Origin of the sequence: Streptosporangium sp. H16 (assembly GCF_051918855.1) — a bacterium.
Lineage (GTDB): Bacteria > Actinomycetota > Actinomycetes > Streptosporangiales > Streptosporangiaceae > Streptosporangium.
Genome location: NZ_JBPXMD010000011.1, coordinates 167,685 through 280,578, shown reverse-complemented (window position 1 = coordinate 280,578; position 112,894 = coordinate 167,685). Strand labels below are relative to the sequence as shown.

Sequence of the window (112,894 nt, the reverse complement as noted above, 5' to 3'; positions counted from 1 at the left end):
GCGGCCCACCACCCCGCAGAAGGGGACGCCGAAGCCCTCGGCGAGCCCGACCTCCACTCTCACCGCCCCGCCGCGCACCGCCCCGCCGCGCACCGGTCCGCCGAGCTGGGCGACCAACGCGCCACGGCCCGCGCCCACGCGGACCGGCGCCTACGAGCCCTCCCTCCTGACCGAACCGGTCCAGAGCACCCGCTCCCCGATGGCCGCCCCGTCCCCGGCGCCCTCGATCCCCACCGTCCTGCCCCTGCCCCCGCTCAAGCGCTCCACCTCCGACTTCTGTAAGCCGGAGGACATCGCCTCGTGCTGGAGCCTCGCGCCCTGGCGGGGCCGTACCTCGGAATCCCCCGTCCTGCTGATCGCGAACCAGGAGCCGGCGGGCGCACCGCGCTGGGTGTTCGGGCCGCCGGCCTCACCCGCCCAGCCGCTGCCGAGCCCGACCGCGTCGTCGATCCCCAGCCCGACGAGCACCGGCTGCTGGAGCTTCAGCCCCTCCACACTCTGCGCCAGATCCTGGGAGGAGTAATCATGATCACCAGATCCCACGTGCGGGTGGCCGTACTCAGCATGGTGGCCGCGCTGACGGTGAGCACCCTCAGCGCGGCCCAGGGAGAGGTGGTCTCGGCGGCACCCTGCACCCCCGCCGCCACCGGCGAGGCCAGCGCCGCGCAAGCCCTCAACTGGGGCGCACCGTCCTGGTGCGCGGAGTTCGACGACTACCTCGACGAGTCCGACTGGGTGTTCTACGACTCGGCCGGGCACGCCGGCAACGGCCGCCGCTCCCCGCAGCAGCTCTACCTCGGCAACGGGGCGCTCTACCTGTACGGCCGCGAGGACGGGACCACGGCCGGCCTGGCCGCCCGTCACGACCAGGCCTACGGGCGCTGGGAGACCCGTATCCGCCTGTACCCGGGCGCCGGGTCGTACCACCCCGTCGCCCTGCTGTGGCCGAAGGAGGGCGGCGGCAACGTGCGGAGCTCCACCGGGGAGGAGATCGACTTCCTCGAGGTCATCGACGATCCGCAGAGGCAGCGGCCGAACTTCTTCCTGCACACCCCTCAGGGTCAGGAGCAGGCCCACGCCAACATCGACATGACCACCTGGCACACCTACGCCGTGGAGGTCACCCCCGACAGCGTCGTCGGCTACATCGACGGGCAGGAGTGGTTCCGCTCCGGCAACGCCACCCGCAGCTCGATGTCGGTCTGCCTGCAGCTGGACTGGTTCCCCGGCCAGGGCAGCTCGGGAGAGGCGTGGATGGAGGTCGACTGGCTCCGCATCTACCCGGCCTCGACGGGCACCGCGGGCTGAGTCCACCCGGCAGGACAGGAGGGTGCGGGATCCGTGGGAACGGGTCCCGCACCCTCCTCGCGTCTCCGGCGTCTCCGGCTTCCGAGACTCCCCCCGGTCCGAGAACTCAGCCCGGGAACCTCTTCAGGCGAGCTGGGCGCCCTGCAGTCCGGCGTAGGCGCCACGCAGCCGCATCAGCTCCTCGTGGGTGCCCACCTCCTCGATCCCGCCGTCGCGCATGACCACGATGCGGTCGGCGCCTCGGATGGTCGACAGCCTGTGGGCGACGACGAGGACCGTACGCCCGGCGACCAGGCGGGTCAGCGCCTCCTGGATGAGCGCCTCGGAGCGGGTGTCCAGGGCGGAGGTGGCCTCGTCCAGGATCAGCACGCGCGGGTCGCGGATCAGGGCGCGGGCGATGGCCAGGCGCTGGCGCTGCCCGCCCGACAGCCGGGCGCCCCGCTCCCCGACGACCGTGTCGAGGCCGTCGGGGAGCCGGTCGATGAACTCCAGCGCGTTGGCGTCCCTGAGCGCCCGCCGTACCCGCTCCTCGGAGACGTCGGCCATGCCGTAGGTGACGTTCTCCCTGATGCCGCCCTCGAACAGGATCGACTCCTGCGGCACGACGGACAGGAACCTGCGGTAGGTCCGCAGGTCCAGCGTCTCCATGTCGCGCCCGTCCAGCAGGATCCGGCCGGAGGTGGGCCGGAGGAAGCCGATGACGAGGTTGAGCACGGTCGACTTACCGGCTCCCGAGGGGCCGACCAGCGCGACCGTCTCGCCGGGGGTCACCGTGAGGTCGAACCCGGTGATCGCGGCCTCCTCTCCGTAGGAGAACCCGACGTCACGGAACTCGATCTCGCCGAGGACGGAGGCGACCTCCTCCTTGCCCGCGTTGTGCTCCAGGTCGGGCGCCTGGAGGACCTCGCCGATGGACCGTACGGACGCCAGCCCCTTGCTGATCATCGGAGTGAGGGTGAGCAGGGAGGTGACGGCGGCGGTGAGGGTGGCGAAGAAACTCGTGAGCATGACCACGTCGCCCGCGGTGATGGGGATGACCTGGTAGTAGGCGACGAGCGCGGAACCGGTGAGGAAGGCGACGCCGAGCGCGTTGAGCAGGATCCAGGCCAGTGAGCCGAAGCTGCCGTTGAGCAGGTCGAGCCGGAGGCCCTTGCGCAGCACCTTGGTCAGCGTGCCGTCGACGCGGTGCAGGGCGTCCTGCTCCAGGCCGTGCGCGCGGGTGATCGGGATGAGCGTGGTCATCTCGCTGACCCGGCTGGACAGCTGCTCGACCTCGCGGCGGAAGCTCTCGTTGTCGTCGCGCAGCCGGGTGCGCATGTGCATCACGAGCAGGGCCGCGGCGGGTACGACCACCAGGAAGACGGGGATCGCGGCGGGCACCTGCACGGCGATCACCACCAGGCCTCCGGCGAGCATGGTGAGCGCGGACAGTCCCATGTCGGCCGCCTGCTGGCTGGTCTGCTCCACGCTCTCGACGTCCCGGATGACCTTGGTCTGGAGTACGGCGGCGCTGACCCGCGCGTGGTAGCCGATGGAGAGCTGCTGCATGCGGCGGCAGAGCGCGGAACGCAGATTCGTCCCCATCCGGCGGATGGCGCCGTGCGTGCAGCGGACGTAGAGCAGGTGGAGGGGATAGTTGAGGAGCAGTAGGGCGAGCAGCACACTCGCGTTGACCCACAGGTGGGCGATCGGGGCGCGGGCGACCACGATGTCGACGACGTTGGCGGTGATCAGCGGCAACAACCAGGTCGGGCTGTGCTTGACCAGGAAGGCGAGCACCCCCGCGAACAGCCTGAGACGGTCCTCCCGGAAAAGGTAGGAGAGCGTGCGGATCGGGTGCTCACCGCGATAGCGGTGATCGAGAGCGCCAACCACAAATCCCCCAAATAGTGGCAAATCTCCGGCAATACTCTCGTACCAAGATTTCGCGCGCGTGACACGCCCCGGTGAATCGTCACGTGACGTCCCGCCGCGTGACCGCTCCCGGTCCGACCCCGCTCGACACGGGCCACGTGGCGCGGATCGTTCGGCACGGCGTACACGGCACACACCGCTCGGCACGGCATGCGCGGCACGGCATGCGCGGCACGGGCCGCTCGACACCGGCCGCTCGGCACGGACCGTTCAGCCCGTGGCGGCGGGAAGCCTCGCCTCCAGGATCTGGCCCGGCCAGTCTCCGACCTTGAAGCTCTCGGTCCTGGTGAAGCCCCGGCTCTCGTAGTACGCCACCAGCCGGCCGTCGTCGCCGGCGTAGCAGTCGACCCGCAGCAGCGCGACCCCCAGCGAGGCGGCCTCCGCGCGGGCGCGCTCCAGCAGGACGGCCCCGACCCCCCTGCCGTGGTGTCTCCGGTCGACGACCAGCCCCTGGACGTACAGCTCCGGCTCGGAGGCGGGCGGGACGTAGGGCATCGCGGTCCCCACCACCAGGCAGCCCGCGGGCCGGCCGTCGAGTTCGGCGATGCGCATCCCGCCGGACATCGCCCACGAGGTGATGTTCTCGACACGGGCCGCGTTGAGGGAGAACGGCTCGCTGCCCCACTGGCCGGTGCGGCCCAGGGAGGACAGCCACGCCACCGCGCCGTCGAACATCGCCAGGACGGCCGGTACGTCGCCGAGATACCCGTGACGGATAATCACCGGCGGATCGTAACAGGGAGCCGCACCCCTGCACAGGACAGGTGTATGTACCCTCACGCAGGGCAGACCCGCCCCGGACCAGCCGTACCGGGAGGTTAGTAAACTCTGCGACGGCCGGAATACGGCTCCTCGGTCACGGGCGCACGCCGTGGCCGCCTTCCCCCGGGAGTCACGTGAGCAGCGGGTTGATCGACGCATTCCCCGAACCGCCCCCCGAGCCGCCGGCGCCGCCCGCCCGGCGCTCGTGGCGGCCGCGCCGCAGGTGGTTGTGGTGGCTGGTGGCCGCCGTCACCGCCGTGGTGCTCGTGGCCGCGGGGACGGTGGCCGGCGCGTACGTCAAGCTGAGCGGCAACGTCAAGCACGTCGAGGTCTCGGCGGAGGACCTCGGGCGGCGCCCGGTCAAGGCCGCGGGCAAGGCGATGAACGTCCTGGTCGTCGGCTCGGACCAGCGGGGCGGCAAGAACGCGCGGTACGGCCGGGTGGCGGGCGAGCGGACCGACACGATCATGCTCGCGCACATCTCGCCGAAACGGGACAACGCGATGGTCGTCAGCTTCCCGCGCGACTCGATGGTCCAGCTTCCCGCCTGCCGGGCCAGGCAGGGACTGCCCGGGCAGCGACCGCACGTGGGCATGATCAACGAGTCGTTCAACTCCGGCGGCATCACCTGCACCTGGAAGACCGTCGAGTCGCTCACCGGCATCCACATCGACCACTTCGTGAAGGTCGACTTCACCGGCTTCAAGGGCATGGTCGACGCGGTCGGCGGCGTGGAGGTCTGCGTACCCGAGGCGATCAACGACAAGAAGGCCCTGCTCCACCTGACGGCCGGGCGCCAGAACCTCGGGGGTGAGCAGGCCCTGGGCTACGTCCGGGCCCGCTACAGCCTGGGCGACGGATCGGACATCGGGCGCATCCAGCGCCAGCAGATGTTCATCGCCTCCATGGTCAAGAAGGTCATGAGCGGCGAGACGCTCACCGACCCCACCCGGCTCTTCGGCTTCCTCGACGCGGCGACGAAGTCGGTCACCACCGACCCCGGCCTCACCCCGGGCGTCATGCGGGACCTGGCGACCAGCGCGCAGGGACTCGCCGCGGGGCAGATCCACTTCATCACCACCCCGTGGCGCTACTCGCTGGTCCACCCCGGCCGGGTGGAGTGGGTCCAGCCGCAGAGCGGCAGGCTGTTCAAGATCGTCGCGACGGACCGGGCGATCAGCGGCTCCGGGGTCAAGGGCGGCCAGAGCAGGGTGCCCCGGTCGAAGATCCAGGTCGAGGTGCGCAACGGGACCATGCGGTCCGGTTTGGCCACCCTGGTCGCCGTCCAGCTGGAGGAGCGCGGCTACCACGTCGCCAGGGTCGGCGACGCGTCGCGCAAGCCGTACCCGACGACCACGATCGCCTACTCACCGAACGGCGCCGCCAAGGCGCCCACCCTCAGCCGAGACCTGCTCGCCGCCAGGCCGCTGCCCGTCCGCCGGGCGACCACGGGCAGGCTCGTCCTGACGATCGGCGACGACTGGAAAGGCCTGAAGCCGCTCCCCCGCGGCGACAACGAGAGCCTGAAGGGATTCGACGCGACCCACGACTCGTGCGCCGGCGCCTGATCGTCCTGCCGGGAAGACTTCGCGGCGATCCGCAGGGGAACGAGCGACCTGCCGCGGAGGGGCCGGAGACCGCGACCACCCTCCGCGGCCCGGGCTCGTGGAAACCATGGCCCTCGCCGCCGAACGCGCTGAGAACTTGGCCACGCTTTGCCTGGGGATTAATACCCGTCCCCTATAAATGGTTAAAAGCGTCTTTAGGGAAGGAAAGCCGCTTTTCGGGGGGTATACGTATTGCGACGTCCGCGTTCGATCCGGGGTCGGGTGACCCTCATAGCGATCGTCGTGTTCGCCCTGGCCCTGGGGACGGGCGCGTTCGCGACGTGGCAGATCGCACAGAACAGGCTGGTGGCCGACCTCGTCGGCGCGACGGCCGTGGCAGCCAGGAAGACGGGCCTGGACATCCAGAAGGGCCGCCCGAACCCCGTCGTCCCCCCGGTCAACCGCATCGACCGCATCCAGGTCGTCGCGAACGACGGCCGGGTGGTCGCCGCCAGCCCCGCCATGCTCGGCTCGCCCCCGATCAGCCGGATGCGCCCGGTCGGCGGTGACATCCGCGTGGACGGGACGTCGTGCGTGGGCTCCTCGGCGGTGAAACGGGAGTGCTACATCACCGTGGGCCTCCGGATGGCCCACACCGTCTACGGCGACGTCATGGTCTACGCGGCGGCACCGGAGCCCCCGGTCCTCCGCACCAACTCCCTCGAGGTCGCGCTGGCGCTCTTCTCCCTGGGGCTTCTCGCGCTGCTCGGCTGGGGCACCTGGCATCTCGCCGGTCGTACGCTCGCGCCAGTGGGACGGATCCGTACCGAGATGGCCGAAATCACCGCCTCCGACCTCAGCCGCCGGATGCCCGTTCCCGAGTCCGGGGACGAGATGGCGCATCTCACCGAGACCATCAACGCGACCCTCGAAAGGCTGGAGCGGGCCGTGGAGAACCAGCGCCGATTCGCCTCCGACGCCTCCCACGAACTTCGCACCCCCCTGACCGGGCTGCGCACCAAACTCGAACTGGCGATCTCCGATCCGGAGGCGGAGAGCCCGCTGAGCACGATGTGCTCCGCGCTGAGGGACGTGGAACGGCTCCAGGCCATCGTCGAGGACCTGCTGCTGCTCGCCCGCCTCAACGCCGGCGTAGCAGGCCCGCCGGAGCCGGTCGACCTCGCCGAGCTGGTCACCTACGAGGCGAAGCGCCATTCGTCCCGGCACGAGCTGCTGCTGGAGCGCGCCCCCGGCGTCGTGGTGCGAGGCAGCAGGCTCCAGCTGGGCCGGCTGCTGACCAACCTGCTGGCCAACGCCGACCGGCACGCGGTGAGCGAGGTGCGGGTCCGGGTCCGGAGCGAGCGGGGCGAGGCCGTTCTGGAGGTCACCGACGACGGGCTCGGCATCCCTGCGGAAGAGCGGGAGCGGGTCTTCCAGCGGTTCACCCGCCTGGACTCGGCGCGCAGCCGCGACGCCGGGGGAACCGGCCTGGGCCTGCCCATCGCCAGGGACATCGCCGTGGCGCACTACGGCCGGCTCTACGCCGCCGACAGCACTACCGGCCGCGGCGCCCGGCTCGTCCTCCGCCTGCCGCTGTTGAGCGCGTTCCGCTCCTGAGCTCGCCACACGGCAGAGACGGACGCACCGCGACGAACCGCGGAAAGCGGTCCGACAAAGATGGCCGATATCTTTCATGTGTAAGAATCGGGTCATGCACAGGATCGTCACGCTCGCCCTGGACGGTGTGATCCCCTTCGAGCTGGGCATCCCGCCGCGCATCTTCGGCGGCGCCAAGGGCCCGGACGGCAGACGGCTCTACGAGGTGCTCACCTGCACCGTCGACGGCGCCCCCGTACGCACCGACGCCGACTTCTCGATCACGGTGGAGCACGGGGCAGAGGCCCTGGAGGGCGCGGACACCGTGGTGATCCCGGCCACCCACGTCCTCAGCACGACCTCCAGCGAGGGCAGGCTCCCCGAGCCCCTGGCCGCCGCGATCGCGCGTATCCGGCCGGGCACCCGCCTGGTCTCGATCTGCACCGCCGCCTACGTGCTCGCGGCGGCCGGACTGCTCGACGGTCGTCCCGCGACCACCCACTGGAGCAGCGCCGACCACTTCCAGAAGCTGTTCCCCAAGGTCAAGGTGAACCCGAGCGTGCTGTTCGTGGACGACGGGGACGTGCTCACCTCGGCCGGGGTGGCCGCGGGGATCGATCTCTGCCTGCACATCGTCCGGCGCGACCACGGCACCGAGGTGGCCAACCGCGTGGCCAGGCGATGCGTCGTCCCTCCGTGGCGCGACGGCGGCCAGGCCCAGTTCATCGAGCACCCGCTTCCCGCCCCGACCGCCGCGACGACCGCGGCGACCAGGGCCTGGGCGCTGGAGCGGCTGCACGAGCCGCTCCCCCTCAGCGAGCTCGCCGCCCACGCCCGGATGAGCCGCCGTACCTTCACCCGGCGCTTCCGCGACGAGATGGGCCTCAGCCCGGGGCAGTGGCTCATCCTGCAGCGGATCGAGCTGGCCCGGCGGCTCCTGGAGACCAGCGACCTGCCGGTGGACGGCGTCGCCCTGCGCTCGGGGTTCGGCACCGCCGCCTCGCTCCGCCAGCACCTGCAGGTGGCCATCGGTGTCTCACCGATGGCCTACCGCCGCACCTTCCGGCTCGTGGACGCCTGATCCGGCCACCGCAGGAGAGCCGCCACGGAAGAGAGGCCGTCACCGGCCGTGCCGGGAAACCGTCACTGGCCGCGGGCCCACTCCTTCTGCAGGCGGTCGGCCGCCTTCTTCGCGGTGGTCCGGCCATGGGCGACGTCGAGGATGGCGTCACCCTCGGCGCGCTCCAGGAAGACCTCGTCGGGGACGTTCAGGGAACCGCCGTCCCTGATGAGTTCCTGGATCGCGGCGTAGCCGTTCTTACCCTCCGGGGTGGCGAAGACGGACGAGTCCATCCGGAAGTCCTCGCGAGAGGGGACCATCGTCAGGTCTCCGGCCCAGCCGGAGACGCCCTCACCCGCGGTCAGGAACTCGATCAGCGTGGCCGCCTCGGCCACGTGCTTGGAACTTCTGGGGATGGCCAGGCCCACTTCGACCGTGCTGCGGACGGCGGGCTCGGCACCCGGCAGGATGGTCGGGAAGGGACCCGCGCCGACCTTCTTGACGGAGGCCTTCGTGGTCTCGCGGTAGGACGCGGACAGCATGGGGCTCCGGTCCGAGCCGTCCACCAGGAACAGGGCCTTGCCGGCGCGGAAGAGCTCGGCCGGGCGGTCGCCCTCGAGGGTCAGCCCCGACCTCGCCAGCACGCCCCGGTCGAACAACGACCCGTAGGCCGTCAGGGCCGAGACCGTCTCGGGGCCGTTCCACGGCTTGTCACCGGCCAGCAGGTCGTCGGAGAGGGTCGGCTGGGTCTGGCCCGCGATGGTGAACAGCAGTTCCTCCTGCCGGCGAGGCTCCCCGGAGAAGACGACCGGCCGGAGGCCGGGGATCTCCTTCTTGACCCGCATGACGATGGACTCCAGATCGGCGGCCGTCTCGGGGAAGGACTCCCCGAGCTCGGACAGGAGATTGGCGTTGTAGTACATGACCGCGCCGCCGCTGGACCCCATCGGGACGGAGTAGAGCTCGCCGTTCTTGGCGGCCTTTCTCGTCTGCTTCACCGCGCTCTTGTCGAGCTCTTCGACCCAGCCGCCGGAGACCTTGTCCTTCCAGTCGTCGACCGGGCGAAGCCGGTCGACGACCGCGCGGGTCATCGTCGGGACCTGGATGCCGACGACGTCGAGTGCCTCGTCACCGTCGAGCGCCTTGGGCAGCCGCTTGCGGTAGTCGGCCTCGTCGAAGGTGCGCAGCTCGACCTCGATGCTGGGGTTCGCCTGCTCGAACGCGGTGACCGCCTTCTTCAGCGCGGCCGCGGGCGGGGCGAAGGTCCAGTACTTCAGGGTGACGGGTCCGGCCGGCTTCCCTGGCTTCTTGGTCTCCTCACCGGCCTTGGGGACGGACTGCGCGACCGGCCGGCCGTCGACCGGCCCGCCCGCGCTGCAGGCGGTCAGCCCGAGGGCGAGGGCCGCGGTGGTCATGGCGAACGCACGAGCGGTACCACGCATGCATACCTCCAGCAGAATCACGGTGCGGGTGACGGTGTTCAGCCCAGCGGGGTCGATCACGGTCAATCTGGTCGATCCGGTCGATCCGGTCGATCACGAAAAATGATCTTATGTGGTCCTCTGCCGCGACAGAGGACCGTCAAACTCCCGACGGAGCCGCGTCCCCAGACCGCGACGGCGCTTCAGTCGGAGACGGCGCTCAGTGGCTCGGCGATGTCCTCCAGGCCCTTGCCCTCTGCCTTGACCCCGAGGAAGAGCTCCACCAGCCCGGCGGCGACCATGAGAGTCGCGCCGATGCAGAAGGCCAGCGCGGTGTCACCGGGCCTGCCGCTCTCGACGAGGCCGGCGAAGATCAGCGGCCCGGACACGCCGCCGACGAAGGTGCCGATCGCGTAGAAGAACGCGATGGCCATGGCCCGGGTCTCCATCGGGAAGATCTCGCTGACGGTCAGGTAGGCCGAGCTCGCCCCGGCCGAGGCGAAGAAGAGCACGACGCACCAGCAGGCGGTGAGCGTGGTCGCGGTCAGCACCTCCTGGTTGAACAGCCAGGCCGTGCCGAAAAGGAGCACCCCGGACAGGATGTAGGTGCCGGAGATCATCGGGATGCGGCCGATCGTGTCGAAGAACCGCCCGAGCAGGAGCGGGCCGAGGAAGTTGCCGACCGCGATGACGGCGAAGTAGTAGCCGGTCTCGGTCTCGATGCCGAAGAAGGTCGACAGGATCTGCGCGTACCCGAAGGTGATGGCGTTGTAGAGGAACGCCTGGCCGATGAAGAGCGACAGGCCGAGGACGGTGCGCTTGGGGTAGCGGGCGACCATGGTGTGCGCGATCCGGCCGAACCCGATGGACTTGCGCTGGTGGATGGTCATCGACTGCGAGGGCTCGTCGAGCTTGACGCCCTTCTCGCGCTCGACCTGCTTCTCCACCCCGTCGACCAGCCCCTCGGCCTCCTCGTCACGGCCGTGGATGAACAGCCAGCGTGGACTTTCCGGCACGTGCCTGCGCACCAGCAGGATGGCCAGGCCGAGCACCACGCCCATGCCGAACGCGACGCGCCAGCCGATGTTCAGCGGCAGGTTGTTGAGCAGCGGCACCGTCAGCAGCGCGCCGCCCGCGGCGCCGAGCCAGTAGCTGCCGTTGATGATGATGTCGATCCTGCCCCGGTGCCGGCTCGGGATGAGCTCGTCGATGGCCGAGTTGATGGCGGCGTACTCGCCGCCGATGCCGAACCCGGTCAGGAACCGGAACAGGAAGAACCACCAGGCGGAGAACGAGAACGCCGTCGCGGCGGTGGCGACCAGGTAGACGACCATCGTGATGATGAACATCTTCTTGCGGCCGAACCTGTCGGTGAGCCAGCCGAAGAACAGCGCCCCCAGGCACGCTCCGGCCACGTAGAGGGCGGCGGCGGTACCCGCGACCTGGGCCTGGGTGATCGCCAGGCCGCTGCCCTCCTTGGCCAGCCGGGCGGAGAGGTTTCCGACGATCGTCACTTCGAGACCGTCGAGGATCCAGACGGTGCCGAGTCCGATGATGACCATCCAGTGCCATCGTGACCATGGCAACCGGTCCAACCGCGCGGGGACCTTCGTGGTCACCGGTCCCGTCCGAACGTCGCTCATGGCAGCACCTGCTGCCCCCTCACGGCCGGCTCATACCGGAGTGATTTCCGTCGTTTCGTTGTTCTCCTCCCTCCCGTTTGCCCCCTTCACCTCCCCGTGATCAGGACAAATCACCGTGTTTTAGATACATTGCGCGAGCATGGGGAGACTTGACGCTGTTCAGGGAGATCAATGAAAGCCCGGATCACGGGCGTCGCGACGTATCTGCCGGAGCGGACCATGTCCAGCGCGGACGTCGAACGGCGGATCGAGGGCTACGTGCCCCACGGAGGCGTCGTCGAGCGGCTGACGGGAATCCGGCGCCGCCACGTGGCCCGCGACGACCAGCAGGCGTCGGACCTCGCCGCGGAGGCGGCCCGCGAGCTCGACCACTCCGACGTCGACCTGCTCATCTTCGCGTCGGCCTCCCAGGACATGGTCGAGCCCGCCACCGCGCACATCGTCGCGGCCAAGCTGGGACTCTCGTGCCCGGTGTTCGACGTCAAGAACGCCTGCAACAGCATGCTCAACGGGATCCAGATCGCCGAGGCGCTGATCCTCACCGGCGCGCACCGCAAGGTGCTGGTCTGTTCGGGTGAGATCCCGTCGCGGGCGATCCGGTGGCGGGTCAGGGACCGCGCGCAGTTCGTCGACTCGTTCGCGGGCTACACGCTGTCGGACACCGGCGCCGCGGTCACGGTCGCCGCCGACATGGAACGTGGCATTTTCTACCGCGACTTCGCGGCCGACTCCACGGCCTGGGCGATCGGCACCCTGCCCGGAGGCGGTTCGGCGCACCCCCGCGACCCCGAGTACTCCTACTTCCGCGGCGACGGGCGCAGGCTGAAGGAGGCCTTCGAGGCGATCGGCCCGGACATCTTCCTCAACGCGCTCAAGCGCACCGGCCTGACCTGGGACGACTTCGCCATCGTGGCGGTGCACCAGGTGGCGATGCCCTACCTGCGCTTCCTGGCCCAGGTGCTCGACATCCCCGAGGACAGGCTCGTGGTCAGCCTGCCCGAGCACGGCAACTGCGCCTCGACGACGCTGCCGCTCCAGCTCGCGCTGGGCGGCTGGCGGCCGGGCGACCGGGTGGCGCTGCTCGGGCTGGGCGGCGGCATCAGTACCGGTGTGATGCTGGCGGAGATGTGATGGACCTCTGGGTGATCGTCCCCGCCTACAACGAGGCCCCCGGCATCGAGGCGACGCTGCGGGCGCTGGCCGAGCAGGACGACCGGGACTTCACGCTGCTCGTGGTGGACAACGCGAGCACCGACGACACCGCCGAGGTCGTACGGCGGCACGGCGTCCAGGTGGTCGTCGAGACGAGGAAGGGCACGGGCGCCGCCTCCGACACCGGCATGCGCCACGCCATCGCGCACGGGGCGACCCACCTGGCCAGGACCGACGCGGACTGCCTGCCCCGCCCCGACTGGGTGCGCAACATCCGGCGGGCCTTCGGCGACGGGCTGGAGATGGTCGGCGGGCAGTTGCGGCCCCGGACCGACGAGTTCCGGCTGAAGTTCTGGGAGCGCCACCTCATCCCGTTCGTGGTGGAGGTGGCGGCGACCTTCGGCCGCTTCCGGCCCGGCAACAGGGACCCGCGCTACCGGGGCCCGTACGTGATGATGCCCGGCGCCACCCTGGCCATCACCGCGGACCTGTACGAGCGCGCGGGCGGCTTCCCCAGGACCGCGATCGAGGAGGTCCACGAGGACCGTGCCCTGGTCAACCGGGTGCGTACCCTCACCCCCGCGTACGCCTCGCGTCGCGACGTGGTGGTCTTCGGCTCCGTGCGCAGGCTGCGGGCCTACGGCCTCGCGGGCACCCTCGCCTGGTACGCCGACCACCACTACCGGCCCGAAGTGATCGACGTCCGGTGAGGCACGAGACCCGCCTCTACCTGGCCGCCCACCCCTTCGCCTACCCGCTCATGCGGCTGCTGGCCCGGCTCGGGCCCGTGGTGCGCGTCCCCGGGCTGGGAGTCGTGGTCAACGACGCCGCCGTCGCGCGGGCCGTGCTGATGGACGAGCGGTTCCGCAAGGACGGCCCCGGATCCCCCGGCGACCTGTGGACACCCGTGCTCGGCCCCTCCGTGCTGCTCAACATGGAGGGACCCGGCCATCTCGCGCTCCGCAGGAAACTGATGCCGCTGTTCACCACCGGGTACGTGTCCGCGCTGGTGGACGACGTGCTCCGCGACCCGCTCGACGATCTCTCCGCGCGCCTGGAGCGGGGCGAGACGGTCGACCTGGTGGACGCCATGCGGCTGATGGCCGGGGCGGTGATCTGCCGGGTGATCGGGCTGGGCAAGGTCTCCGAGGCGCGGGCCAGGGAGCTGTTCGCGGACGGGGAGCGGGTCGTCTCGATGGTCTCGCTGCGCTCGCGGCGGCTGTCGGACCGGCAGGTGGCCGTCGCCAGGCGGGTGCTCGACCGGATCGGGGACATCGCGCAGGCCGCCTACGAGGCCGGGGACGAGTCCACGGTCATGGGCCGGATGCGGGCGCAGGGGCTGTCCGCGGCCGAGGCCAGGGGCGCGGCCGGGGCGTTCTTCCTGACCGGTACCGAGACCGTCGCCACGTTCGTCCCCCGGCTCGTCGCCCTCCTGCACGACCACCGGACCCCGGTCGGCGACCTGGACGTGGTCATCGAGGAGGCCATGCGGGTCACCACGCCGACCCCGCTGATGCTGCGCTCGGTGGCCGCTCCGGCGCGCGTCGGCGGGACGCGGGTGCGCCCCGGCGACCGGGTGCTGATCGTCACCCACAACTGCGCCAGGGCGTACGGCCCGTTCGACCCCTCCCGCGCCCACCCGCCCGAGCTGCGCAGGCTCTGGTTCGGCGCGGGGCCGCACTTCTGCATCGGCTACCCGCTGGCCCTGGCGGAGATCCGGGCGGTGGCCTCGGTCCTGCTCTCCCACCGGCTTCGCGTCGTACGGCGACGCGCGGCCAGGGGGGTCCTCATCCCGACCTACGAGCACCTGTGGGTCGGCCGGGCCGGTGCCGCGTGAACGACATCAACGACATCAACGACATCGTCAGCGGGATCATGGCGGTCGCCGCGCGGGAGCCGGGGCGGACCGCCATCGTCGACGGCCGGAGCCGCGAGATCGCCTACGGTGAGCTGGCCCGCCGGGTGTCGGCGGTCCGCGACGCGATGGGCGGGCCGGCGCCGGAGGGCCGAGGACGTCCGGGATCCGGGGCGGGTCCGGAGAACGGGGAGCGAGCGGAGGGCCGGACGCGGCGGGGATCCGGGATGCGGCCGGGGGACGGGGTGCTGTTCGCGGTGCGGCCCGGGGTCGACGCGGTGACGCTGGCGCTGGGGGCGGTGGCGGCGGGCGGGACGCTCGTCCTCGCGGACCCCGGCCTGGCGCCCGACGTGCTCGCGGCCCGGATGGCCGCGACCCGCCCCGCGTGGGTGGTCAGCGAGTCCCTGCTCCACACCCTGAGCGGTCCGCTCAGAAGTCTGGCCCGCCGCCGGGGCCTGCTCCTGCCGGACCTCGCGAACCCCCTTCCCGGCCATCCCGTCCGCCACCTGTACGCGGGCCCGTGGCTGCCGGGAGTCCCCCGAGGGGCGCTGCGGCTCTCCCGGATCCTCCGGTCGTCCGGCGGCCCCACCGGCCCGGCCGGTCGGGGCGGTCGGGGCGGTCGGGGCGGCGAGGCCGCCGGCCGGGAGGCCGGTCCCGCGACCGGTCCGGCGGCGTACGGGACAGACCCGGACCAACCAGCGGCGGTGATCTTCACTTCGGGTACCACGGCACGCCCCCGAGGGGTGGTGCACACCCGGGGATCTCTCGCGGCCGGGCTGGAGATGTTCCGGAGCGTGTTCCCGCTGGGTCCCGGTGACGTCGTGCACACCGACCAGCTGATGCTCGGACTCCCCGCCCTGCTCGCCGGGGCGACCTGGTCCCTGCCCGGGGGCGGTGACCTCGCCGCGGAACTGGCCGCGCGACGGGCCACCCACACCTTCGCCGTCCCTGTCCACCTGGACAGGCTGCTGCGCGAGACCCCCAGGCTCCCCGCGACCCTCCGCTACCTCCTGCTCGGCGCCGCCCCGGCCCCGCCGGGCGTGCTCCGCCGGGCGATCGAGGCCGGGCCCGAGGTCCTGTCGGTCTACGCGATGACCGAGGCGCTCCCCATCGCGATCGCGTCCGCCCGGGAGAAGCTGGCCCAGGACGGGGGAGATCTGCTCGGGGTGCCTCTGCCGGGCGTCGGCGTCCGGATCGCCGAGGACGGCGAGCTGTTCGTCTCCGGCCCCCACCTCGCCCAGCGCTATCTCGGCGAGGAGCCGCTGCGGGAGATCGCCACCGGCGACCTGGTCCGGCTCGAAGGAGACCGGCTGGTGCTGCTCGGCCGGAAGAAGGACATGATCCTCCGCGACGGGGTCAACATCTACCCGGGCCTGTACGAGTCCGGTGTCGCGGCGCTGCCCGGGGTGGCCGAGGCCGCGATCGTCGGGCTCCCCGACCCCGAGACCGGGGACGAGGAGGTCGTGCTGGCCGTCGTTCCCGCGGACGGCTACGACGAGGGCCTGCTGCGAAGGGCGCTTCCCGAGATCGTGGACGCCGCGGCCCTGCCCGACCGGATCGAGCCGCTCGACGCCTTCCCCCGCTCGGGCAGGGCCGACAAACTCGACCGGGCCGCCCTGCGGGACCTGGTCGCCCGCCGTGCATAAGCGGCCCGTGCCTGAGCCCGCCGTGCCTGAGCCCGCCGTGCCGGAGAGGGCCGTGCCTGAGCAGGCCGCGCTTGAACGGGCCGCCGGGCCTCACGGGCCTGGCGGGCCCACCGGGCGGCCACCGAGGATCGCGGTGACGGGCGCCTCCGGATTCGTGGGGGGCGCGGTCTGCCGCGCGGCCGTGGCACGGGGCTGGACGGTGTCGGCCCTCGGCAGGCGGCCCCGGGTGGACGGCGGGCACGTCGGCGGTGCTCCGTACACATCGTGGGATCTTCTCGGCCCCCGGCCCGTGACGTTCCCGGGGGAGGTGGACGTGGTGATCCACTGCGCCGGGAGCGTCACGGACTGGGGGCCGCCGCGTGACATCTGGGCCGCCAACGTGGACGGCACCCGCAACGCCGCCGCCGCCTTTCCCGGCGCCAGGTTCGTGCACGTCAGCACGGCGAGCGTCTACGACCCGTTCCTGCCGACCGTGATGGCCGCCGAGGACGCCGCCCCGGTCGGGCGGTACGCCAACGCGTACGGCGCCTCGAAGGCCGCCGCGGAGCGGTGCCTGGAGCGGGCGGTCATCCTGCGGCCGCACGCGGTCTACGGCAGGGGGGACACCACGCTGCTCCCCCGGGTCCTCGGCGCGGTCCGGGGCGGCAGGCTGCTCGCGGTGGGCGACGGACGCCAGCGGGTCAGCCTGACCTCGGTGGACAACCTGGTCCAGGCCTGCCTGCTCGCCGCCGAGGGCCCGGTCGACCACGGCGTCTTCAACGTGACCGACGCGGAGCCCGTCGTGCTCGACGACGCCCTGCGCGCGATCCTCGGGGAACGCGGCATCGACGCCGAACCGTACTACCTGCCGCTCGCGCTGGTGGACCCCCTCGCCGCCGTCGCCGAGACCGTGTCACGGCTGCTCCGGCGCCCGCGCCCGCCCCGGCTGACCCGCTACGCCGCGGGCCACCTGGCCGTCGAGCGGACCCTCGACATCACCGCCGCGCGCACCCGGCTCGGCTATCACCCCTCGGGAACGTCCTTCGAGGGTTCCGCGGACTGGTGAGCGCGGGCCTCGAACGCCGCCGCCGCGAGCCTGGAACGGATGAGCCTGCCCCTGACGAAGAAGGTCGCCGCCGCCATGAGCAGGCCCAGCGTGAAGATCATCCGAAGGCCGTTCCTCAGGAAGGCGGTCAGCGCGTCGAATATCGCGACCACGGCGGCGTACGACAGGCCACCGGCGACGGCACCGGGCAGGTAGACGTTGCGAACCGCGGACATGGCGATCGCCAGCGCGAGCATGCTCGCGGCCAGGCCGAGCCCGGCGCCGATCAGCGCGGTGCACCGGTCGCGGATCAGGGCCACCCCCGCGACGATCAGGACCGGCGACAGGCCCAGCAGGACCCATCTCAGCGAGATCAGCTCGTCGTAGCCCTTGTCGATCGTGACCATGGCGGAGGTGGGCAGCAGCGGGGTGACGGGGTGCGCCTCGGGCAGGCGCGAGGCGTCCCCCATGCCGGCGACCTGCAACCTCCGCTTGACCAGCTCGTACACCGGGGCCAGGTCGTAGCCGACACCGTCTTCCTGCACGTCTTCCTGCACGCCGGTGTTCGGGGAGTGGCCCAGGATCGCGAGGAACCGGCGGTGCGTCAGCTTGTTGATGTCCACCCAGGCGACGGCGAAGTCGTCGTTGACGCCGGCCTTCACCGTCTCGCGGATGAGCTCCCCGCCGACCGAGACCCCCAGCCCGCGCAACCGCACGACGATCTCGTCGGTGACGCGATTCGTGACGGCGCTCTTGACGGCCGGGTGAGCGGCCAGTGGGGTCACGTTGCGGAGGTAACGGCTGGGGTCCGCGATCTCGTTAGCCGCCCAGTGGGCGGTGAGGGCGAAGGGAGCGAGGAGGCATCCGAGCGCGATCAAAATCGAACCGATCACTCTACGCACGGGGCCCCCTAACCGCTTTACCTGGGAATCCCCGCGTTTGCCGGGCAAAACCGGTTACGGACTCTTTTTGACGCGAACTTGGGGATCAGCGTCATCGCGACGGCGAGATCTGGTTTACAAACCTTGACCCACCACCCCCAGCGCGTCGAACAACCACATAGCCGATTCAACCGAAAACCGTTACTAACCTGCGACGTATTGGGCTGACGGACAGGAGATGTCACGGCTATGGCAGGCAATACGGGGCGAACAGGCGTCGGATCGAGCCTGGCACTGACGCTGGGATCGGCCGTTCTGTGGGGCCTGGCCCATATCTGGGTGGGCCGCCGCCTGACCGGCGCCTTCCTGATGGGCATCGAGCTCACCCTCGCCGGAGCCGCCGCGACCGCCGTGCTGACCGCCGGGCCCTCCCTGCTCTCCCTCGCCGTGCAACCGGCCTGGCTCTGGGTCTTCGCGCTCACCGCGATGCTGGTCGCCACGGTGGCCGTCGCCGTGATCATCCGCTCCTACCTGCTGGTACGGCCGGAGACGGCGCCCCCCGCGGCCAAGTACCTCTCGGCCGCCGCCATCGGCGTGCTGTGCGTGCTGGTGATCTCTCCCATGGTCTACGCGGCCCGGCTGGCCTACGTCTCCCACAACGTGGTGACCTCGGTGTTCGCCGAAAGTGTCACGCCGCTCCCGGTGGACCCCTGGAAGGGCGTGGACCGGCTCAACATCCTGCTCGTCGGCGCGGACGCGGCGGCCAACCGGGTCGGCGTACGCACCGACAGCATGACCGTGGCCAGCGTCGACACCCGGACCGGCGACACCGTGCTGTTCGGCCTGCCCAGGAACCTGGAGGACGTCCCGATGCCGCCCGGCCCGGCCCGCGACCGCTTCCCCTACGGCTTCCAGGGCGAGCCGCCGTACACGCCGGGCCTGCTCAACGAGGTCTACCAGTACGCCGAGGACTACCCCGAGATGGTTCCCCGGCAGAACAAGCGGCACCGCGGCCCGACGCTCCTGAAAAGGACGATCAGCGGCATCCTCGGGCTCGACATCCCCTATTACGCGATGGTCGACATGAGGGGTTTCGTGGAAATCGTCGACGCGATAGGCGGCGTGCGGGTCCGCATCAAGGACCCCATCGTGTACGGCAGGCAGAACGAGGGCCTCATCGAGGCGGGCAGGCGGAAACTCTCGGGCGAGGAGGCGCTCTGGTACGGCAGGTCCCGCACCGACAGCGACGACTACGTGCGGATGGGCCGCCAGAAGTGCCTGCTGAACGCCGTCGCCAAACAGGCCGATCCGATGGCGGTCTTCCAGAGCTTCGAGAAACTGGCCACCGCCGCCGTCGACGCGATCTCCACCGACATCCCGCGACAGCTGCTGCCCGACCTGGTCGAGCTGGCGGAGAAGGTGAAGGACTCCAGGATCAGGAGCCTCCAGTTCGTCCCCCCGCTGATCTACTCGGGCGCGCCCGACTACCACCTGATCAGGCGCGAGGTCATCGCCACCCTGACGGCGCCGCCCGCCCCGCCCCGTTCCGTGCCCGCGCTGCAGGCCGGGAACCGGAGGAACGCGGGCGAACGCGCCGAGACGAACGCCGTCATCCTCGACTCCGCCTGCCACTGACGACCCAGCGGGCCGACGAACCGGTGGGCTGACGAACCGGTGGGCTGACGGGCTGTCGACCTGGCGGGCTGACGGGCTGACGGGCTGACGACCCGACAGGCCGGCGAACCGGCGAACAGGTGAACCGGCGGACAACACCCTCGGCGTGTCCGGCGCGTTGAGAGCACCCATGAGGGTCGGAATGCTGTTATGGAGTGATTACTTAGTGTCATCATGGAGGTTCGAGGATGAAACGTCATCTGGCGAGCGTGGGTCTGCTCGCCGCAATCGCCGTACCCGCCCTTGGATGGCCCCTCGCCTGGGCCGATCCGGTCCCCTCGGTCTCCATCTCCCTCGACGACGGGGCGAGGGAGACCGCTCCGGGCGCGGAGAACACGTACACACTCCGCATTAGCAACCAGGGGACCGCCCAGCTGAGGCGCGTCCTCCTGGTGCAGTCCCTGCCGCCGTCGATGACCTTCGTGAAGGCCGACGCCGGAGGGCGGGTGAAGCAGGGCAAGGTGGCGTGGACGGTGAACGTCCCGCCCCAGAAGGACGCCGTCGTCCACGTGAGCGCCCGGGTCGGCGCGGTCGCGGGGGCCGCGGTGCAGAACCTGGCGACGACGGCCTGCGCCCGCAGGAGCGCTACCGGACCCGTGCTGGTCTGCGCCACGGACATCAACACCGTAGCCGCGCCGGAGAAGCCGGCCGACTGGGTCCTGCCGGTCTCGCTGGCCTCCGCAGCCGTCGCGGGACTGGTCACCGGCGCGTTCCTGCTCCGTCGACGCCGTCGGGTCCAGCCGGTCTGATCCGGCGCGCCGAGAGCCCGGCTAGGGCCTCCCTCGCCGGGCACGCAGCCGCGGGGCCAGACCGAGGCCGAAGAGCAGGAGTCCCGCCAGGACCGGCCAGAACGGCAGGCCCGTGAACGGCAGCGAGGGACCGGACGGCTCCACGCGAGACCAGCCGGCGGGGCAGGGGACCGAGAAGGACCGTCCCCGCCCCGGCACGCACGACGGGTCGGAGGGCGGCCCCGGCACCCGCGCGGGCACCGGCGTCCGCTCCGGGCGGGGAGCAGGCGTTCCCCCCGAGGGGGAGGCGGACGCCTGTGCAGGACCGGGAACCGGCGCGGGCTCGGGTACCGAGCCGGGAGCGGGAATCGGCGCGGAACCCGGGTCGGGTGCTGTGTCGGATGCGGTGTCGGATGCGGTGTCGGATGCGGTGTCGGATGCGGTGTCGGGGATGGTCTCGGATGCCGGGGCGGAGCCGTCGGCGGCCGCCGGGGCGGGGGCGGTCTCCACCGGCCGCCTCTCGCAGCCGGGGCCGGCCGACCCCGCCGGGCAGCCGGACCCGGGTTTCGCGTCCACCGCGACGTCACCCGGCTCGGGCGCCTCGGGTGCGGGCGCCCCGGTGCTCGCCGTCCCCTCGACGGCGACCCGCTGCGCGCAGCCGAGACCCGCGCCTGGAACGGGAGCGGCGAGCCTGGCGGACCACGGTGCCGGGTTCGGGCAGTTCGTCCCGCCCCCGGGAGCCTGGACGGCGCTGTCCAGCACCCCGTCCCCGGTGGCCGGGATGCCGACGGTCACGCTGTAGGTGATCGTGACCGTCTCGGCCACCGGGATGTCGCCGGTCCAGGCCAGCCTCGGCGCGCCGTACGAGACGGTGCCTCTCGTGACCCGCGCGTCGCCGTTGTAGGCCGCGTCGTCGAGGACCCGGGAGAGTTCTCCGGTGAGCGTGGCCCCCGGATAGACGGCGTTGCCGACGTTGCCGACGGTGATCGTGTAGGTGACCACCTGGCCGGGAGCCGCGGTCTCCCTGTCGGCGGTCATGAGGACGTACAGCAGCGGCAGGCCGGGCGCGCCGAGGTTCCCGCAGGCGGGATCGGCGGAGCCGGCCGCGCAGTTGGACCCCTCGGGACCGACCAGCTCGCCGGAGAGGCGCAGGTCCCCCGCCGGAGGGTCGTCCACCGTGACGCCGTAGGTGACCGTCACCGTCTGACCGGCTGCCACGTCACCGGTCCAGGTCACCTCGGGCGCGGTGAAGGAGACCGTCCCCGAGGTGGCCGACTGGTCGTGGTCGAAGTGCGCGTCGTCGAGCAGGCCCGACAGGTCGTCGGTGAAGGTGAAGTTCGACCGACCGGTATCACCGGTGTTGCGAAGTCTGACGGTGTAGGTGACCTTCTGGCCGGGCTTGGCGAGGATGGGCGAGGCCGTCTTGGTGATCTCGACCTTCGACTCACCACCCGCCGACTCCTCGACCCCAGGCTCACCACCCACCGACTCGCCACCCGCCGGCTCTCCGGCCCTTGCCGTCGCACGGCTCTCGTCGTCGGTGGCGCCCCGCGCGATCCGCTTTCCCGTCACGGACGCGGGCGAGGGCCTTCCCTTTTTCGTCACCGTCGTCGTCACCGCCGAAGGCTTCCCCCTGACCACCGCCACGGGCGAAGGCTTCCCCCTGACCACCGCCACGGGCGAAGACCTCCCTCTCACCACCGGAACCGACGGGGACTTTCCGTCCGCTGCCGTCGTCGAGGGAGTTTCGGCCTTCGTCCGGACGGACGGCGAGAACGGCGAGGACGGCGAGGACGCCTCCGCCCCACCCGTACCGGATGCGGCGAGAACGGGCGCCGGTGTCACGAGCACCGCGAGCGCGACCCCGCACGCGGCGAACCCACCGGCCCGCCGTCCGGAGACCAACCGCCAGGAAAGCCGCCGATCGGGGACCCATCGCGCGGGAAACCGCCGTCCGGAGACCCCTCGCTCGGAAAACCGCTGTTCAGGAACCCGCCGCGCGGAAACGCGACGCGACCAGGTACCGATACGTACCACCAAAGCCCCTTGTTGACCCTTGTCCACGATCTTGCAGGGGGGTCAAGATCAACCGACTCGGGGTGGGATACCCGGACCGGCCGGATCTCACCGGCACCGGTGGTAAACATCCGCCCCGCCGATCGCCAAGAGGGCTGCCGAGTCCGCACAGGAGACCTCGAAGCGGTAACAGCGGATCTTTGTCACCGGTCATGACATGACAGGCGTTTTCTCTCGCCCCTTTCATCCGTGCCTGCTCTGAAAGATCACTTTTATCCGCATTCGCGACACGAGAGCGTCTCTCCTTCTCCTCGCGATATGCGCCCCACGCCCCCACCCGTCGTGGCATGATGGGCCCCCAGAAGTATTGAAATGATTTTCATAATCAGATTGGATCGTCGTTATGAGGGTGGCGTTCGTTGGCAAGGGCGGCAGCGGCAAGACGACCCTGTCGGCGCTCTTCGCGAGATACACCGCGAGCCGGGGCGGCCCCGTCGTGGCCGTCGACGCCGACATCAACCAGCACCTGGGCATGGCGCTGGGGCTGAGCGAGGGTGCGCTGCCGAGGCCGATGGGCTCGCACCTGACCGAGATCAAGGAATACCTGCGGGGCGACAACCCCCGCATCTCGTCGGCTTCCGCGATGGTCAAGACCACCCCGCCGGGGTCCGGCTCGCGGCTGCTCCGCCTCGACGAGCAGGACGACCCGATCCACACCCGGTTCTCCGCCGCCACGCCCGAGGGGCCCCGGCTCATGGTCACCGGGCCGTTCAGCGAGGACGACCTGGGGGTGGCGTGCTACCACTCCAAGGTCGGCGCGGTGGAGCTCTATCTGAACCACCTGCTCGACGGCGCGGGCGAGTACGTCGTGGTCGACATGACGGCCGGGGCCGACTCCTTCGCCTCGGGGTTGTTCACCCGCTTCGACATGACCTTCCTGGTGGCCGAGCCGACCCGCCAGGGCGTGAGCGTCTACCGGCAGTACCGCGACTACGCCGCCGACTACGGCGTGCCGGTCGCGGTGGTGGGCAACAAGATCCACGGTCCGGGAGACGTGGCGTTCCTGCGCGACCAGGTCGGCGACGACCTGCTGGTCTGCCTGGAGCACTCCGCGGCGATCCGCGCGATGGAGCAGGGCCGCCCCTTCACCCTCCGGGACCTCGAACCGGCCAACTCCCGGGCTCTGGGCATGATTCTCGACCATCTCGACGCCCAGGAGAAGGACTGGTTCCGCTTCGGGCGCCAGGCCGTGCAGTTCCACCTCCGCAACGCGGAGGCCTGGGCGAACAGGGCCACCGGCGAGGATCTGGCAGCCCAGATCGATCCCGGCTTCGTCTTCGGGCCAACGCGAGTGTCGCTCTCCCGCTAGATGGAGCAATCCGTAGGCCCGACCTAGTGTCTGATGAATCCCCTTCTGTGAGGAGAACGCAGCATGTCGCTGACCGTTTCGAACGATCTTCTCGACCAGGCCAAGGCCGGTGAGGTGGAAGACGCGGCATTCGTCACCTGTGTCAGAGACTCCCTTCCATACGCCTGGTCGCTCATCAGCGACCTGGTCAAGGAGCGCGAGCACACCGGTGCCGAGTTCGCCGACAACACGGTGCCCCCGCCGGACGAGGCCGCTCGTGGCCAACTCCTGCGCGCTCTCGCCAGCGACGCCATGCGCGGTGCCCTGGAGCGCCACTTCGGGGTGAGGCTGGCCTTCCAGAACTGCCACCGGGTCGCTGTCTTCGACCCGTCCGCCACCGGCGCCCACGCGGAGTTCGTCACCGCCAGGTCACAGATCCTCAACCAGACGCCCGAGCTGGTCGACTGCTGACGGCCTCGTTCCGAGGCGGACCGCCTTCCCCGGTTTCATCCCGGTCTCCGGACCGGTCTCATTGCGGTCGGTCCGAAAAGTCCGAGCTGGCCCTCTCCGGCCAGCGGGTTGCGATGCCTCTTGAGGTGGCGCCACCGGGGAAGGTCGTCCAGATAGGACCAGGACAGGCGGTGATGCTCCGTCGGGCCGAGGGCGGCCAGCGCCGCCTGGTGGACCGGTGAGGGGTAGCCCGCGTTGTCGGCGAACCCGTACTCCTCGAAACCCAGCGAGGCCATGTAGGTGTCCCGCCGAACCTTGGCGATCACGGAGGCCGCGGCCACCGAGACGCAGGAAAGGTCGCCCTTGACCTCGCACCTGACCGGCCAGGGCGCGCCCAGATAGTCGTGCTTCCCGTCCAGGACGACCACGTCGGGCCGGACGGGAAGCCCGGCCAGCGCCCTCCTGGCCGCCCTGCGCAGGGCCTCGGTCATCCCGAGCGCGTCGATCTCCTCGTGGGACGCCTCGCCGTACCCGATCCCGGCCGCCCAGGCGGTGATCTCGGAGACCATGGCGGCGCGGCGGGCGGGGGTGAGCAGTTTCGAGTCGGTGAGCCCGGCGGGCGGTTCCGACAGGTCGGTGACCACGGCGCAGACCGCCACCGGACCGGCCCAGGCTCCGCGCCCGACCTCGTCCACCCCGGCGACCAGTTTGGAACCGCCGTCGTTCAGCAACCGCTCAAGCGCGTAGGTGGGAGGCACGTGCCGACGTTACCGGGCCGCGAGCCTCCGGACGCCATCCCGATGGAACACCACCCCGGTCAGTCGTCATCATCCCGATACGGGCCTTCGGTCGTCACCTCATCCGGGGCTTCGAACTCCGGCTGAGCCTCCGGGCGTTCCCGGGAGGCCGGTTCGACTCCCTCCAGGTCGGCGGCGAGGAGCCGGGCGGCGACGTGGACGGCCCGGAGCGTGACGGAGACGGCGGGGCGGTGGACGCTGGACGATCGGGCGACGGCGTGCACGACCCGGCCCACCGGTGGCCCGGGGAACCGGCGGACGGCGATGCCGCGGACCCCGCTGGCCAGTGCCAGGGCGGGGACGGCCGCGATGCCGATGCCCTTGGCGACCAGGCCGATGATCGTGCCCAGTCCCTCGAACTCCCAGGGCACCGGCCGGTGACCGCCGACGTCGGCCATCAGCCGGTCCACCGCCAGCCGGGAGGGCTCGCCGTCCGGGGTGGCCATCCAGGGCTCGTCGCGCAGCTCCCACAGGTCGACCGGGACGTCGGGGGAGGCGAGCCGGTGCCTGCGCGGCACCACGAGCACCAGCGGATCGTGCAGCAGCGGGAAGACCCGCACGGTGTCGGGCTCGCGCATCCGGCCGTGCCAGTCGTCGATCAGGGCGATGTCCACCTCGCCCGACTGCACCTCGCGCATCCCGCGCCCCGAGCGGCACTGTCCCATCCGCAGGGTGAGCTCACCGTGCCGGCGCAGCGTCCTGGCCAGCGCGGGCGCGAAGGCCACCGCGGCGGTCGGGAAGGCGGTCACGGTGACCCGCCCCGACGGGGTCGCGGCCTGGGCCGACAGGTCGGACTCGGCGCTCTCCACCATGGCCAGGATGCGCTCGGCGTGCTCGACCAGGCGCCGCCCCGCGTCGGTCAGCTCCGCGCTCCTGGCGGTCCTGTCGATCAGCACGGCACCCGCCTGGCGCTCCAGCGCGGCCAACTGCTGCGAGACCGCCGAGGGGCTGTAACCGAGGGAGGTCGCGGTGGCCGCGATGCTGCCCCGGCGAGCGAACTCACAGATCAGGACGAGTCTCCGTAAATCAAGCATCAGTTTTCCTTACGCCCACCCACGACAACCGAAGCTTGTCCTGATGCCCCTATCCCACCAGGCTGGAAGGCGTTCCACAACGGCCCGCGCTGTTCCGCGGCGGTCCGTCCTGCCCATGAACGGTCCGCACTTCTCCACGACACATTCCGCACTCCCCCGCAGCGCGTTCCGCGCTTTCCACGACGAGGTAGGGATCCCGCGATGAGCGTCACACTTTCCGCCACCCTGGCGGCCAACGAGGACATCGAGCGAAGACGGCGCGCCGGTGAGCGCGTGCTGCACCTGGCCTTCGGCGAGGCCGGCCTGCCCGTGCATCCGGCCCTGAGCGAGCGACTGGGCGCCGCGTCCGGGCTCAACGGCTACGGGCCCGTCGCCGGCGCGCCCGCGCTGCGCGAGGCGGCCTCCGGCTACTGGTCGCGGCGCGGCCTGCCCACCGACCCCGACCTGGTGGTCTGCGGCCCCGGGAGCAAGCCCCTGCTGTACGGCCTGCTGCCGGCGATCGGCGGCGACATCGTGCTGCCGATGCCGAGCTGGGTCAGCTACGCCGCCCAGGCCGAGCTGGTCGGGGCGCGCTCCCTGCTCGTTCCGACGCCCCCCGGCGAGGGTGGGGTGCCGGATCCCGAGCGCGTGACGGCGGCGGTCAGGCGCGCCCGCGCCCAGGGGCGCGACGTGCGCTCGCTGCTGGTCACGCTTCCCGACAACCCCAGCGGCACGCTGGCCGGGGCGTCCACGATCCGGCGGATCGCCGAGGTCGCCCGTGAACTCGACCTGATGATCATCTCCGACGAGATCTACCGCGACCTGGTCCACTCCCCGGACACCGGTTTCCTCAGTCCCGCCGACGTGGCTCCCGAGCGAACCGTGATCACCAGCGGGCTCAGCAAGAGCCTCGCCCTGGGCGGCTGGCGGATCGGCGTGGCCCGGCTCCCGTCGCCGGCCCTGCGCGACCGGCTCCTGGCGGTGGCGAGCGAGATCTGGTCCAGCCCCGCCGCGCCGGTCCAGCAGGCGGCGGCGTACGCCTACACCGAGCCGCCGGAGCTCGTCGAGCGGGTGAGCCGGAGCCGCGAGCTGCACGGCGCGGTGGCGCGGGCGGTGTACGAGCGATTCGTCCGCGCGGGCGTGCGGGTGGACGCGCCGCGGGGTGGTTTCTACCTCTACCCCGACTTCACCGGGCTCGACTTCGCGTCCTCCGCCGACCTGACCGCCTGCCTGCTCGACCGGCACGGCGTCGGGGTGCTCCCCGGCCACGCCTTCGGCGACGACCCGGCGGCCCTGCGGGTGCGGGTGGCGACCAGCCTCCTGTACGGCGAGACGACGCGGCTGCGGCTGGCCGCGCTCGACGCTCCCGACCCCCTGGCGCTGCCCTGGATCTCGGCCTCGCTGGACCATCTGAGCGAGGCGCTGACCGGCCTGATCGCGGGGCGGGGAGCACCCACGCCCCCCGCGCGCGTCCCGCTCGTCACGGGCCCCGCGGCGGGGTGATCGCGCCCCGCGGGGCCCGCTCGGGCGGCGGAGGTCTCCGGGGTGGCGTCAGCGGCTCTGACCTGGTATCTCTTACCCCGAAGACCCGCGGGCCACGTGCGTTCCTCGATGCTCACCAAGATGTCTCGTGTCGTTTGGTATCAGGCAGGGGAAAGAGCCCTCATTATGTGCTCATGCCCGCTTTTGTCACCTTGTCCGGGCGCCTCGTGCGCCTGGAACCGCTCAGCCTCGCGGTCGTCGACGATCTCGTCGCCGCGGCGAGTGAAGACCGTTCTACCTATGCCTTCACTCGCGTCCCCCATGGCCGGGACGAGATGGTCTCCTACGTGGAGGCCGCTCTGGCTGAGCAGGCGGAGGGCCGCACGATGCCCTTCGCCATCCGGTGGCTTCACACCGATCGCGTGGTCGGTGCCACCCGTCTCATGAACCTGGAGTACTGGCAGGGCCCCATGCCCTGGCCGCCGGGCGCCCGTGGGGCGGTGGGCGATGTCCCGTCCGTGGCGGACATCGGTTACACCTGGCTCTCCGCCTCCGCGCAGGGAACCGGCGTCAACCGCGAGAGCAAGTATCTGATGCTCTCCCTCGCCTTCGAGACCTGGCAGGTCCACCGCATCACCCTCAAGGCCGATATACGGAACGTACGCTCCCGGGCCGCCATCGAAGCCCTCGGCGCGCACCTCGACGGTGTGCGGCGGGCGGAGAGCCGAGGCGCCGACGACACGGTCCGAGATACCGCGTACTACTCCATCCTGAGTGACGAATGGCCGGTCGTCCGAGAACGGATGCACGCGCGGATGGGCCTGGCCGCGGCCGCGTGAGACGGACGCCTTGCGTGCGGTAATACGAGGAACGGTGAACGACCAAAAGGATAAACAGCTAGAAATTACACAGAAAGCACATAGCGTCAAAAACAGTATTCTAATTACTTAATGGAACAAAAGGCCCGCCCGAAGTTTCGGGCGGGCCCGGTGTTCGTCCGATGTCGCACGCGAATCGCGGCTCGCGTGGTCAGCGGGTCGAACGGAGATCGCGGGTGAGAGGAGGGTGCTCGTCTGCCGGCACCACCGGTACGGCCACCGGGCGGATCCACCGGATCCACCGTGCCCCGGGGTCACTCCTCGTCGGACTCGACCTCGTAGATGTAGCGCCACTTACCGCACAGCGTCTTCTTGGCGTGGTGCCTGTCCCAGTAGCAGACCCTGACCTGCAGGTTGTCGATCTCGTCCGCGACGTAGTGGAAGCGCTGGTAGCCGCTGGTGCCGCACTTGCGGGCCCAGGTGTAGTTCTCGTCGCCTTCGTGGGTCTCGAACTTGAACTGGACGTAGCCGCAGAGCCGGCCCGGCGAGTACTTGTCGTAGAGCCTGCCCTGGATGTGGAGGCGGTCGTCGTCGTCGACCCACACGGTGCCCCTGGCGGCGGCGCGGGAGTCGTCGTAGTACTTGGAGTAGTAGTAGCCCCAGGGCTCCTCGTCGTACCCGCTCGAGGCGGTGAGGGTGGCGGCGGAGGCGGGAGTGGCGAGGGCGGGGACACCGATCGCGATGACGGCGGTGGCGGCGGCGAGACCGAGAAGTTTGGTGATCGAGCGGCGCATGGTGGTTCTCTCCTTGAGGGGTACGGCTCCCGGCTTCCGAAGGAGCCATGGCTCATTGATAGGCCCGGGTGCCTGCATCGCACTTACCGCGCCTTTATCCACGCCTGCAATCCACTGACATGTCGGGCATGGCCGCCCCCGTATGGGGCCATGCCCGACGACACCAGCATTAGGGGCACGGCTCAACAGCCGATTGACGTGCAATCAACGTCTCGGCGAACAAGCAAGCCTCTACCTACGGGGTAAGCAAGGGAGGATCTATCATTTGGCCATAAAACTTCCCATTGGGCGGAGATTCAAGAAATGGCTGTTCAGGGCAGCGAAGACGGACTGCGGTTCGCGGTGCTCGGTCCTGTCCAGGCATGGCGCGACGGCTCCGAGCTCGATCTGGGCACCCCGCTGCAACGTTCCATCCTGGCGATGCTCCTGCTGAGGGAGGGCCGGGCGGTCACGCCGGCCGAGATGATCGACGCGATCTGGGGGGAGGACGCCCCGCCCCGCGCGCTCGGCGCCCTGCGTACCTACGTCTCGCGGCTGCGCGCCGTGCTGGAGCCCGGCAGGTCGCCGCGTACCCGTCCTGAGCTGCTCACCTCCGTGGGCAGGGGGTACGCGCTGCGGCTGAACGGCGGCTCCCTCGACCTGCTCGTCTTCGAGCGCGGCCTTCAGGAGGCGGAGACCGCGCGCCGCGAGGGCGATCTGGCCCGGGCCGCGGAGAGCCTGCGCGCGAGCCTGGCGCTCCACACCGGCGAGCCGCTCGCCGGGGCCGTCGGCCCGTACGCCGAACACCAGCGCGGGCGGCTCGCCGAGCGCCGGATGAGCGTGATCGAGGTCCTGATGGATCTGGACCTGGAGCTGGGCAGGCACGCCGACGTCCTGTCCGAGCTGATCGCGCTGACCGGCGACCACCCGCTGCGCGAGCGGCTCCGGGCCCAGCTGATGCTGGCCTACTACCGGTGCGGGCGCAGGGCGGAGGCACTGGCGGCCTTCTCCGACACCCGCGCCACGCTGATCGAGGAGCTGGGCATCGAGCCGGGCTCCGACCTGACGAGCATGCACCAGCGCATCCTCACCGGCGACCCGGCCCTCACGCCGACCCCGGCCGGCCCGCCGGCGCGGCTCGCGCCCGCCGCGCCCGCCGGGGTCGGCAGGGCCGCCGAGGCCGCGGAGGCGTCCGCGCGGGAGGGCTCCGAGGCGAAGCCGCCCCCGGAGGCGGACCCGGAGGCCGCGAGGACGCCGGAGGCGCAGGCGGCGGCGACGAGCCCGGAGCTGCCGCGACCGGCGCAGCTTCCCGCCGCCGTGAACGACTTCACCGGCCGCCGCCAGATCATCGCGCGGCTGCGCACGCTGCTGTCGGCCCAGGACGGCTCCGAGGGCGTGCCGGTGGCGGCCATCTCCGGTATCGGCGGCGTGGGCAAGACGGCCCTGGCCGTACACGTCGCCCACGCCATGCACGACTTGTTCCCCGACGGCCAGCTCTACGCCGACCTGCGCGGGTACGGCGAGGAGCCGACCGCGCCCGAGTCGGCGCTGGCGGCCTTCCTGCGCGGGCTCGGCCTGCCCGCCGACGCCATCCCCGACGGCCTGGCCGAGCGGTCGGCGCTGTTCCGCTCGATCCTGGCCGAGCGGCGGATGCTCGTGCTGCTGGACAACGCCCGCGACGCCGCCCAGGTGAGCCAGCTGCTCCCCGGCTCGGCCGGGTGCGCGGCGATCGTGACCAGCCGGGGCAAGCTCGCCGACCTGGCCTCGGCCAGGCTGATCGACCTGGACGTCATGGAGCCGGACGAGGCCCTCGCGCTGTTCGGCATCGTCGCCGGAGTGGAGAGGGTGGAGGCCGAGCGCGCCGCCGCCATGGACGTGGTCGCCGCCTGCGGTTTCCTGCCGCTCGCGGTGCGGATCGTGGCGGCGCGCCTGGCCGCCAGGCCGGCCTGGACGGTCGCCTCCCTGGTGCCCCGGCTGGCCGACGAGCGCCGCCGCCTGGACGAGATGCGCGTGGGCAACCTCGCGGTGGAGGCGACCTTCGCCCTCGGGTACGGCCAGCTCAACCCCGCGCAGGCCCGCGCGTTCCGGCTGCTCTCCCTGCCCGGGGGTCCGGACATCTCGATCGGGGCCGCCGCCGCGCTGCTCGCGCTGGACCCGATGGACACCGAGGACGTCCTCGAGTCCCTGGTGGACACCAGCCTGCTCGAAGCCCCCGCTCCCGGCCGTTACCGCTTCCACGACCTGCTCAAACTCTTCGCCCGCCGCGTCGCGGAACGGACCGAGAACGCGACGGAGGAGAGCTGCGCCGCGGGCGAGACGAAGAGGGGAGAGCGGCGCGGGTCCGGTGTGAGCGTGACCATCGGCGGGGAGGGCGAGGCGGCACTGCGCCGGTTGCTCGACTTCTACCTGGCGTCCGCGCGCTCGGCGCACCGCCTCGCCTACGAGGGCAGCACGATGGCCGACCGGCTGGGAGTCACCGGGACCGGTCACGCCTTCGCCTCCGCCGACGAGGCGGTGGCCTGGCTCTCGGTGGAGGTGGAGTCGCTGTTCGCGTCGATCGCCCAGGTGACCTGCGCGGACAAGGCCGACGAGCTGTTGCCGGGAGCCGACCTGCTGCTCGCCATGGAGCCGCTGCTGGAGTCGGGGAGCCACGTCCGCGAGTTCGAGAGCCGGACGCGGGAGATGCTGGCCGTCGCGCGGCGGATCGGCGCCGTCTCCAGCGAGCTGCGCTGCCGCTACGTGCTCGGGCGGGTGCTGTTCGGCGCCAACCGGCTGGCCGAGGCGGAGGAAGAGTTCCGTACGTCGCTGGAGCTGTCGGCCGGAGGCGACCGCATCGTCACCGGCGAGGTGCTCAACGCGCTGGCCGTCGTGGCCGGGCGGCGCCGCCGCCACGAGGAGGCCCTGGCCTGGTTCGGCTCGGCGCGCGAGGCGTTCAGGGAGGTCGGGGCGCGGGGCGGGGAGGCCCTGACGCTCAGCTACTCCGCCCGCGACCACCTGTTCCTGGAGCAGCCGAAGGAGGCGATCGCCGCCGCCGAGCAGGGGCTGGCCCTGTTCATCGAGATGGGCTCCAGCGCGGGCACCGCCAGGGCCCGCTACCACCTGGGGATGATCCTGTCGCGGGTCGGCCGGCTGAACGAGGCGGTCCACCACCACGCCGAGTGCCTCGCCTTCTTCAGGGCGAGCAGGCAGCGGGTCTGGGAGCAGCGGGTCTGCTCCCGGCTGGCCGAGACGTTCATCAACGCGGGACGTTTCACGGACGCGGCCCGTCACGCGGAACAGGCGCTCACCGTGAGCCGGGAGATCAGCCACCCGTACGGCGAGGCGCAGGCGCTGTGGGTGTTAGGCAAGGCGCTCAACGGTCTCGGCAGGGTCGGGCGTGGCAGGGACTGCCTCGAGCGTGCCCACGACCTGTTCGGCAGGCTCGGAGCGCCCGAGGCCGAGGATCTGCGTCTTCTGCTGGAGCGCGACCAGGTCGACAGCTGATCCCAGGCCGTCGTACAGGTCGTCGTCGAGACGCGTCATCCAGACGTGGTTGATCACCGGCGTTCCCCTCGAAGTCAGGCCCCGTGGCTCGGGATGGGTGTGGAGGTCCGGCCGGCCGTCTGACCCGGGCGACGCGTAGGGGGCCCGGTCATCCGGTGCGTCGCCCGCGGGTCGGCCGCCTCACTGTGACGGCCGGCCGGACGTGGCACGGACCCTTCACCCCCCGGGTCCGTGCCCCACGACCAGAGCTTCTCCCACGGCGTTTGCCATCCGATTGACATGCGATAGCGGCGATATCCACAGCCTGTGGACGATCACCCTGTGGATATGTGGAAAAACCCTTCCGCGATCAGCGGGCGGAGGGCCGCGGGAGCCTTTGTCCGCAGGTCATCGTGGTCCTCACCGGTCAGCTCCGCGATCGCGGCGAGCAGCGGGTCCAGTGGATAATCGCCGTCGCAGACCCCCGCGAGGGCGGCTTCCACGGTCCCGACCGCCGCGCTGCGGCGCAGCCCCCCGGTCTGCCGCAGCACGATGCGCGCCGGGTCCTCGGCGCCCGGCGGGCCGACCCGCTCCTCCAGCACCCCCTCGGCCACCACGAGCCTGGAGCCGAGCAGCTCGGCGTCGGTCAGCCGGTGCGCCGTGGTGATCGAGCCGAGCACCTCGTCCACGTATTCGCCGACCGGCAGCTCCACCGGCCGCCCGTACTCCTCCACCCGCACGACGGGGTCGAGGCTCCCGGAGTCGTTCAGCGTGATCCAGCCGAAGCCGATCCCGGTGACGTTCGCCGCCTCGAACCAGCCGAACCAGTCGTCGTAGAGCTCGCGGTGGCGCGGGGTGCCCTGCTCGGCGGCGTCCCGCAGCCACAGCTCGACGTACTCGGCGGGATCCTGGACGTCGCGCTGCACCACCCAGCCGTCGCAGCCGGTCCCGGCGAGCCAGCCGCCCACCCGGTCGCGCCAGTCCTCGCCGTCGACGTGCAGCCAGTTGGCCAGCAGGTGGCAGGTGCCGCCGGGCGCGAGGTGGCGGGGCGCCCGGCGTACGAGGTCACGGCAGAAGTCGTCGGCGTGGAAGCCCGACTCGCGGTAGGTGAACCGGCCGGCCGGGGAGATCACGAACGGCGGGTTGGCGACGATCAGGTCGAAGCGGTCGTCCTCTACGGGATCGAACAGCGAGCCCAGCCGGGCGTCGACGCCGGTGATCCCGGACAGCGCCCAGCTGAGACGGGACAGCTCCAGGGCGCGCGGGTTGACGTCGGTGGCCGTGATCTCCTCGGCCCTGCCTGCCAGGTGGAGGACCTGCACCCCGCACCCGGTACCGATGTCCAGGGCACGCCCGGCGGGGCGGCGGGAGGCCAGCTGGGCCAGGTTCGCCGAGGCGCCGCCCGCGCCGACGACGTGGTCCGGGCGCAGGGCCGGGTCGCCCGGCCTGACCTTGCGGTCGGAGACGACATAGCCACCGGGGCCAACGGGGCCAACGGGGCCGCCGGAGCCGCCGGAGCCATCGGTCTCCCAGGGCTGCAGATGGACCGTGGAGGTGACCCGGCCGCCCTCGACGGTCACCAGGCCCGCGGCGGCCAGTTCCTCCACGGGAAGGCCCGCCGGCATCCCGCGCGCCTCCACGGGAGCGCCGAGCCACCACAGCCGGATCAGGGTGGCGAGCGGGTCGCCCTCCGCGGTGGCGCGCAGCGCGGGGACCGTCTCCTCACGGGAGAGCGCGGTGGCGGCGACGTCGCCGAGGCGCTCGCGGACGCCGTCGATGGTGTAGCCGGTGTCGAGCAGGAGTCCCCTGAGCCGGCCGAGCAGATCGTTCACCGGGCAATCCTCGCACCGGGCACGTCCGGATGCTCCCGGTGATGAGACTGTTACCCATCGGGGTAAGCGTTCTGCAAGCGGACTTCAAGTGGAAAGCGGTACTTCTTGGTAGCCGCACCACCCGCTCCAAAGGATCCATGATGCTGATCCCCTGTTTCGCCTGCGAGTCCCGTTTTCATCCTGACGAATATTTCCGCGCTTGCCACGACTACCACCGTGGCAAGGATCTGGTCGCATGGACCTGCCCGCGGTGCGGCAACCAGGATGAGTTACGGGTCTTCCCGGGGGAGCTGGGATTCGGCTACGCCCGGCGCGGCAGGTTCGACGTCTCCGACCGGGTGCGGGTGCCCGGCCTGCGGCGCCGGCGTCAGGACCTGCGGTTGGACATCTCGCTGGACGAGGACGTCTGGCGGGTGTCGACGCGGACCCGCCAGCTGGTGGGAGCACACTGAGACCGCTCCGGCCCGGAAAAGCCCCCGTGATCCGGGCCGGAGTATCGGTGACACCCGCCGGACGGGCGGCGCTCGCAGTGGTCGGACGGGGACGACGGCGGGCGGCGGTCAGGGGGTCTGCTGGGGGGCCTGCTGCCGCAGGCTCTGCCAGGCCGCCTCGCGCAGGCCGCCGATCTCCTCGGGGGTGGGCTGGTGCGCGCCGGCGAACCACAGGCGGCACATCTCGGTGGCCGGTCCCAGCCAGAGCACGTAGCACATCGTCGGGTGGACGGGCTGGAGCAGGCCGTCCTTCATGTGCGGGCGCCACCAGTCGGAGACCTTCCTGAAGAACGCCCTGCGCGACTCCGACACCTCGGTGCCGCCCGGCTCGTCGCGCCTGGGCGGCCGCTCGCTGATCAGCAGGTGGGCACGCTCGCGGTGCTCGCCGCACCAGGACATGTGCAGCGCGACGATGGCCTCGATGCCGCCCCGCGCGCTCTCGTGGCGCTGGAGCTCGGCGAGGAACGCGTCCTGGTACATGCGCAGGGTCTCGGCGTACAGGACGCCGAAGACGTGTTCCTTGCTGGCGAAGTGGTGGTAGAAACTGCCGACGCTGACGCCGCTCTCCTCACGGAGGCTGGCCAGCGTGGTGGCCGAAACCCCGTCCTGGCTGAATCGGCGCAGGGCACCCTCGACGATCCTGGTGCGGCCGTCGCGTCCGCTCTTGGCAGTCTTCACGGATCCCATGGTGGAGCAACAGAACCTTGTTCCGCAAACTGCTCGGGAAACAGCTTGGACCACGTCGATCGTACCGCCTTGATCCGGGAGCCCGTATCGCCACCCCGGATGACCGGTCCGCCCGGTCCGGCGGCGCCGCCCTCCGGGCTCCCTGCCCGGAACCCCCTCCCGGCACGCCCCCGGCGAGCCCGCTCGGCGAGACCGGGCGGGGCCGCGCGGGAACCGGCCAGGACGGCGCTAGCGGAGAATCCTCGCGGTCACCTCGACCGTGCCTGAGGAGACGCGCATGGTCGCCTCCGGCCACGTCCTGCGGACCATCGCCAGGACCGTGCGGTTGTCCCCGAGCACGTCCATCCCCACGGTCCTGGCCCCCCTGGCCTCCGCGCGGCGCATCAGCGTGCGGACGAGCCGGGAGCCCAGCCCCATTCCCTGCCACTCGTCGCCCACCACCACGGCGATCTCGACGTCGGCCTCCTCGCCCCGGTAGCTCATCGCGTGCCCGACGAGAAGGTTCCCGTGCACGGCGAGCAGGGCGTCGCGCCGCTCGTCCACCGTGAGCAGCGTTCTGACGAAGCTCGCGCTCGGACGGCCCATCCCGGCGAAGAACCTCCGCGCCTGGGTGCGGGGCGACAGCCCCCCGAGGAAGCGGCGGATCCCCTCCTCGTCGTCCGGCCGCGCGGGCCGGATGTCGACGGCCCCTCCGGGCACGGTCGCGACGTCCCCCGACGTCCGTGTGAAACCACCGCACACGGCCGGGGCGTCCTCTGTCGCCGGGACACCACCCGGCGGCACCGCCTGAGTTCGCATCATGGACTCAGAGTCCCGCGAGACAGCTGAGTATGTCAACTAGACTTAGGTGAACGTTGGAGGTGCTGCGATGGCGACTTACGATTCGCACATGAACGAGGCGGCTCCCGGCAACCTGCCCCTGCGATTGGACAACTGCTCCATCGAACGCGCCCTGGGCGTCGTCGGCGAGAAGTGGACGTTCCTGGTGCTGCGCGAGGCGTTCGGCGGCGTGCGGCGCTTCGCCGACATGCAGGCCGCCACGGGGGCGCCCAGGCAGGTGCTCAGCGCCCGGCTGACCCGGCTGGTGGAGGAGGGACTGCTGCGCAAGGTCCCCTACCGCGAGCCCGGCCAGCGGCAGCGCGACGAATACCGGCTGACCCAGATGGGCCTCGACCTCTATCCGACCCTGGTGGCCCTGATGCAGTGGGGCGACCGGTATCTCAGTGACCACGAGGGACCGCCGGTGCTCATCACCCACCGCGGCTGCGGCGCCACGGTCGAGCAGCACTTCCGCTGCGCGGAAGGGCACGAGGTCGCCGGCCCGAGAGAGGTCACCCCGCTGCCCGGCCCCGGAGTACGCCTTCGCCCTACGGCCTCCGCGTCTCCAGGCTCTCCGTCCCTCGCGTCTCCAGCCTCCGCAGGCAGTGCCTGAGGCTGAGCACCGAGACCAGGGCCACGCCGCCGAGCAGCACCGCGACGGCGGAGGTGCGTACGAGGAGGTAGGTCTCCAGGGTCTGGCTGAGCAGCAGCCAGAGGCTCAGCGCCCCGTTCAGCAGTTGCGCGCAACCCCACAGCACCGACTGCGACACGAAGAAGCGGCGCATCCGCGGGTGCTCCATCACCTGGTCGGGCAGCGGCACGAGATCGGCCACCACCCGCCGCATCAGCGGCCTCTGCAGCGGCGCGGTGAGCAGGAAGCCCATGCTCACGCAGAACACCCCGAGGCAAGGCTGCAGGAAGAACACGATGGGGTTGCCCGTCGCCACCGTCAGCACCACCCTGACGGTGATCGTGCCCGCCGCCAGCAGCAGCGTGCCGGGCGCCTCGCCACCCCTGACCAGTCGCCAGGCGACGCCGCCGTAGACCCAGGCCGCCGCCACCGCCAGCGCGATGTTCGCGTTGGTGAAGACCAGTGCGACGTAGAAGACGAGAACGGGAAGGATCATGCTCTCGAACACCCTGGGGGCGGCGTGCCGCAGCAGGGCCCCGATACGGGGGAGTACGAGCGGAGCCGGGGGGGCGGGCATGAGCACAGTCATCAGGGGCGGGCTCCGGAGGTGGTGGAACATCCCGGGGGAAATCTCACCCGACCGTACGCGATGTCCGGAGTGTCCGGCGAGCTTTTCCACGACATCCGAGGATCGGGCGGTCCCGGGCACCTTACTACGCCCAAAGACGCACCCGGCCCCTCCCAAAGGCGCACTCGAAGGACGGGGCGGTGCCCCCGGTGCCTACCCTTGATGACGTGTACCGGTTCCTGCTGACTCCCCGATGGCTGGCCCTCCACGTGGTGGTGCTGCTGGTCATCCCCGCTTTCGTGCTGCTCGGCCAGTGGCAGTTCGGGCGCTTCGAGGAGAGATCCACCAGTAGCGACCAGATCACCGGCAACCTCCACGCCGCCCCCGTCGCGGTGGAGAGGCTCACCTCACCCGGCGGCACCGTCTCTACGCAGGACAAATACCGCACCGTTCTCGCCAAGGGGACATACGACGCGAACGCCCAGCTCCTGGTCCGGCGCCGCGTCCAGGACAAGGCGGTCGGCTTCTACGTGCTGACCCCGCTGGTCACGGCGGACGGCACCGGTGTGCTGGTGAACCGGGGCTGGGTCAAGGCGGGCAGCACCGCCGATGCCCTCCCCGAGGTCCCGGCGCCCTCCTCGGGTGAGGTGACTGTCACCGGCAGGTTACGTCCCACCGAGACCGAGGAGAGCTCGGGCATCCGCGACCGGGCGGGCCTGCCCGCGGGACAGGTCCTGCTGATCAACACCGAGGCGATCGGGCGCCGCCTGCCGTACAAGCTCCTCGGCGGGTACGTCGAGCTGATCGAGCAGTCGCCGCCGGCGGCCGCCGCGCCCGCGCCCGTCCCTACGCCGGACGTCGGCGAGGGAGGCGGCCTCAACCTGGCCTACGGCGTGCAGTGGTGGCTGTTCATCGGCGTCGCGATCGGCGGCTGGGCGCTGCTGATCCGCAGGGAGGCCGCCGACCTCAGGGCCGCGGCCTCGGCACCGGCCGGCGGCCCCGCACCCGGTGAGCCAGGGCCCGAACCCGGGGGCGAACCCGCCACGCCGGGGAAGCCCTCCGCGTCCGACGAGTCGTCCACGCCCGGCGACCCCGCCGACCTCCGCGCCTAGTTCCGGAGGAGGTTCAGGAGATAGCCGGCGGCCACCAGCAGGCCGAAGGAGAGCAGGCCCAGCCCGATCGCCGTCAGGAAGCCCCATCCGCCGCTCAGCCGCTCGCGCGGCGCGGGACGCCGCCCGGGCGCGAACCAGAGCGGGCGGGGTTCGAGCAGCAGGAACAGGAGCGCGCCGGTCTGCCCGACGGTGAAGAGCCAGAGCCAGGCCCACCGATTGCCCAGCCGGGGCGTCGAGCCGAGCATGATCAGGAACGCGAGTATCCAGCCACCCATCAGCCACGGGCCGCCGACGGGCCCCGGCATGTCGGCGACCCAGGCGGGTATCCACCCCGTCCCACCGGAGTGGTCCCGCTCGACCACCCTGGCCCGGCTCTGTCCCAGGTCCTTTCTCAACTCCGCCCACACGTAGGCGGGCGAGCCCTCCGCGGGCGGCTGCGGCCTGAACTCGCGCCAGAGCAACGGGCCCTGGGCCCACAGAACACGGGAGATGGCGCCGTTCTGCCCGTCCCCTCTGTCATACCCGTCGTGCTCGACGAAGGAGACGCGGTCGGCCGCGGCCGCGGCGCGGAACTCTGCCCGCGTCCCCTGCAGGGGCGTGATGCTCAGCGTGAAGACCAGGACCCCGAAGGTCAGGCAGAGCAGGAGAACCGACCGGATGGTGATCCCGACGATCCACCAGCCACGACGCACCTCGACCGCTTCGGGAGTCATGCCCCCTTTACTACCCGGCTACTATCCGAAGATCACGCGTTGACCATCGACATGCCGAAAAGAAGCGCCACCGCGATCGCGAACCCGCGCGTCCCGTCGATCCTGGCCGGTGCGGGCAGCGTCTCGTACGGGTCCCGCCACAGGGGCCTCGGCTCCAGCAGGACGTAGAGCAGCGAGCCGCCGGTGAGGAACATCCAGAACCACGCCCAGCGGCTGGCGTAGCGGGGGTTCGGCCGGGTCAGCATGAGCAGCCAGGCCAGGATCTCCGCCGCCACCGCCACCGGGCCGAACGGCTCCCACCACCGCGCGTAGGCCGGCGAGCCCGCCAGGGCCCCGAAGCCGCTGGAGCGCACGATCTCCACGGAGGGGTCGGCGGCGGCGCGCACCTGGGCCAGGAAGGCCTCCTGGCGGCGCTCCAGGGCCTCGGGGACCAGCCGGGTGGTCCGCGGATCCCAGACGTCGTCGGGCTGGTCGAAACGGGCCTGGCTCCAGGAGAGCGGCCCGTGGGACCACGTCAGCGTGCCGTAGGCGGGCCAGTTGCGGTCGTAGACGACCTTGGCCACCTCGCCCGCCCGCAGGTCCGTCACGAGCTCCGCGGCGGGTCGCAGGGGAGGTGCCTGGTTGATGTGGACGATGATCGTGGACAGCGCGAGCACGAACAGCAGCGCCACCCGCACGGCGTACGGGATGTCATCCCATGCCGGAATCACCACTCGCATCCCTGCCCCCATTACGCGAGACCCACCGCTGGATAGGTTAGAGGGCGTGATCCGGCATATCGAGTTCGCGCGGCTGTACAACTTCCGCGACGTGGGCGGCTACCGGACGGACGGCGGGATGGAGGTGCGCTGGCGGCGGCTCTACCGCTCAGCCTCGCTGCACATGCTCGCCGACGACGACCTCGACCGTTTCCACGCGCTCGGCGTACGCACCGTGATCGACCTGCGCCATCCCGACGAGGTGGCGTACCGGGGCCGCGCCCCGGAGGGGCCGAGCTACCACAACCTCCCGGTCGAACACCGCAGGTGGGACACCGCCGGCGACTACCACCCCGACGCCGGGGTCGCCAGGTTCTTCGCCGACCGCTACCTGGAGGTGGCCCAGGACGGTCACGCCGAGCTCAGGAGCGCGCTGGAGGTGATCGCCGAGGCGGGCAACGCGCCCGTGGTGGTCCACTGCGCGGCGGGCAAGGACCGCACGGGGCTGCTGGTCGCCCTGGTCCTGCGGCTGCTGGGGGTGCCCGAGGAGGACGTGATCGCCGACTACGCGCTGACCGGGCTGGCCAGGCCCCAGATGGTCGCGTACTGGGAGAGGGAGCATCCGGGCGAGCCCCAGTGGGCGGGGTTCGGGCAAGCGCCGGCCGAGGCGATGCGCCTCTTCCTGGGCGAGCTGGGCCCGGTACGGGACTACTGCCTGCGGACCCTGGGCGTGGACGAGAGCGTTATGTCCGCTCTTAAGAATCATCTTTTGAAAAATCCTGATACTGAGGCGATCTCTGGGTAGGCGCTCTCGCAGGGCCCGCCATGGGCAGCACCCTCCGGCGGGCCCGCCCCCCCGGGGCCGCCTTACCCCCCTCCGGTGGCCCCGGGGCCCGCCCGTCCGGCCGCCTGCCGAAGACGTCACGGCGAGCATCGCGGGAGACGGGGGAGGCGTCGTGAAGGACGTCACGACGAGCATCCCGGGAGACGTCGCGAAAGACGTCGTGGGAGACGTCGTGGGAGACGTCGTGGGAGACGTCGTGGGAGACGTCGTGGGAGACGTCGTGGGGGACAGAGATACCAAGCGGAGACCTTGCGGCTTGATGAGTGTTATTCCAGCGGAATACGGTTGACCGTGTGACTACGCCGCTGCTCCCCGACCCCGAGCCCAGGCGGCGGGACTATGTGATCATCTCAGCCGACGACCACCTGATCGAGCCGCCCGACATGTTCGACGACCGGCTCCCGGAGAAATACGCCGACAAGGCGCCCAAGGTGGTCGAGACCGACTCCGGTCACCAGGTCTGGCGTTACGGCGGGGCCACCTACCCCTGTGCTGGGCTCGACGTGGGCGCCGGCCTGCCTCGTGAGCAGTGGACGCTCGACCCGGTGCGGTTCGAGCACATGCGTCCCGGATGCCACGACGTCGAGGCCCGGATCGAGGACATGGACCGCGCCGGCGTCTGGGCCGCGCTCTGCTTCCCCGGCATGCTGGCCGGGCAGTCGGGCATGGTCTTCGCCAAGACCCGCGACCAGGAGCTGGGCCTGGCGGTGCTGCGCGCGTGGAACGACTGGCACGTGGAGGTCTGGGCGGGCACCTACCCGGAGCGGATCATCGCCCTGCAGCTGCCCTGGCTGACCGACCCCGAGGTGGCCGCCAAGGAGATCCGCGACAACGCGGCGCGCGGCTTCAAGGCGGTGCTCTTCCCCGAGTTCCCCACCCGGCTGCGCCTGCCGTCCATCCACAGCGACCACTGGGACCCGTTCTTCCAGGCGTGCGAGGAGACCGGCACCGTCGTCTGCCTGCACGCCGGCGCCGGTTCCTGGGCCCCGGTCCCGTCTCCGGACACCCCGATCGAGGCGATCACCACGTTGATGCCGGCGAGCGCCATGTTCGCCTGTGCCGACTGGCTCTGGTCGGGCGTCCCGCTGCGCTTCCCCGCGCTGCGGATCCTGATCGTGGAGGGCGGCGTGGGCTGGCTGCCGATGCTGGCCGAGCGGGCCGACTACGCGCTCGACCACCCGGTGGCGGGGGAGGCCTCGTGGGAAGGCGGCCTGAAGCCCAGTGAGGTGCTGCGGAGAAACTTTTTCTTCGGCACGCTCAACGACCACGCCCTCTCCGGGGTACGGCTCGCCGTCGGGCTGGAGCACGTGCTGCTGGAGAGCGGCTACCCGCACTCCGACTCCACCTGGCCCGACACCCAGCAGGCCGTCGCGACGAACCTGGGCAGCCTGCCGCCCGCCGACATCGCCCGGGTGGCCTACGGCAACGCCGCCCGCCTGTTCGGCCATCCGCTGCCCTCGCGCGCCTGGCTCAGGATGGAACAGATCTGACCCGTTCGAGCGCCCGGCTCAGGATGGGGCCCATGCGGACCCGTTCGAGCTCCCCACCCGGGGCGGAGCAGCCCTGACCCGCTCGCGCCCTCGGCTCAGGGCTGAACGGACCCGACCCGCTCGCGCTCCCGGTCGACGTCAGGGCTGAACGGACCTGACCCGCTCGCGCTCCCAGTCGACGTAACGCCCACCCTCGCCGAGCAGGGAGCCCATCAGCCAGAGGAACACGCCGAAGTCGTCGGCCACCCCGACAAGAAGCAGGAAGTCGGGGACGACGTCGATCGGCGAGATGATGTAGAGCACGCCGAGCCCCATCATCGCCAGCTTGCCCTTGCCCATGCCGGAATACTCCCCGCGCATGACCGCGCCGACCATCCTGGGGAGGGCGCGCAGACGAGCGCCGAGACCGGGCGAGCCCGGCTTCGTCACGTCCTTGTACGTCCGCCACGCCTGCGCCGCGCGCGCCGCCTTCGCCATGGAATCCTCCTCGGAACCACGTTCGCCTGGCGGCGTACTACCCCACCGCCTCACGATATAACGCGTGACTTCCGGACAGGGTTCCCGAGGACGGTCAGCGCATCGCCGCGTGCCGGAAGGGGCGTTCCTCCTCGATCTGGGCTGCCACCCGGATGAGCAGGTCCTCCCGTCCTGCGGCGGCGACCAGCTGCACTCCCACCGGCAGCCCGTCCGCGGTGTGGTGCAGCGGCAGGGAGATCGCGGGCTGCCCGGTGGCGTTGACGGGCGAGGTGAACGACACCGCCTGATTGGTGCGGCCCCGCGAGGTGCTGACGTCGTCGGGAGGCAGCCAGCCGAGGGGGAAGGGCGCCACCCCCAGGGACGGTGTGAGCAGCAGGTCGTGCGAGTCCCACCAGGCGGCCATCCGCCGCCTGAACCCGTCGATCCAGTCGCGCGAGGTCACGTAGCCGACCGCGTCGAGCTCACGGCCCGCCGCTCCCAGGATGCGGTTGCGCGTCTCCAGCTCGCCGAGCTCGACGGGCCTGCCGCGCCAGCGCCCGATGTCCTGCACGTCGGCGGCCACGTGGGCGGCAACGATCGTGCCGAAGTGCGAGGCGAAGCCGTCCTCGGCGAGCGCGGAAGGCCCTCCGGGCTCGACGTCGTGGCCCAGCGCCTCCAGCAGCCCGGCGGCCGCGGTGACCGCGGCCACCAGATCCGGGTCGGACGGGACGTCCCCGCCGGGGTGCTCGGCGAGGAAACCGATCCGCAGCCGCCCGGGGTCCGCCCCGACCTCCTCGGCGAGCGGGCGCCTCCAGGCGGGCGCGCCGTACGGGTCGCCCGGCATCGTCCCGGCGATCACGTCGAGGGTCACCGCGCTGTCCCTGACCGTACGGCAGAGCAGGCCCGCGGCCGAGAAGCCCGCCCAGGGCTCGCCTCCGGAGGGGCCGGCGCTGACCCTGCCCCTGCCGGGCTTCAGCCCGACCAGCCCGCACATGCTCGCCGGGATCCGGATCGACCCGCCGCCGTCGCTGGCCGAGGCCACCGCGACCATGCCCGCCGCCACCGCCGCCGCGGACCCGCCGCTCGATCCTCCACTGCTGTAGCGAAGGTCGTACGGGTTGCGGGTGGGACCGAACGCCACCGGCTCGGTGGTGATCGCGGTGCCGAACTCCGGGGTGTTGGTCCGGCCCAGGATCGTGAACCCCGCCCGGCGCAGCTTGGTCACCGCGTAGCCGTCGCGCTCGGCGAAGATCCCGTCAAGGGTGCGCGACCCCGCGCGGTACGGCTCCCCCGCCATGCTCCATCCCAGGTCCTTCAACAGCGTCGGCACGCCCGCGAAGGGGGCGTCGGGGTCGGCCTCGCCCGCCTCCGCCAGTGCCCGCTCGAACCTGCGGTGGACGACCGCGTTGATCGCGCCGTCGCACGCCTCGATCCGCGCGATCGCCGCCTCGGCGAGCTCCCTCGGGGAGATCTCCCCCTTCCTCACGGCCTGCGCCTGTCCGAGCGCGTCGAGCTTCAACAGGTCGTGCAAGGGTCACTCCTCGGCGGGGGCCAGGTCTCGTACGGCCTGGGCGATCGGAACCCCGCCCCCGGGGATGGGGGCGAGGACCGGCGTGTTCAGGCCGTTGCGCACATACTCCCGGATCCTGGCCCGGCACGTGGCGGCGTCGCCGTGCACGATGAGCTCGTCCACGACCTCGTCGGGGATGGCCTTGAGCGCCGCCTGCCGGTCTCCGGCCGCCCAGGCCTCGTGCATCGGCCGCAGCACCTCGCCGCGTCCCAGCCAGTCGTGGAAGGCGGCGTAGACCGGGACGGTCAGGTAGCCCGCGAGCATCCGGCGGCCGAGCTCGCGCACCTTCTCCGCGTCCTCGCTGACGCACACGAACAGCCGGGCGATCAGCTCGGTCTCCTCGCCGACCTCGGCCCTGACCTTCCGCACGTCCAGCGGCGAGAGCCAGTTGGTGATCGCGCCGTCGGCCTCCTCGGCGGCCAGGCGCAGCATGCGGGGGCGCAGCGCGGCGAGCACGATCTTCGGCGGGATCTTGGGGGCGCGCTCCAGCTTGAAGCCCTTGACCTCGAACGTCTCGTAGCGCTCGCTGACCTTCTCGCCCGCCAGGGCCTTGCGCAGGAAGCGCAGGGTGTCTCTGGTCCTGGCGAACGGCTTGACGAACTCCCCGGCGTTCCAGCGTTCCACGATGGCCGGGGAGGAGGCCCCGATGCCCAGGACGAAGCGCTCGGGGGCGAGGTCGGCGAGCGTGGCGGCGGACATGGCGAGCAGGCCGGGACCCCGGGTGGAGACCGGGACGATCGCGCTGCCGAGCCGCAGCTCCGGGGCCCATTCCGAGGCCATCGCCAGGGGTACGAAGCCGTCGACGCCGTTGACCTCGGCGGACCAGGCGTCGGTGTAGCCGAGTCCGGGAAGCTCGGCGATCAGATCCCTGGAAGCGGCCAGCGAACGGTCGTAGAAGGGGATCGTCATACCCCAGCGTGGGCCCGTGGTCATGTGCCGCCTCCGTGTCGGTGCTCGCCGCCGGGGACCTTCCCCAGAACGATGTTCTGATGTAGCTTGCCGCACCCGCTCGGGGCGCCGTCAATAGCTTGGCCGTACCAACCGGACGGTATGTCAGAAAAGAATGATCTCCACCGACCGGCCGCTTACCGCCTCATCACTTTCCGTATGATGTTAGAAACTTTACGTGACGAAGCATCGGCGGAGGAACCAACGACGGGGCCCGCTCGGCGTGGCGGTCCTCGCGACCTGCATGGCGGCCCCTGTTCTGGCCGGAACACATCCCCTCGCGGCGGAAGGCGGCTCGGGGCCGCTCCCACCCCTCGGGGTCTCGCACGCGGCCCTGAGCCTGGTCTCCGGCCGATCAGCGCTCCCCGAGTCCGAGCCGTCATCCCCGGCTCCCCCGCCCCCGGCGCCGGACACCGGCCACTCGGCCGCGCTGAAACCCGAACCGGACCACCCGACCGTGCCCCCGCCAGGGGCGGGCGACCGGAAGGTCCCCTGGTGGCACTGGTGGAACTGGTGGAAGCCCACATCGGACCATCCGGCGGACCTCCCGGCCAGGCCGAAACCCGAACCGAAACCCGAGCCAAAGCCAGAGCCAAAGCCAGAGCCGAAACCCGAGCCGGAGCCCGCGCCCGAACCCGCGCCTGAGCCCGAGCGGCCGACGCCCATCGTGCCGGCCCCTCCCACCCCTCCCGCCCCGCAGCCTTCCGCACCCCCCAGGCCCCGCGTCCCCGCGCCCCCACCCCTTCCCGTCCCCGTCCTCGAAGTCGTCGTCACGCCGACGCCGACGCCGAGCCGGAGCCGCACTCCCCGGCCCAAGGCGACGCCCTCCAGCACGCCCCCTCTCCTGCGGCAGCGGCTGGTGCTCGATCGCTACGCCGAGCGGCGCAAGGGCACCGACAGAAAGCTGGTCCTCCTGGTGATGTTCACCGGCGTGATCTCGGTCGCCGCGGTCACCGCCCTCAACCGCAGGGGCCGCGGATGATCCGGGCGGCGATGATCCGGGCGGCACGGACGGCGAAGCCCGCCGGTGGGACATCCACCGGCGAGCTTCCGGGCCGCCGTGCGCGCCGGGCCGCGGCCCGATCGACGATGGGGGCTACGGCTGGGCGGGGAAGTGGCCGTCGATCTGGTCGTACTGCCGCTGCGCGGCCTTGAACGCGTCAGGCTCGACGGCGCCGAGCCCGCTGAACGGGTGGCTGATCAGGATGATGAAGCACACGCCGATGACGACCACGCCCACCCGGACCAGGTCGGCGATGATCGACGAGGTCGTGGGCCGCGCCCCGATCGTCCAGGGCAGCACGATCACCAGCAGCCCGGAGATGATCAGCAAGATCACGAAGGTGTTCTCCAGGCCGGTGCTCGCGTCGTCGTTCCGCACGATGCGGGCGTGGAAGACCTCGGAGATCCGGTCGAGCGTGGCCTGCTGGAGGTTCTTGCTGTCGTCGCCGACCGGGCGGAGCCTGAGCACCGTGGCCCGCATGTCCGCGAGGGTCTGGCCGGGAATCGGGGACATCTCGCGCCCGGCCATGAGCGGCCAGTCGAGGTCGATGGTCTGCGCGGTGTACTGCCGGATCTGGGACCGGACGGGTGCCGCCTCGGGGATGGGCGCCACCGACCAGTACATCTCGGTGAGGCTCTCGGCCTCGGCCTGGACGTCGGCCCCCGACACCGACAGCCCGTCCCGGCACAGGACCGCGGCGTAGGCCAGCACCAGCAGGTAGACGGCGAGGGCGAGATTGGCGGAGAAGTCGACGGCCGACGAGCCGTGGTCGCCGTCCTCCCGCCCCTTCCTCCTGAGGACGCGGAACGCGATCAGCGCGATCGCGACGGACACCACCACCAGCACGGCTACCCAGCCCATGGGACTCCCTTGAATCCGTCATCGAATCAGCTACTCAGGGTAATCAGATCGATACGGTTGTTCGTGGGGTTCCGCCGGGATTCACTCGCGAAGTTCGTGAACCCCCGCGATGAAGTCACGGGCGACCCCGCGCAGGCCGGGCAGGTGTGAGAGCCCCACCAGGCGGTCCACCAGCGGCACGGTGAGGTCGATGAACCGGTGTGTCCTCCGGCATCCCTCCGATTCGTCGTGCACCCAGAACAGGACGACGCCCATCGACATCAGCCAGAGCAGCTCGGGCAGCTCGGCCCGCAGCTCGCTGTCCATGCGGTCGGAGGACCCCTCCACGACCCGCCGGTAGATCGCGATCGACGCCTCCCTCGAAGGCGAGGACTCGGCGCTGAACGGGTTGAGCGGGTTACCCGGCTCGGCCGCGTGCTTGAAGAACTTCACCGCGAACTCGTGGTACGGCTCGGAGACCCGCACCCATTCCCGCAACACCCCCGCCAGCCGCGCGGCGAATCGGTGCTCGGTGGCCAGCAGCTTCTCGCACGCCGCCTCGTGCTCGGCCTGGGCCCGGTCGTAGTACGCCTGGACCAGGATCTCCTTCGAGGCGAAGTAGTAGTAGGCGTTGCCCACCGACACCCCGGCCTCGGCGGCGATGGCCCGCATGGTGGTCGCCTCGTACCCCCGCTCTCGAAAAAGCCGCAGGGCCGTCTCCACGATGACCTCACGGGTCTTGTCCGATCCACGGGTTCTCTGGGGCGGCTCGGTCATGGGGTGCTCGTCACCTGTCGATTGGAGCTGGGAGAACGGGCTCATCTGGTCTTTTTCCGCTGAACGAACCCTAGATCATCCGTCCCGCACCACCGGGGATGAGCCTCAGTGAACGACCCTAAGCGCGCCACATTGCCCTCGCCACTCATATCCGTGATCACTCCCCCGCGTCTCGATGCCGCCCCGCCCCGCACCGTCCGCCGAGGACGTGACGATGGTGCCGTAATCGGCAAATACCGACATGTCGCCTATCTCTGGAACTGCCGTCTCAGCAGGTCATCGGGCCGCCCGATCATTCCCACTACCGGGCAAAAATCACTCTTCGTGAGGGATCATCCGGGTTCGGGAGTGGGATTGATCCTTTTGGCGGAAGGGCTCCCACGACAAGGGATACATAAATGGGGACATGTCCCTGTAGACAGCGGGCTGCCCGGTTTACCGCCGGAGCACTGCTCGCTCTGCAGCTATCTTTCATCGCATCGGCCCCGTACCACAGCGCGACCGCGGAAAGCGGTAACGCGTCGGCCGGCGCCGCGATCGTGAGCCGACCCGTCGCGGCAGGCCCGGCGGAAGGACGCCGGTCCACGATCATCGGAGTGTACGACATCGGCACCCTGGAAACCGCCGGGCGCTACATGCGGGAGCTGTGTCATCCGGGTCACCCGGGTCACCCGGCGGCCGCCCAGCGGGGCCGGGAGACCGCGGTTCCCCTCTGGCCGGAGGACGCCGTTCCCGCGAACACGCCGCCGCGGCCCGCCAAGACCACCGCGACCACCGCGACCACCGCGACCACCGCGCGAACACGGACCGCCACCCCGGCGAGCGAACACCGTGAACAGGCGGCCCCCCAACCGCCCGAGACCACCGCGCGAACACGGACCGCCGCCCTGGCGGGCGCACCCCGCAAGCCCGCGGCCCCCCGGACCCCGCGAACCACCTCCCGGACCCCCGAGAAGACACGGGCGTTCCAGGCCCAGGGAAGCGTGCAGGCCCCTCCGGCCGCCGTCACCTCGGGGGAGCAGGCTCCCGTCGCCCTCGAAAAGCCGGCCGAGGCCCACCCTCCCCAAGCACAGCAGGCCCGGCAGCCCACGCGGCTCCAGCAGACGGACGCCAAGCGGCTCCTGCGGGCGGCGGGCCTGCGCTGGACCTCCTCGGGTAAGTGCGCGAACCGCCAGGGGCGGAACTGCACCTCGCTGGAGGCCGTACGGTCCGCGACCGTCTCCAGCGCCATCGAACTGAAGCGGCGCAGCGGCTGTCCCCTCGTCGTCACCGGCGGCACCGAGGTGGGCCACGCCCCCGGGCCCTACAGCCACTACGCGGGCTACAAGCTGGACATAAAGCCCAACGCATGCATCAACCGCTACATCACGAAGAACTATCCGTCGCAGGGGGTACGGGGGGACGGAGCCCGCCTGTACGGCCAGTCGGCGACGTCGGGCCCCCTCTTCGCCCGCGAGGCGGACCACTGGGACATCCTCTTCCGCTGACCCGGCGGATCACCCGGCCACACGAGGGCACGGCCCCCGATCCAGGATCAGGCGAGATCGCCGGCCCTCGGTCCGGGAGTGCACGGGGCCGGCGATCCTCGATCCCGCGACCACGCGGGATCGCCGATCCTCGAAGTGCCGGTCCTCGGCCTTCTCACCGTCGCGTGGAACCCACCGCCCCGGCGTTCACGCCCCCGCGACCGCGAGGGCCGTACGGCGGCGTGGCGTCATCGGACACCGCGCCGCCGTACGGCCCTGGAGAAACCCCGGAGAACCCCGGGAACCCCGGGAACCCCGGGAACCGGAGAAACTACGCGAACTCGGCCGCGACCAGTTCGGCGATCTCCGCCGCGTTCAGGGCCGCGCCCTTGCGGAGGTTGTCACCGCAGACGAACAGGTCGAGGGTGTTGGGGAAGTCGAGCGCCTGGCGGATCCGGCCCACGTAGGTGGGGTCGGTTCCGACGACGTCCGCCGGGGTCGGGAAGACGCCGTTGGCCGGGTCGTCCATGACGACCACAGTCGGAGCGGCCCCAAGGATCCGGTGGGCGTCGGCGACGGTGATCTCGCGCTCGAAGGTCGCGTGCACGGCCAGCGAGTGGGTGGTGATCACCGGGACGCGGACGCAGGTCGCGGAGACCTTCAGGTCGTGGATCCCGAGGATCTTCCGCGACTCGTTGCGGAGCTTGATCTCCTCGGAGGCCCAGCCGCCGTCCTTGAGCGAACCCGCCCACGGCACGACGTTGAACGCCACCGGCGCCGGGAACGGCGACTCCTCATCCCCGAGCTTGTTCTGCAGGACCTTGCGCACGTCACCGGCGGTCTGCCCGACCGTACGGTCACCCGTCAGGGCCTCGATCTCGTCGTAGAGGCGGGCCGAGCCCGCCACGCCCGCGCCGGAGACCGCCTGGTACGAGGCGACCACCAGCTCGCGCAGGCCGTACTCCTCGTGCAGGGCGCCCATCGCGGCCATCATCGACAGGGTCGTGCAGTTGGGGGTGGAGATGATCCCCAGCGGCCTGGTGCGCGCGTCCTGCGGGTTGACCTCCGGCACGACCAGCGGAACCTCGGGGTTCATCCGGAAGGTGCCCGACTTGTCGATGACGACGGCACCGCGCTCGGCGGCGATCGGCACCCAGGTCGCGGAGACCTCGTCCGGCACGTCGAAGATCGCGATGTCGACGCCGTCGAAGACCTCGGGGGTCAGCTCCTGGACGACGAGGTCCTCGCCGCGGACCCGCAGGACCTTGCCGGCCGAGCGGGCGGACGCGACGAGCTTGATGTCGCCGTAGACGTCCTCACGGTTGGAGATGATGTCGCGCATCACGGTGCCGACGGCACCGGTCGCGCCGATCAGGGCAAGGGTGGGCTTGCGGCTCATCGCCCGCTACCTCCGTAGATCACGGCTTCAACCTGGTCCGCGTCGAGATCGAACGCGCGGTGCGCGGCGCTGACCGCCGTGTCCACCTCGTCCTGCCCGACGATCACCGAGATGCGGATCTCCGAGGTGGAGATCATCTCGATGTTCACCCCCGCGTCGGCGAGGGCGGCGAAGAACGTCGCGGTGACGCCGGGGTGCGAGCGCATGCCCGCCCCGATCAGCGAGATCTTGCCGATCTGGTCGTCGAAGAGCAGCGACTCGAAGCCGATGCGCTCCTGGATCTTCTTCAGCGCGGTGAGCGCGGCCGAGGCGTCACTCGTGGGCAGCGTGAAGGAGATGTCCGTCCGCCCGGTCGTCGCCGCCGACACGTTCTGCACGATCATGTCGATGTTGATCTCGGCGTCGGCGAGTGTTTTGAAGATCGTCGCAGCCTCGCCGACCTTGTCGGGCACCCCGACAACGGTGATCTTGGCCTCGCTCCGGTCGTGCGCGACGCCGGAGATGATCGGCTGCTCCATCTCTGTTCCTTCGCTGTCGGGGTCGGAGACGACCCACGTGCCTTCCTTGGTGCTGAACGAGCTTCTGACGTGGATCGGCAGGCTGAAACGGCGAGCGTACTCGACACAGCGCAGGTGCAGGATCTTCGCACCGCACGCCGCCATCTCCATCATCTCGTCGTACGAGATCTTGGGGATCTTGCGGGCGGCCGGGACGATGCGGGGGTCGGCGGTGAAGACGCCGTCCACGTCGGTGTAGATCTCGCACACGTCGGCGTTCAGGGCGGCGGCGAGCGCGACCGCCGTGGTGTCGGAGCCGCCCCTGCCGAGCGTGGTGATGTCCTTGGTGTCCTGCGAGACGCCCTGGAAACCGGCCACGATCGCGATCTGGCCGCCGTCGAGCGCCCCGCGGATCCGGCCGGGCGTCACGTCGATGATGCGCGCGCGGCCGTGCGAGGAGTCGGTGATCACGCCGGCCTGGGACCCGGTGAACGAGCGCGCCTCCTGACCCAGGTTGGCGATCGCCATCGCCAGCAGCGCCATCGAGATGCGCTCACCCGAGGTGAGCAGCATGTCGAGCTCGCGGCCAGGTGGAAGCGGAGAGACCTGCTGGGCGAGGTCGAGCAGCTCGTCCGTCGTGTCGCCCATGGCCGAAACGATCACCACGACGTCGTTGCCGGCTTTTTTCGTCGCGACGATCCGCTGCGCGACCCGCTTGATGCAGGACGCGTCGGCGACGGACGAACCACCATACTTCTGAACAACGAGCGCCACGAGATGTCTCCGAAGCAATCTAGGGCTGTGGAGCTCACAGTCTACTGGCGCCCTCGCTGAGGCCTTCTGATCAAACCAGTATGTGGACGATCACACCGTCGTGCGCTCCTCGGCGACATCGAGTCGCGTGTGGGCGACGAGCGCCTGAAGTGCCCGCATCGCCGCGCCGGCGTGGTTGCCCCAGGTGTTGAAGTAGGAGTACTGCCACCACCAGAGCGCCTCCAGGGGGCGCCCCGCCCTGTGGTGCCGCAGGCCGTGCAGGAGGTCGGCGGCCACCGCCGTCAGGTCGTCCGACAGGCGGTACGGGGTGACCGCGGTGTCCTTGTAGGGGTCGAAGACCTCGGCGTAGTCGTCGACCGGCCCCAGCCGCTCGGCGAGGGCCGTACGGACGACGTCGACGTCCGGGTCCTCGCCCAGGTGCGGCTCCCAGTTGCCCGACAGGATCACGTCCTGGCTCGCGCCGAGCTGCGCGCCGGCCGAGCTGACCTGCGCGACCTCCACCAGCAGCAGCGGCAGGATGGCGTCGCCGCCCTCACCGCCCGCCAGGCGGGTCAGGCCGTCGATGTAGTTCTTGGCGTGCTCCGCGATCCGTTCCGCGAGAGCGCTCCACGCATCGTCAGACATCAAGGAGCCTTCTTCCTTCGAACGCGCGGCCCAAGGTGACCTCGTCCGCGTACTCGAGGTCACCGCCTACCGGCAGACCGCTGGCCAGTCGTGTCACTTTCAGTCCCATCGGCTTGACCAGACGGGCGAGATAGGTCGCCGTCGCCTCCCCCTCGAGGTTGGGGTCGGTGGCGAGGATCAGCTCGGTGACCTGGCCGTCCGCCAGGCGGGTCATGAGTTCTCGGATGTTCAGGTCGTCGGGGCCGACGCCGTCGATCGGGCTGATCGCCCCGCCGAGCACGTGGTATCGGCCGCGGAACTCGCGGGTCTTCTCGATGGCCACGACGTCCTTCGACTCCTCGACGACGCAGATCACGTGGAGATCGCGCCTGGTGTCGCGGCAGATCCGGCACTCCTCCTCCGCGGCGACGTTGCCGCAGACCCGGCAGAAGCGGACCTTCTCCTTGACCTCCAGCAGAGCGTGCGCGAGCCGCTTCACATCGGCCGGCTCCGCGGCCAGCAGGTGGAACGCGATGCGCTGCGCGCTCTTGGGACCGACTCCGGGAAGCATCCCCAGCTCGTCGATCAGGTTCTGGACGACCCCTTCGTACATGACCTAGAACCCGGGAAGCTGGCCGAGCCCGCCCCCGCCGCCCAGCCCCTGCGCGAGGGGACCGAGCTTCTCCTGCTGCAGGTCGGCGGCGGCGCGCACGGCGTCGCGAATGGCGGCGATGACCAGGTCGGCGATGGTGTCGGCCGTCTCCTGGGGGTCGCCGGGGTCCACGGCCTCGGGACTGATCTTGAGTTCGAGCAGCTCGCCCCCGCCGTTGACCGTGGCCACGACAAGTCCGCCGCCCGCGGAGCCCTCGACTTCAGCGTCGTTCAGCTCCTGCTGGGCGCTCACAAGCTGCTGCTGCATGAGCTGTGCCTGCTCCAGCAGCTGCTGCAGGTTGACATCCCCTGGGTTCACCGTCGTTGTGCTCCTCGTCCGTGACATCGGTCGTCACGAGCCTACGGGGTTCGGGCCGGGTGTTGTACTGCAGCGAGCACGCGTTCCCCCAGTATGGGGATTAAACCCCCGTCGGGCCCCGGGCCCCCCTCCAGACGTCCGAGACCCGACGTGACACGCGCCGGAGCGGCCGCACACGACAGCGTGTGATCGGAAGGTAGCCCTTCGAAGGTTGCACACACGTTGCGATCGTTCACTCACCCTTCGCACACCCTCTTTGGCCGAACGGGTTGCGGGCGGGGGTCTCGACCACCGATGCTTCGGCCATCGGCTCTATTCCGGGGGGATATGTGCGCGACAGCCACCGGGGAGCTGTCCAGGCGGCCGATCTCGACTCCTACTCGTCACGACTGCGACGCCTGCACGAGGCGCTGATCAGGGGCGAGCGGCCGACGGGCGAGGGCCCCAGGAACGTGATCTCCGCGTCGTGGCGGCGGTCCCTGGACGCCGGGGTCGACCCCGACGCCAGGTCGGCCCCCCTCGCCTTCGAGGGCGAGGACATCCGCGAGATCCGCTCGGCGCACCCGATGAGCAGGCTTCTGCCGATCATCACCGGGACCCTCCTGGAGGCCGTCGACGCGGACGACCAGATCCTGCTCGTCACCGACGCCCGCGGCAGGGTGCTCTGGCGCGACGGCAACCACCGGACGATGGAGAGCGCCGACGAGGTGGGGCTGGCCGACGGCTTCGACTGGAGCGAGGACGCGTTCGGGACCAACGGTCCGGGCACCGCGCTCGCCACCCGGCGGCCCCTGCACGTCTTCTCCGCAGAACACCTGGTCAGGGCGCTCCACTGCTGGTCGTGCTCCGCCGCGCCGATCGTCGACCCCGACAGCGGCGACCTGCTGGGCTGTGTCGACATCAGCGGCAGGACGCGCTCCATGCACCCGGCGAGCGTCGCCCTCGTCGAGGCCGCGGCACGGCTGGCGGAGAGCCACCTCACGCTGCGCATGCTCGAACGCGACGAGCGGCTCAGACGCCGTCACGAGCGGCACCTGAGCGCGCTGCGCGGCGAGCCGGGCGCCCTGGTCACCACGACCGGGCGGATCATCGCCGGCGACGACGCGCGCCAGTGGGCTCCGCGCATCCGGCTGCCGGAGGCGGGCGACCGGGTGATCATGCCCGACGGGCGGAGCGCCTTCCTGGAGGTCCTCGGCGACGACGGCTTCCTGCTCCGCCTCGCGGGCCCGGCCAGGGGCCCCGTGCTCGCCCTGTCCTTCCTCGGCGCCGAGCACCCCTCGGCGTACCTCGACGGGGCCCGCCTGGCGCTCTCCCTGCGCCACGCCGAGATCCTCGCGATGCTCGCCCTCAATCCCCGGGGGATGACCGCCGCCCAGCTCTCCTTCCACCTGTACGGCGACGCGGGGAACCCGGTGACCATCCGCGCCGAGATCCACCGCCTCCGCGCCCAGCTCGGCCGTACGATCGCCGCCAAGCCGTACCACCTGGCCTGCGCGGTGGAGGCCGACTTCCTGGAGCTCAAGCGGCTGCTCGCGGGCGACGAGGCCGCCCCGGTCGCCCGCGCCTACCGCGGTCCCCTGCTGCCCCGCTCCGAGGCGCCCGCCCTGCGCCTCGAACGCGAGGAGCTGGAGGGGCAGGTGCGGGCCCGGCTGCTGCGGCGGGGAGGTCCCGAGGACCTGTGGGCGTACGCGGAGACCGAGCACGGCAGGAACGACATCCAGATCCTCGAACGCCTCGTCACGGCGCTGCCCCGCCACGACCACCGCGCGGTGGCCGCCCGGATCCGCCTCAGCGGCGTCGACCTGCCCTGAGCCGGCCGTCCCGGCGGGCCCGGGACCTCGCCGGACGCGGCCTCGCCGGATGGCGCCTTGTCAGGCGAGACCTGTCAGGCGAGGTCTTTTCAGGTGAGGTCTCTCAGGTGGTGCCGGCCGTCAGGTGTGGTCGATCTCGCCGATGACCTGGCCGCCCAGCTCCCGCTGGAGGAGGGCCATGCCGGTGAGCGCGTCGACGTCGGCGTCCGCGTCGTTGAGCGGGTCGACCTCGTCGGTGTCGGGGGTGGTGCCGCGGGCGCCGCGGGCGGGGATCGCGTCAGGCCAGGCCGCCGCCTTGGCGCCGGTCTTGACCGCGGCCTTGGGCCCGGCCTGGGCCGCCGCCCTGGCCGCCGAGCGGGCCGCGGCCAGACCGGGGCTCGGCATGGAACTCGGCGGGGGAGGCGAGCCGGGGTCCTCCGGCAGGGGGGCGTCCGGCCAGGACTCGTCCGTCGCGGGCGGCGCCTGCCTGGGCGTGGCCTCCCGCGAGTCCGCGGGCGCGGGCGACGGCCCGGGAGCGGGCGCCTGGCGGGCGGGCGCCTGGGACGGAGACTGGGGGGGCTGTGCCTGCGGGGCCTGCGGGGCCTGGCTCTGGGGCGCGGGGTGCTGCGGCGCCGGGGGCTGCCTCGGAGCCGGGGGGCGGCTCCCGCCCGAGGGAGCGGGCCCGCCGCCGACGACGGCCTCGACCTTCCAGGTGCCGCCCAGAACCTCTTGCAGCACCGCCGCGACGACCGCGTCCTTGCCGCCGCCGGTGAAGTTCTTCATCGCGCCGACCTGGGCGAACCCGAGGGTGACGATCTTGCCTTCGACCCCGACGACCTGGGCGTTGGTGTTGACGTTGGCCCACACGACGATGCTGCGCCGCTTGAGCGCCGCGAGCACCTGGGGCCACGCCTGCTGCACGGCCCCGGCACCCGAACCGGACGCCGGCGCCGTGTCGACCGGCGTGGACGTGCCGGGAGCCTGCTGGACCGGGGCCGGTGCCCGCTCTCCCCGTGCCTGTTGTGCCTGCTGTTCCTGAGCCGGTGCGCCGGGCCTGACCGCCACGGGCCAGTCGTCGCCCTGGCCGCCGGACCGCTCGGCGGGCGCGACGGGCATGGCGGGCGCGACGGCGGGTGCCTCCGCCTGCGGCGGGGGGGCCGCGTGGACCACGGGCGCGGGGGCGGGAGCCTGGTGCGGGAGGGACGCGGGAGCGGGAGCCGCGACGACTCCCCCCTTCTCCAGCCGCTCCAGGCGGGTGAGCAGCGCCGCCTCACCCTGGGCGGCGCCGGGAAGGAGAATCCTGGCGCACATGAGTTCGAGCAGCAGCCGGGGCGAGGCCGCCCCGCGCATCTCGGTCAGGCCGGCGTTGAGGATCTCCGCCGCGCGGGTCAGCTCGGCCGGGCCCATCGAGGCCGCCTGGACCTGGAGCCGTTCCAGCTCGTCGCCGGGCCTGTCGAGCAGCCCGCTGGTGGCCGCCTCCGGCACGTTGGCCAGGATCACCAGGTCGCGGAAGCGCTCCAGCAGGTCCATCGCGAACCGCCGGGGGTCGTGGCCGCCCTCGATCACCCGGTTCACGACCTGGAACACCAGCGCCCCGTCACGACCGGCGAAGGCCGCGACCACGTCGTCGAGCAGGTCCCCGTCGGTGTAGCCGAGAAGGGAGACCGCGCGGGCGTACGTGATGCCCGCCTCGTCGGAACCGGCGAACAGCTGGTCGAGGATCGACAGCGAGTCGCGGGCCGAACCCGCGCCCGCTCTGACCACCAGCGGGAGCGCGGCGGGCTCGAACGGGACCTTCTCCGAGGTGAGGATCTCCTCCATGAGCGCGCGCAGCGCGGCCGGAGGGATCAGCCGGAACGGGTAGTGGTGGGTCCGGGACTTGATCGTCCCGATGACCTTCTCCGGCTCGGTGGTCGCGAAGACGAACTTCAGGTGCGGGGGAGGCTCCTCGACGAGCTTGAGCAGCGCGTTGAAACCCTCGCGGGTCACCATGTGCGCCTCGTCGATGATGTAGATCTTGAAGCGCGACGACACCGGCGCGAAGAAGGCCCGCTCGCGCAGGTCGCGGGCGTCGTCCACGCCACCGTGCGAGGCGGCGTCGATCTCGATGACGTCGAGGTGGCCCGGGCCGGTGGGCGCCAGCGCCACGCAGGACTCGCACTCCCCGCACGGGTCGGGGGTCGGGCCCTTCTCACAGTTCAGGGAGCGGGCCAGGATGCGCGCGCTGGACGTCTTGCCGCAGCCCCTGGGCCCGCTGAACAGGTAGGCGTGGTTGATGCGCCCGCTGCGCAGCGCCTGGCGCAGCGGATCGGTGACGTGCTCCTGACCCTTGACCTCGGCGAAGGTCCCGGGCCGGTACTTGCGGTACAGCGCAAGACTCATGCGGCGATCCCACCTGCGAGGGGTCTCAAACGAAGAGACCCCTCGCACACCCGCCAGAGCCCGCTTATCCTTGCTGCCTTCCGGCCCTGGGGAGGTTCACAGGATGACGCCGCGCGAGGGGTCGGCCCCCAGTCTAGCCTCAGATCCGAGTGGTCGGTATCGGAAAAGATCAGAGTGGTCGGTGTCGGAAATTAATGGTCCGTGCCGCTCAGAAAGTTGGGTAAGCTTCTCCACGGAGGATTCGCCTAGTTGGCCTAGGGCGCACGCTTGGAAAGCGTGTTGGGGGCAACCCCTCAGGAGTTCGAATCTCCTATCCTCCGCCACCTCAGAGGGGCCGGACCGCGCACGCGGTCCGGCCCCTCTGGCGTTGCCCTCCCCTTGCGTGGCGGCCCCGCCTCCGGCCCTGGTCGAGAGAGCCTCCGGTCCCGGCCTGGAGAGGTGGGCCTCACCTCCGGTCCCGGCTGAGAGATCCGTCGAGGTCGCGCAGCCTGGTGCGGACCCGCTCGGCGTCGGAGTGGCCGAGGTCGTCGAAGATCGCCAGTGCCCGCTCCAGGGCGGCGCGGGCCTCCCGGGGGCGGCCGTCCGCGAGATAGGTCGTGCTGAGCCGGGTGAGCGTGTCCGCCTCGGCGTAGCGGACCCCCAGCCGCCGGTACAACTCCAGGGCGCACCGGTAGCCGGCGATGGCCTGCTCGTGGTGGCCGAGGTGGTGGTGGGCGTACCCCAGGCTGTCCCAGGTGTCGGCCTGGCCGTAGTGGTCGTCGAGTTCCTCCAGGAGGACGAGGGCCTGCCGGCAGTGGCCGAGGGCCTGCTCGTGGTGGCCGAGCAGGGCGTGGTACCAGCCGACCGCGTTGAGCGCCGCGGCCTGCCCGGCCCGCCGGCCCGCCTCCCGGAACAGGGTGAGGGCCCGCTGGGCGTGGACGAGCGCGCCGCCGTACCTGGCCTGCTGTTCGAACACCCAGCCGAGCTGGCGGTGGGTGTGCGCCTGGTCGTCGACGTCTCCGGCCTCGGCGAACAGCGCCAGCGCGTGTTCGAGGTGGAGCCGTGCCTCCTCGTGGCGGCCCAGGTCGGCCTCGGCGCGGGCGAGCCCCCGGTGGGCGTGGGCCGTCCCGACGGGGTCGCCGAGCCGCCGCGCGGTCCTCAGCGCGATGCGCTGCGAGGTCACCAGGTCGTGCCAGTGCCCATGCCGGTCCATGAAGTGCTCCATGGTCCAGGCCAGCCGCCAGGCGTAGGCGCCGAACTCGGTGTCGGCGACCGACCCGAGGACCGCCAGCAGAGTGGGGTGCTCGGCGGCGAACCAGGCTCTCGCCTGCTCGCAGCCGGCGAGATCCTCGGGAAAGACCCCCGGCGCCGGGGCCGTCAGGGGGATCGGGTTCCGGTGCGGGGAGAACAGCAGGGCGGCGCGGTGCGCGGTGTGCAGGTAGTGGTCCAGCAGGCGGCGGACCGCCGCGTGGCGCTGGCTCTCGGTCTCCTGGTCCCGGCTGCGCTCGGCGGCGTATGAGCGGAGCAGGTCGTGGCAGCCGTAGCGGCCGGGGGTGCGCTCGACGAGGAGGTGGGCGCGGGTCAGCTCGTCGAGCAGGAGGCGCGCCCGGTGGACGGGGACGGCTCCGAGCGCGGCGGCGGCGGGCACGCTGAGGCAGGGGCCGGGATGCAGTGCGATGAGGCGGAACAACCGGGCGGAGGCCGGGGTGAGCGCACGGTACGACCAGGAGAAGACCGCGCCGACGTCGGGGCCGTCACCGCCGGTGAAGGCGTCGAGGCTGCCGTGGACCGCCCGCAGTTCGGCGGCGATGACGGCGAGCGGGAAGGCCGGCCGGCTCGCGGCCCGCGCGGCGGCGACCGACAGCGCGAGGGGCAGCCTGGCGCACAGGTCGGTGATCTCCTGTACGGCGGCGGGGTCGGACGCCACCCGGTCCGCGCCGAGCCGCAACGTGAGGAACTCCCGCGCCTCGGCGTCGGAGAGCAGGCCGAGAGTGAGCGAGCGGGCGCCTTCCGCGGCCACCAGGCCGGAGAGCTGGTGGCGGCCGGTGACGATGACCAGGCAGCCGGGCGCGCCGGGAAGCAGGGGCCGTACCTGCTCGGTGTCGCGGGCGTTGTCCAGCAGGATCAGCATCCTCCGGTCGGCCAGCAGGCTGCGGTACAGCGCGGCCTGGTCGTCCAGGCGGGCGGGGATGTCCCGCGACGGAACGCACAGCGCCGCCAGGAACCCGCGGATCGCCTCGGTCGGGTCCAGGACCGTCCCGCCGGCGTCGAATCCTCGCAGGTTGACGTACAGCTGGCCGTCGGGGAACAGGTGGGCGACCCGGCGGGCCCAGTGCACCGCGAGGGTGGTCTTGCCGACCCCGGCCATCCCCTCGATCGCGATGATCGTCACGGCCGCCGCGAGCCGCGGCCCCTCCGGGAGCAGGTCGGAGACCTGGGCGAGTTCCTTTTTCCGGCCGGCGAAGGCGGGCAGGTCGGCGGGGAGCTGGGCCGGGCGCGGCGGACCCGTGACGACCGGCGTGGCCGGGGGCACCTCGGACGCCGTCTGCCCGAGCACCTGCTCGTGGGCGAAGCTCAGCTCGGGGCCGGGGCTGATGCCCAGTTTCTCGGCCAGCCGTGAGTACGCGGCCCGGTAGGTGCTCAGTGCCTCGGCCCGGTGGCCGGTGGCCGCCAGGGCGAGCACCAGCCGGGCGTGGAGCGGCTCGTCGAAGGGGTTGAGCGCCGCGGCCTGCTGGAGCATCGGCACCAGCGGGGTCACCGGGCCGCCGCGCAGCACCGTGTCGGCCGCCTCTTTCAGCACGGCGAGGTGTTCCTGGTCCAGCGCCACGAAAACCGGGTGGGCCCGTACCTCGGCGGCGATCCCCTCGGCGGCCGGTCTTCGCCACAGCTCCAGGGCGTCGACGAGCAGCCGTCCGGCCCGTGGCCCGTCCGGCCCTGCCTCCCTGGCCTTCTCGACGAGGTGGCGGAACCGCAGGAGGTCAAGCGTGTCGGCGTCGACGTCCAGCCGGTAGCCGCCGCCGCTGCGTGTCAGCCACCGTCCCACCGCCCTGCGTGGCAGGCCGGGTTCGAGCAGCCGCCGCAACGCGCCGATGTGCCGCTGGACCACGTTGACCGCGCTGTCCGGCGGGTCCTCGCCCCACAGGATGTCGACGATCTCGGCCAGGCCGACGGGGCGACCGGCGCAGGCGAGCAGCACGGCCAGCAGCGCCCGCTGCCGGGGCGGTCCCAGGTCCAGCTCCACATCCCCCCGCCGGCCCAGCACGGGTCCCAGGATCGCGAACCGCACGGGCTCGCGCGCGGACTCTGTGGGCGTCATCCCAGCTCCCCGGCATCGGTTTCCCTGATGTCAGCGCCCGCTCACAGAGATGTCCGGAGCGCGGCCTCCCTTCCCAACCATGTCCATTATGGGTGATTTATCCATATTTTCGGAAGCGAGAGGCTACTGCGGTGTCGCCTTGGCGCCGTGGGGCGCCACCGCGAACCACGTGCCGCCGACACCCTGGCCGTTCGCGTCACCTGGCTTCTCATCACCCGAGAAGCGGTAGATAGGCCACCCGCCGATGGTGAGCTGCACCCCGCCGTCGCTCCGGCGGATCGCCCCGACGCGCGACGGATCGACGCCGGCCACGTAGACGCGGCCTCCCTCCTTGACGGTCACCGGGGGCCAGGTGACGGCGCAGTCGCCCTCGCAGTTCGACCGGGAGGGGTCCGCCGTGTCCTTGTCGAACCTGTAGAGCGTCGACCGGTTGACATCGACCAGGTGGGCGCCCAGCGCGGGGGAGGCGACGGCCGAGAGCTCCACCCAGACCGGCGGCCGCTCCTGGACCGCCGCCCCCCTCACCGTCCCGCCGTCGCCGCTCAGGCCGTTGTCCGCGGCCGAACCGTTGACCAGCTGCGGCGCCGCGCCACTGGACGGCGGCGCGGTGTCGCCGGCCGCCGGGGCCGAGGAGGCCGGGGGGGTCGAGGGGGCCGGAGCCTGGGGGGTCGCGGGCGCCGCGGCCGCCGGCGACCCGCCGGTCGGCGCGGCGTCACCGATCGTGATGACCTTGCCGCAGCCGGCGGCACCCGCCAGGCCGCAGAGAAGGGTGGTCACGATCAGCGCGCGGGCGTACGGCCTGCGCGCCGTGCTGCTGTTGCTTTCGAGTGTCACCTGCGGAACACGCGACGAACAGCCCCTTTGGTTCAAGGGGATATGACCTTTATGAACCTAATCACGTTCTTTTTCGTGTTCCGCATGGAGACCGCACTCACGACCGCACGAGGGGAGCCACGATGGCCGACATCAAGATTCCGGGATCGGAGCTCGAGGAGGTGTCGAGATCACTCGGGTTCGTCCTCGACCACATCGACACCGACAGGTCCGGGATCGACATCGACAGGGCGGTGGGCTACCCGCTGGTCGACCAGGGTGAGCACTTCGAGAGCCGCTGGAACGACGGCCGCAAGCAGCTGCACCGGCAGTGCGAGGCCATCAAGAAGGCCGTCGACCAGATCCTGGAGACGTTCAAGGACACCGACGACAAGGCCGTGGCCCACCTGGAAGGTGGCTGATGACGACCGTCGACCGCTTCGTGCTGGACGTCCCGGGCTCCTGGACCGACCTCGACCTGTCCGGAAGCGTGCTCGCCGAGACCCGCGCCGCCGCCCTCGCCCTCGCCGGCAGCCCGCGCGAGCAGGTGGCGGTCAACGACCTGTTCCGGCAGGCCCGTGAGATCAGCCGGGCCGCCCGCCGTCGCGGCGCCCTGTTCGCCGCCGGTACGGCCGTCATGTTCGACGACGGGCTCTTCCTCGGCTACGCGATGGTCTTCGCCGTCACCGTGCCGCCGAGCCGCGAGCTGACGCTTCCGGTGCTCGCGGCCCAGCTGTCGCCGCCCGCCGCGAACGGGCCGAAAAGCCGCAACGCCCCGAAGGGGGGCGGCAAGGAGCCCGCGGACCGTACCGTCTCCGCGGTGACGCTTCCGGACATCGGGCAGGTGGCCAGGATCACCGGCATCGAAGAGGCGCCGCTCACCGCCGACATCTCGATCCGGATGCTGACCATGCACACCGTGGTGCCCATCCCCGAGTCGGCGCGCGACTACCTGATCGTCACCTGCGCGAGCCCGAACCTCCCGCTCGCCGAGGAGGTCTACGAGCTGTTCGACGCGATCAGCGGCACCTTCCGGTTCCTGCCTGCCGAGGCGTCCGCGGGCGCCTGACTCCCCCCCCCCCCCCCCCCCCCGGCCCGCGCGCGTACGAGAACCCGGTCAGCAGCACACCGCGCGAGCGCCGGGTACGGGCCCCGCGCGCCTGTACGAGAGCCCGGGGCCTGACGGGGACGGGGGCGGTCCCGCCCCTGTCCGGCGCGTTCACCCGGTGATCGCCGTGTTCGGCACCTGCACGGTGATCAGAGTCCCGTCGCCCAGGTGCAGCAGGCCCCGGCCGGGCTGGGGGGCCCGTCCGACCAGGCCGCGAGAGATCTTGACGCCGATCACCTCGCCGTCGCTCAGGCTCTGCGGGGACAGGAGCATCCCGGAGCGGTTGCGCTTGACCTGCCCGACCCAGCCGGCGAGGCCGTAGGAGAGCGCCTCGGCGTTGCCCGCGAGGACCAGCCCCCACCCGTTCCCGGCGCCGCCGCGGGCCAGGAGCGCGAGGTCGGCGTCGATCTCCGACTGCATGAACAACTCCGCGTCGTCCACCATGATCACCGCATTCTCCTGCGGCACGTCGCCGAGCACCGCGCGGAAGGCGGCGGCGGACACCTCGGAGTCGGTCAGGACGGCCGCCACCCCCGGCATGCCCTCCAGGTCGCGCAGCGGCGACCGCCGCGGCGCGAGCACGATCAGTCCCGTCCCCTGTTCCAGCAGGGAGCGGGCCATCGTGACGAGCGCCGTGCTGCGACCCGTACGGGGCGGCCCCGCGACGACGAACGTCGGCACGTCCGCCAGGTCGGGTCCCAGCCCCGCCAGGGTGTCGCCCCCGACACCGGCCAGCGGACGCATCGGCCCGGGGTTCGCCCGCAGCGCGGACGCGGCAGGGTAGGAGACCTGGTCGGGAAGCACGTCCAGGCGCATCGGCCGGCGCGACTGCGGGACCCCGGCCTCGCGGAGCGCCAGTTCCTCACCCAGCGCGACAAGGACGGCCGCCTGCGCGGTGCCGGAGAGATCCGGGCCGAGGACCGCGATCTGCACCTCGCTGGTGTCCTGCGTCCTGATGCCCCGCCCGGGGGGCGGGTCCGACGGCGCCGTCCGCTGCGTGAGACCCACCGCCGAGTAGTCGGTACGGTCGTTGAGCCGCAACACGATCTTGTCCTCGGTGGTGCCCGCGAAACGGGCCGAGCCCAGGACGCGGTCACCGGCCAGCACCAGGTGGATGCCCACCCCCGCGCCGTCCCGCAGCAGGCGCATCAGCCGTTCCAGGTAGCTGCCGTTGTCGAAGGAGACGAACTCCCGCTCGAAGACCTCGAAGCGGTCCACCATGACGACGATGTGCGGCGGCCGCTCGCCGGCCGGCGCCATCCTGCGGTACTCGGCCAGGTCGGCGGTGCCTCGCGCGCCGAGCAGCGACTGGCGGGCGCTCAGCTCGGCGGTGAGGCGGTCCAGCAGCCGGCCCAGCCGCTCCGTCTGGTTGCGGTCGATGACCGCGCCGCAGTGCGGGAGGGCGGTCAGCGCGTTGAGGGATCCGTTGCCGCAGTCGATGCCGTAGAGGTGGACGTCCTCCACACCGTGGGCCCGGCCGAGAGCGGCGGCCAGGGTGCGCAGGGTCTGGGAGCGCCCGCTGCGCGGCGAGCCGATGATGTGCAGGTGGCCGGACCGGTCGAGGTCGAGGACGAGCGCGCTGCGCGCCTGGTCGGCGGGCAGGTCGACCAGGCCGTACTCCACGGCCGGCAGGGCCGGATCCCGTTCCCCCGATGGTTTGGGCCCGGCCGGTTCGGTCCAGCGCAGCACCTCCGGCAGCGGCGGCAGCCACGGGCTGGGCTGCCGGGGCACGCCGGCCACCAGGGCGGCCTCCGCGACGACCCCCGCCAGGACCGCCAGGTCGGTGACGGCCTCCTGTGCGCTCGCGGCACCGGCGGTCCCGGCACCGCGCGGCACCGGCCCGCCCAGCTCACGCCAGCTGATCTCGTGGACCCGTACCGGCGCCTCCACCTGCGCGGCGACCAGTCCGGACGGCCGCCGGCCGCCCACCCGGCCCGCCTGGAAGGGCAGCAGCGCCGACGGGCCCAGCCTCGCGTACGCCCGCCCCGGCGTGCCGGGGGAGATGTCGCCCGAGTCGGGCGCGTCGATGATGTCGCGGCTCTCGCCCGCGTCGGTCGTGCGCAGCGCGATCCGCAGGTTGGTGTTGGCGCGGATGTCCGCCGTCACCGCGCCGCTGGGCCGCTGGGTCGCCAGGACCAGGTGGATGCCGAGCGACCGGCCCCGCTGGGCGATGTTGACCAGGCCGGAGATGAAGTCGGGCAGCTCGCGGGCCATGGACGCGAACTCGTCGATCACCAGCAGCAGCCGGGGCAGCGGGCCGAGCACGTCGCCGCCCCGCGCCCGCTTGTCCAGGTAGTCCTCGATGTCTTTCGCGCCCGCCGCCGCCAGCAACTGCTCGCGGCGGCGCAGCTCCGCCCCCAGGGAGACCAGGGCGCGCTCCACCAGGTGGGTGTCCAGGTCGGTGACCAGGCCGACGGTGTGCGGCAGGTCGGCGCACTCGGCGAAGGCGCTGCCGCCCTTGTAGTCGACCAGGACGAACGTCATCTCGTCGGGCCGGTTCACCACGGCGAGCGTGGCGACCAGGGTCTGCAGCAGTTCCGACTTGCCGGAGCCGGTCGTCCCGGCCACCAGCGCGTGCGGCCCGTCGCGGACCAGGTCCACCGAGAAGTCGCCGTCGTACCCGGCGCCCAGGATCGCCCGGGTGCTACGGCCGCCCAGTGCCCAGCCCGCGGCGACGGCATCGGCGGTCGGCGGCTCGATCCCCAGCAGGTCCAGCAGCCGCACCGAGCCGGGAAGCGCGCTCTCGTCGCCGTCCCCGACCCCCCGCAGCGGTGCGAGTGCCCGGGCCAGGTGCTCATACCAGCCGACGTCGGGAGAGTCGACGCGCACGTTCTCCGGCGGCGCTCCCGGACCGGTGCGCACCAGGACGCCCTCGGGGCCGGTGGCCACCACCGCGGTGCACTCCTCCGGCAGCAACCGCTCCTCGCGGTCCAGGCAGATCGTGTAGACGCCCACCGAGGGACCGTCGCGCAGCAGCGCGACGACTCCCGGCAGCGACCGCGCCCGGCGGGCCTGGTCGAGCACCACCAGGATGTCCGGGGAGCCCGCGGCACCGCCCCTGGGCACCCCGGGACCCGCCGCCATCCGGGCGGCGACCAGCTGGCCCAGCTCGCCGATCCTGCGGGCCATCGAGTCGGCGGTGCTGCCGACCAGCGCGTAGGCGTCCTCGCCCTGCGGCCGGCAGTGCGGCAGCCAGCGCACCCATGACCAGCCCTCCTCGCCGTCGGGACCGGCGAGCACCAGGATCCGCAGATCGGCAGGGCTGTGCAGGGCCGCGGCCTGGGCCGCCATCCAGCCGGCCAGGTTCGCGGCGTCCCGGCCCGCGACGCCGGTCACCCCGGCGCCGCGCAGCGAGATCGGCACCGGGACCTGGGTCAGCGACGGCACCGTGGTACGGCGGTGCTCGTCCAGCGCGGGATCCTCCACGGTCAGCGAGGAGGGCAGATCGGCGGTGCCCACCCGCACCTCGAGGAAGTCCGGGTCCTGCCACCGGCGTTCCCACAGCCGTTCCGAGGGCTGGGAGGCCATCTGGAGCAGGGACGCCGGGTCGGGGTGGGACAGCCGGAGCACGTGCTGCTCCCGCAGCACGGCGGTGTCCACGTCGGCGCGCACCCGCGTCATGGACTCCTCGTACTCGCGGAGTTTCTGTTCGTAGCTGAGCTGCGTCTGCTTGCGGCTGCCGAACTGGGCCGCCAGCGCGCCGATCGGCGACAGCAGCGCGAGGAAGATGAACGCCCAGTTGCCGGTGACCAGGATGGAGACCAGGGCCCCGCCCGCCGGGACCAGCAGGATCGGCAACAGCGGGATGGGCCTTTTCTCTGGTTTGATCGGCGCGCCCGGCAGCCGGAAGCGGGCGGCACCGCTGGTGGCGCGAAAACGCGGCGGCCGGTTGAACTCCAGCCCCAGTCCGTCCGCCGCCGGGGTGAGGGGCACCCGCGCGGTCGTCGGCACGGCCAGTTCCAGCAGGGTGTCACCGGCGGCGAGCTGGCTTCCCTCGGACCAGTCGGCCCAGTCCTCGGCGCCGGACAGCTCCCTGCCGTCCAGCAGGACGTGCTCGACCGCCGTCACCCGTACGGTCCGGTCGACCCGGACGCGCACCCTGGCGGCGATCGCCGGCGCTCCGGGCGACAGCGGGATCCGGCAGGTGGCCGCACCGCCGATCTCGTACTCGCCGGGCGGCAGCCGGAAGGCCGTTCCGGCCCCCGGGCCGCTGACCACCCTCAACTCCACCAGGCCCTCGGGCTCCGGCTCCCGGGGTACCGGGGCGCCGAGCCCGAGGTCCAGGCCGTCTCGCACGCCGGCGGCGTACAGGGTGGCCTCGGGGTCGGCCGGGTCGGAGCCGATGTAGAGGACCGGCCCGGTTCCCGAAGGGCCCCCGTCGCCCGCGGGATCGACGGCCCGCGCCAGCTCCACGGCCAGCCGCCCCACTCGCGCGGAGGGTTCGGCGTCCACGACGACGGCCGTGGAGGCCCCGTCGTCCCGCGGGTTCCGGACGCTGATGTTCAAACGCACGGCAATCGATTCCTCGTATGTGAGTGGTGTGGCGCTGTGAGTGGTGTGGCGCGCCTCGACGACGACGACGCGCGGCCGGCCGTGTCCCGGCCCGGGACACGGGGCCGGTCCCGTTACGACAGGTTGGAACCCAGCTGCTCGTCGGTCTGGGAGAACGCGTCACCGACGGCCTTGACGTACTGGCCGATGCCCTGCAGCGACTGGTTCACCTGGTCGAAGCCCCGGGCGAACTCGTCGAAGAAGGGCTGGAACTTCTGCTGGGCCGCCGGGGTGCTGTACCCCTGGGCCAGCAGGTTCTGGATCTTGCCGCGCACCTCGGTGAGCTTGTCCTGCAACTGGGAGAAGTCGTTGAGGAGCGCCGTGGAGGTCGAGGCGGTCTCGTCGGAGTTGACTGCGAAGTTGGGCATTGGTTTCTCCTGTTGTGATTCGTTTGTCATCCGTCCACCGGCGGTGGAGGTCTGTGAGGCCCTGCCGGACTGCCCGATGGGAGCTTCAGGGAGTGGCCGGCGAGAGCGGGAGGGGGTGTTCTGCGGCTAGGTGGAGTCCGAGGCGCCCTGGGAAGGCTGGGAGGACTGGGAGGACTGGGTCGGGTTCGTCGGCGACGGAGGCGGACTCGGGCTCGTCGGCGACGAAGGCAACGGGACGTTCGCCGGATCGACCGAAGCGGGCCTGGACCCACCCGTCGGCGACGGACTCGGGCTCGTCGGCGACGGAGGCAACGGGACGTTCGCCGGATCGACCGAAGCGGGCCTGGACCCACCCGTCGGCGACGGCGGCGGACTCGGGCTCGTCGGCGACGGAGGCAACGAAACATCCGCCGGATCGACCGAAGTAGGTCTGGACCCACCCGTCGGCGAGGGGGGCGACGAAACATCCGCCGGATTGGCGGCGGCGGGCGCCGGTGGCGGGGTGCCCTTGATCGGGATGAGCGAGTCGATGCCCTGCGAGGCGGCGCGCTTGCCCACCGGGCCGGCCGCCAGCGGGAGGAAGTTGCCCGCCTCGTTGAGGATCGCGGCATTGGGATCCTGGCCCTCCGCGACCGCGACACCGACCTTGGCACCGCTGGAGGCGCCTTCCTGGATCAGGCCGAGTCCCTGTTCGGTGGCCTTGTCGCCCAGGATGGGAGGCGGCTCCGGAGCCTGGACCTTCCCGGCACCCCCGGCCGCGGCACCGGCGGCCCCCGCGGAGCCTGCCGCACCCGTGGCACCTGCCGCACCGGCGGGGCTCGCGGCGCTCGCGGGCGGGGGAGTGAAGGCGCCCCCGGCGAACTCCCCGTTCCTGGCGGCACGCCCTCCCTTGATGCCCGCCCCGACCAGGGCTCCCGCGGCGGCACCCGCCAGCAGGTTGCCGGCGGTGATCTCTTCGTCGTTGAGCTTCTTGACGACCGCCTCCTGGCCGACCCGCACGCCGAACTCGCCGACCGTTCCCACGGCCAGCTTCCCGGCCGGGCTCTCGAAGACCACCGCGACCGCCCTGGAGCTGGTGATCGTTTCTGCGAACTTGGTGATGCTCCCGGGAACCACGCGGACGAAGCCTCCCGGCGCCGAGGCCCCGCCGGCCAGCGCGGGGGTGAGCTTGCCGAAGCCTCCGGCCGCCCTGCCGCCCAGTTTGAAGAGAGCGGCGCCCGGAACGAGGGCGAGGATCCCCGCCGCGAAGTCACCGGCTTTGAAATCACCGGTGACGATCTGTTGGGCGGTCTGGAAGGCGAATAACGCCGCGCCCAGGAGAAAACCGGCCACGGGGAAGAAGACGGCGACCACCGCGACGAGAATGTCGATGAGGATCTTGACGAACGGGAAGTCCGCGAAGAAGTCCGCGATCTTCTGGAAGAAGTTGCGCTCGGGGATCGCCTTCGCCGCCGCGTCGTCGAGTTCCTGGCCCGCCCGCCGGGACGCCTGCTCGCGGAGGTTCCTGGCGTCCTCGGCCAGGCGCCTGGCGGCCGACATCGTCTGCTGGGCGGCGTCGATGCCGTCCTGCTGTCGGCGCGCGTCCGCCCGCTGCTGGTCGGTGGCGTCCGGCGCGAGCGTGGGGACGCTCTGGCCGGCCGTGCCCGCCACGGGTCCGGCCTGGTCCATCGCCCTGTCCACCTGCGACTGCGCCTCCTGCAGCTGCCCGGCGTAGGTCTCGTACGCGCCGGCCGCCTGAGAGAAGGACTGCGCCGTCTTGTTCAGCTTGTCGGGCAGTGACTTCAGCTGCTTGCGCAGCGCGTCCATGGCCTTTCCCGAGCCCTGCTCCACGGCGCCGCCGCTTCCCAGGATCCGGTCGGCGGTCTCGGCCTGCCGGCCGACCTGCCGGTAGCGGTCCGCGAGGCGCCGGATCTCGTCGGGATCCCCCGGGGTGGGGTCCTCCGACATGCCGAGCACGTCGAACCCTGAGCTGTGTCGTCGCGGCACCTGATCCCCCCGGATGATGACTGCTTGCCCGACGTACACGGACCCTCTACCGCAAAAGGTTCAAAACCGACTTAAGCGAAATCGCGTCGAACCCTTTTCGCGTCCGCCACGTGTGCCCTGTGAGGCGCGGTGGGGCGTCCAGTCCCCCGGGTGCCGGACCAGGGCACGACGGGCGCCGAGAAGATGGGTGGAACCACATGGTGAGGAGCGGCGGCTCCGGCGCGGTTCACCGGTCCCGTAAGGGGCCCGGACGGGCGGGACGGCGTGGGCGGGCGGCCCTGCGACGGGTGGCGGCCGTCGTGCTGCTGGCCCTGGGGTCCGCCCTGTACCTCGGTTGCCTCGCCGGGGCGGCGGTCGCCGCGGACGGCGACGACCTCGTCAAGGTGTACGTGGTCAAGACGGCCGAGCAGAACGGCGGGACGCCGGACACCCTGGCGAACGCCGCCGCGCGCACCCTGGGCGACCCGAACCGGGCCGGCGAGATCTTCGAACTCAACCGCGGGCGCGTCCAGGCCGACGGATCCGCCCTGCGGAACCCCGCCGACCTCAGGGCCGGCTGGATCCTGAGGCTCCCACCGGACGCGCGCGGCCCCGACGTGCGGCTGGCCAGGGAGACCGGTGGCGGCACGGGACAGCCCGGCGACGCGGGACAGCCGGACGCCTCGGGGCGCCCCGACGACACAGGACAGCCCGGGGACACCGCGGGCACGGCACCGGCCGGGGCCCGGTCCCCGCAGCGGGACTCCGCCGCGATCGTGCTCCCGCTCCCGGCCGTGCTCGCGGGGCTGGGCACCCTGCTGCTGGCGCTGCTGACCGCCGGGATCATGGCCAGGCGGCAGGTGCGGCGCGCGTTCGGCGCGGTGGCGCGCGCGATCCATCGCCTCGGGGAACCGGCCCGCCGGGCGCGCAGACTCAGGTTCAGGAGGTCGCTGACGACGGCCTTCGCGGGGGACGGGGAGTCCCCGCGGCTGGCCTACGGGGCCCTGGCCGAACTCACCGGCTCTGGGGAGCACGCCGTGCACGCGGTCTCCGTCGGCGACGAGGGGGTCACCGCGTGGGTGGCGACCGCCGGCGCTCCGCCGGCCCCCTGGCAGGATCTGGGCGAGGCGCGCTGGTGGCGCCCGGCTGGCGCCTTCGCACGTCCCGCCGCCCCCCGCCCGGACGTCCCCGCGCCGTGCCTGGTGGCGGTGGGCGTGGACGAGCAGGGTGGGAAGGTCTTCGTGGACCTCGGCCGGCTGGACGGTGCGCTGAGCGTCACCGGTGACCGCGGGGTGGCCCGCGACGTCGTGCAGGGACTGCTCGCCGGGGTGGCCCGCGGCAGGCCGACGGTGCCGGTGGCCGTGATCCAGGTGGCGGACGGCCTGGCCATCGCCCTCCCCCCCACCATGCCGAGGGTCGAGTCCCCCGGCCGGCGTACCGCGGACGTCCCGGCCGCGGCGCGCGGGACCGGCACGCTGCGGGCCACGGCCCACCCCCGCCCGCTGGAGGCGCTGCTGGTCGTACCCGGCACGCCCGCGGCGCGGGAAAGCGCGGACCTGGCCGCGCTGAGCGGTCCCGGAGGGGCCGGCTGGACCGCCCTGGTGTGCGGGGACGCCGACGGCGCCCACTGGCGCTGGCGGGCGAGCCCGGACGGCTCGGTGGAGATTCCCGTCCTGCGCCTGGCGGTGACGGCCCCAGCGTGACCGCGGGAAACCTCTACCGTGGGGAACCGCGACTGCTGTGAACACGGCAGACCGGCCACCCCACCGAGGGCGGACGCGGGCGGGCCGCCCGCCCCGCCTTCAGGCCGCCGCCCGCGGCCTCTCGTACCTCCCGTGCGTCCGCAGGTGGTTCAGCGCGTAGTACTGCCGGGACTTCACCGTGCCGACCGGTATGCCGAGGACCTTGGCCGCCTCGCTGACGGTGCGTCCCCGCAGGTAGGTGTGGACGAGCACCTCGCGGTGCTCCACGGAGAGCGAGTCGAGCATCTCGGTGACCGCCACCGCCGCCACCACCATGTCCGCGTGGTCACGCTGCAGCACGTCCAGGGTCTCGGTGCCGATCACCTCATAGCGGTGGAAACCACTCCTGGACCGGTCGATCACCAGGTTCCTGGCGACCGTGAGCAGCCAGCCGCGCACCGACCCCTGCGAGTCGTGCAGGCGCTCCGCGTGGTGCCACGCGCGGATCAAGGTCTCCTGCACGATGTCCTCGGCCAGATGGCGGTCGTGCAGCAGTTTCTCGGTGTAGGCCAACAGCGCCTTCTCGTGTTCGCGTACGAGTACGCCGAGGTGTTGCTCCCGCGAGGTTTCCGGTGACGGGGACCTCCCCTGGAGGGTTTCCGGCGGGACGGCAGGCGATACGCGCAGCTGGGACGTCTTCATCTTCTCTTCCGGAGGGGCCACGGGCGAGGCCGTCGCCGGCGGCCCCTGCCGCCGTGCGATCGATGCACGGCCCGGGAGGCCCCGTATCGTGCGGGCGAGCAGAAAATAGGCGAACCCTCGTGCCGGGAAAGTGCCGAAACCGGTAACGGCCCCCGAACCGCCCGGCGGGGCCGCGTTCCGGCCGCGTTCCGGCCGCCTCGCAGGCCCTGACCAGCCGGTTGCCCGCGTAGACGAACGCGTGCGGGGAACGTCCAGGACAGCGAAGGGAGAAGTCCGCTCCGCCCGGTCGCCCGATCGCGGCCCGGCGGACGAGACGGGACCCGCGGGCGCCCCGCCCCGGTCACCCGATCACCTCATCACCCGAGCCACGGTGCCTTCCCCGAGGGGGTGTCCGGCCCCGTCGGCATGGCCGGCCCTCCCCTGGGCAGTCGGAGGGTCCCAAGCGGATCGAAGGGACGTCGGCGATGGATTTCAAGGATGACGCCCAGCTGGACAGCTCGCAGGTCGAGAGTCGCGGCGGTGGGGGGAGGATCCCCGGTGGTGGGCTCGCGATCGGCGGCGGCGCGGCGGGGATCATCGCGCTCATCGTGGCCCTGATATTCGGGATCAACCCCGGGGACATCACCGGCGGCTCCTCCCAACCGGCCCCGGTGGGTCCGAGCTCCGACCTCACCGCCCAGTGCAAGACGGGGCAGGACGCCGACCAGAGCGAGGAGTGCCGGGTGGTCGGCGTCGTCAACAGCATCCAGGACTACTGGCCGAAGGCGGTTCAGGGGTACGAGCCGGCCAAGACCGTCATGTTCTCCGGCCAGGTCGACACCGCGTGCGGTGCCGCCGACGCGTCCGTCGGGCCGTTCTACTGCCCGGCCGACCGCCAGGTCTACCTGGATCTCAGCTTCTTCAAGGAGCTGGAGAGCAAGTTCGGCGCCAAGGGCGGTCCCTTCGCCCAGGCTTACGTGATCGGCCACGAGTACGGTCACCACGTCCAGAACCTTCTCGGTACCAACGCCAAGGCCCAGGAAGGTCCGGAGCAGGGCCCGGAGAGCGGCTCGGTCCGGCTGGAGCTGCAGGCCGACTGCTACTCGGGCGCCTGGGCCAAGAACGCGTACGAGACCGGCCTGTTCGAGAAGCCGTTCACGAAGACGGACATCGAGGAGGCGCTCAGCGCGGCCTCGGCCGTGGGCGACGACAGCATCCAGGAGCGGACCCAGGGCCGGGTCAATCCCGAGGGCTTCACCCACGGGACGTCGGCGCAGCGTGTCAAGTGGTTCACCACCGGTTACCAGAGCGGCGACCCCGCCAAGTGCGACACTTTCGCCGGGAGCATCTGAAAAGGGTCTGTGAGCTGCGACGAGAGAAACCCGCCGGGCAGGAGGCGGGTTTCTCTCCTAAACTACATACTGTGATCTTTAAGTTGGTCGGCGACGAACGGCCCTATCCCGAACACGGTCTCTCGCATCGCGAGTGGGCGCAGATACCGCCGCGACAGGTCCGGCTCGACACCCTGATCACCACGAAAGCGGTGCTCGACCTGCATTCCCTGCTCGCCAAGGACTCCACCTTCTACGGCGACCTGTTCCCGCACGTGGTCCAGTGGCGCGGCGACCTCTATCTGGAGGACGGCCTGCACCGGGCGCTGCGCTCGGCCCTGCACCAGCGCTCGGTCCTGCACGCGCGGGTCCTGGAACTGCCCGCGGAAAGCTGAACCCCTCCGCGGGCAGTTCCAGGACCCGCCCGCGGAAAACCGATCCCCTCCGCGGGCGGACGGGATCGGTGCCGCCCGAGCATGGTGGTGATACGCGAAGAGCCCCTGACCACGTACGCGGTCAGGGGCTCTTTCTGTGGCGGTGGAGGTGGGATTTGAACCCACGGATAGGTTGCCCCATCACACGCTTTCGAGGCGTGCGCCCTCGGCCACTAGGCGACTCCACCGCGGAGCAGCTTACCGGATAACCGCTATTGCTCGCGCATCCGGCGAGCGGTGAAGAACTCGGTGAGAACCGCCGCGCATTCACCGGCCAGGACTCCTCCGAGGACCTCGGGACGGTGGTTGAGGCGGCGGTCCCTGAGCACGTCCCAGAGTGACCCCGCGGCGCCGCCCTTGGGGTCCGCCGCACCGTAGACGACGCGATCGACCCGGGCGAGCACGGCGGCCCCCGCGCACATGGTGCAGGGCTCCAGGGTGACCACCAGCGTGCAGCCGCTCAACCGCCACTGGCCGCGCGCTCTCGCGGCCTGCCGCAGGGCGAGCATCTCGGCGTGCGCGGTGGGGTCGGCCGAGACCTCCCTGTCGTTTCCCGCGTGCGCCAGCACGGAGCCGTCGGGACCGAGGACGACCGCGCCGACGGGCACCTCTCCACGGGCTCCGGCCTCGACGGCCTGCGCCAGGGCGAGCCTCATCTCCCGGACGTACCCCACGGGCACCGAGCCGGTCACCGTACGCCCACCGGCGCCGGACCGGTCAGCGCGTCCGCCGGCACCGTGGCGGTCGCCACGGGCCGACCGGTGCCGACCCTGTCATCCGTACGCCCACCGGCGCCGGGCCGCTCAGCGTGCATCCGCCGACATCGGGCTGGTCACGGCGCGTCCGTCAGCGCAGCCGGTCGAGCTCGTCGGCGAAGGCCAGCCGCTCGGCGATCACCGAGAGCGTGTCCGCGGGGAGGGCGCCCTCCTCCATGCTGAGCTCGATGAGCTCCTCGGAGCTCAGCCCGAGGTCGTTCAGCAGCTCGAAGTCGCCCGCCGGCCGCACGCCCAGGTCCGGGGTGTCCTTGTCGACCGCCACCCCGGCGAGCTCGGTGAAGAGCTCACCCAGGTCGTCGGAGAGACCCGCGTGGGCGTCGGACAGGAACGTGCGCGGCTCCAGGTCTCCCTGATAGCGAACGATCGCGAACCACTCGTCCTCCACCTCCACGCACAACAGGGCCAGCTCGTCACCGGTGAGTCCCAGATGCTCCTGGACGGCGTCGCCGAGATCGTCGGCGATCTCCGCCTCGCTGAGGTCGACCTCCGCACCGTTCCAACCGTCCGTCGTGCGGACGAAGGCGGCGGAGAACACACTGTTGGATGGTCTGGAGGGCATGGCCGATCTCCCGAGGTCAGCCGAACACAGAGTCGATGGCGCGTTCGAACGGCTCGGAGAACCCCAGCCGCGCGGCGATGCTTGACAGGACGTCCTCGGGGAGGAGGTCGATATCCCCTGACAGGATGCCGAGCTCCATCTCGTCGAGGCCCAGGTCGGCGAAGATGGACAGGTCGCCCGCGGGGAGCGCCGTCTCCTCGTCCTGGAGGATCGCGTCGAGTTCGTCCTCGTCGGGAACCGGCACGTCCAGGTATTCCAGCGCCTGCTGCGCGAGCGGGAAATCCCAGGACGCGGCGATGTCGGAGAGGAACACCTCGACCCTCTCCCCGAACACCCGTAGCGCCACGAAGAACTCATCCCCAACGGCGACCAGGCCAATCGTGCCGTTCATGCTCGGCTGCTGGCGCAGGGCGTGGATGAGACCCTCGAGGTCGGAGGTGAGTGACACCGGGAGCATCTCCGCCTCCCAGCGGTCGTCCTCCCGGTAGATCACGATGGCAAAGTCCAGCGAGTCTTCGTCTGACATGGCCATCCCCACCGAATGCTTTCTCTACGGAGGTCAATGCTTTCAGAAGCGAAGCACCGACGTGGGCCTCTCCGACCAAATTGTGATCAAATCCGAGTGAGCGGGCGATGTCGAACAGGTGTGGCCCGTCTTCCCCCCGGCTCATCGCCGCCCGCCGGCCCAGGATACCTTTGACCACCATGGAAACCCTGGTCGTCGACCATCCCCTGGTGGCCCACAAGCTGACCGCACTGCGGGACGTGAACACCGACTCCCCCACTTTCCGGCGTCTCGCTGACGAGTTGGTGACCCTGCTGGCCTACGAGGCGACCAGGCAGGTCCGCGTCACCGAGTGGTCGGTGGAGACCCCGGTGGCCCCCGCCAGGGGCGTGCGGCTGGCGCACCCGTATCCGCTGGTGGTTCCGATCCTGCGCGCGGGGCTGGGGATGCTGGACGGCATGACCCGGCTGCTGCCGACGGCCGAGGTGGGTTTCCTCGGGATGATCCGCAACGAGTCCACGCTGGAGGCGGAGACCTACGCCACCCGCCTGCCCGAGGACCTCTCGGGCCGCCAGGTCTACGTGGTCGACCCGATGCTGGCCACCGGCGGCACCCTCGCGGCCGCGATCAAGTTCCTCTTCGACCGGGGCGCCGACGACGTGACCGCGCTGTGCCTGCTGGCCGCGCCCGAGGGAATCGCCCACCTCGACGAGGCCTTCGCCGGCACCGGCAGGCCGATCCGCCTGGTGACCGCGGCCCTGGACGAGCGGCTGAACGAGAACGGCTACATCGTCCCCGGGCTGGGCGACGCGGGAGACCGCCTCTACGGCGTCGTCTGAAGCGCTCCCGGCATCCCGTCCGGCGCCCGTCCGGACGCCGCGGCTCCCGCCTCCGAGATTCCAGCACCATCCTTTTCCCTTAAAGGATGGTTCTTCTACCCACCGACCGTTACATAATGTGGTTCCCCGGGTACTAAGCGTGGCGAAGACATCTCTTCTGTGTCCCCGGTCCGCCGAGGCCGCGGGCGCACACCAGGGAGAACCATGAGCGAGCGAATCATCCCGGACACCGAGCCGGACCCGTACGCGGACTTCAGCGCCGCGCTCAGGGACGAGTTCTCGGAGATCCATCCGGCGACCACGGTGACCCGTTGCATAGAGGCGGCCCACTACGGAGCGCTGGAGGTCGTCGGCCACGCCCATCCGGCACTGGTCGAGCGGATCGCCCGCAAGCACCTCGAGGTCCTCGCGCTGGTCGCGAGCGAGCGCGGGTGACGCGGGCGGCGGACTGATGGCGGGCGCGCCGGCGGAACGTGACCCGCGAGGACCCCGGACAGGATTCTCGCGACGCGCACGAGACCGAATCGGCCGATGCGCTTTACCTCGGCATGGCCCTGGGTAATGTATATGGCGGGTGCAGTGGGTGAGCGGTAGTAGGAGGCCAAGGTGCAGGTCAAAAAGGTGCTGACGTACGGCGCTGTCGGATTCGTGGCGTTTTTCCTGTTCACACGACCAGGTGACGCGGCCAACGCTGTGAAGGGTGCCATGGACACGGTTTACACGGCGGCCGATTCTCTGGCCCAATTCGTCTCACATCTGTCATGAGGCTCGTGACCCACGGGGACTCCGCTCCCTCGTCGGTCAACCGCTACCTGCTCCCCCACGAACACCAGGTCATCATGGTGCGGCGCCACCCGGCCGTGCTGCTTCGCGCGGTCGCCGAGGTTTTCGGCGGCCTGATCCTCGCCGGACTGCTGAGCAAGTGGTTCGGCGACCAGGGCGGCGGCGGCGCGCTCGTTGTCGTCTGGTGGGCCTGGCTGCTGTTGCTGATCCGCTTCGTCTGGAAGGTCGCCGAGTGGTCCGTCGACTACTTCGTCGTCACCTCCAAGCGAATGCTGCTCACCACGGGGCTCATCACCCGCAAGGTCGACATGATGCCGCTCGGCAAGGTCACCGACATGAGTTTCCAGCGCTCGATTCTCGGCCGCATGCTGGGCTACGGCGAGTTCGTCCTGGAGTCGGCCGGCCAGGACCAGGCCCTGTCGAGGGTCAATTACATTCCGTACCCGGAGACCCTCTATCTAGAGGTCTGCCAGATGCTCTTCCCCGGGGGTAACGATTCAGATGATTAGCGCCCTGCGTCCGCGATGACGCAGGAATCACGGATCCGCGGGGCATAAGGGCTGTTGACACTTTCCGGTGAAGATTTTTCACTCGGGGTTACCTGATTCGACCCCTTCATGCAATCATGGCGAGAACATTGACCATCCCCCGCCCTGAGAGATCAGATGCCGAGTCAGGGAACCATCGGTGACCGCGTCCGCGGACTGCGCCTGAGCAGGCGCATGTCCCAGGCCCAGCTCGCAGGGCCGGACCTTTCCGACAGCTACGTCTCCCTCATCGAGTCCGGCAAGCGGACCCCGACCCCCGTGGTCGCCCGCCTGCTGGCCGAGCGCCTGGGATGCACCACCGAGTTCCTGCTGCACGGGATCGAGCCGCGCCAGCGCATCGACACCGAACTCGGCCTGCGCCACGCGGAGCTGGAGCTCCTCCACGGGAATCCGTCCGTCGCGGCGGACCGCTTCGGCGAGATCGTCAAGGTCGCCGGCGAGGAGAACGCCATGCTGGCCGCGCACGCGCGGTTCGGCCGTGCCCGCGCCCTGGAGGTCCAGGGCAAGATCGGCCCGGCGGTGAAGGCGTTCGAGCGCCTCCGGCGCGAGGCGGCCACCCATCCCGAGCGTCTGGCCGACCTGCCGCTGGCGGTGGCGCTGAGCCGCTGCTACCAGCGCGCCGGAGACATCCTTCGCGCCCGCGACCTGGCCGTCCACGCGCTCGGGGAGGTCAACCGGCTGCCCCTGGCGCAGGGGGAGATCGCCATCGAGCTGGCCGCCTCCCTGGTGGGGATCGGCGGCACCCGCGGGTCCGGTTCGCCGAGCATGTCCTACGTCCGGAACATCCTGTCGGTCAACGGCGTTCCCGCCGTGGTCAACCGCACCGCGGAGATCCACGCCCTCTGGCAGGCGAGCATCACCGCCGCCGACGGCGAGGACTCGGCGCTGGCCGTCCGCCTCGCCGACGACGCGATCGCAACCGGCCGCCCGGCGCGGATGGCCTCGCAGCTCGCCCTCATCGCGACGGACTGGGCCCGTCTCGCCGCCGCCGGCGGTGACGAGCCGCTCGACGAGGCCCGCGAGCTCGCGACCGCCGCGAGCGAGGTCTTCGCCGTGTTCCCCGAGCACGTCCACGAGTACGTCAGGAGTCTTGTCGTGCGCGCCCACGTCCAGCTGGGGGCCGGAGACGTGCTGGGCGCCACCGCCCTGGCCGGAACCGCCCTCGACACGCTGGGCGACCAGGCGGGTGCCGTCGGGGCCGGCGTGCAGTTGGTCCTCGCCCGTGCCGCGCTCACCCGCGGCGAGGACGACGCCGCCACGACGGCCCTGAGCGCCGCCAGGCAGATGCTGAGCGGCGTCCGGCACGAGCTTTCCGGTCCCGACCGGGAGGCCGCGCGGACCTGGCGTGACCTGGGAGACCTGTACGGCCAGGTCGGTGTGGTCGAGGAGCAGACCAGTGCGTATCGTAGGGCTCTTGAGACTGCCGGAGTGCGCGATGCGATGGTGGGCATGACAGTCGATTCGGCTCTGGTCCGTTAAGACGGTCCCACTTCTGGAGTTCCAGATTTGTTTTTGCACCTCCGGAATAACTAGGGTCTACCAGTCATTGACTCGTAGGATGATTGGTTTCTCCGGAGGAGGCGGACGGTGAGTCTGCGTACGGCGCAGCGAGCATCCCTCGTCGACCAAGTGATCGACCAACTCAAGGAGCAGATCACTTCTAACTCCTGGCAGATGCACGCGAAGATTCCTACCGAGACCGTGCTCGCCGAGCAGCTCGGGGTGGGGCGCAACACCGTGCGCGAGGCGGTGCGTGCCCTCACACACGCCGGGTTGCTGGAATGTCGCCAGGGCGACGGGACGTACGTCCGTGCCACGAGCGAGCTATCCGGGGCCATGCTGCGGCGGCTGCGCACCGCCGAGCAGCTCGAGATCCTGGAGGTGCGGCGCGCGCTGGAGGTGGAGGCCGCCAGGCTGGCCGCCACCCGCCGCACCGACGCCGACATCACCGGGATCGAGGCGGCGCTGGCCGAGCGGGAGCGGGCCTGGGAGAGGGGAGAGCCCGACGCGTTCGTCGAGGCCGACCTCGCCTTCCACATGGCGGTCGTCCGCGCCACCCACAACCTCGTGCTGATCGATCTCTACGAGGACTTCTCGGCGGCGCTGCGCGCCAGCATCACCGCCGCGGGCACCTCACTGAACAGCACCCTGAACAGCACGTACATCCCGCACGAGGCGATCGCCCGCGCGATCGCCGTCGGTGACGCCGCCGCCGCCGAGCGCGCGGGTCACGCGTGCATGGAGCACATCCTGATCGCCCTGACGGAGGAGCAGGAGCTCTCCCTCTGACCCTGTCCTCCTTCGCCTTCTCATGATGTGGGCCCCCTCACCGGCGGTGAGGGGGCCCACATCATGAGAAGCACCGTCCGTTGCCTCGCGCCCGAGGCACCGGACGGGTCAGGTCAGGCGCAGGGACATCACGAGGTAGCGGAAGGAGGGGGCGGCGTCGCCGGGAACCTCCGTGATGAGGGCCGGGCGGCTCGGCGACTCCATGTTGAGCCGGACGAGCTCGGTCTCGACCCCGCTCAGGCCGTCGAGCAGGAACTGGGACTGGAAGGCGATCTGGATGTCGGCGCCGGACAGCTCGGCGTCGACGACCTCGGTGCCCCGGCCGATGTCACCGCCGCCCGCCTGGATGAGGACCTGTCCCTGGCCGAAGGAGAGCCGGACCGCGGTGTTGCGCTCGGCGACCAGCGCCACCCGCTTGATCGCGTCGATGAACGGCGCCACCGGCAGGTCGGCCCGGATCGACCAGTCGTCGGTCAGCCGCGAGCGGTAGTCGATGAACTGCTCGTCGAGCAGGCGGACCGTGGTGGCCCGGCCGACGCTCTCGAAACCGGCCACGCCGTCGCCCAGCGCCACCGACACCTCGCCGCCGCGCAGCGACCTGGCCACGTCGACGAGGACCCGCGCGGGCACCATCGCGGCGGCCGTGGCACCGGCCACCTCGGGGCGCCAGCCGAACTCCCTGGCCGCGATGCGGTAGCGGTCGGTGGCGGCCATGGTCACGTCGTCACCGGAGATGTCGACCCGGATGCCGGTCAGCATGGGAAGGCTCTCGTCGCGGCTGGCCGCCGGAGCCACCTGGCCGACCGCGCTCGCGAAGACCACGCCGCCGACCGCGCCGATCTTCGGCGGCATCTCGGGGAGGGAGGGGAAGTCCTCGACCGGCATGGTCAGCAGGCCGAACTCCGCGCTGCCACAGGTCAGGACCGCTTCGGAACCGCTGGTGAGAACCTCCACCACCTCGCCGGGCAGGCTGCGGGTGATCTCCGCGAGGATCCGGCCCGGGATCAGCACCCGGCCGGGCTCCGCCACGACCGCGTCGATCGAGACGCGGGCGGAGACGTCGTAGTCGAAGGCCGACAGCACGAGGTCTCCGTCGTCGGCCTCCAGGAGCAGGCCGGAGAGCACGGGAATGGCCGGCCGGTTCGGCAGCACCCGGGCCACCCAGGCCACCGCGTCGGCCAGGACATCACGGTTAACCCGGAACTTCACCTGATCATCCCTTCGTCCCGAACGGCACCCCCACACGCGGAAGCCGTACTTCAACAGCACGTTATCCGCTGAGACCGACAGAACCGCTACCCGGTCGGGGAAAAGGGAACGGGGAGCCTCAGCCGCGGGCGGCGTTGAGGTAGGTCAGGACGGCGAGCACGCGGCGGTTGTCGTCGTCGGAGGGGGCGAGGTCGAGCTTGGCGAAGATGCTGGCCGTGTGCTTGCCGACCGCGCTCTCGCTGAGGAACAGGCGCTGGGAGATGGCCGCGTTGGAGCGGCCCTCGGCCATCAGCTCCAGCACCTCGCGCTCGCGCGGGGTCAGCGCGCCGAGCGGCTGGTGCCGGGCGGTGCTGGCCAGCAGCTTGGCGATCACCTCCGGGTCCATCGCGGTGCCCCCCGCGGCGACCCGGCGGACCGCGTCGACGAACTGCTCGGCGTTGAAGACCCGGTCCTTGAGGAGGTAGCCGATCGCCCCCGAGCCGTCGGCCAGCAGCTCTCGCGCGTACAGCTGCTCGACGTGCTGGGACAGCACGAGCACCGGCAGGCCGGGGACGGCCCGGCGCGCCGCCAGCGCGGCCTGGAGCCCCTCGTCGGTGAACGTGGGCGGCAGGCGCACGTCGACCACCGCCACGTCGGGCCGCAGCCCGGTCAGCGCCCCCAGCAGCTCGGGCCCCGACTCCACGGCGGCCACCACCTCGAAGTCGTGTGCCTGGAGCAGGTGAACCAGGCCGTCCCGCAGGAGATACAGGTCTTCGGCGATGACGACTCTCAGGCTCACCGGCCCAACCATAGGCGGACCGGCAGGGCATCCGCCAGCCGCTGCTGGCGGGCGTGCATGACGGGAATGAGCATGCCCGCGGCGTACATGGACAGGCCCAGGAGGATGTTGAAGACGATCAGCGGCCACTGCAGGAGCTCGGGCAGGTAGAGCGCGAGGAACCAGCTGCGGTTGTCGGTGTCGACGAGCTTCATGATCATCGTCACCAGTCCCTGCGGGAAGAGCGGGAGCCAGCCGATCCCCCAGCAGATCCCGACGACGGCGGCCTTGCCGCGGGGCAGGGACGGCTTGCAGTCCGGCCCCTTCTCGCTCAGAAGGGCGTAGGGCAGGTCGAACGTGGCCGTGGTCGGGCCGCCCCGCGGGCTGCTGACCGCGAGCACCCCGTCGAAGGCCGCCAGCCTGCGCTCGATGCCGCGCAGGCCGCTGCCCAGGGACGGGTCGGCGCCCCCCGAGCCGTCGTCGGTGACGACCACGCGCAGCGCGTGGTCGTTGCTGCTGATGTCGATCCACACCCGCTCGGCACCGCCGTGGCGGGCCGCGTTGGTGAGGAGCTCGCTGATGGAGAAGTAGGCGGCCGACTCCACGGGCGAGTCGGGGCGGCTGTCCAGGTCCACGGTGACCGTGACCTTCAGCGGACTGTCCAGCGCCAGGGCGCGCACGGCGTCGCCGAGGCCGCGCTCGGCCAGGACCGGCGGGTGGATGCCCTTGACGAGGTCGCGCAGCTCGACGAGCGCCGTGGAGGAGGCCTCCCTGACCTTGGTGAGCAGGGCCTTGGCCGCGGCGGGGTCCTTGTCCATCAGCTCCTCGACCGCGCCGAGCGTCATGCCCATCGCGACGAGCCTCGCCTGCGCCCCGTCGTGCAGGTCGCGCTCGATCCGCCGCAGCTCGGAGGCCTGGGAGTCGACCGTCGCCAGGCGCGCCTGGTCGAGTCGCTGGATCCGCGCCGCGAGCACGGACTTGTCCGTGGGAGACAGCAGCTGCTGGTTCCACCACGCGTACCCCCGCAGCAGGCGCGGCGTCGCGGCCAGCGCGACGGCCGAGGCGCATCCCAGGACCAGGGGCAGCGCCGCGGGGGCCGCGGACCACGCCGCCAGGACGGCGCATCCGGCCAGGGTGAGGGGCAGCAGCGGGAGGGCGCAGACGACCACCGGGTTGAGGTAGAGCCAGAGGCCGTCCCGCCAGGTGGCCGGGTCGCCGACGATCCACTTCCAGCGGTTGTTCCAGTCAGGCCACCGCGGCGTCTTGTAGAGCTGGCGCTCGTGGCGGTACCAGCCGTCGGGCTGGGGCCGTGTCGGCAGCGGCGGGGGCAGGTAGGGCGCCGGCACGGCGGTCCCGAGCCATGTGCCGTTCAGCCTCCTGGCGAGCGCGGTGCGGTGCCTGATCAGCTGGGCCGCCGGGGGGAACATGAAGACCATCCCCAGGCCGAACGCCAGCACGAACGCGACCAGGGTCACGACGACCAGGACCGTGTCCAGCAGCGCCATCGCTCCCAGGGCCAGTGCCCTGCCGGCCGTCACCGCGTACGTCTTCATGGGTCAAGTGTCGGTGATCCAGCCGGGCGTGCCCAGTGGTGACGGGTGCCGTTGGGGGGTGGAGGTAGCCACACCCCCGGTGGGTGCCTGGCCCGTCCCCGCCGGGGGTGTAGACGGATTCTCCGGGCGCGGCGCGGCTCGTAGCGTCGGTGAGCATGAAGGTCATCGAGGTCAGCAACCTCCGCAAGCAGTACCGCGACCAGCTGGCGGTGGACGACGTCTCGTTCACCGTGGAAGAGGGCGAGATCTTTGGCGTTCTCGGCCCCAACGGCGCCGGCAAGACGACCACCGTGGAGTGCGTCGCCGGCCTGCGCGTCCCCGACTCCGGCACCGTCAGCGTGCTCGGGGGTCTGCACCGCGCCGAGCTCAAGGAGCAGCTGGGAGTCCAGCTGCAGAGCTCCACGCTGCCGGAGAAGCTCAAGGTGTCGGAGGCGCTCGACCTGTACGCCTCCTTCTACCGGAATCCGGCGAACTGGGGGGAGCTGCTGGAGCGTGTCGGGCTCGCTGGCAAGCGCGACACCCCCTACGGCAAGCTCTCCGGCGGCCAGCAGCAGCGGCTCTCGATCGCGCTGGCGCTGATCGGCAACCCCCGCGTGGCGATCCTGGACGAGCTCACCACCGGCCTGGACCCCCAGGCGCGCCGCGACACCTGGGAGCTCATCGAGCAGGTCCGCGAGGATGGTGTGACGATCCTGCTCGTCACCCACTTCATGGAGGAGGCCGAGCGGCTCTGCGACCGGCTCGCGCTGATCGACTCCGGCCGGGTGGTCGCGATGGACAGCCCGTCGGGTCTGATCGCCCAGGTCGGCGGGCGGCAGACCATCAGGTTCCGGCCGTCCGGGCCGCTCGACGACTCGCGGCTACAAGCCCTGCCCGAGGTCACCGGGGTGACCCGCAGCGGCGGGCAGGTCGCGGTCACCGGCACCGGCAACCTGCTCCTCGCGGTCACGACCGTCCTCTCCGCCATGGGCGTCGTGCCCACCGACCTGCGCATGGAGCAGGCGACCCTCGACGACGCCTTCCTCAGGCTCACCGGAAAGAAGATTTCCTCATGAACAAGATGCTCCTGACCGAGGCCAAGCTCTTCCTGCGGGACCCGGGCGGCCCGATCTTCTCGATAATGCTGCCCCTCGTCCTCCTGCTCGCGCTCGGGCAGATCCCCAGCTACCAGGAGAAGGTCCCGGAGCTGGGCGGGGAGCGGGTCATCGACACCCAGCTGCCCGCCATGATGGTGATCCTGGCGGTGGTGACGATGGCGCTGACCGTCCTGCCGGCGACGCTGGTGACCTACCGGGAGAGCGGCGTGCTGCGCCGGATGTCCACCACCCCGGTCAACCCGGTCCGGCTGCTGGTCGCCCAGATCGTCAACAACCTCGCGGTGGCGATCGTCGCCACCCTCCTCCTGGTCGGCCTGGGCTATCTCGTCCTCGGCTCGGTCCCGCCCAAGAGCCCGCTCGCCTTCGCGGGGGTGTTCGTGCTCGGCACGGCTTCGATGCTGGGCCTGGGGTTGCTGATCGCCGCGTTGGCGCCCAACGCGAAGGTGGCGCCGGGCATCGGCTCGCTGCTGATGTTCCCGCTGATGTTCATGGCGGGGATGTGGATTCCCCGAGACCTCATGCCCGAGCTGGTGCGGCGGATCGGGGACTTCCTGCCGATGGCGCCGTTCGCCGACGCGCTCCGTGACACGTGGGCCGGGCAGGCTCCGCAGCCGCTGCACCTGGTGGTGATGGCGGTGACCGTGCTGGTCACGGTCGGACTGGCCACGCGGGTCTTCCGCTGGGAGTAGCCGGTGAGCACGACTTCCGATTCGCTGTGGCCCGTCTCTTACCAGGGGCAGAGACGGGCCACAGCTTGTTTGGCCGATCATTCCAGGTTGTTCCACGTTTCCTTCATGGCGAGGACGAAGGAGTTCGGTCCGGATGCCGCCCGACTCGCGTCGTCCCCCGTTCCGCCGGCTCTCCCTCTCACACCGGCTTTCCTCGCCCGGTGCGTTCCCGGCCTCCGTTCCGGATGCCCGGCGACAGGAAGCCGGATATGTCACTCTTGATTGATGCTGATCCTGGCGCACGTAAGTGACGTCCACATCGACGGTTCCCCCCGCAGCATCGACAGGACCCGATCCGTCATGCGACACCTGGAGAACCTGCCCGGTCCCCTGGACGCGGTCGTGGTGACCGGCGACATCGCCGACAACGGCCTGATCGAGGAGTACGAGATCGCGCGCGAGCTGCTGACCACGCGCCATCCGACGATCATCTGCCCGGGTAACCACGACGTCCGTTCGGCGTTCCGCAAGGCGCTGCTCGACCTCGACGAGGACGGCGACGGGCCGATCAACCAGGTCCTCAGGCTCGACGGGCTCACCGTCGTGCTGTGCGACTCCAGCGTCCCCGGGCGGCCGGAGGGCTTCCTGGAGGACGAGACGGTCACCTGGTTGAACGGCGTGCTCGCCGAGACCCCGGACACCCCGGTCATCGTGGGCATGCACCACCCGCCGGTGTCGCTGGGCACCCCGTACGTGGACTCGATCCGGCTGCGGAACCCGGAGCGGCTGGAGGCGGTCGTGCGGCGGCACCCGCGGGTGGTGGCCGTCATCACCGGTCACGCCCACACCGCGGCGAGCACCACCTTCGCGGGCCTGCCGCTGTCGGTCGCCCCGGGGGTCGTCTCCACGTTGCGGCTCAACCAGGAGCTCGACGCCCCGGTCCCGGTCGACTACGACCTGCCGCCGCAGATCGCCATGCACGTCTTCGACGGCGGCCGCCTCATCACCCACGTCCGCCCGGTCCTGTGACATCACCGCGGCCCGCCCTCACGGCGTGCCGCGGCCCGAGCGGCACGCCGCACGAGACCGGCCACCCGATGTCCGCACGACCGGCCCCGCCCCCGTACCCGCACGCCGCATGACGGCCGGCGGGCGCCGCGCCTCGTACCGGAAGGCCGCACGACGATCTGTCGTGCCCCGTACGAGGGCCGGTCCCGCACCCCGTACCCGCCGTGTCCGGCCGGGAGACACCATGGTGGCTCACCGGTTCGGAGAGATGCCTTTGCCGGGAATTAACCGATTTTTCCTCTTATGAGAGGCTAGTTCGGCTAATAATCGAAAATCCACGCGATCCGTTGAACCTCCTGGGATCCGGCGCCGTACTGCCTGCCGACACCGGAAAATCGTCCGGCGGCCGACCCCCGGAGGGCACAGCGTGATCGTGAACGCCCTGCGGCGGCCCGCTCCAGCGGGCACCGCCGTGATCGCGGAACCGCCGTCCGGCATCCGCGCCCACGATGAGGCAGGCGATACCGCCCCGTGCACCCGTCACGACCCCCCGGCGCGAACCGCGGGGCGCGCGTGATGACGCGGCTGGACGCCTGCCCCTCCCCGCCGGCCGATTTCTCCGGAGAGAACCTCGACGTGAAAGCCTCCTCCTGGCCCGGTGACCGGCGGAACCGGTCCCGCCACCTGCGACCGGTCGACGCCCCCGACGACGAGCTGATCGTCGCGGAGCTGTACCGGGCGTACCACCGGCCGCTGCTCTCCTTCGTCGTACGGCTCACCCGCGGCGACGTGCAGTGGGCCGAGGACGTGGTGCAGGAGACCATGGTCCGGGCGTGGCGCAGCGCGGACCGGTTCGACGCCGACGTGTCGTCCCTGATGCCTTGGCTGGCGACGGTCGCCAGGCATATCGTGATCGACGACCAACGCCGTAAGGACGCGCGTCCCCACGAGGCGGGTGAGGGACCACTGGAGAGTGTGCCCATGCCCGATCAGATGGAAGATCTCTTGCGACAGGTCGTCGTGTCGGACGCGCTCGACTCGCTGTCTCCCGCCCACCGCGAGATCCTCAAGGAGACGGTCCTGCGCGACCGGTCGGTGAACGAGGCCGCCGAGACGCTCGGCATCCCGGTGGGCACGGTGAAGTCGAGGGCGTACTACGCCCTCCGCGCGCTGCGCGTCGCCCTTGAGGAGAGAGGGGTGACGGCATGACCTCGCAGGTGGAGCACACCGACGTGGGCGCGTACGCCCTGGGCATCCTCGAAGAGCCCGACCGCACGGCTTTCTCGAACCACCTGGCGGCGTGCCCGTCCTGCACCGCCGAGCTTCAGGAGCTGTCCGGGGTGGCGGGCGCCCTCGCCGGCATCGGACCCCTGGAAGACGAGCGCGACGACGCCGACGCCGGCGACCGGGGTCCCGCCGAGGTGGTCAACCTGCTGCGCCGCCGCAAGGCGGCCGACCGGCGCGCCCGCAGGGGCACGTTCGTGATCGGCGCCGCCGCGGCCGTCACCCTGGTCGCCGGTGGGATCGCGGTGGGCACCTCGATCTCCGGCGAGAGCGGGAGCGTCCCCGTCGGCCACTCCGCGCACGGCCCCGCCGAGGACGCCTACCGGTCCGGCACGCCGCTCGCGGGCACGGGTGCCTCCGGTGTCACCGGCGGCCTGGTGCTGGAGACGAAGGGCTGGGGCACCCACGCCGCCCTGGAGCTCAGGGGCGTCAAGGGGCCGCTGGAGTGCGAGCTGGTCGCCGTCTCCCGGAGCGGCGAGCGGCGCGTGGTCACCGGATGGGCGGTGCCCGAGCGGGGCTACGGGGTGCCCGGCTCTCCCGAACCGCTCTACGTGCACGGCGGGGTCGCCTGGGGTCCGGCCGGGATAGACCGCTTCGAGGTGCGCACGACCGGCGGCGACACGCTGCTCACCGTCATGGTCTGAGCGGGGCATCCTAGCCCTTCCCCGGAACGGGAGCGCCTCTCCGGGGCCGTTTCCCTATGTGCTTTTTTACGTATTTGAAGATTGAACCATATGTAGCCGTGGCGCCGTACAACCGGCAGAAGCACGCAGCAGCCCCTTACAGCTACGAGAGGTTCACGATGTCCAAGCGCACCCTCACCGTCTCCGGCGTGGCCATCGCCGCGGCCCTGCTCGCCTCGGCCCTCGCCCCGGCCGCGCAGGCCGCACAGGCCGGCACAGCCTCGGCCACGCAGTCTGATACCGCGAGCACAGCGGACGCCTACTTCGCGGGCACCCTGCTCGGTAAGAACGAGGTGCCGGTCAGCGGCGGTCCCGCCGTCGGCGACAAGAACGGCAAGGCCGTCGCCGTGGTCCGCATCCGCGGCAACGAGGTCTCCTACGCCGTACGGTGGGAGGGGACGGCCACCCCCACCGCGTTCCACATCCACCAGGGCAAGGCCGGTAAGAACGGCGACGTGAAGGTCGGCTTCTTCATGGAGGCCCTGCCGGGCGGCAGCAAGGCCATCCTCGGCAGCGTCAAGATCAACGACGGTGGCCTGCTGTCCGGGATCAAGAAGAACCCGAAGAACTGGTACCTCAACCTGCACACCGCCGAGTTCCCGGGTGGCGCGGTGCGTGCCCAGATGCACCGGATCCACCCGACCAACCTGGCCAACGTGCTGGCCAGCGGCGTGCACCCCAGCTACCACTCCAACGCCGACGGCCGCCAGGAGGTCCCGGCCCCCGGCAAGAAGGTCGGCGACCCGAACGGCCGCGCCGAGTGGCTTGTCGGCATCAAGGGCACGAAGGTCTACTACGCCACCATCTGGGAGAAGCTCGCCGCCCCCACCAACGGGCACATCCACCGTGGCAAGAAGGGCAAGAACGGCGATGTCGTGATCGACTTCTTCGCCGACACGAACGGTCTGCCCAAGGGCGTCACCGGCATCGCCGGCACCGCGTCGGTGAAGTCCGACATCGCCCGCGGCATCAAGAAGAACCCGAAGAACTGGTACACCAACCTGCACACCACCGAGTTCGGCGGCGGCGCGGTGCGCGGCCAGCTCTACCGGTCCGGCAGCGGCTGGTAGAACGACGTCCGGGGATCACGCGGCGGTCGTGAGCGTCCGGACGCGGAGGGGATCCACGGCGGCCACGAGCCATCCGTGACCCCGGAGACGACGGCGCCCGTCACCCGGAACACGATTCCGGGCGGCGGGCGCCGTCGTGCGTGGCGGCCGGTGACGCGCTCGGATTCGCTCGGGCCCGCTGGACGGGCCCGCACGCGTGACGACCGGCGACGCGCCCGGGTCCGCTCAGCCCACCTGGACGGGCCCGGGTTCCTCGGCCGCGCGGAGGTCGTAGAGCTCGCGAGCGGCCATGATCTCGGCCACATGCTTCTCCGACCAGCTCTTGACGCCCTCCATCAGCGTGACCACGCTCCGCCCCAGTGCGCTGAGCTCGTACTCCACCCGGGGCGGGATCGTCGGGTAGACGGTGCGGGTCACCATCCCGTCGCGTTCCATGTTCCGCAGCGTCTGGGTGAGGCTCTTCTGGGTGATCCCGTCGATCCTGCGGCGGAGCACCCCGAACCGGACCGGGCCGTCCCGCAGGGCGTCCACCAGCAGGCACGTCCACTTGTTGGCGATCGCCTCCAGGACCTTCCGCGAGCCGCACTCCCGAAGGTACGCGTTCGCGGCGCCGTGCTCCCGCAGGCCAGAAGTAGTTTCCATGAGGTACCTATATATCCAAAAGGTGCCTTCTTTCAATCAGATACCGGTGTCGCCGACGATTGATCCCGAAGAACTTTCCTTCAGAGGAGATCACGATGCGCGTCATCACCCAGTCCGCCGTCGGCGACCCTTCCGTGCTCGATGTCGCCGAGGTCGACCCGCCGGAGCCGGATCACGGGCAGGTCCTGATCAAGGTCAGGGCCGCCGGGGTCAACCCGGTCGACGGAGCGGTCCGCTCCGGCCTCTTCCCGCTGCTCGGCCCGCCGCCCTTCACCCTCGGCTGGGACGTCGCGGGCACGGTCGAGTCCACCGGGCCCGGCGTGTCCGCTTTCGCCCCCGGTGACGAGGTGCTGGGCCTGCTCGCCTTCCCCGGCGCCGGCAACGCCTACGCCGACTACGTGCTCGCCTCGCCCAACGAGATCGTCCACCGGCCCGCCGCGCTGCCCGTGGAGCAGGCGGGAGGGCTCCCCCTGGCCGGGCTGACCGCCTGGCAGGCGCTGGTCGGCATCGCCCGTGTCGCCGAGGGACAGCGGGTTCTCGTGCACGCCGCCGGAGGAGGGGTCGGCCACCTCGCCGTCCAGGTCGCCGTGTCTTTCGGGGCGCACGTCACCGGTACCGCCCGAACCGCCAAGCACGACCTCCTGCGCGAGCTCGGCGCGGACACCCTGGTCGATCACACCACCGCGGACTTCGTCGCGGAGACCGCACCGGTGGACGTGGTGTTCGATCTGGTGGGCGGCGAGTACGGGGAACGTTCCGCCGCCGCGCTCAAGCCCGGCGGCCTGCTCGTCGGAGCGCTGGGGGGCAACCTCGGCATCACGCGGGAACGCGCGGCCGAGCTGGGCGTACGGCTGGCGGTGGTGAGCGTGCGCCCCTCGGCGGCCGACCTGTCACGGCTGACGGCCCTGGCGGAGTCGGGCCGGCTCAGGGTCCACCTGGATCAGGTGCTGCCGCTGGCCGAGGTGGCCAAGGCACACGAGCTCCTGTCGACCCGCCGCACCACCGGGAAGATCGTCCTGACCCCCTGAGCCGCGGCGACCCGGCGGCCCCGCGGAGCCTTCCCGCGGACGTGGCCGCGGTCGAGCCGGGCGGCGAGACGCCGTCGCTGCGGGCTCAATGCCGGCCCTCGGGGTCCGGCCTCGGAAAAAGGGGCCGGGACCCGAGCCGGGCTGCGAGGGAGGCGATCGGTGTTTTTTCGCGGACGTGTCGGGCACAAGGCCTCATATGGCGCCAAAAATGGATGATTCGGTCAGCATCACCCCGTGTGAGGATGGGCCGCTGCTGATCCGGGGGCCGTTCACCCTGCTCACTCAGGACGGGACCATCATCGATCCCGGCCGGGCGACGGTGGCGCTGTGCCGCTGCGGCCGATCCTCGGCCAAGCCGTTCTGTGACGGCTCGCACAAGCGGTCCGGTTTCCGGGCCGCGAGCGAGCCCGACGCGGTGGCCTGAGCTCGCGTCCTGAGCCGGCGGGACGAGTGCGCGGCGAGCGGTATCCGGCGCCCGGCATAGAAGATCCCGCCGCGCAGGAACCGGGCCGCCAGGGCCGGCCAGCTGCAGACGGCCCGCTCCAGCAGCCACACCGGGGCGAACAGGGTGGTGGTGAAGGGAAAGACCCGCCGCCCGCCCGCGCGGCGGCGGCCGAGCTCGGCCAGGCCCATCGCCATTCCCGCACCGGCCAGGACCGGCTCCGGGCGCCGCCGCAGCAGCGCGGCGGCCAGCGCGGGCACGATGGCGAGAAAGAACGCCATGCGGGCCGGTTGCGCGAGGTCGTCGTAGGCCTGCCGCACCCGCTGGGACCAGAAGTGGCGCGGATCGGGCGGCAGGCGGCGGACGTAGAGATCGAGGGGGCGCTCCTCGCGGCCGCCGTGAGCGCGGACGGTGCGGATGAGTTCGAGGTTCTCGAACATCACGTTCCCGTCGTAGCCGCCCATCGCCAGGAAGGTCGAGCGGCGCACCCCGAACGTACCGGGATAGTCTGCGCCGAAACCGCGGTTGAGCAGGATGCGGGCGCTGTCCCAGCGAGCGTGCCACGGCATCGGGTCGAAGTGGTTCTGCGGGCGGACCAGGTCGGCTCTCCGCAGCAGGGCGTCGAGGCGGGCCAGTTCGCTCTCGCCGTAGCGGACGTCGTCGTCGGCGATGATCACGTGTTCGGCACGGGCCAGGCGCATCCCGGTGATCACTCCGTTGACCTTGCCGTTGGCGAAGTCGAGGTCGCCGTCGGGTCGTACGTGCAGCGCGAGGCCGTCCCAGCGGGCGGCGTGCCGGGCGAACAACCCGGCCGGGGAGTCGTCGACGACGATGACACGGACGCTGGAGCGCAGCCGGCGCAGGTAGGCGGTCAGCTCCGCCAGCCCGGCGTCGTCACTCCAGCGCAGCGGCAGCACGTAGTCCATGTCGAGCTCCGTCTCCCGGCCCGTGTCCAGTCCTGTCACCGGGTCCCTGCCATCAGGTCCGCCTCACGCGCCTCACGCGTCTCACGCAGTGAGGAGACACCGCACCGCCAGCGATCCATGACGTGCTCGGCGAAGAGCCGGTCCAGGGCCAGGGCGCAGGCCGCGCCGTACAGGACGTCACCGGCCCGCGAGGGGTGCTGCGCCACGAAGCCGCCGCACATGTCGTGCGCCGCGACCTGCTCGTGGACGGCGTCGGCCTGCACGTGCTCGTCGTAGAAACGCCGCGCCGTCTCATCGCCGCCCAGCCTGCGCAGGCCCAGGGAGTAGCGGTGGTTGGGCGCCGAGGAGGTCATCTCGAACGCCGCCAGGTGGCCCAGCAGCGCTCCGAGGTGGCGCCGGTGCAGCCCGAACAGCGACATGGCGTTGGAGATCGCCAGCGTGATCGCCGGGACCCGGTCGAGGTGGGCGCCGTAGGAGTCGTCCAGGTCCAGCCCGCGCATGGTGGCCCGGAACAGCTCCGAATGCATCCGCTCGACGCGCCCGCCGCCGTACTCGTCGGCCTGGATCTCCACCAGCGCCGCCTTGGGACGGCCGCTCAGCCGGGGAATCGCCCAGGTGTGCGGGTCGGCCTCCTTGAGGTGGTAGATCGACCGGTGCGTGACGAACTCGCGGAACTGCTCCAGGTCGGCCTGCCTGGCCAGGAACGCCGCCAGGCGGGGCCCCTCGTCGGCCGCCACCAGCTCGGCCAGGGCGCGGCGCATGGGCACACCCGGCATGAGCGGCGGACGCGGCACGGCCCGCGCCAGGCCCTCCTCCCATCGCCGCTCCAGCGCCTTCCTGGCCGCCAGCAGCGACGGCTCCCACTCCCACTCCTGCCGCACCTCCTCGAAACCCTGGTAGTGCAGTTCGTAGCAAGCGAAAAGCGCCAGCTGGAGGTCCTCATCCTCGACGGCCGGCCCCCCGGCCGGTACCGGTGGCGGATCGAAGGTGTGCGGCGGGCGCCTCAGCCGTTCGAAGAGCGCGGCGGTGAGAGGACCTCGGGGCGCGGGAAGCTGCATCACGATCTCCCATGGCGACGAAAGGCTCAGGTGAAGGACTCGGGGAGAAACTTGGCGGTCTCATCTTCTGGAAGGGCGTCTCGTCTTGGGGTCGCGCCGCCGGATCGCTCCCGACCCGATGGAGGTGCATGCCACGGTGACGGCGCGACCGTCGGTGCCGATGCGGCCATATACGTTCATATACGGACTTATCGAACACGCGTACCATACGCCCCTGATGCCCTCGTCTTTCCCGAGCTAACCTCCCGGCCGTACGCATGGTGAGAAAAATCGTGATCAACAACGAAAGACGGCGTGTGCGCGGCCTGTCATTCCAGGCACCGGTCTGCGGGCAGGAGGTCGGCGCGCATGTTGCGCTCCATCATCCGCAGTGACGCCTCGGCGAGGTCGGGGTGGATGTGGGCCACGCAGTCGTTGGCCACCCGGACGGAGAAGTCGCGCACGTAGGCGTCCAGCGCGCTGTAGAGCACGCACTGCTCGGTGACCTGGCCGGCCAGCACGACGGTGTCGATCTCCTCGCGGCGCAGCAGGTACTCCAGTGGCGTGCCGAAGAACGCGCTGTGGCGCACCTTGGGCATGAAGGCGCAGTCGTCCGGGGGAAGCACCGGCTCGACCAGGTCGGGGCGCCGGCCCTCCAGGGCGCGCCGCCGCAGGTCCTCGGTCGTGGCGGTGAAGTCGCCGTGGTTGTCGTTGACGACTATCAGCCGGGCGTCTCTATGCCGGTGGGCGCGCCTCATCAGCCCCGCCAGGGGCTCCACGATCTGCTCGACGCTCTTTTCCAGGGTGTCGGCGTCCTCGTGGTCGTAGGGATTCAGCATGTCCACCACGATCACCGCAACAGCACCCATGCCCTCACCCCCTCATGATCGGGCCGCAGGTGATCACGGCCATCCGTACGAGAAACCGTGATCGCCCGCGGGTCTCAGCCCTGTCCCGTCTCCTCCTTGCCGTAACCGAGGGTCTACGTCACCTCCGCCAGGGTGGCGAAGGTCCGCTCCGGCAGTGATCGCACCGCCTCGAACCCCGCGTCGGGCACGCCCTGCTCCTGTCCCCCGGATGCGCCGCGACCCCACCCTCGGGCCGCGACGCCTCTCTTCTACCTGCGAGTTTTCTGCCTGCGAGCGGGCCCTTACCCGCTCCCCGGTGGACAAACATCCACGCGAGCGGCACAGGCCCGCCGATCCGGCGGGCGCGGCGAAGACGCGGACGGGGCGGAGAGGAAGAGCAAGGAGAACAGGGCCGTGCGGCGGCCGGGTGAGTTCCGACCGGCACTCGTGGATCACCGAACCGCGGGCGGTGGCCCAGCCGCGGGAAACGAGGACCCGCGTCGCGCGAGGTCTAGTGAGGGGCCATGTCGACGAAACGGCTGTAGTGGCCCTGGAAGGCCACGGTGACCGTGGCGGTGGGACCGTTACGGTGCTTGGCCACGATCAGGTCGGCCTCGCCCGCCCTGGGCGACTCGCGCTCGTAGGCGTCCTCCCGGTGGAGAAGGATGACCATGTCCGCATCCTGCTCGATACTTCCGGACTCGCGCAGGTCGCTGACCATGGGCCGCTTGTCCGTCCGCTGCTCGGGACCACGGTTGAGCTGGGAGATCGCGATCACCGGGACCTCCAGCTCCTTGGCGAGGAGCTTGATGGCCCGGGAGATCTCGGAGACCTCGTTCTGGCGGCTCTCGGTCTTCTTCGGCGAGGACATCAGCTGCAGGTAGTCGATGATGACGAACCGCAGGTCGTTGCGCTGCTTGAGACGGCGGCACTTGGCCCTGATCTCCATCATCGACATGTTGGGCGAGTCGTCGATGAACAGCGGGGCCTCGGCCACCTCGCCCATCCGCCGGGCCAGCTTGGCCCAATCGTCGTCGGTCATCGTGCCGGACCGCATGGCGTGCAGCGCCACCCGCGCCTCGGCCGACAGCAGACGCATCGTGATCTCATTACGCGACATCTCCAGCGAGAACACCACAGTCGTCATGCCGTGCTTGATAGCGGCAGATCTCGCGAAATCCAGCCCCAAAGTCGACTTCCCAATGGCCGGACGGGCGGCCACGACGATCATCTGGCCGGGGTGCAGGCCGTTGGTGAGGGAGTCGAGGTCCTGGAAGCCGGTGGGGACCCCGACCATCTGGCCGCTGCGGCCGCCGATGGCCTCCAGCTCGTCGAGGGCGCCCGGCATGATGTCGGCCAGCGGGATGTAGTCCTCGGAGGTGCGGCGCTCGGTGACCTTGTAGATCTCCGCCTGGGCGCGGTCGACGAGGTCGTCGACCTCCTCGTCCTGGCCGCCGTAACCGTAGGAGACGATGCGGGTGCCAGCCTCGATCAGGCGGCGGAGGATGGCCTGCTCGCGGACGATCCTCGCGTAGTAACCGGCGTTGGCCGCGGTCGGGACGACGGCGGTCAGCGTGTGGAGATAGGCGCCGCCGCCGATCCTGGCGACCTCGCCCCGCTTCTGCAGCTCGTCGAGGATGGTGACGGCGTCGGCGGGGTCGCCGCGGCCGTAGAGGTCGGTGATGATGTCGTAGATGATCTGGTGGGCCGGACGGTAGAAGTCGTCGGACCGCAGGATCTCGACCACGTCGGCGATGGCGTCCTTGGACAGCAGCATGCCGCCCAGGACCGACTGCTCGGCCTCGATGTTGTTCGGTGGGGTGCGCTCGAATCTCGGCTCGAAGACCGGCGGCTCCGCGATGCTCACCACACACCCCCTCTTTCGAACACAGTTACGTTATCTCTATTTGTAGCCGATCGGTGTGACAGTTTCGCGGCTTCGCGCCCGGCTGGCAACGCGGCCTGTCGACAGAGGTGTGGATAAGCTGTGCACTTCTTCCCCAGAGGTGTGGGCACCCTGGGGACAGTACTGTGGATAACTCTTGTCCACAGCTGTGGATAACGCTCTGACCAGCAAAAACGTCATCCACTGCCTGTGGAGAAAAGAAAGTTGGCACGACACGCCGAAAGTCACCCCAGATGACACCCCCTGACGGGTTCATCCCGCTGAAGATCCACCTGATGGTAAGAGGCACAATGGACAAGTGCCTCTTACTCCTCGATCCGGCCGATCCGAACGGTCCCGATCCGACCGATCCGACGCATCAGGTCGATCCGATGCATTGGATCGGTCCGGCGAATCAGGCCGGGCCGACGGATCCGGTCGCTCCGGTGGATCGGGCGGATCCGGCCGGTCCGGCGGATCCGGTCGCGACCACGACCGGCAGATCCTGCGGCTGGCGCTGCCCGCGTTCGGCGCCCTGGTGGCCGAACCGCTGTTCCTGCTGACCGACACCGTCGTCGTCGGCCGCCTGCCCGCCCCCGCGCTCGGCGCCCTGGGAGTGGCGAGCACGGTGCTGAGCTTCCTGGTGGGACTGTGCGTGTTCCTGGCGTACGGCACGACCGCGGCGGTGGCACGGCAGATCGGGGCGGGCGAGACCGGGCGGGCGCTCCGGCAGGGGGTGGACGGCCTCTGGCTGGCCGCCGGGGTGGGAGTGGCGATCATCGTGGTCGTCTGGCCGCTGGCCCCCTCGCTGGTTCACCTGATCGGCGCCGAGGGCGAGCTCGCCCGGCAGGCGGTGACCTACCTGCGGATCAGCCTGCTGGGCGTCCCCGCCATGCTGCTGGTGCTCGCGGGCACGGGCGTGCTGCGCGGCATGCAGGACACCGCCACCCCGCTGGTGGTGGCGGTGGGGGCCTTCGCGCTGAACGCCGTGCTCAACATCGTGTTCGTCCTGGGACTGGGCTGGGGGATCGCGGGCTCGGCCTGGGGCACCGTGCTGGCCCAGTCGCTCGCCGCCGCCGTCTATCTCCTGCTGATCCTCGTCCGGTACCGCGCGCCGTTCCGCCCCGATCTGGCGGGCGTGCGGGCGGCGGGCTCGGCCGGAATCGCTCTGATCATCCGTACGGCGTGTCTTCAGCTGGTCCTGGCCGTCGCGACCGCCGCGGCCACCCGCATGGGGGAGCAGCAGATCGAGGCGCACACCGTCGCCATCAGGATCTGGACCCTGATGGCGTTCGCCCTGGACGCGATCGCCATCGCCGGGCAGGCGATCACCGGCCGCGCGCTGGGCGCCGGCGACGTGGCGGGAGCCCGCGGCGCGACCGGGAGGATGGTCGTCTGGGGGGTCGGCTCGGGCGTGCTGCTCAGCTTCCTCATAGTGCTGGCCAGGCCGTTCGTGCCCGCGCTGTTCGACGCCGGCCCCGTCGTCGCCGCGGAGTTGCTCGACCTGCTCTGGGTGGTGGCCGCCCTGCAGCCCGTCGCCGGGGTGGTGTTCGTGCTGGACGGCGTGCTGATCGGAGCCGGAGACCGGCGCTACCTCGCCTGGGCGGGGGTGTGGACGACGATCGCCTACCTGCCCGCCGCGTTCCTGGTGGACCTGCGGGGCGGCGGCCTGGTGGCGCTCTGGCTGGCGCTCGGGCTGTGGATGACGGCCCGGCTGGTCACCCTGTCGACGCGGGCGTACGGCAGGGCGTGGCTGGTGGTCGGCGGCTGAAACGACCGAAGCGACTGAAAGGGCCGAAGCGGCCGAAGCGGCCGGGCGGACGCCAGGGCGGCGAGACGGCGGGCGGTTCGCCCGTGACGGACGGTGTCCTCCGGGCAGGTGATCCAGGCGTGACACTGTGGTGTCCACGACGTGACCGGATAACCCTTGTCCGGTGGAACTCCCCTGCGGCACTGTGAAAAGAGTCCCACAATATAGGGTTATCAGCCCACCACGATTGGTCGCGTCGTGCCCGAAGGTCCTTCTTCGTCGATCGTTCGCCGCATGCCGCCGGACCATGCCACAGGCCGGTTGACCGGTGCGCGCCACGGCCTTCCCACGGCTTATCGCGGGGCGGACCTCATCGTCCTCGGCGTCGGGGTCATGATCGGCGCGGGCATCTTCGGCCTCGCCGGCCGCCAGGCCGCCAACATGGCCGGACCGGGCGTGATCCTCTCTTTCATGATCGCGGGAATCACCAGCCTGCTCGTGGCCTTCTGCTTCGCCGAGCTGTCCTCCGCCATGCCGAGTTCGGGAAGCGCCTACACCTTCGCCTACGTCATCTTCGGCGAGGTCTGGGCCTGGGTCGTGGGCTGGGCGCTGGTCCTGGAACTCCTGCTGGCCACCGCGGCGGTGGCCCGCGCCTGGTCGCTCTACGCCGCCCAGATGCTCACCGACCTCGGCGTGCGCCTTCCCGAGGTGATCGCGGGCATGGTCGGCCAGACCACGGGTTTCGACCTGTTCACGCTGTTCATCCTGGCGATCCTCACCGCCGTGGTGGCCCTGGGCGCCCGCGTCGGACTGCGCACCCTGTGGGTCATCGTGGTCGCCAAGCTGCTGGCCATCGGCGCGGTCATCGTGGTCGGCGCCCTCCACTTCGACCAGCGCAACCTCGCGGCCATCCCGGTGCCGGCGGTGCCCGCGGGGAGGGCAGAGGAAGCCCTGCACTCCCCGCTGCTCGGCCTCCTCCTCGGCCAGACGGGCACGTTCGGCTGGTTCGGCATCTTCGCCGCCTCGGCGGCCATCACCTTCGCGTACATCGGCTTCGACGTCGTGGCCACCGCCGCCGAGGAGTCCGAGGACGCCCCGCGGTCGATCCCGAAGGGCATCATCCGCGGGCTGGTGCTCACCACGGTCATCTACATCGCGGTCGCGGTGATCATGGTCGGGATGACCCCATATGACAAGATCTCCACGGATGCCCCGCTCGCCAGCGCCTTCCGCGAGGCGGGCGAGGGCTTCATGGTGCACGTCATCAACATCGGGGCGGTGCTCGGCCTCACCACCGTCGTCCTGGTGCTGCTCGTCGGCCTGACCCGCGTGCTGTTCTCCATGGCGCGCGACGGGCTGATCCCCCGCTCGCTCTCCAAGATCAACCGTAGCTACCGCAGCCCGACGAGGGTCACGGTGACCATCGGATTCCTCGCGATCCTGCTGGCCGAGTTCGTGGACGTGCTGACGCTCGAACCGCTGGTCGTGATCGGGGCCCTGTTCGTGTTCATCGCCGTGGCCGGCGGGGTCGTCAGGATGCGGCAGACGATGCCGGACCTGCCACGAGGTTTCCGCACCCCGCTCTCTCCCGGCGTGCCGATCGCCTCGATCCTCGCCTGCCTGTGGCTGATGGTGAACCTGCAGCTCATCACCTGGCTGTACTTCATCATCTGGATGGCCTTCGGCGTGCTGGTCTACCTGGTGTACGGAAGGCGCAACAGCGTGCTCGCCACGACGGCGCGGCCTCTCCCCGAGACTCCCGCACGTCCCGCCCCGGGGCGCTCCCACTACGGACCCGGGGCCGGACGGACGGGCCCGCCCGGCCCGCCTGGTCCACCCGGTCCTCCGTTCGGCCCGCCCGGCGGTCCCGGCCCCGGACCCGCCGCCGGGCCCCGCGGCAGGCACCGCCGCTGAGACCGTCCGCCGAGGCCTCGGCAAGGCCGGGAACCCGGGAGCGGTAAGAGGTCAAAGGCGCCGGGCGTCGATCACACTCTGCACGAACTCCCTGGTACGGGGCTCACGAGGATCGGTGAAGATCTGCTCGGGGGTGCCTCGTTCCAGGAGCACGCCGCCGTCGAGGAAGCAGACGGTGTCGGCGATCTCGCGGCAGAAACCCATCTCATGGGTGGTCAGGACCATGGTCATGCCCCCCTCCTTGAGCTCCCGGATGATCCCGAGCACCTCCTTGACCAGCGCCGGGTCCAGGGCCGAGGTGACCTCGTCCAGCAGCATCAGGCGAGGCTGGGTGGCCAGGGCCCTGATGATGGCGGCACGCTGCTGCTGGCCACCGGAGAGCTGGTCGGGGTAGGCGTCCGCCTTGTCCGCCAGGCCGAACCTGGCCAGCAGGTCGCGGGCCTGCGACTCGGCCTGCTTCCTGCCCTTCCTGTGCACCTTGCGCGGCGCCAGCGTGATGTTGTCCAGCACGCTCATGTGCGGGAACAGGTTGAACGCCTGGAACACGATGCCCATGCGCTTGCGCACGTCGTCGGGATCGGTCCTGGCGTCGGTGATCTCCTCACCGTCCAGGGTGATCGTGCCGTCGTCGGCCGTCTCCAGCAGGTTGACGCAGCGCAGCAGGGTGGACTTGCCGGAGCCGGAGGCGCCGATCAGGCAGACCACCTCGTGCGGCTCGACCTCCAGGTCGATCCCGCGCAGCACGCTGTGACCGCGGTAGTTCTTCCACAGGCCCTCGATGGCCAGCAGGCTCATGCCCTCTCCTCCCGTGCCGCCGCTGTCTCACCGGGCGGTGGGACGCCGCCGCCGTACGCCCCGGTCCGCCCGCTCACTGGCCCCGCCGCCGCTGCGAGCGGGCCGCCAGGTAGTCGGTGAAGCGGGCCATAGGGATGGTGAGCAGGATGAACAGCAGCGCCGCCGCCAGGTAGGGGGTGTAGTTGAAGGTGCTGGCGACGTGGATCTGCGCCTGCCGCAGCGCCTCCAGGGGACCGATCGTGGCGACGAGCGCGGTGTCCTTCTGCAGCGAGACGAAGTCGTTGAGCAGCGGCGGCACCACCCGGCGCACGGCCTGCGGCACCACCACGTGGCGCATGGTCTGGCCGTGACTCAGCCCGAGGGACCGGGCGGCGGCCCGCTGGCTGGGGTGCACCGACTCGATGCCGGCCCGGAAGACCTCCGCCACGTACGCGCCGTACGAGAGGGTGAGCGCGATGATGCCCAGCGTCGCGAGGTCCGTCGGCGTGCCCTGCAGGCCGAGCGCGGGCAGGCCGAAGCCGACGAGATAGATGACGAGGATCGTGGGCACGCCGCGGAAGACGTCGGTGTAGATCACCGCGAGAGCGCGCAGCGGGAAGAACACCGGCGCCGTGAGGTTGCGGGCCAGCGCGACGAGCATTCCCACCACGAGGATCAGCGGCTCGGCGATCAGGAAGATCTTGATGTTGAGCAGGAACCCGCTCAGCACGTCCGGCAGCGCCTCGGTGAACTGGTCGAGGTCGAAGAACGTCTCCCGCACCCGGGGCCAGCCGGGCGAGGTGGTGAAGAGCCAGAGCAGCAGGACGATCACGAGGATCGTCGAGACCGTCGCGACGGAGCCCGAACGGATCGACGACCTCCTGCGGAGCCGCTCCCGCTCCAGCTGCCGCTCGCTCTTCGCCCAGCCGGTGGGAACCCCCAGGCGCTCGTCGTTCCTCATCGAGCGCCGCCGTGGCGCGGACCGTACGCGCTCCGCGCCCGCGGCGAACCCTCTGCCCCGGCTGCGGCTCTGCCTCCGGCCGTGGTTCCGGCTTCGGACATCAACATGAGCATGAGCGACGTCGGAGGGGACTCCAGGGTCACTTCAGCTCCGGTGCGCCCGCGGCGGAGCCGAGCCACTCGGTCTCGATCTTCGCCAGCTCACCGGAGGCGGTCAGCTCGTCGATGGCCTCGTTGACGCAGCCCACCAGCGGGCTGCCCTTCTCGAAGACCGCGCCGAAGACCTCGGGCTCCCCGGAGGCCGTGCCGAACTGGCCGACGATCCTGGAGTTCTCGACCTGGGCCGCGGTCACGTAGAAGGCGGTGGGCAGGTCGACCACCACGGCGTCGACCTGCTTGTTCTTCAGCGCGTTGACGGCGTCGATCTGCTCGTTGTAGACGTTGATCTCGGACGACGGCTTGATGACGTCCTTGACCGCCTGCAGCGAGGTGGTGCCGATCTGCACGCCGATCTTGGCGTCCTTCAGGCCCGCCAGGTCCGTGGCGGAGGCGACCTTGGAACCGTCCAGCGCGACCACGGCCTGCTTGACCGTGTAGTAGCCCTTGCTGAAGTCGACGACCTTGGCCCGGTCGGGAGTCACCGAGACCTGGTTGACGTCGAAGTCGAACTGCTTGGCACCCGGTGCGAACGCGGAGTCGAACTTCACCGTCGCCCAGGTGACGTCACCCTTGGCGAAGCCCAGCCGGTCCGCGACGGCGTAGGCGACCGCGCTCTCGAAGCCCTTGCCGTTGGCCGGGTCGTCGTCGCTGAACCACGGCTCGTACGCGGGCTTGTCGGTGCCGATGGTCAGCTTGCCGGGGGTCTTCAGCGCGGGACTGTCCTTGGCGCAGGCGCTGGGAGCCGTGGAGGCGCCCGGGGACGCGGGGCTCGCCTGGGTCGTGGTTTCCGAGGCCGGTGCACAGGCCACCGCGGTCGCCGCGAGGACACCGAGCGCGAGCAGCGTCGAGGGACGGACCATGGCGAAACCTCCAGGGCGAAGCAACGGTTCCCGAATTGTATGTACTAGCAGTGACCTGGGGTAACGGGATATCAAAATGTGAAATTTCCCGGCGGAGAGAGGGTTTTCACCGGCCTTCCGGGCGCGTGTGAGAACCGGGAAGGGCGGTCCTCACCGGCTTTCCCGGCCGATGGGAGGACGCCGGGGGGAGAACCGGGAAACGGAGAGAACCGGGGAAGGGCGAGGACCGGGGAAGGGCAAGGGCCCCTCCCCGCGAACGGGGAGGGGCCCTTGTCGCACGGGGCCTGTCAGGCCGCGACGACCTCGACATCGAGGGACGCGGAGACCTCCGGGTGCAGCTTGACGCTGACCCGGTGGGAACCGAGGCTCTTGATCGCGGAGGCGATCTCGATGCGACGGCGGTCGAGCAGGGGGCCACCGGCGGCCTTGACGGCCTCGGCGACGTCACCCGTGGTGATGGAGCCGAAGAGACGGCCGGACTCGCCGGCCTTCGTCTTCAGGACCACCTTCAGGGCCTGCAGCTGGCCGGCGACTTCCTTGGCGGTGCCGAGGTCGCGAATCTCGCGAGCGTCACGGGCCTTCTTGATCGAGGAGATCTGCTTCTCGCCGCCACGCGTCCAGAGGATCGCGAAGCCGCGGGGAAGCAGGTAGTTGCGGCCGTAGCCGCTCTTGACCTCGACGATGTCGCCAGGGGCGCCGAGGCCGGTGACCTCACTGGTGAGAATGAGCTTCATCTGTCCGGACCTCCTTAGCGCGCGGTGCTCATGTACGGCAGGAGCGCCATCTCACGAGCGTTCTTGATAGCGGTCGCCACGTCACGCTGGTGCTGGGTGCAGTTGCCCGTCACCCGGCGGGCACGGATCTTGCCGCGGTCGGAGATGAACTTCCGAAGCAGCGCAGTGTCCTTGTAGTCGACGTAGGAGATCTTGTCGTGGCAGAACAGGCAAACCTTCTTCTTAGGCTTGCGCAGTGCCGGCTTGGCCATCGTGGTGCTCCTTTCAGAGCCCCGCCGTCAGGCGGGAATGGTCGCTGCGGATATGGACTGGGATTTCGGGACGCGGTCGCGGCCGTCCCGCAGGAGCGTCCCTAGAAGGGCGGTTCGTCGCTGAAGTCGCCGCCGCCGAAGCCGCCGCCACCCTGCTGCTGCTGACCGCCGCCGCCCCCGTAGTTGTTGCCGCCGCCGCCGGAGAAGCCGCCACCTTGCGGTGCGGCCGGCGCCGCGGAGGCCCACGGGTCGTTGGCGGGGCCGCCACCGAAGCCGCCACCGCCGCCACCGCCCTGACGGGCGGTCTTGTTGACCTTGGCGGTCGCGTTTCTCAGGGAGGGGCCGACCTCGTCGACCTCAACCTCGTAAACGGTGCGCTTCTCGCCTTCCTTGGTCTCGTAAGACCTCTGGCGGAGCCGTCCCTGAACGATGACCCGCATGCCGCGCTGGAGGCTCTCGGCGGCGTTCTCCGCCGCCTGCCGCCACACGTTGCAGGTCAGGAACAGGCCTTCGCCGTCTTTCCACTCGTTGGTCGTCTTGTCGAGGAACCTCGGGGTGGACGCGATGCGAAACCGGGCCACCGCTTGCCCCGTGGGGGTGAAGCGCAGCTCCGGATCGTCGACGAGGTTGCCGACGATGGTGATCGTGGTGTCGCCTGCTGCCATGGCTAGCGCTGCCCTTCCTGCGGCCTTCGCTGGTTATCGGCTCAGAGTACGGCTGCCGCCCGACAAAATGCCGGAGATTAGTGCACGTCCGGGCGCAGGACCTTGGTGCGCAGGATTCCCTCGTTGAGGTTCATCTGCCGGTCGAGCTCCTTGACCGTGGCGGGCTCGGCGCTCAGGTCGATGACGGCGTAGATGCCCTCGGGCTTCTTCGCGATGTCGTAGGACAGCCTGCGGCGACCCCACACGTCGACCTTCTCCACGGTGCCGCCGTCGTTGCGGACGACCGTGAGGAACTGGTCGAGGGAAGGGGCGACCGTACGCTCATCGAGCGAGGGGTCAAGAATGACCATCACTTCGTAACGGCGCATGCTGACTTCCAACCTCCTCTGGACTCTTGCGGTCACGACACCGTGCCGTGACAGGAGGACGCTGACGTACTTCACCCCGGGCTCCCATTTCGGCGCTCGGGGTGGAGGGTGGGCCATGACACACCCATTCGACGTAGCCGTGCCAGCCTACCAGTCCGGCAAGGGTTGGGCCGTCACCTCGCCGGGCACGTCCCCATCAGGGGAAACGGGTACGTCCTGGTGAGACACGTCCTCACCGGGAAAGGGGGCGGGGAAGATGCCGCAGGTGTCCGGGCACGGCCGGAGCGGGCGTTCCCGGTTCAGGCTGAACAGCGACGGGCGGCGCCACCCCCTGGAGAACGCGCTGAGCGTCTGCACGATCCTCTGCGGGCTGATCGCCTTCGTGGCCGGGTTCTTCCCCGCGGCGCACTCCGTGGCGTCGTTCCTGGGGGTGCTGGGGTTCTTCGGCGGCCTCTACTCCCAGTACATCTCCGCGACGACGCCGGAGCGCGCGCTGAACATCGTGGGCATCGTGGCCTCGTTCGTCGGTGTGGCCTTCGGCATCCGCAACGGGGGTTTCCTCCCGTAGGGTCCCGAACCTGACGAGGGCCACACCGGCGAAGGCCGGGCCGCGACGGCCAGGCCATGCGGGCCGGGCCGCCGGGCGGCACGCGGACGGGGAACGGCTAGCCGGCCAGGCGCAGGTCCACGCCCAGCAGGATGAGGAACCACAGGAAGACCGCGAGCAGGGCCTCGGCGATGTCCTTCAGGAGTGCGGGGGTGATGTATTCGTACACCCAGGCGACGTAGAGGCCGATCAGGATGTAGATGAGGCCGATGAGACTGATCCCTCTGCGATAGCGAGCAGCCACTTGGAACTCCTTGGGGTTGGCCCGTGGGGGCGGGCGGTGGGGCGCGACCTGCGACTGCCCATGCCCTCGGCGTTGAAACGGCTACTCTCGGATACATGCCGCTTATCGGAGCTCATGTCGACCAGGACGACCCGCTGGCGCATGCCAGGGCGCGCGGCGCCGAGGTCGTGCAGTTCTTCCTCGGTGACCCGAAGGGGTGGAAGGCCCCGGTCATCGGCGAGAAGATGCGGGAGATCAAGGACTCGGACGTGGAGGTGTACGTCCACGCCCCCTACGTCATCAACGTGGCGACCGCCAACAACCGGGTGCGCATCCCCAGCCGCAAGCTGCTGAGCTCGCACCTCGCGGCGGCGGCCGAGCTGGGCGCCCGGGGGCTTATCGTCCACGGCGGGCACGTCGGCGCCGGAGACGACCCGCAGACGGGCTTCGACAACTGGCGCAAGGTGTTCGAGCGCCTGGAGGAGCACGAGGTCCCCGTGCTCATCGAGAACACCGCGGGCGGCGGCAACGCGATGGCGCGCAAGCTCGAGCGCGTCGCCCGGCTGTGGGACGCGCTCGACGGCTTCGACGTGGGCTTCTGCCTCGACACCTGCCACGCCCACGCGGGCGGCGAGGACCTGGCGGACGTGGTCGAGCGGGTCATGGCGATCACCGGCAGGATCGACCTGATCCACTGCAACGACTCGCGCGACGCCTTCGACTCCGGCGCCGACCGGCACGCGAGCCTCGGCGCGGGCCAGATCGACCCCGAGCTCATCCTGGGGGTGTGCCGGAGCGCGAACGCCCCGATCGTGGTGGAGACCCCCTTCGACGGCCAGGCCGAGGACATCGCCTTCCTCAGGACGAAGCTCTAGAAGCTCCAGAAGCTCCGAGGGAGGCTCTGACGAGACTCCGGGACGAGAATTGGTCCACAGCCTGTGGATAACTTCATGGGATTACTTTTCCCGGAGAGTGGGTAAGGAGTTCTCCCCGCGGCTCAGCCCACCCAGGCCCCGTCGGCGAAGATCAATACGTTGAGCGCCATCAACGGGCCCACCACCAGGGCGTAGACGATGATGATCCATCGTCGCCACGGCGCCGGCCCGCCGCTCGCCCTGGCGATGAGGATGAAGAGCGGCCACCACAGCAGCGCCGAGCGCGGGACCGACAGATAGTAGGCGGAGCACAGCAGCGCGCCCACCTGGAGCCCCACGTAGACGAACTCGCTCCACCTCCGCAGGAAGAGCAGGACCAGCACGAGCCCGACTCCGACGATCGCCCCCGCGATCTCCATCCGGAACGCCCAGGCCATTCGCCCCTCGCCCGCGGCCGCGTTCAAGGTCGTGATCAGCGACTCCCAGGGCCACACCATGTGACGCCCCCAGCCGGCCTCCTGCGCGCTCTTCCAGGCCAGCCAGTCGCCCGTGCGGGAGTACTGGTAGGCGGAGTAGAGCGCCGGCGGCACGAACGGGAGGAGCAGCCACCCCGCCTGCCGCAAGGGCTGCCTGCGGACGAGGAACTCCACGATCAGCGCGACGGCCAGGAACAGGCCGGTGATGCGCACGCAGGAGGCGCCCGCCGCCAGGGCCGCGGCGAGCGGCCAGCGGCCCTGACGCGCCGCGAGCCAGGCCGGGACGGCGAAGGCCAGGAAGAGCGACTCGCTGTAGCCCGCGAACAGGAACACCGCCATCGGCCAGAGCAGCAGCGCCAGCACCGCGCGCCGGCCGGTTCCCTCCGGCCCCTCGAACTCGGCCAGCCTGGCGAGCGACGCCATCGCGACGGCACCGGCCACCAGGGAGATCAGCAGACCGGCGAGCGTCCAGTCGTCGATCACGAGATGCACCGCGCGGAGCATCAGCGGCATTCCGGGGAAGAAGGCGGGCAGTCCCCTGTCGGGCTCGCTGCCCGGGACGCCGTCGTAGCCGTGCTCGGCGATGGTGATGAGGAGGTTCGCGTCCCAGTTGCGCCAGCGCTCCAGGAACGGCTTCGGTACGGCGTCCCCCTCCATCAGCGCCTGCGCGCCGACGACGACCAGGACGACGATTCCCAGCCGGGAGGCCAGCCAGAGCAACAGCCCTTCCGCCGCGGTGTCGCGCGGAGGGGTGTCGCGAGGGGGAGCGGAAGGAGTGGTCACAAGGTCGAATTGTTCCGGATCACCTCGGCGGACCGCCAGACTCGGACGCTCGACGAACGGACCCACTCCGCCTCCCCTGGCGCTCGGCGAACACCCTCGTCCCGACCCCTGCCACCTCGGCGGATTCACCGGACCCGCCGGGCACGGACGCCCGGCGGACGCCCCGACCGGCGCTAGGAGAGCGCGAGCCTGAAGCGGTCGGGTGCCCCGTCGAAGACGCCGCCCGCCTGGTCGTCGGTCCCATCTTCGCGGATCACGTCCTTGTCCGGGACGAAGATGTCCCGTACGACGAACGCCATCATGATCAGAATGGTGATCGCGCGGGCCCACACGGCGGTGAAGTAGGTGTCGCCCGCGATGCCCAGGGCCTCGTTGCCCGGCTGGATGCCGACGAGATACAGCCAGATCGCGAAGAAGTACCAGCACTCGGCGAGCTGCCAGAGAGCGATCGGCTTCCAGCCCGGCCTGGCCAGCACCGCGAAGGGGATCAGCCAGAGCACGTACTGCGGCGACCACACCTTGTTGGTCAGCATGAACGCCGCCAGGGTGAGGAAGCACAGCTGCATCAGGCGGGGACGGGTCTTCGCCGTCAGGGTGATCACGGCGATCGCCAGGCAGAACGCGGCGAGCGAGACGACGCCCAGCCTGTCGAGGAGTTCGGAGTCACCCAGGATCGGCCACTGCTTCTGGTTGAAGAAGTACCAGATGGAACCCCAGTCGGCCGGTCGCTCCTGGCTGAAGACGTAGAACCTCTTCCAGCCGTCGAAGGCGAAGACCATGATCGGCACGTTGACGACGAGCCAGGCGCCCGCGACACCGCCGATCGTCTTGAGGAACGGCATCCACCTGCCGGTGCGCAGCGTCAGCAGGAACAGCGGGCCGAGGAACATCAGCGGGTAGAACTTGGTGGCGATCGCCAGGCCGAGCAGGATGCCCGCGAGCCACTGCTTCCGCTTCGACCAGGCCAGCAGCGCGCCCAGCGCGAGGGCGTTGGCCGCCAGGTCCCAGTTGATGTACGCGGTGAGGATCAGCGCGGGGGCCAGGGCGTACCAGAGTGCGTCCCAGCGCCTGGCGGGACCGGCCAGCGTGGCCATCAGCAGCACGCCGACGACCAGGCAGAGCGCCATGAGGATGACGGTGAGGTCGTAGAACGCCGTCCCCTGGTCGCTCATCGGGGTGACGATCCGGCGGAAGAACTCCATGATCCCGCCGATGCCGACGGGGTACTCGACCGGATAGTCGAAATAGGGGATCTTGCCCTCGTTGAGCTTCTCGTTCCACCACAGGGGATAGATGTCGGTGTAACAGAAGTTCGTGAACTGCAGGGTCCCGTGGTTCCACGCCCCGTCGACGCGGCACGGCCACTTCCAGAACCAGGCCAGGACCGCCCCCAGCCCCGCGAACAGGGCCAGGGGCAGGTACGGGATGGCCCGGGTGCCTAACTCGGGCAGCGGGCTTCGCGGCGACAGGAGGTTCTTCATCAGGGACGCCGTCCGCTCGGAGAGGGGGTCGGGACCAGGGCGGCGGCCGGCGTGCCGGGGGCGCCGACCGCGCCCGGCGCGCCGTTCTGTTCCAGCTCGCCGTTCGGCGGATCGTTGCCCGGATCGCCGCCGTCGCCGACGTCGCACGAGCCGTCCCAGGGCAGGCACTCGCGGCCGTCGGGCTCGCCCTGATCGCCGCCGCCGTCGTTGTTGCCGTTCGGCCAGCCGCCGTCGTCGCCGTTCTCGTCGGGGAACGGGTTGGTGTCGTCCATCGTCGGCGTCGCGGTGGGCGTCGGGGTGGGCGTGACCAGGTTGTTCCGCGTCCCGGTGTTCGCCCGCGGCGGGAACTGCAGGACCTCGTCCTTGGCGGTCACGACCTGCATGTAGTCGTGCCAGATCTGGGTCGGAGTGCCGCCGCCGCCGATGAACTCGGGCATGGGCTGCTCCTTCCAGAGGATGTTCTCGTCCTTGATCTTCGGGTTCGGCAGGCCGTATTTGTTGACCTTGAGCTTGCGTGTCCCGGCCTTGTTGTAGGGCACGTCGTTGGACATGCCGACCGCGGTGACGATCTGCGGGGTGAAGCCGACGAACCAGGCGTCCTTGTAGCCGTTGTTCGTGCCGGTCTTGCCGGCCACCGGCCGCGTGCCGAGGTTGGCGGCGCTACCGGTGCCGCTCCTGACGACGGCCTGCAGCGCGACGGTCGTGTCGGCCGCGGTCTCGGGGGTGATGACCTGCGTCTCGACGACCTGCTCGGGGAGCACGAGGGAGCCGTCGACCGTGGTCACCTTGGTGACGGTGTGCCAGTTGAAGTGCTTGCCCTCGTTGGCGAAGATCCCGTAACCGGCGGCCTGCTCGACCGCGGTGACCGAGGCGCTGCCGATGGTGACCTGGTACTTCTGCTCATCGACCGCGTAGTCGACCGCGTTCTTGCCTCCGTAGGAGGGGTTGTACTTGGCCGTCTCACCGACCCCCGCCGTCTTGGCGATCTTCGCCACCTCGTCGAGGGTCACCTCCTCGCCCATCTGCACGAAGACGGTGTTGACTGAGCTGGCCATCGCCTTGACCATGTCGATCGGCCCGAACGCCTGGTTCCCCGAGTTGCTGATCGGGGTGGTGCCGGGCATCTTGATCGTTCGCATGCCGTCGACCAGGCTGTCGAGCGACTTGTCGTTCTCCAGCCAGGCCGCGAGCACGTAGGGCTTGAACGCCGACGCCGCCTGCTTGGTGGAGTCGAACGCGCGGTTGTTGAAGTCGTTGACGAAGTCGTCGCCGCTGTAGAAGGCGAGCACCCGGCCGTTCTTCGGGTCCACCGAGGCCAGCCTGGCGTGGATGGTCCGCTCCAGGCCGGCGGTGCGGGCCTTCACCGCCTTCTGCGCCGCCGTCATCATGTCCTCGTCGAAGGTGGTGTAGACCTTGTAGCCCTCGGTCTCCAGGTCCTCCTGCTTGATGCCCCGCCCCTTGAGCTCCCGCAGGACGATGTTGAGCATGTAGCCCTTGAGGCCCTTGTAGGTGTTCGCGACCTTGGCCTTCTTGAACTCCAGATCGTCGAAGGAGCTTCCCGCGTACTTGCCGTACGCGGCGGGGTCGAGTTCCCCCATGTTCTTGAGCGCGGCACCGAACCGCCACTTGGTCGCGGAGTAGTCGCCCTTCTGCTCCTGGACGTCGAAGGCGTTCGGGTTCTGGACCCGGGCGGCCAGGTAGGCGCCCTCCGGCACGGTCAGCTGGCCGACGTTCTTGCCGAAGAACGTCTTCGCGGCCGCCTGGATGCCGTACGCGCCGCGACCGAAGTAGACGAGGTTGAAGTACTCCTCGAGGATCTGGTCCTTCTCCAGCGTCTTGCTCATCTTGACCGCGACGAAGATCTCCTTGATCTTGCGCTGGATCGAGACCTCCTGGCTGAGACCCTCGTAGTAGCCGCGCGCCATCTGCTGGGTGATGGTCGAGGCGCCCTGGAGCTGCTCTCCGCTCACGGTGCTCCACAGCGAGCGGGCCATGCCCGCGATGTCGATGCCGCTGTCGGTGCGGAAGGTCTGGTTCTCCAGGGCGATCACCGCGTCCTGGACGTGCTTGGGGATCTGCGCGAGCTTCACCGGGACGCGCTGGACGCCGAGCCGCGCGATCGCGGTCTTCTTGTCGCGGTAGTAGATCACGCTACCCCGGTCGTCCGCGCTGGCCTGCGTGGACGAGGGAATGGGGGTGTTGGCGTAGGCGACCGCGATCATGCCGAAGACACCAGCGCTGAGCACCACGAAGCTGGCCATGACGATCTTCCAGTTGGGCAGGAAGCGCGTCCACCTCCTGGCCTCGGGCTCGTCGTCTCCGTCGGGACCGCCTCCCCCGGGACCTCCTGGACCCTCGGGACCTTCGGGTCCGCCCGCGGCGGGACCGCTCGCGCCGCGCCCGCGGCGCCTGCGCCCGCCCTCGCCCGGCCTCGGACCGGCGGAACGCCCGCCGCCCGCCTGGGCGGCGAGCATCGCCTGGGTGTCCTCGAAGGCGGCCTCGGCGCGGCGGCCGGTCGGGTCGGTGTCGCGACGGCGCGCCTCACCGGGGGCACCGGGGCCGCGCGGGGGCATCCCGCCGGGAGCACCGGGAGCGCCGGGGCCACCGGGAGCGCCGGGGCCGCGCGGGGGCATGCCGCCGGGGGCGCCCGCGTCGCGCCGGGGCGGTCCGCCGGACTGGGGGGACGCGCCGCCGGGATAGGGCATCCCACCGGGCTGGGGCATCATCGCGGTCCGGGGATCGGCTCCCGCTCTCTGCGGCGGCCGGGCCTGCGGTGCCTGCCGGGAAGAATCCCAGCTCGCGTCAGTTTGAGGGTTTTGCGAGGGGGGAACTGCACGGGGAGCGGCTCCTGGGCTCGAGCGACGGCGCCGCCCCTGGCGAGCCGATCCGTCGGCGCCCTCATGGCGCCCGTCCGGCTCCGGGTCATTGCTGTGGCTGTAACTCACGCGTCCTCGTTTGGTCATCGGGGTCTATGACGGCGTGCAGGCGGGCGAGACTACCTCCTGATCAACGGAGACCTCACCGCCTTGGCTCACTGGTAGCCGGCCTATTCGGGTGGATCTCCATTCCCGGGGACGAACGAGATCGCCAGGTGGTTCGAGCAACAACCTTGGCAGACCTCCCCCGCGTTGACGCGGGATTCCCGGCATTGAAAAGCGGTCCACGCCGCGCGGGGGCCGTGTCCCACCACCGCCTGCTGTGACCACATACGCGCCAGACTACGGCTTTTTGCGGTTTGCTCCCAACCTCTTGGGAAAGTCGCTGATTGCAGCCTTATGTTGAATGGACGTATCCTGTCGATGTATCGGTTCGATACATCGACGCGAGAGGTGGTGGTTTCCAGTGGCCGGCGGACGTGGCGGCGTGCTGGAACTGGCCGTGCTCGGGTCGTTGCACGAGACCCCGCTACACGGTTACGAGCTGCGCAAACGGCTCAACGCCCTGCTCGGCATGTTCCGGGCGTTCTCCTACGGCTCCCTCTACCCGTGCCTCCGCCAGTTGCTCACCGACGGGCTGATCGTCGAAGACGGCGACGCCGCCGCGGCCACCACGGCCGCCGACAGCGCCATCGTGCTCCCCGGCCGCCGTTCGAAGATCGTCTACAAGCTGACCGCGGAGGG

At 71.0% G+C, this 112,894-nt stretch carries 104 protein-coding genes, 2 tRNA genes, 1 other RNA gene and 1 pseudogene (2 of these 108 only partly in view); 50 read left to right on the top strand and 58 right to left on the bottom strand.

The genetic code is table 11. The annotated features are described in order from the left end of the window. Both ACTOQ2_RS20920 and ACTOQ2_RS20915 read right to left on the bottom strand, forming a co-directional pair. Positions 1-138 carry the start of a hypothetical protein gene (locus ACTOQ2_RS20920; protein ID WP_440101486.1) on the bottom strand. Its footprint begins 426 nt before the window's first position, so 138 of the gene's 564 nt are visible here — the first part of the coding sequence; the start codon lies at positions 136-138; the stop codon falls past the left edge of the window. A gap of 12 nt (positions 139-150) precedes the next feature. Beyond that, positions 151-495 (bottom strand): hypothetical protein, encoded by a 345-nt coding sequence (locus ACTOQ2_RS20915; RefSeq protein ID WP_440101485.1) that lies wholly within the window; start codon positions 493-495, stop codon positions 151-153. Positions 496-525: 30 nt separating this feature from the next. Between ACTOQ2_RS20915 and ACTOQ2_RS20910 the strand changes: the two genes are divergently transcribed. Then, positions 526-1,308 carry a glycoside hydrolase family 16 protein gene (locus tag ACTOQ2_RS20910; protein ID WP_440101483.1) on the top strand — a complete coding sequence of 261 codons (783 nt, stop codon included), beginning with the start codon at positions 526-528 and terminating at the stop codon, positions 1,306-1,308. A gap of 123 nt (positions 1,309-1,431) precedes the next feature. Here the strand turns inward: ACTOQ2_RS20910 and ACTOQ2_RS20905 are convergent, their stop codons facing one another. Together ACTOQ2_RS20905 and ACTOQ2_RS20900 are read right to left on the bottom strand one after the other, a co-directional pair. Beyond that, the gene (locus ACTOQ2_RS20905) at positions 1,432-3,183 is read right to left on the bottom strand and encodes an ABC transporter ATP-binding protein (RefSeq protein WP_440101481.1); all 1,752 of its coding nucleotides are present in this window, start codon (positions 3,181-3,183) and stop codon (positions 1,432-1,434) included. Positions 3,184-3,432: 249 nt separating this feature from the next. Further along, positions 3,433-3,945 (bottom strand): GNAT family N-acetyltransferase, encoded by a 513-nt coding sequence (locus ACTOQ2_RS20900; RefSeq protein ID WP_440101479.1) that lies wholly within the window; start codon positions 3,943-3,945, stop codon positions 3,433-3,435. A gap of 173 nt (positions 3,946-4,118) precedes the next feature. Between ACTOQ2_RS20900 and ACTOQ2_RS20895 the strand changes: the two genes are divergently transcribed. The 3 genes from ACTOQ2_RS20895 (at position 4,119) to ACTOQ2_RS20885 (ending at position 8,208) form a co-directional block, all read left to right on the top strand. Beyond that, positions 4,119-5,552 carry an LCP family protein gene (locus tag ACTOQ2_RS20895; protein WP_440101478.1) on the top strand — a complete coding sequence of 478 codons (1,434 nt, stop codon included), beginning with the start codon at positions 4,119-4,121 and terminating at the stop codon, positions 5,550-5,552. Positions 5,553-5,813: 261 nt separating this feature from the next. After that, entirely contained in the window at positions 5,814-7,148 is a 1,335-nt protein-coding gene (locus ACTOQ2_RS20890; RefSeq protein WP_440101476.1) for a sensor histidine kinase, read from the top strand. A gap of 94 nt (positions 7,149-7,242) precedes the next feature. Then, positions 7,243-8,208 carry a GlxA family transcriptional regulator gene (locus ACTOQ2_RS20885; protein ID WP_440101474.1) on the top strand — a complete coding sequence of 322 codons (966 nt, stop codon included), beginning with the start codon at positions 7,243-7,245 and terminating at the stop codon, positions 8,206-8,208. 62 nt (positions 8,209-8,270) lie between these two features. Here ACTOQ2_RS20885 and ACTOQ2_RS20880 read toward each other — a convergent pair whose 3' ends face one another. Beyond that, positions 8,271-9,629 (bottom strand): ABC transporter substrate-binding protein, encoded by a 1,359-nt coding sequence (locus ACTOQ2_RS20880; RefSeq protein ID WP_440101472.1) that lies wholly within the window; start codon positions 9,627-9,629, stop codon positions 8,271-8,273. A 182-nt stretch (positions 9,630-9,811) separates the two neighbouring features. After that, on the bottom strand, positions 9,812-11,251 hold the full coding sequence (locus ACTOQ2_RS20875; RefSeq protein ID WP_440101470.1) for an MFS transporter: 1,440 nt from the start codon (positions 11,249-11,251) through the stop codon (positions 9,812-9,814). Between the two features lie 171 nt (positions 11,252-11,422). On the opposite strand from ACTOQ2_RS20875, the gene ACTOQ2_RS20870 reads away from it, so the two are divergent. The 5 genes from ACTOQ2_RS20870 (at position 11,423) to ACTOQ2_RS20850 (ending at position 16,949) form a co-directional block, all read left to right on the top strand. After that, entirely contained in the window at positions 11,423-12,382 is a 960-nt protein-coding gene (locus ACTOQ2_RS20870; RefSeq protein WP_440101468.1) for a 3-oxoacyl-ACP synthase III family protein, read from the top strand. Then, entirely contained in the window at positions 12,382-13,113 is a 732-nt protein-coding gene (locus tag ACTOQ2_RS20865; RefSeq protein WP_440070596.1) for a glycosyltransferase, read from the top strand. Before ACTOQ2_RS20870 ends, ACTOQ2_RS20865 begins: the two co-directional genes overlap by 1 nt. Further along, positions 13,110-14,240, top strand: coding sequence for a cytochrome P450 (locus ACTOQ2_RS20860; protein WP_440101466.1), 1,131 nt, complete (start codon positions 13,110-13,112; stop codon positions 14,238-14,240). The genes ACTOQ2_RS20865 and ACTOQ2_RS20860 overlap by 4 nt, the downstream gene beginning before the upstream one ends. Then, positions 14,237-15,904: a class I adenylate-forming enzyme family protein gene (locus ACTOQ2_RS20855; RefSeq protein ID WP_440101465.1), complete on the top strand. Its 1,668-nt coding sequence runs from the start codon at positions 14,237-14,239 to the stop codon at positions 15,902-15,904. The genes ACTOQ2_RS20860 and ACTOQ2_RS20855 overlap by 4 nt, the downstream gene beginning before the upstream one ends. Positions 15,905-16,037: 133 nt before the next feature. Then, positions 16,038-16,949: an NAD-dependent epimerase/dehydratase family protein gene (locus ACTOQ2_RS20850; RefSeq protein WP_440101463.1), complete on the top strand. Its 912-nt coding sequence runs from the start codon at positions 16,038-16,040 to the stop codon at positions 16,947-16,949. Here ACTOQ2_RS20850 and ACTOQ2_RS20845 read toward each other — a convergent pair. Next, the gene (locus ACTOQ2_RS20845) at positions 16,907-17,830 is read right to left on the bottom strand and encodes a hypothetical protein (RefSeq protein ID WP_440101461.1); all 924 of its coding nucleotides are present in this window, start codon (positions 17,828-17,830) and stop codon (positions 16,907-16,909) included. The two genes, ACTOQ2_RS20850 and ACTOQ2_RS20845, sit on opposite strands and share 43 nt — an antisense overlap. A 228-nt stretch (positions 17,831-18,058) precedes the next feature. Between ACTOQ2_RS20845 and ACTOQ2_RS20840 the strand changes: the two genes are divergently transcribed. Next, positions 18,059-19,444, top strand: coding sequence for an LCP family protein (locus ACTOQ2_RS20840; protein WP_440101460.1), 1,386 nt, complete (start codon positions 18,059-18,061; stop codon positions 19,442-19,444). Between the two features lie 227 nt (positions 19,445-19,671). Further along, positions 19,672-20,232 (top strand): hypothetical protein, encoded by a 561-nt coding sequence (locus ACTOQ2_RS20835; protein ID WP_440101458.1) that lies wholly within the window; start codon positions 19,672-19,674, stop codon positions 20,230-20,232. 21 nt (positions 20,233-20,253) lie between these two features. Here the strand turns inward: ACTOQ2_RS20835 and ACTOQ2_RS20830 are convergent, their stop codons facing one another. Beyond that, positions 20,254-21,696, bottom strand: a complete 1,443-nt coding sequence (locus tag ACTOQ2_RS20830; protein ID WP_440101456.1) for a hypothetical protein — start codon at positions 21,694-21,696, stop codon at positions 20,254-20,256. Positions 21,697-21,751: 55 nt separating this feature from the next. Here ACTOQ2_RS20830 and ACTOQ2_RS20825 point away from each other — a divergent pair, with 55 nt between their 5' ends. The 3 genes from ACTOQ2_RS20825 to ACTOQ2_RS20815 all read left to right on the top strand — a co-directional run bounded on the left by ACTOQ2_RS20825 (position 21,752) and on the right by ACTOQ2_RS20815 (position 24,046). Then, complete coding sequence (locus ACTOQ2_RS20825) at positions 21,752-22,264, top strand: hypothetical protein (protein ID WP_440101453.1); 513 nt, start codon at positions 21,752-21,754, stop codon at positions 22,262-22,264. A 366-nt stretch (positions 22,265-22,630) separates the two neighbouring features. Then, on the top strand, positions 22,631-23,596 hold the full coding sequence (locus ACTOQ2_RS20820) for a nucleotide-binding protein (protein ID WP_440101451.1): 966 nt from the start codon (positions 22,631-22,633) through the stop codon (positions 23,594-23,596). 63 nt (positions 23,597-23,659) lie between these two features. Then, the gene (locus tag ACTOQ2_RS20815; protein ID WP_362687966.1) at positions 23,660-24,046 is read left to right on the top strand and encodes an SCO5389 family protein; all 387 of its coding nucleotides are present in this window, start codon (positions 23,660-23,662) and stop codon (positions 24,044-24,046) included. A 35-nt stretch (positions 24,047-24,081) separates the two neighbouring features. Here the strand turns inward: ACTOQ2_RS20815 and ACTOQ2_RS20810 are convergent, their stop codons facing one another. Both ACTOQ2_RS20810 and ACTOQ2_RS20805 read right to left on the bottom strand, forming a co-directional pair. After that, the gene (locus tag ACTOQ2_RS20810; protein ID WP_440101449.1) at positions 24,082-24,783 is read right to left on the bottom strand and encodes a ribonuclease HII; all 702 of its coding nucleotides are present in this window, start codon (positions 24,781-24,783) and stop codon (positions 24,082-24,084) included. Between the two features lie 59 nt (positions 24,784-24,842). Then, positions 24,843-25,856 carry a LysR family transcriptional regulator gene (locus tag ACTOQ2_RS20805; RefSeq protein ID WP_440101447.1) on the bottom strand — a complete coding sequence of 338 codons (1,014 nt, stop codon included), beginning with the start codon at positions 25,854-25,856 and terminating at the stop codon, positions 24,843-24,845. 201 nt (positions 25,857-26,057) lie between these two features. Between ACTOQ2_RS20805 and ACTOQ2_RS20800 the strand changes: the two genes are divergently transcribed. Continuing rightward, a complete protein-coding gene (locus ACTOQ2_RS20800) occupies positions 26,058-27,338 on the top strand; it encodes a pyridoxal phosphate-dependent aminotransferase (RefSeq protein WP_440101444.1) in 1,281 nt (426 codons plus the stop codon). A 173-nt stretch (positions 27,339-27,511) separates the two neighbouring features. Further along, positions 27,512-28,156, top strand: coding sequence for a GNAT family N-acetyltransferase (locus ACTOQ2_RS20795; protein ID WP_440101442.1), 645 nt, complete (start codon positions 27,512-27,514; stop codon positions 28,154-28,156). Positions 28,157-28,449: 293 nt separating this feature from the next. Here ACTOQ2_RS20795 and ACTOQ2_RS20790 read toward each other — a convergent pair whose 3' ends face one another. Beyond that, positions 28,450-28,929 (bottom strand): hypothetical protein, encoded by a 480-nt coding sequence (locus ACTOQ2_RS20790; protein ID WP_440070609.1) that lies wholly within the window; start codon positions 28,927-28,929, stop codon positions 28,450-28,452. Between the two features lie 303 nt (positions 28,930-29,232). Here ACTOQ2_RS20790 and ACTOQ2_RS20785 point away from each other — a divergent pair, with 303 nt between their 5' ends. Beyond that, on the top strand, positions 29,233-32,391 hold the full coding sequence (locus ACTOQ2_RS20785; RefSeq protein WP_440101440.1) for an AfsR/SARP family transcriptional regulator: 3,159 nt from the start codon (positions 29,233-29,235) through the stop codon (positions 32,389-32,391). Between the two features lie 314 nt (positions 32,392-32,705). Here ACTOQ2_RS20785 and ACTOQ2_RS20780 read toward each other — a convergent pair whose 3' ends face one another. Beyond that, positions 32,706-34,202 (bottom strand): DUF7059 domain-containing protein, encoded by a 1,497-nt coding sequence (locus ACTOQ2_RS20780; RefSeq protein WP_440101438.1) that lies wholly within the window; start codon positions 34,200-34,202, stop codon positions 32,706-32,708. 140 nt (positions 34,203-34,342) lie between these two features. On the opposite strand from ACTOQ2_RS20780, the gene ACTOQ2_RS20775 reads away from it, so the two are divergent. Next, positions 34,343-34,654, top strand: coding sequence for a hypothetical protein (locus tag ACTOQ2_RS20775; RefSeq protein ID WP_344743918.1), 312 nt, complete (start codon positions 34,343-34,345; stop codon positions 34,652-34,654). A gap of 108 nt (positions 34,655-34,762) precedes the next feature. Here the strand turns inward: ACTOQ2_RS20775 and ACTOQ2_RS20770 are convergent, their stop codons facing one another. Both ACTOQ2_RS20770 and ACTOQ2_RS20765 read right to left on the bottom strand, forming a co-directional pair. Then, complete coding sequence (locus tag ACTOQ2_RS20770) at positions 34,763-35,371, bottom strand: TetR/AcrR family transcriptional regulator (protein WP_362687993.1); 609 nt, start codon at positions 35,369-35,371, stop codon at positions 34,763-34,765. A gap of 237 nt (positions 35,372-35,608) precedes the next feature. Beyond that, the gene (locus ACTOQ2_RS20765; protein WP_440101435.1) at positions 35,609-36,181 is read right to left on the bottom strand and encodes an N-acetyltransferase family protein; all 573 of its coding nucleotides are present in this window, start codon (positions 36,179-36,181) and stop codon (positions 35,609-35,611) included. Positions 36,182-36,248: 67 nt separating this feature from the next. Here ACTOQ2_RS20765 and ACTOQ2_RS20760 point away from each other — a divergent pair, with 67 nt between their 5' ends. Then, the gene (locus ACTOQ2_RS20760; protein WP_440101433.1) at positions 36,249-36,812 is read left to right on the top strand and encodes a winged helix-turn-helix transcriptional regulator; all 564 of its coding nucleotides are present in this window, start codon (positions 36,249-36,251) and stop codon (positions 36,810-36,812) included. Here ACTOQ2_RS20760 and ACTOQ2_RS20755 read toward each other — a convergent pair. Beyond that, positions 36,748-37,419, bottom strand: a complete 672-nt coding sequence (locus tag ACTOQ2_RS20755; RefSeq protein ID WP_440101431.1) for a VC0807 family protein — start codon at positions 37,417-37,419, stop codon at positions 36,748-36,750. The genes ACTOQ2_RS20760 and ACTOQ2_RS20755 overlap by 65 nt on opposite strands. Positions 37,420-37,607: 188 nt before the next feature. Between ACTOQ2_RS20755 and ACTOQ2_RS20750 the strand changes: the two genes are divergently transcribed. Further along, a complete protein-coding gene (locus ACTOQ2_RS20750; RefSeq protein ID WP_440101429.1) occupies positions 37,608-38,510 on the top strand; it encodes an SURF1 family cytochrome oxidase biogenesis protein in 903 nt (300 codons plus the stop codon). Here the strand turns inward: ACTOQ2_RS20750 and ACTOQ2_RS20745 are convergent. Further along, positions 38,507-39,223, bottom strand: a complete 717-nt coding sequence (locus ACTOQ2_RS20745) for a hypothetical protein (RefSeq protein WP_440101427.1) — start codon at positions 39,221-39,223, stop codon at positions 38,507-38,509. The genes ACTOQ2_RS20750 and ACTOQ2_RS20745 overlap by 4 nt on opposite strands. Positions 39,224-39,255: 32 nt before the next feature. Next, on the bottom strand, positions 39,256-39,942 hold the full coding sequence (locus ACTOQ2_RS20740; RefSeq protein ID WP_440101425.1) for a hypothetical protein: 687 nt from the start codon (positions 39,940-39,942) through the stop codon (positions 39,256-39,258). A 46-nt stretch (positions 39,943-39,988) separates the two neighbouring features. On the opposite strand from ACTOQ2_RS20740, the gene ACTOQ2_RS20735 reads away from it, so the two are divergent. Beyond that, complete coding sequence (locus tag ACTOQ2_RS20735; protein WP_440101423.1) at positions 39,989-40,726, top strand: tyrosine-protein phosphatase; 738 nt, start codon at positions 39,989-39,991, stop codon at positions 40,724-40,726. 332 nt (positions 40,727-41,058) lie between these two features. Beyond that, positions 41,059-42,255, top strand: a complete 1,197-nt coding sequence (locus tag ACTOQ2_RS20730; RefSeq protein ID WP_389908632.1) for an amidohydrolase family protein — start codon at positions 41,059-41,061, stop codon at positions 42,253-42,255. 138 nt (positions 42,256-42,393) lie between these two features. On the opposite strand, the gene ACTOQ2_RS20725 is transcribed toward ACTOQ2_RS20730, so the two are convergent. From ACTOQ2_RS20725 to ACTOQ2_RS20715, 3 genes are all read right to left on the bottom strand, one after another. Beyond that, complete coding sequence (locus ACTOQ2_RS20725; RefSeq protein ID WP_440101421.1) at positions 42,394-42,732, bottom strand: YkvA family protein; 339 nt, start codon at positions 42,730-42,732, stop codon at positions 42,394-42,396. A gap of 94 nt (positions 42,733-42,826) precedes the next feature. Beyond that, the gene (locus ACTOQ2_RS20720) at positions 42,827-44,242 is read right to left on the bottom strand and encodes an amidase (RefSeq protein WP_440101419.1); all 1,416 of its coding nucleotides are present in this window, start codon (positions 44,240-44,242) and stop codon (positions 42,827-42,829) included. A 3-nt stretch (positions 44,243-44,245) separates the two neighbouring features. Continuing rightward, positions 44,246-45,214: an LLM class F420-dependent oxidoreductase gene (locus ACTOQ2_RS20715; RefSeq protein ID WP_440101417.1), complete on the bottom strand. Its 969-nt coding sequence runs from the start codon at positions 45,212-45,214 to the stop codon at positions 44,246-44,248. Positions 45,215-45,896: 682 nt separating this feature from the next. Between ACTOQ2_RS20715 and ACTOQ2_RS20710 the strand changes: the two genes are divergently transcribed. Next, positions 45,897-46,211 carry a hypothetical protein gene (locus ACTOQ2_RS20710; protein ID WP_440101415.1) on the top strand — a complete coding sequence of 105 codons (315 nt, stop codon included), beginning with the start codon at positions 45,897-45,899 and terminating at the stop codon, positions 46,209-46,211. Positions 46,212-46,325: 114 nt separating this feature from the next. Here ACTOQ2_RS20710 and ACTOQ2_RS20705 read toward each other — a convergent pair whose 3' ends face one another. After that, positions 46,326-47,093: a hypothetical protein gene (locus ACTOQ2_RS20705; protein ID WP_440101413.1), complete on the bottom strand. Its 768-nt coding sequence runs from the start codon at positions 47,091-47,093 to the stop codon at positions 46,326-46,328. Between the two features lie 81 nt (positions 47,094-47,174). Continuing rightward, positions 47,175-47,849 (bottom strand): TetR/AcrR family transcriptional regulator, encoded by a 675-nt coding sequence (locus ACTOQ2_RS20700; protein WP_440070625.1) that lies wholly within the window; start codon positions 47,847-47,849, stop codon positions 47,175-47,177. Between the two features lie 596 nt (positions 47,850-48,445). Here ACTOQ2_RS20700 and ACTOQ2_RS20695 point away from each other — a divergent pair. Then, positions 48,446-49,336 carry a hypothetical protein gene (locus ACTOQ2_RS20695; RefSeq protein WP_440101411.1) on the top strand — a complete coding sequence of 297 codons (891 nt, stop codon included), beginning with the start codon at positions 48,446-48,448 and terminating at the stop codon, positions 49,334-49,336. Between the two features lie 310 nt (positions 49,337-49,646). Here the strand turns inward: ACTOQ2_RS20695 and ACTOQ2_RS20690 are convergent, their stop codons facing one another. The 5 genes from ACTOQ2_RS20690 to ACTOQ2_RS20670 form a co-directional block, all read right to left on the bottom strand. Beyond that, on the bottom strand, positions 49,647-50,714 hold the full coding sequence (locus ACTOQ2_RS20690; RefSeq protein WP_440101409.1) for an aspartate-semialdehyde dehydrogenase: 1,068 nt from the start codon (positions 50,712-50,714) through the stop codon (positions 49,647-49,649). After that, positions 50,711-51,985, bottom strand: coding sequence for an aspartate kinase (locus ACTOQ2_RS20685; protein WP_362688044.1), 1,275 nt, complete (start codon positions 51,983-51,985; stop codon positions 50,711-50,713). The genes ACTOQ2_RS20690 and ACTOQ2_RS20685 overlap by 4 nt, the downstream gene beginning before the upstream one ends. Positions 51,986-52,075: 90 nt before the next feature. Next, a complete protein-coding gene (locus tag ACTOQ2_RS20680) occupies positions 52,076-52,609 on the bottom strand; it encodes a DUF5063 domain-containing protein (protein ID WP_440070628.1) in 534 nt (177 codons plus the stop codon). Further along, the gene (gene recR / locus ACTOQ2_RS20675; protein ID WP_362688050.1) at positions 52,602-53,201 is read right to left on the bottom strand and encodes a recombination mediator RecR; all 600 of its coding nucleotides are present in this window, start codon (positions 53,199-53,201) and stop codon (positions 52,602-52,604) included. The genes ACTOQ2_RS20680 and recR overlap by 8 nt, the downstream gene beginning before the upstream one ends. A 3-nt stretch (positions 53,202-53,204) precedes the next feature. Beyond that, positions 53,205-53,558, bottom strand: coding sequence for a YbaB/EbfC family nucleoid-associated protein (locus ACTOQ2_RS20670; RefSeq protein WP_329087916.1), 354 nt, complete (start codon positions 53,556-53,558; stop codon positions 53,205-53,207). A 329-nt stretch (positions 53,559-53,887) separates the two neighbouring features. Here ACTOQ2_RS20670 and ACTOQ2_RS20665 point away from each other — a divergent pair, with 329 nt between their 5' ends. Then, positions 53,888-55,369, top strand: a complete 1,482-nt coding sequence (locus ACTOQ2_RS20665; protein ID WP_440101406.1) for a GAF domain-containing protein — start codon at positions 53,888-53,890, stop codon at positions 55,367-55,369. Positions 55,370-55,489: 120 nt separating this feature from the next. Here ACTOQ2_RS20665 and ACTOQ2_RS20660 read toward each other — a convergent pair whose 3' ends face one another. Next, complete coding sequence (locus ACTOQ2_RS20660) at positions 55,490-57,730, bottom strand: DNA polymerase III subunit gamma and tau (protein WP_440101403.1); 2,241 nt, start codon at positions 57,728-57,730, stop codon at positions 55,490-55,492. Positions 57,731-57,760: 30 nt separating this feature from the next. Beyond that, an RNA gene (ffs, locus tag ACTOQ2_RS20655) (signal recognition particle sRNA small type) lies at positions 57,761-57,856 on the bottom strand. A gap of 108 nt (positions 57,857-57,964) precedes the next feature. Here ffs and ACTOQ2_RS20650 point away from each other — a divergent pair. Continuing rightward, positions 57,965-58,053: transfer RNA gene (locus ACTOQ2_RS20650), tRNA-Ser, on the top strand. 122 nt (positions 58,054-58,175) lie between these two features. Here ACTOQ2_RS20650 and ACTOQ2_RS20645 read toward each other — a convergent pair. Together ACTOQ2_RS20645 and ACTOQ2_RS20640 are read right to left on the bottom strand one after the other, a co-directional pair. Further along, a complete protein-coding gene (locus tag ACTOQ2_RS20645) occupies positions 58,176-61,025 on the bottom strand; it encodes an AfsR/SARP family transcriptional regulator (RefSeq protein WP_440101401.1) in 2,850 nt (949 codons plus the stop codon). Between the two features lie 123 nt (positions 61,026-61,148). Beyond that, positions 61,149-61,859: a hypothetical protein gene (locus ACTOQ2_RS20640; RefSeq protein WP_440101399.1), complete on the bottom strand. Its 711-nt coding sequence runs from the start codon at positions 61,857-61,859 to the stop codon at positions 61,149-61,151. Positions 61,860-61,981: 122 nt separating this feature from the next. Here ACTOQ2_RS20640 and ACTOQ2_RS20635 point away from each other — a divergent pair, with 122 nt between their 5' ends. Continuing rightward, positions 61,982-62,260, top strand: a complete 279-nt coding sequence (locus tag ACTOQ2_RS20635; protein ID WP_440070633.1) for a hypothetical protein — start codon at positions 61,982-61,984, stop codon at positions 62,258-62,260. Continuing rightward, positions 62,260-62,907, top strand: coding sequence for a hypothetical protein (locus ACTOQ2_RS20630; protein WP_440101397.1), 648 nt, complete (start codon positions 62,260-62,262; stop codon positions 62,905-62,907). Before ACTOQ2_RS20635 ends, ACTOQ2_RS20630 begins: the two co-directional genes overlap by 1 nt. A 150-nt stretch (positions 62,908-63,057) precedes the next feature. Here ACTOQ2_RS20630 and ACTOQ2_RS20625 read toward each other — a convergent pair whose 3' ends face one another. The 3 genes from ACTOQ2_RS20625 to ACTOQ2_RS20615 all read right to left on the bottom strand — a co-directional run bounded on the left by ACTOQ2_RS20625 (position 63,058) and on the right by ACTOQ2_RS20615 (position 69,851). Next, positions 63,058-67,458: an FtsK/SpoIIIE domain-containing protein gene (locus tag ACTOQ2_RS20625; protein ID WP_440101395.1), complete on the bottom strand. Its 4,401-nt coding sequence runs from the start codon at positions 67,456-67,458 to the stop codon at positions 63,058-63,060. Positions 67,459-67,571: 113 nt separating this feature from the next. Next, positions 67,572-67,865, bottom strand: coding sequence for a WXG100 family type VII secretion target (locus tag ACTOQ2_RS20620; RefSeq protein WP_362837936.1), 294 nt, complete (start codon positions 67,863-67,865; stop codon positions 67,572-67,574). Between the two features lie 126 nt (positions 67,866-67,991). Next, positions 67,992-69,851 carry a putative T7SS-secreted protein gene (locus tag ACTOQ2_RS20615; protein WP_440101393.1) on the bottom strand — a complete coding sequence of 620 codons (1,860 nt, stop codon included), beginning with the start codon at positions 69,849-69,851 and terminating at the stop codon, positions 67,992-67,994. Positions 69,852-70,138: 287 nt separating this feature from the next. Between ACTOQ2_RS20615 and ACTOQ2_RS20610 the strand changes: the two genes are divergently transcribed. Continuing rightward, positions 70,139-71,533: a hypothetical protein gene (locus ACTOQ2_RS20610; RefSeq protein ID WP_440101391.1), complete on the top strand. Its 1,395-nt coding sequence runs from the start codon at positions 70,139-70,141 to the stop codon at positions 71,531-71,533. Between the two features lie 99 nt (positions 71,534-71,632). Here ACTOQ2_RS20610 and ACTOQ2_RS20605 read toward each other — a convergent pair whose 3' ends face one another. Continuing rightward, positions 71,633-72,214, bottom strand: a complete 582-nt coding sequence (locus ACTOQ2_RS20605; protein WP_440101389.1) for a sigma-70 family RNA polymerase sigma factor — start codon at positions 72,212-72,214, stop codon at positions 71,633-71,635. Positions 72,215-72,678: 464 nt separating this feature from the next. On the opposite strand from ACTOQ2_RS20605, the gene ypfJ reads away from it, so the two are divergent. Both ypfJ and ACTOQ2_RS20595 read left to right on the top strand, forming a co-directional pair. Next, entirely contained in the window at positions 72,679-73,545 is an 867-nt protein-coding gene (ypfJ, locus tag ACTOQ2_RS20600) for a KPN_02809 family neutral zinc metallopeptidase (RefSeq protein WP_440101387.1), read from the top strand. 71 nt (positions 73,546-73,616) lie between these two features. Then, a complete protein-coding gene (locus ACTOQ2_RS20595; protein WP_362837946.1) occupies positions 73,617-73,919 on the top strand; it encodes a type II toxin-antitoxin system VapB family antitoxin in 303 nt (100 codons plus the stop codon). 137 nt (positions 73,920-74,056) lie between these two features. Here the strand turns inward: ACTOQ2_RS20595 and ACTOQ2_RS20590 are convergent. The 4 genes from ACTOQ2_RS20590 to ACTOQ2_RS20575 all read right to left on the bottom strand — a co-directional run bounded on the left by ACTOQ2_RS20590 (position 74,057) and on the right by ACTOQ2_RS20575 (position 75,819). Next, positions 74,057-74,146: transfer RNA gene (locus ACTOQ2_RS20590), tRNA-Ser, on the bottom strand. 24 nt (positions 74,147-74,170) lie between these two features. Continuing rightward, positions 74,171-74,614 (bottom strand): tRNA adenosine(34) deaminase TadA, encoded by a 444-nt coding sequence (gene tadA, locus ACTOQ2_RS20585; RefSeq protein ID WP_440087829.1) that lies wholly within the window; start codon positions 74,612-74,614, stop codon positions 74,171-74,173. A 190-nt stretch (positions 74,615-74,804) separates the two neighbouring features. Further along, positions 74,805-75,293 (bottom strand): tRNA adenosine deaminase-associated protein, encoded by a 489-nt coding sequence (locus tag ACTOQ2_RS20580; protein ID WP_362688072.1) that lies wholly within the window; start codon positions 75,291-75,293, stop codon positions 74,805-74,807. 16 nt (positions 75,294-75,309) lie between these two features. Beyond that, the gene (locus tag ACTOQ2_RS20575; RefSeq protein ID WP_362688075.1) at positions 75,310-75,819 is read right to left on the bottom strand and encodes a tRNA adenosine deaminase-associated protein; all 510 of its coding nucleotides are present in this window, start codon (positions 75,817-75,819) and stop codon (positions 75,310-75,312) included. Between the two features lie 179 nt (positions 75,820-75,998). Between ACTOQ2_RS20575 and upp the strand changes: the two genes are divergently transcribed. From upp to ACTOQ2_RS20545, 6 genes are all read left to right on the top strand, one after another. Next, a complete protein-coding gene (gene upp / locus ACTOQ2_RS20570) occupies positions 75,999-76,637 on the top strand; it encodes a uracil phosphoribosyltransferase (RefSeq protein ID WP_440101384.1) in 639 nt (212 codons plus the stop codon). A 204-nt stretch (positions 76,638-76,841) separates the two neighbouring features. Further along, a complete protein-coding gene (locus ACTOQ2_RS20565) occupies positions 76,842-77,072 on the top strand; it encodes a hypothetical protein (protein ID WP_329087977.1) in 231 nt (76 codons plus the stop codon). 171 nt (positions 77,073-77,243) lie between these two features. After that, positions 77,244-77,402, top strand: coding sequence for a hypothetical protein (locus tag ACTOQ2_RS20560; protein ID WP_362688081.1), 159 nt, complete (start codon positions 77,244-77,246; stop codon positions 77,400-77,402). Beyond that, the gene (locus tag ACTOQ2_RS20555) at positions 77,399-77,929 is read left to right on the top strand and encodes a PH domain-containing protein (RefSeq protein WP_329087979.1); all 531 of its coding nucleotides are present in this window, start codon (positions 77,399-77,401) and stop codon (positions 77,927-77,929) included. Before ACTOQ2_RS20560 ends, ACTOQ2_RS20555 begins: the two co-directional genes overlap by 4 nt. 156 nt (positions 77,930-78,085) lie before the next feature. Beyond that, complete coding sequence (locus tag ACTOQ2_RS20550) at positions 78,086-79,447, top strand: helix-turn-helix domain-containing protein (RefSeq protein ID WP_440101382.1); 1,362 nt, start codon at positions 78,086-78,088, stop codon at positions 79,445-79,447. 108 nt (positions 79,448-79,555) lie between these two features. Next, entirely contained in the window at positions 79,556-80,257 is a 702-nt protein-coding gene (locus tag ACTOQ2_RS20545; RefSeq protein WP_344742921.1) for a FadR/GntR family transcriptional regulator, read from the top strand. Positions 80,258-80,365: 108 nt separating this feature from the next. Here the strand turns inward: ACTOQ2_RS20545 and dnaN are convergent, their stop codons facing one another. From dnaN to ACTOQ2_RS20530, 3 genes are all read right to left on the bottom strand, one after another. Further along, on the bottom strand, positions 80,366-81,466 hold the full coding sequence (dnaN, locus tag ACTOQ2_RS20540) for a DNA polymerase III subunit beta (protein ID WP_440101380.1): 1,101 nt from the start codon (positions 81,464-81,466) through the stop codon (positions 80,366-80,368). Positions 81,467-81,584: 118 nt separating this feature from the next. Further along, positions 81,585-82,238 carry a response regulator transcription factor gene (locus tag ACTOQ2_RS20535; RefSeq protein WP_329093772.1) on the bottom strand — a complete coding sequence of 218 codons (654 nt, stop codon included), beginning with the start codon at positions 82,236-82,238 and terminating at the stop codon, positions 81,585-81,587. Between the two features lie 2 nt (positions 82,239-82,240). Further along, the gene (locus ACTOQ2_RS20530; RefSeq protein ID WP_440101378.1) at positions 82,241-83,776 is read right to left on the bottom strand and encodes a sensor histidine kinase; all 1,536 of its coding nucleotides are present in this window, start codon (positions 83,774-83,776) and stop codon (positions 82,241-82,243) included. A 155-nt stretch (positions 83,777-83,931) separates the two neighbouring features. Between ACTOQ2_RS20530 and ACTOQ2_RS20525 the strand changes: the two genes are divergently transcribed. The 6 genes from ACTOQ2_RS20525 to ACTOQ2_RS20500 all read left to right on the top strand — a co-directional run bounded on the left by ACTOQ2_RS20525 (position 83,932) and on the right by ACTOQ2_RS20500 (position 89,586). Further along, a complete protein-coding gene (locus tag ACTOQ2_RS20525) occupies positions 83,932-84,831 on the top strand; it encodes an ABC transporter ATP-binding protein (RefSeq protein WP_440101376.1) in 900 nt (299 codons plus the stop codon). Then, positions 84,828-85,562 (top strand): ABC transporter permease, encoded by a 735-nt coding sequence (locus tag ACTOQ2_RS20520; RefSeq protein WP_440101374.1) that lies wholly within the window; start codon positions 84,828-84,830, stop codon positions 85,560-85,562. Before ACTOQ2_RS20525 ends, ACTOQ2_RS20520 begins: the two co-directional genes overlap by 4 nt. A 264-nt stretch (positions 85,563-85,826) precedes the next feature. Continuing rightward, the gene (locus ACTOQ2_RS20515; RefSeq protein WP_440101372.1) at positions 85,827-86,570 is read left to right on the top strand and encodes a phosphodiesterase; all 744 of its coding nucleotides are present in this window, start codon (positions 85,827-85,829) and stop codon (positions 86,568-86,570) included. 555 nt (positions 86,571-87,125) lie between these two features. Continuing rightward, positions 87,126-87,758: a sigma-70 family RNA polymerase sigma factor gene (locus tag ACTOQ2_RS20510; protein ID WP_440101370.1), complete on the top strand. Its 633-nt coding sequence runs from the start codon at positions 87,126-87,128 to the stop codon at positions 87,756-87,758. Next, positions 87,755-88,477: an anti-sigma factor family protein gene (locus ACTOQ2_RS20505; RefSeq protein ID WP_440101368.1), complete on the top strand. Its 723-nt coding sequence runs from the start codon at positions 87,755-87,757 to the stop codon at positions 88,475-88,477. The genes ACTOQ2_RS20510 and ACTOQ2_RS20505 overlap by 4 nt, the downstream gene beginning before the upstream one ends. Positions 88,478-88,635: 158 nt before the next feature. Next, a complete protein-coding gene (locus ACTOQ2_RS20500) occupies positions 88,636-89,586 on the top strand; it encodes a CHRD domain-containing protein (protein ID WP_440101366.1) in 951 nt (316 codons plus the stop codon). 225 nt (positions 89,587-89,811) lie between these two features. Here the strand turns inward: ACTOQ2_RS20500 and ACTOQ2_RS20495 are convergent, their stop codons facing one another. After that, positions 89,812-90,228: a winged helix-turn-helix transcriptional regulator gene (locus tag ACTOQ2_RS20495; protein ID WP_440070651.1), complete on the bottom strand. Its 417-nt coding sequence runs from the start codon at positions 90,226-90,228 to the stop codon at positions 89,812-89,814. Between the two features lie 95 nt (positions 90,229-90,323). Between ACTOQ2_RS20495 and ACTOQ2_RS20490 the strand changes: the two genes are divergently transcribed. Both ACTOQ2_RS20490 and ACTOQ2_RS20485 read left to right on the top strand, forming a co-directional pair. Then, positions 90,324-91,256, top strand: coding sequence for an NADP-dependent oxidoreductase (locus tag ACTOQ2_RS20490; RefSeq protein WP_440101364.1), 933 nt, complete (start codon positions 90,324-90,326; stop codon positions 91,254-91,256). Between the two features lie 88 nt (positions 91,257-91,344). Further along, positions 91,345-91,575: pseudogene (locus ACTOQ2_RS20485) on the top strand (hypothetical protein); the annotation flags it as partial. On the opposite strand, the gene ACTOQ2_RS20480 reads toward ACTOQ2_RS20485, so the two are convergent. The 4 genes from ACTOQ2_RS20480 to dnaB form a co-directional block, all read right to left on the bottom strand. After that, a complete protein-coding gene (locus ACTOQ2_RS20480; protein WP_440101362.1) occupies positions 91,539-92,663 on the bottom strand; it encodes a glycosyltransferase in 1,125 nt (374 codons plus the stop codon). The pseudogene ACTOQ2_RS20485 and the gene ACTOQ2_RS20480 overlap by 37 nt on opposite strands. Continuing rightward, a complete protein-coding gene (locus ACTOQ2_RS20475; RefSeq protein ID WP_440101360.1) occupies positions 92,660-93,682 on the bottom strand; it encodes an iron-containing redox enzyme family protein in 1,023 nt (340 codons plus the stop codon). The genes ACTOQ2_RS20480 and ACTOQ2_RS20475 overlap by 4 nt, the downstream gene beginning before the upstream one ends. A gap of 308 nt (positions 93,683-93,990) precedes the next feature. Then, positions 93,991-94,530 carry a cysteine hydrolase family protein gene (locus ACTOQ2_RS20470; protein ID WP_440101358.1) on the bottom strand — a complete coding sequence of 180 codons (540 nt, stop codon included), beginning with the start codon at positions 94,528-94,530 and terminating at the stop codon, positions 93,991-93,993. 490 nt (positions 94,531-95,020) lie between these two features. Then, positions 95,021-96,376 carry a replicative DNA helicase gene (dnaB, locus tag ACTOQ2_RS20465; RefSeq protein ID WP_344744206.1) on the bottom strand — a complete coding sequence of 452 codons (1,356 nt, stop codon included), beginning with the start codon at positions 96,374-96,376 and terminating at the stop codon, positions 95,021-95,023. Between the two features lie 520 nt (positions 96,377-96,896). On the opposite strand from dnaB, the gene ACTOQ2_RS20460 reads away from it, so the two are divergent. Further along, a complete protein-coding gene (locus tag ACTOQ2_RS20460; RefSeq protein WP_440101515.1) occupies positions 96,897-98,165 on the top strand; it encodes an MATE family efflux transporter in 1,269 nt (422 codons plus the stop codon). 273 nt (positions 98,166-98,438) lie between these two features. Then, positions 98,439-100,058, top strand: a complete 1,620-nt coding sequence (locus ACTOQ2_RS20455) for an APC family permease (RefSeq protein WP_440101356.1) — start codon at positions 98,439-98,441, stop codon at positions 100,056-100,058. A gap of 51 nt (positions 100,059-100,109) precedes the next feature. On the opposite strand, the gene ACTOQ2_RS20450 is transcribed toward ACTOQ2_RS20455, so the two are convergent. The 7 genes from ACTOQ2_RS20450 to rpsF all read right to left on the bottom strand — a co-directional run bounded on the left by ACTOQ2_RS20450 (position 100,110) and on the right by rpsF (position 104,829). Then, complete coding sequence (locus tag ACTOQ2_RS20450; RefSeq protein WP_440101354.1) at positions 100,110-100,853, bottom strand: amino acid ABC transporter ATP-binding protein; 744 nt, start codon at positions 100,851-100,853, stop codon at positions 100,110-100,112. Between the two features lie 73 nt (positions 100,854-100,926). After that, positions 100,927-101,793, bottom strand: a complete 867-nt coding sequence (locus tag ACTOQ2_RS20445) for an amino acid ABC transporter permease (protein ID WP_440101352.1) — start codon at positions 101,791-101,793, stop codon at positions 100,927-100,929. Between the two features lie 139 nt (positions 101,794-101,932). Next, positions 101,933-102,811: an ABC transporter substrate-binding protein gene (locus tag ACTOQ2_RS20440; RefSeq protein ID WP_440101350.1), complete on the bottom strand. Its 879-nt coding sequence runs from the start codon at positions 102,809-102,811 to the stop codon at positions 101,933-101,935. 287 nt (positions 102,812-103,098) lie between these two features. Beyond that, the gene (gene rplI / locus ACTOQ2_RS20435) at positions 103,099-103,545 is read right to left on the bottom strand and encodes a 50S ribosomal protein L9 (protein ID WP_344744211.1); all 447 of its coding nucleotides are present in this window, start codon (positions 103,543-103,545) and stop codon (positions 103,099-103,101) included. 14 nt (positions 103,546-103,559) lie between these two features. Further along, entirely contained in the window at positions 103,560-103,796 is a 237-nt protein-coding gene (gene rpsR / locus ACTOQ2_RS20430) for a 30S ribosomal protein S18 (protein WP_012895699.1), read from the bottom strand. Positions 103,797-103,897: 101 nt separating this feature from the next. Next, entirely contained in the window at positions 103,898-104,461 is a 564-nt protein-coding gene (locus tag ACTOQ2_RS20425; protein WP_350968673.1) for a single-stranded DNA-binding protein, read from the bottom strand. A 77-nt stretch (positions 104,462-104,538) separates the two neighbouring features. After that, on the bottom strand, positions 104,539-104,829 hold the full coding sequence (rpsF, locus tag ACTOQ2_RS20420; RefSeq protein ID WP_030919721.1) for a 30S ribosomal protein S6: 291 nt from the start codon (positions 104,827-104,829) through the stop codon (positions 104,539-104,541). A gap of 256 nt (positions 104,830-105,085) precedes the next feature. On the opposite strand from rpsF, the gene ACTOQ2_RS20415 reads away from it, so the two are divergent. Further along, positions 105,086-105,397, top strand: coding sequence for a hypothetical protein (locus ACTOQ2_RS20415; RefSeq protein WP_440070662.1), 312 nt, complete (start codon positions 105,086-105,088; stop codon positions 105,395-105,397). 97 nt (positions 105,398-105,494) lie between these two features. Here ACTOQ2_RS20415 and ACTOQ2_RS20410 read toward each other — a convergent pair whose 3' ends face one another. Then, the gene (locus ACTOQ2_RS20410) at positions 105,495-105,680 is read right to left on the bottom strand and encodes a hypothetical protein (protein ID WP_362688145.1); all 186 of its coding nucleotides are present in this window, start codon (positions 105,678-105,680) and stop codon (positions 105,495-105,497) included. Positions 105,681-105,775: 95 nt separating this feature from the next. Between ACTOQ2_RS20410 and ACTOQ2_RS20405 the strand changes: the two genes are divergently transcribed. Continuing rightward, entirely contained in the window at positions 105,776-106,534 is a 759-nt protein-coding gene (locus ACTOQ2_RS20405; RefSeq protein WP_440101347.1) for a deoxyribonuclease IV, read from the top strand. Positions 106,535-106,656: 122 nt separating this feature from the next. Here the strand turns inward: ACTOQ2_RS20405 and ACTOQ2_RS20400 are convergent, their stop codons facing one another. From ACTOQ2_RS20400 to ACTOQ2_RS20390, 3 genes are all read right to left on the bottom strand, one after another. Beyond that, a complete protein-coding gene (locus tag ACTOQ2_RS20400; RefSeq protein ID WP_440101345.1) occupies positions 106,657-107,793 on the bottom strand; it encodes a hypothetical protein in 1,137 nt (378 codons plus the stop codon). Positions 107,794-107,966: 173 nt separating this feature from the next. Then, entirely contained in the window at positions 107,967-109,274 is a 1,308-nt protein-coding gene (locus ACTOQ2_RS20395) for a glycosyltransferase family 87 protein (RefSeq protein ID WP_440101343.1), read from the bottom strand. Then, entirely contained in the window at positions 109,274-111,979 is a 2,706-nt protein-coding gene (locus ACTOQ2_RS20390; RefSeq protein ID WP_440101341.1) for a transglycosylase domain-containing protein, read from the bottom strand. The genes ACTOQ2_RS20395 and ACTOQ2_RS20390 overlap by 1 nt, the downstream gene beginning before the upstream one ends. Before the next feature lie 637 nt (positions 111,980-112,616). Here ACTOQ2_RS20390 and ACTOQ2_RS20385 point away from each other — a divergent pair. Next, on the top strand, positions 112,617-112,894 hold the 5' end (the start) of the coding sequence (locus ACTOQ2_RS20385; RefSeq protein WP_344744221.1) for a PadR family transcriptional regulator. Its footprint extends 397 nt past the window's final position; 278 of the gene's 675 nt are visible here — the first part of the coding sequence; its start codon is at positions 112,617-112,619; its stop codon lies off the right edge, out of view.

Bases quoted from the DNA above. Each gene is read 5' to 3' on its own strand.
- ACTOQ2_RS20795 (WP_440101442.1), top strand. From the start codon at position 27,512: ATGCCCGCTTTTGTCACCTTGTCCGGGCGCCTCGTGCGCCTGGAACCG.
- ACTOQ2_RS20740 (WP_440101425.1), bottom strand. From the start codon at position 39,942: ATGCGAGTGGTGATTCCGGCATGGGATGACATCCCGTACGCCGTGCGG.
- rpsR (WP_012895699.1), bottom strand. From the start codon at position 103,796: ATGGCCAAGCCGGCACTGCGCAAGCCTAAGAAGAAGGTTTGCCTGTTC.
- ACTOQ2_RS20865 (WP_440070596.1), top strand. From the start codon at position 12,382: ATGGACCTCTGGGTGATCGTCCCCGCCTACAACGAGGCCCCCGGCATC.
- ACTOQ2_RS20755 (WP_440101431.1), bottom strand. From the start codon at position 37,419: ATGACTGTGCTCATGCCCGCCCCCCCGGCTCCGCTCGTACTCCCCCGT.
- ACTOQ2_RS20565 (WP_329087977.1), top strand. From the start codon at position 76,842: ATGAGCGAGCGAATCATCCCGGACACCGAGCCGGACCCGTACGCGGAC.
- ACTOQ2_RS20715 (WP_440101417.1), bottom strand. From the start codon at position 45,214: ATGACCACGGGCCCACGCTGGGGTATGACGATCCCCTTCTACGACCGT.
- ACTOQ2_RS20510 (WP_440101370.1), top strand. From the start codon at position 87,126: ATGACGCGGCTGGACGCCTGCCCCTCCCCGCCGGCCGATTTCTCCGGA.
- rpsF (WP_030919721.1), bottom strand. From the start codon at position 104,829: ATGCGCCGTTACGAAGTGATGGTCATTCTTGACCCCTCGCTCGATGAG.
- ACTOQ2_RS20620 (WP_362837936.1), bottom strand. From the start codon at position 67,865: ATGCCCAACTTCGCAGTCAACTCCGACGAGACCGCCTCGACCTCCACG.
- ACTOQ2_RS20440 (WP_440101350.1), bottom strand. From the start codon at position 102,811: ATGGTCCGTCCCTCGACGCTGCTCGCGCTCGGTGTCCTCGCGGCGACC.
- upp (WP_440101384.1), top strand. From the start codon at position 75,999: ATGGAAACCCTGGTCGTCGACCATCCCCTGGTGGCCCACAAGCTGACC.
- ACTOQ2_RS20605 (WP_440101389.1), bottom strand. From the start codon at position 72,214: ATGAAGACGTCCCAGCTGCGCGTATCGCCTGCCGTCCCGCCGGAAACC.
- ACTOQ2_RS20660 (WP_440101403.1), bottom strand. From the start codon at position 57,730: ATGAGTCTTGCGCTGTACCGCAAGTACCGGCCCGGGACCTTCGCCGAG.
- ACTOQ2_RS20745 (WP_440101427.1), bottom strand. From the start codon at position 39,223: ATGACTCCCGAAGCGGTCGAGGTGCGTCGTGGCTGGTGGATCGTCGGG.
- ACTOQ2_RS20580 (WP_362688072.1), bottom strand. From the start codon at position 75,293: ATGCCCTCCAGACCATCCAACAGTGTGTTCTCCGCCGCCTTCGTCCGC.
- ACTOQ2_RS20525 (WP_440101376.1), top strand. From the start codon at position 83,932: ATGAAGGTCATCGAGGTCAGCAACCTCCGCAAGCAGTACCGCGACCAG.
- ACTOQ2_RS20800 (WP_440101444.1), top strand. From the start codon at position 26,058: ATGAGCGTCACACTTTCCGCCACCCTGGCGGCCAACGAGGACATCGAG.
- ACTOQ2_RS20490 (WP_440101364.1), top strand. From the start codon at position 90,324: ATGCGCGTCATCACCCAGTCCGCCGTCGGCGACCCTTCCGTGCTCGAT.
- ACTOQ2_RS20515 (WP_440101372.1), top strand. From the start codon at position 85,827: ATGCTGATCCTGGCGCACGTAAGTGACGTCCACATCGACGGTTCCCCC.
- ACTOQ2_RS20405 (WP_440101347.1), top strand. From the start codon at position 105,776: ATGCCGCTTATCGGAGCTCATGTCGACCAGGACGACCCGCTGGCGCAT.
- ACTOQ2_RS20475 (WP_440101360.1), bottom strand. From the start codon at position 93,682: ATGCAGCTTCCCGCGCCCCGAGGTCCTCTCACCGCCGCGCTCTTCGAA.
- ACTOQ2_RS20705 (WP_440101413.1), bottom strand. From the start codon at position 47,093: ATGGGCTGGGTAGCCGTGCTGGTGGTGGTGTCCGTCGCGATCGCGCTG.
- ACTOQ2_RS20445 (WP_440101352.1), bottom strand. From the start codon at position 101,793: ATGAGGAACGACGAGCGCCTGGGGGTTCCCACCGGCTGGGCGAAGAGC.
- ACTOQ2_RS20645 (WP_440101401.1), bottom strand. From the start codon at position 61,025: ATGACGCCCACAGAGTCCGCGCGCGAGCCCGTGCGGTTCGCGATCCTG.
- ACTOQ2_RS20790 (WP_440070609.1), bottom strand. From the start codon at position 28,929: ATGCGCCGCTCGATCACCAAACTTCTCGGTCTCGCCGCCGCCACCGCC.
- ACTOQ2_RS20680 (WP_440070628.1), bottom strand. From the start codon at position 52,609: ATGTCTGACGATGCGTGGAGCGCTCTCGCGGAACGGATCGCGGAGCAC.
- ACTOQ2_RS20550 (WP_440101382.1), top strand. From the start codon at position 78,086: ATGCCGAGTCAGGGAACCATCGGTGACCGCGTCCGCGGACTGCGCCTG.
- ACTOQ2_RS20910 (WP_440101483.1), top strand. From the start codon at position 526: ATGATCACCAGATCCCACGTGCGGGTGGCCGTACTCAGCATGGTGGCC.
- ACTOQ2_RS20880 (WP_440101472.1), bottom strand. From the start codon at position 9,629: ATGCGTGGTACCGCTCGTGCGTTCGCCATGACCACCGCGGCCCTCGCC.
- ACTOQ2_RS20700 (WP_440070625.1), bottom strand. From the start codon at position 47,849: ATGACCGAGCCGCCCCAGAGAACCCGTGGATCGGACAAGACCCGTGAG.
- ACTOQ2_RS20690 (WP_440101409.1), bottom strand. From the start codon at position 50,714: ATGAGCCGCAAGCCCACCCTTGCCCTGATCGGCGCGACCGGTGCCGTC.
- ACTOQ2_RS20575 (WP_362688075.1), bottom strand. From the start codon at position 75,819: ATGTCAGACGAAGACTCGCTGGACTTTGCCATCGTGATCTACCGGGAG.
- ACTOQ2_RS20765 (WP_440101435.1), bottom strand. From the start codon at position 36,181: ATGATGCGAACTCAGGCGGTGCCGCCGGGTGGTGTCCCGGCGACAGAG.
- ACTOQ2_RS20505 (WP_440101368.1), top strand. From the start codon at position 87,755: ATGACCTCGCAGGTGGAGCACACCGACGTGGGCGCGTACGCCCTGGGC.
- ACTOQ2_RS20875 (WP_440101470.1), bottom strand. From the start codon at position 11,251: ATGAGCGACGTTCGGACGGGACCGGTGACCACGAAGGTCCCCGCGCGG.
- ACTOQ2_RS20495 (WP_440070651.1), bottom strand. From the start codon at position 90,228: ATGGAAACTACTTCTGGCCTGCGGGAGCACGGCGCCGCGAACGCGTAC.
- ACTOQ2_RS20870 (WP_440101468.1), top strand. From the start codon at position 11,423: ATGAAAGCCCGGATCACGGGCGTCGCGACGTATCTGCCGGAGCGGACC.
- ACTOQ2_RS20725 (WP_440101421.1), bottom strand. From the start codon at position 42,732: ATGGCGAAGGCGGCGCGCGCGGCGCAGGCGTGGCGGACGTACAAGGAC.
- ACTOQ2_RS20395 (WP_440101343.1), bottom strand. From the start codon at position 109,274: ATGAAGAACCTCCTGTCGCCGCGAAGCCCGCTGCCCGAGTTAGGCACC.
- ACTOQ2_RS20470 (WP_440101358.1), bottom strand. From the start codon at position 94,530: ATGGGTGCTGTTGCGGTGATCGTGGTGGACATGCTGAATCCCTACGAC.
- ACTOQ2_RS20760 (WP_440101433.1), top strand. From the start codon at position 36,249: ATGGCGACTTACGATTCGCACATGAACGAGGCGGCTCCCGGCAACCTG.
- ACTOQ2_RS20785 (WP_440101440.1), top strand. From the start codon at position 29,233: ATGGCTGTTCAGGGCAGCGAAGACGGACTGCGGTTCGCGGTGCTCGGT.
- recR (WP_362688050.1), bottom strand. From the start codon at position 53,201: ATGTACGAAGGGGTCGTCCAGAACCTGATCGACGAGCTGGGGATGCTT.
- ypfJ (WP_440101387.1), top strand. From the start codon at position 72,679: ATGGATTTCAAGGATGACGCCCAGCTGGACAGCTCGCAGGTCGAGAGT.
- ACTOQ2_RS20450 (WP_440101354.1), bottom strand. From the start codon at position 100,853: ATGAGCCTGCTGGCCATCGAGGGCCTGTGGAAGAACTACCGCGGTCAC.
- tadA (WP_440087829.1), bottom strand. From the start codon at position 74,614: ATGAGGCTCGCCCTGGCGCAGGCCGTCGAGGCCGGAGCCCGTGGAGAG.
- ACTOQ2_RS20520 (WP_440101374.1), top strand. From the start codon at position 84,828: ATGAACAAGATGCTCCTGACCGAGGCCAAGCTCTTCCTGCGGGACCCG.
- ACTOQ2_RS20425 (WP_350968673.1), bottom strand. From the start codon at position 104,461: ATGGCAGCAGGCGACACCACGATCACCATCGTCGGCAACCTCGTCGAC.
- ACTOQ2_RS20390 (WP_440101341.1), bottom strand. From the start codon at position 111,979: ATGCCCTATCCCGGCGGCGCGTCCCCCCAGTCCGGCGGACCGCCCCGG.
- ACTOQ2_RS20415 (WP_440070662.1), top strand. From the start codon at position 105,086: ATGCCGCAGGTGTCCGGGCACGGCCGGAGCGGGCGTTCCCGGTTCAGG.
- ACTOQ2_RS20885 (WP_440101474.1), top strand. From the start codon at position 7,243: ATGCACAGGATCGTCACGCTCGCCCTGGACGGTGTGATCCCCTTCGAG.
- ACTOQ2_RS20555 (WP_329087979.1), top strand. From the start codon at position 77,399: ATGAGGCTCGTGACCCACGGGGACTCCGCTCCCTCGTCGGTCAACCGC.
- rplI (WP_344744211.1), bottom strand. From the start codon at position 103,545: ATGAAGCTCATTCTCACCAGTGAGGTCACCGGCCTCGGCGCCCCTGGC.
- ACTOQ2_RS20775 (WP_344743918.1), top strand. From the start codon at position 34,343: ATGCTGATCCCCTGTTTCGCCTGCGAGTCCCGTTTTCATCCTGACGAA.
- ACTOQ2_RS20530 (WP_440101378.1), bottom strand. From the start codon at position 83,776: ATGAAGACGTACGCGGTGACGGCCGGCAGGGCACTGGCCCTGGGAGCG.
- ACTOQ2_RS20455 (WP_440101356.1), top strand. From the start codon at position 98,439: ATGCCGCCGGACCATGCCACAGGCCGGTTGACCGGTGCGCGCCACGGC.
- ACTOQ2_RS20500 (WP_440101366.1), top strand. From the start codon at position 88,636: ATGTCCAAGCGCACCCTCACCGTCTCCGGCGTGGCCATCGCCGCGGCC.
- ACTOQ2_RS20835 (WP_440101458.1), top strand. From the start codon at position 19,672: ATGAAACGTCATCTGGCGAGCGTGGGTCTGCTCGCCGCAATCGCCGTA.
- ACTOQ2_RS20815 (WP_362687966.1), top strand. From the start codon at position 23,660: ATGTCGCTGACCGTTTCGAACGATCTTCTCGACCAGGCCAAGGCCGGT.
- ACTOQ2_RS20840 (WP_440101460.1), top strand. From the start codon at position 18,059: ATGGCAGGCAATACGGGGCGAACAGGCGTCGGATCGAGCCTGGCACTG.
- ACTOQ2_RS20630 (WP_440101397.1), top strand. From the start codon at position 62,260: ATGACGACCGTCGACCGCTTCGTGCTGGACGTCCCGGGCTCCTGGACC.
- ACTOQ2_RS20805 (WP_440101447.1), bottom strand. From the start codon at position 25,856: ATGCTTGATTTACGGAGACTCGTCCTGATCTGTGAGTTCGCTCGCCGG.
- ACTOQ2_RS20820 (WP_440101451.1), top strand. From the start codon at position 22,631: ATGAGGGTGGCGTTCGTTGGCAAGGGCGGCAGCGGCAAGACGACCCTG.
- ACTOQ2_RS20635 (WP_440070633.1), top strand. From the start codon at position 61,982: ATGGCCGACATCAAGATTCCGGGATCGGAGCTCGAGGAGGTGTCGAGA.